115 protein-coding genes, 1 tRNA gene and 1 pseudogene are annotated in these 109,986 nt (G+C 48.5%); 28 read left to right on the top strand and 89 right to left on the bottom strand.

The genetic code is table 11. The features are described 5' to 3' along the window. Window positions 1-8: 8 nt before the first annotated feature. Window positions 9-116: an IS3 family transposase gene (locus tag E2980_RS25070; RefSeq protein ID WP_420808602.1), complete on the top strand. Its 108-nt coding sequence runs from the start codon at window positions 9-11 to the stop codon at window positions 114-116. A gap of 368 nt (window positions 117-484) precedes the next feature. Here E2980_RS25070 and E2980_RS24030 read toward each other — a convergent pair whose 3' ends face one another. Further along, on the bottom strand, window positions 485-655 hold the full coding sequence (locus E2980_RS24030; protein WP_167746959.1) for a hypothetical protein: 171 nt from the start codon (window positions 653-655) through the stop codon (window positions 485-487). Between the two features lie 222 nt (window positions 656-877). Between E2980_RS24030 and E2980_RS03610 the strand changes: the two genes are divergently transcribed. After that, complete coding sequence (locus E2980_RS03610; protein WP_240702839.1) at window positions 878-1,198, top strand: spore coat protein; 321 nt, start codon at window positions 878-880, stop codon at window positions 1,196-1,198. A 27-nt stretch (window positions 1,199-1,225) separates the two neighbouring features. On the opposite strand, the gene E2980_RS03605 is transcribed toward E2980_RS03610, so the two are convergent. The 16 genes from E2980_RS03605 to E2980_RS03530 all read right to left on the bottom strand — a co-directional run bounded on the left by E2980_RS03605 (window position 1,226) and on the right by E2980_RS03530 (window position 23,095). After that, window positions 1,226-1,594, bottom strand: a complete 369-nt coding sequence (locus E2980_RS03605; protein WP_135150749.1) for a hypothetical protein — start codon at window positions 1,592-1,594, stop codon at window positions 1,226-1,228. Window positions 1,595-1,893: 299 nt separating this feature from the next. Then, window positions 1,894-2,379, bottom strand: coding sequence for a hypothetical protein (locus E2980_RS03600; protein WP_135150748.1), 486 nt, complete (start codon window positions 2,377-2,379; stop codon window positions 1,894-1,896). Next, window positions 2,379-4,046, bottom strand: a complete 1,668-nt coding sequence (locus E2980_RS03595; RefSeq protein WP_135150747.1) for a type 2 periplasmic-binding domain-containing protein — start codon at window positions 4,044-4,046, stop codon at window positions 2,379-2,381. The genes E2980_RS03600 and E2980_RS03595 overlap by 1 nt, the downstream gene beginning before the upstream one ends. A gap of 2 nt (window positions 4,047-4,048) precedes the next feature. Further along, a complete protein-coding gene (locus E2980_RS03590) occupies window positions 4,049-5,698 on the bottom strand; it encodes a response regulator (protein ID WP_135150746.1) in 1,650 nt (549 codons plus the stop codon). Beyond that, on the bottom strand, window positions 5,673-7,430 hold the full coding sequence (locus E2980_RS03585; protein ID WP_135150745.1) for a cache domain-containing sensor histidine kinase: 1,758 nt from the start codon (window positions 7,428-7,430) through the stop codon (window positions 5,673-5,675). Before E2980_RS03585 ends, E2980_RS03590 begins: the two co-directional genes overlap by 26 nt. A gap of 31 nt (window positions 7,431-7,461) precedes the next feature. Next, a complete protein-coding gene (locus tag E2980_RS03580) occupies window positions 7,462-9,657 on the bottom strand; it encodes a carbohydrate-binding protein (RefSeq protein WP_167746958.1) in 2,196 nt (731 codons plus the stop codon). A gap of 97 nt (window positions 9,658-9,754) precedes the next feature. Continuing rightward, window positions 9,755-11,137 carry an ABC transporter substrate-binding protein gene (locus E2980_RS03575; protein WP_167746957.1) on the bottom strand — a complete coding sequence of 461 codons (1,383 nt, stop codon included), beginning with the start codon at window positions 11,135-11,137 and terminating at the stop codon, window positions 9,755-9,757. Window positions 11,138-11,244: 107 nt separating this feature from the next. Next, window positions 11,245-12,264 carry a carbohydrate ABC transporter permease gene (locus tag E2980_RS03570; RefSeq protein WP_135150742.1) on the bottom strand — a complete coding sequence of 340 codons (1,020 nt, stop codon included), beginning with the start codon at window positions 12,262-12,264 and terminating at the stop codon, window positions 11,245-11,247. A 4-nt stretch (window positions 12,265-12,268) separates the two neighbouring features. Next, window positions 12,269-13,147: a carbohydrate ABC transporter permease gene (locus E2980_RS03565; protein ID WP_135150741.1), complete on the bottom strand. Its 879-nt coding sequence runs from the start codon at window positions 13,145-13,147 to the stop codon at window positions 12,269-12,271. Beyond that, entirely contained in the window at window positions 13,144-15,444 is a 2,301-nt protein-coding gene (locus tag E2980_RS03560) for a DUF5696 domain-containing protein (protein WP_135150740.1), read from the bottom strand. The genes E2980_RS03565 and E2980_RS03560 overlap by 4 nt, the downstream gene beginning before the upstream one ends. 12 nt (window positions 15,445-15,456) lie before the next feature. Beyond that, the gene (locus E2980_RS03555; RefSeq protein WP_135150739.1) at window positions 15,457-16,071 is read right to left on the bottom strand and encodes a YIP1 family protein; all 615 of its coding nucleotides are present in this window, start codon (window positions 16,069-16,071) and stop codon (window positions 15,457-15,459) included. Continuing rightward, window positions 16,068-17,561, bottom strand: coding sequence for an NHL repeat-containing protein (locus E2980_RS03550; protein WP_135150738.1), 1,494 nt, complete (start codon window positions 17,559-17,561; stop codon window positions 16,068-16,070). The genes E2980_RS03555 and E2980_RS03550 overlap by 4 nt, the downstream gene beginning before the upstream one ends. Window positions 17,562-17,574: 13 nt before the next feature. Continuing rightward, on the bottom strand, window positions 17,575-18,429 hold the full coding sequence (locus E2980_RS03545; protein WP_135150737.1) for a carbohydrate ABC transporter permease: 855 nt from the start codon (window positions 18,427-18,429) through the stop codon (window positions 17,575-17,577). A 7-nt stretch (window positions 18,430-18,436) separates the two neighbouring features. After that, window positions 18,437-19,426 carry a carbohydrate ABC transporter permease gene (locus E2980_RS03540; RefSeq protein WP_135150736.1) on the bottom strand — a complete coding sequence of 330 codons (990 nt, stop codon included), beginning with the start codon at window positions 19,424-19,426 and terminating at the stop codon, window positions 18,437-18,439. Continuing rightward, a complete protein-coding gene (locus tag E2980_RS03535) occupies window positions 19,419-22,433 on the bottom strand; it encodes an extracellular solute-binding protein (protein WP_135150735.1) in 3,015 nt (1,004 codons plus the stop codon). Before E2980_RS03535 ends, E2980_RS03540 begins: the two co-directional genes overlap by 8 nt. Before the next feature lie 407 nt (window positions 22,434-22,840). After that, on the bottom strand, window positions 22,841-23,095 hold the full coding sequence (locus E2980_RS03530; RefSeq protein ID WP_135150734.1) for a hypothetical protein: 255 nt from the start codon (window positions 23,093-23,095) through the stop codon (window positions 22,841-22,843). A gap of 91 nt (window positions 23,096-23,186) precedes the next feature. Here E2980_RS03530 and E2980_RS03525 point away from each other — a divergent pair, with 91 nt between their 5' ends. Continuing rightward, window positions 23,187-23,402 (top strand): helix-turn-helix domain-containing protein, encoded by a 216-nt coding sequence (locus E2980_RS03525; RefSeq protein ID WP_135150733.1) that lies wholly within the window; start codon window positions 23,187-23,189, stop codon window positions 23,400-23,402. A gap of 204 nt (window positions 23,403-23,606) precedes the next feature. On the opposite strand, the gene E2980_RS03520 is transcribed toward E2980_RS03525, so the two are convergent. From E2980_RS03520 to E2980_RS03510, 3 genes are read right to left on the bottom strand one after another with little or no spacing between them, the layout of a single operon-like run. Next, window positions 23,607-23,855, bottom strand: coding sequence for a LexA family transcriptional regulator (locus E2980_RS03520; protein WP_135150732.1), 249 nt, complete (start codon window positions 23,853-23,855; stop codon window positions 23,607-23,609). Continuing rightward, window positions 23,849-24,262, bottom strand: a complete 414-nt coding sequence (locus E2980_RS03515) for a YhjD family protein (protein ID WP_167746956.1) — start codon at window positions 24,260-24,262, stop codon at window positions 23,849-23,851. The genes E2980_RS03520 and E2980_RS03515 overlap by 7 nt, the downstream gene beginning before the upstream one ends. Next, window positions 24,252-24,452, bottom strand: coding sequence for a hypothetical protein (locus E2980_RS03510; protein ID WP_135150730.1), 201 nt, complete (start codon window positions 24,450-24,452; stop codon window positions 24,252-24,254). Before E2980_RS03510 ends, E2980_RS03515 begins: the two co-directional genes overlap by 11 nt. A gap of 343 nt (window positions 24,453-24,795) precedes the next feature. On the opposite strand from E2980_RS03510, the gene E2980_RS03505 reads away from it, so the two are divergent. Next, a complete protein-coding gene (locus E2980_RS03505; RefSeq protein WP_135150729.1) occupies window positions 24,796-25,647 on the top strand; it encodes an ATP-dependent DNA ligase in 852 nt (283 codons plus the stop codon). 105 nt (window positions 25,648-25,752) lie between these two features. On the opposite strand, the gene E2980_RS03500 is transcribed toward E2980_RS03505, so the two are convergent. The 6 genes from E2980_RS03500 to E2980_RS03475 all read right to left on the bottom strand — a co-directional run bounded on the left by E2980_RS03500 (window position 25,753) and on the right by E2980_RS03475 (window position 28,998). Further along, window positions 25,753-26,727, bottom strand: coding sequence for a fibronectin type III domain-containing protein (locus tag E2980_RS03500; protein WP_135150728.1), 975 nt, complete (start codon window positions 26,725-26,727; stop codon window positions 25,753-25,755). A gap of 156 nt (window positions 26,728-26,883) precedes the next feature. Beyond that, window positions 26,884-27,642, bottom strand: a complete 759-nt coding sequence (locus tag E2980_RS03495) for an N-acetylmuramoyl-L-alanine amidase family protein (RefSeq protein ID WP_135150727.1) — start codon at window positions 27,640-27,642, stop codon at window positions 26,884-26,886. A gap of 5 nt (window positions 27,643-27,647) precedes the next feature. Then, on the bottom strand, window positions 27,648-27,869 hold the full coding sequence (locus E2980_RS03490; protein WP_135150726.1) for a hypothetical protein: 222 nt from the start codon (window positions 27,867-27,869) through the stop codon (window positions 27,648-27,650). Beyond that, window positions 27,869-28,132, bottom strand: a complete 264-nt coding sequence (locus E2980_RS03485; RefSeq protein WP_276322234.1) for a hemolysin XhlA family protein — start codon at window positions 28,130-28,132, stop codon at window positions 27,869-27,871. The genes E2980_RS03490 and E2980_RS03485 overlap by 1 nt, the downstream gene beginning before the upstream one ends. Before the next feature lie 76 nt (window positions 28,133-28,208). Next, window positions 28,209-28,421 carry a hypothetical protein gene (locus E2980_RS03480; RefSeq protein ID WP_135150725.1) on the bottom strand — a complete coding sequence of 71 codons (213 nt, stop codon included), beginning with the start codon at window positions 28,419-28,421 and terminating at the stop codon, window positions 28,209-28,211. 4 nt (window positions 28,422-28,425) lie between these two features. Continuing rightward, window positions 28,426-28,998: a DUF4376 domain-containing protein gene (locus E2980_RS03475; RefSeq protein WP_135150724.1), complete on the bottom strand. Its 573-nt coding sequence runs from the start codon at window positions 28,996-28,998 to the stop codon at window positions 28,426-28,428. A gap of 40 nt (window positions 28,999-29,038) precedes the next feature. Here E2980_RS03475 and E2980_RS03470 point away from each other — a divergent pair, with 40 nt between their 5' ends. Further along, window positions 29,039-29,743, top strand: a complete 705-nt coding sequence (locus E2980_RS03470; protein WP_167746955.1) for a hypothetical protein — start codon at window positions 29,039-29,041, stop codon at window positions 29,741-29,743. A gap of 186 nt (window positions 29,744-29,929) precedes the next feature. Here E2980_RS03470 and E2980_RS03465 read toward each other — a convergent pair whose 3' ends face one another. The 29 genes from E2980_RS03465 to E2980_RS03325 all read right to left on the bottom strand — a co-directional run bounded on the left by E2980_RS03465 (window position 29,930) and on the right by E2980_RS03325 (window position 53,684). Further along, entirely contained in the window at window positions 29,930-31,105 is a 1,176-nt protein-coding gene (locus tag E2980_RS03465; protein WP_135150722.1) for a carbohydrate binding domain-containing protein, read from the bottom strand. Next, window positions 31,086-31,283 carry a hypothetical protein gene (locus tag E2980_RS03460; RefSeq protein ID WP_135150721.1) on the bottom strand — a complete coding sequence of 66 codons (198 nt, stop codon included), beginning with the start codon at window positions 31,281-31,283 and terminating at the stop codon, window positions 31,086-31,088. Before E2980_RS03460 ends, E2980_RS03465 begins: the two co-directional genes overlap by 20 nt. 59 nt (window positions 31,284-31,342) lie before the next feature. Further along, window positions 31,343-31,834, bottom strand: coding sequence for a hypothetical protein (locus E2980_RS03455; RefSeq protein WP_135150720.1), 492 nt, complete (start codon window positions 31,832-31,834; stop codon window positions 31,343-31,345). A 46-nt stretch (window positions 31,835-31,880) separates the two neighbouring features. After that, window positions 31,881-33,914, bottom strand: coding sequence for a hypothetical protein (locus E2980_RS03450; protein WP_135150719.1), 2,034 nt, complete (start codon window positions 33,912-33,914; stop codon window positions 31,881-31,883). Window position 33,915: 1 nt separating this feature from the next. Next, a complete protein-coding gene (locus E2980_RS03445; RefSeq protein WP_135150718.1) occupies window positions 33,916-34,275 on the bottom strand; it encodes a DUF6711 family protein in 360 nt (119 codons plus the stop codon). Window positions 34,276-34,287: 12 nt separating this feature from the next. After that, on the bottom strand, window positions 34,288-36,747 hold the full coding sequence (locus E2980_RS03440; RefSeq protein WP_135150717.1) for a phage tail protein: 2,460 nt from the start codon (window positions 36,745-36,747) through the stop codon (window positions 34,288-34,290). Further along, a complete protein-coding gene (locus E2980_RS03435) occupies window positions 36,747-36,992 on the bottom strand; it encodes a hypothetical protein (protein ID WP_135150716.1) in 246 nt (81 codons plus the stop codon). The genes E2980_RS03440 and E2980_RS03435 overlap by 1 nt, the downstream gene beginning before the upstream one ends. Window positions 36,993-37,036: 44 nt before the next feature. Further along, entirely contained in the window at window positions 37,037-37,414 is a 378-nt protein-coding gene (locus E2980_RS03430; protein WP_135150715.1) for a hypothetical protein, read from the bottom strand. Window positions 37,415-37,489: 75 nt separating this feature from the next. After that, entirely contained in the window at window positions 37,490-38,212 is a 723-nt protein-coding gene (locus E2980_RS03425) for a phage tail tube protein (RefSeq protein WP_240702837.1), read from the bottom strand. 6 nt (window positions 38,213-38,218) lie between these two features. Next, a complete protein-coding gene (locus tag E2980_RS03420; protein WP_240702835.1) occupies window positions 38,219-38,608 on the bottom strand; it encodes a DUF3168 domain-containing protein in 390 nt (129 codons plus the stop codon). A gap of 2 nt (window positions 38,609-38,610) precedes the next feature. Continuing rightward, window positions 38,611-39,051, bottom strand: a complete 441-nt coding sequence (locus tag E2980_RS03415; protein ID WP_240702833.1) for an HK97 gp10 family phage protein — start codon at window positions 39,049-39,051, stop codon at window positions 38,611-38,613. Between the two features lies 1 nt (window position 39,052). Beyond that, window positions 39,053-39,394: a phage head closure protein gene (locus E2980_RS03410; RefSeq protein ID WP_135150712.1), complete on the bottom strand. Its 342-nt coding sequence runs from the start codon at window positions 39,392-39,394 to the stop codon at window positions 39,053-39,055. Then, window positions 39,391-39,948 (bottom strand): head-tail connector protein, encoded by a 558-nt coding sequence (locus E2980_RS03405; protein WP_135150711.1) that lies wholly within the window; start codon window positions 39,946-39,948, stop codon window positions 39,391-39,393. Before E2980_RS03405 ends, E2980_RS03410 begins: the two co-directional genes overlap by 4 nt. 11 nt (window positions 39,949-39,959) lie before the next feature. Then, entirely contained in the window at window positions 39,960-40,424 is a 465-nt protein-coding gene (locus E2980_RS03400) for a hypothetical protein (RefSeq protein WP_135150710.1), read from the bottom strand. A gap of 51 nt (window positions 40,425-40,475) precedes the next feature. Beyond that, complete coding sequence (locus tag E2980_RS03395) at window positions 40,476-40,904, bottom strand: hypothetical protein (RefSeq protein WP_135150709.1); 429 nt, start codon at window positions 40,902-40,904, stop codon at window positions 40,476-40,478. Between the two features lie 91 nt (window positions 40,905-40,995). Beyond that, a complete protein-coding gene (locus E2980_RS03390) occupies window positions 40,996-42,228 on the bottom strand; it encodes a phage major capsid protein (RefSeq protein WP_135150708.1) in 1,233 nt (410 codons plus the stop codon). Between the two features lie 4 nt (window positions 42,229-42,232). Then, window positions 42,233-42,964, bottom strand: a complete 732-nt coding sequence (locus E2980_RS03385) for a head maturation protease, ClpP-related (RefSeq protein ID WP_135150707.1) — start codon at window positions 42,962-42,964, stop codon at window positions 42,233-42,235. Next, complete coding sequence (locus tag E2980_RS03380; RefSeq protein ID WP_276322236.1) at window positions 42,957-44,177, bottom strand: phage portal protein; 1,221 nt, start codon at window positions 44,175-44,177, stop codon at window positions 42,957-42,959. Before E2980_RS03380 ends, E2980_RS03385 begins: the two co-directional genes overlap by 8 nt. Before the next feature lie 43 nt (window positions 44,178-44,220). Further along, window positions 44,221-45,933, bottom strand: coding sequence for a terminase large subunit (locus tag E2980_RS03375; RefSeq protein ID WP_135150774.1), 1,713 nt, complete (start codon window positions 45,931-45,933; stop codon window positions 44,221-44,223). Between the two features lie 34 nt (window positions 45,934-45,967). Next, on the bottom strand, window positions 45,968-46,579 hold the full coding sequence (locus tag E2980_RS03370) for a P27 family phage terminase small subunit (protein WP_135150705.1): 612 nt from the start codon (window positions 46,577-46,579) through the stop codon (window positions 45,968-45,970). Window positions 46,580-46,644: 65 nt separating this feature from the next. After that, on the bottom strand, window positions 46,645-47,307 hold the full coding sequence (locus E2980_RS03365; protein ID WP_135150704.1) for a HEPN domain-containing protein: 663 nt from the start codon (window positions 47,305-47,307) through the stop codon (window positions 46,645-46,647). A 145-nt stretch (window positions 47,308-47,452) separates the two neighbouring features. Further along, the gene (locus E2980_RS03360) at window positions 47,453-47,635 is read right to left on the bottom strand and encodes a hypothetical protein (protein ID WP_135150703.1); all 183 of its coding nucleotides are present in this window, start codon (window positions 47,633-47,635) and stop codon (window positions 47,453-47,455) included. Continuing rightward, window positions 47,628-47,789 carry an HNH endonuclease signature motif containing protein gene (locus tag E2980_RS25000; RefSeq protein WP_338080605.1) on the bottom strand — a complete coding sequence of 54 codons (162 nt, stop codon included), beginning with the start codon at window positions 47,787-47,789 and terminating at the stop codon, window positions 47,628-47,630. The genes E2980_RS03360 and E2980_RS25000 overlap by 8 nt, the downstream gene beginning before the upstream one ends. A gap of 554 nt (window positions 47,790-48,343) precedes the next feature. Further along, window positions 48,344-48,814 carry a sigma factor-like helix-turn-helix DNA-binding protein gene (locus E2980_RS03350; RefSeq protein ID WP_135150701.1) on the bottom strand — a complete coding sequence of 157 codons (471 nt, stop codon included), beginning with the start codon at window positions 48,812-48,814 and terminating at the stop codon, window positions 48,344-48,346. Next, complete coding sequence (locus tag E2980_RS03345) at window positions 48,811-49,185, bottom strand: hypothetical protein (protein ID WP_135150700.1); 375 nt, start codon at window positions 49,183-49,185, stop codon at window positions 48,811-48,813. The genes E2980_RS03350 and E2980_RS03345 overlap by 4 nt, the downstream gene beginning before the upstream one ends. Beyond that, on the bottom strand, window positions 49,182-49,406 hold the full coding sequence (locus E2980_RS03340) for a DUF3310 domain-containing protein (protein ID WP_135150699.1): 225 nt from the start codon (window positions 49,404-49,406) through the stop codon (window positions 49,182-49,184). The genes E2980_RS03345 and E2980_RS03340 overlap by 4 nt, the downstream gene beginning before the upstream one ends. Window positions 49,407-49,411: 5 nt before the next feature. Next, complete coding sequence (locus E2980_RS03335) at window positions 49,412-50,791, bottom strand: DEAD/DEAH box helicase (protein WP_135150698.1); 1,380 nt, start codon at window positions 50,789-50,791, stop codon at window positions 49,412-49,414. Continuing rightward, on the bottom strand, window positions 50,788-51,069 hold the full coding sequence (locus E2980_RS03330) for a VRR-NUC domain-containing protein (protein ID WP_135150697.1): 282 nt from the start codon (window positions 51,067-51,069) through the stop codon (window positions 50,788-50,790). The genes E2980_RS03335 and E2980_RS03330 overlap by 4 nt, the downstream gene beginning before the upstream one ends. A gap of 251 nt (window positions 51,070-51,320) precedes the next feature. Continuing rightward, window positions 51,321-53,684 carry a virulence-associated E family protein gene (locus E2980_RS03325; protein WP_240702831.1) on the bottom strand — a complete coding sequence of 788 codons (2,364 nt, stop codon included), beginning with the start codon at window positions 53,682-53,684 and terminating at the stop codon, window positions 51,321-51,323. A 399-nt stretch (window positions 53,685-54,083) separates the two neighbouring features. On the opposite strand from E2980_RS03325, the gene E2980_RS03320 reads away from it, so the two are divergent. After that, window positions 54,084-54,779: a hypothetical protein gene (locus E2980_RS03320; protein ID WP_135150696.1), complete on the top strand. Its 696-nt coding sequence runs from the start codon at window positions 54,084-54,086 to the stop codon at window positions 54,777-54,779. 14 nt (window positions 54,780-54,793) lie between these two features. On the opposite strand, the gene E2980_RS03315 is transcribed toward E2980_RS03320, so the two are convergent. Continuing rightward, window positions 54,794-56,206: a DNA cytosine methyltransferase gene (locus E2980_RS03315; protein ID WP_135150695.1), complete on the bottom strand. Its 1,413-nt coding sequence runs from the start codon at window positions 56,204-56,206 to the stop codon at window positions 54,794-54,796. Window positions 56,207-56,281: 75 nt separating this feature from the next. Here E2980_RS03315 and E2980_RS03310 point away from each other — a divergent pair, with 75 nt between their 5' ends. Then, a complete protein-coding gene (locus tag E2980_RS03310) occupies window positions 56,282-56,590 on the top strand; it encodes a hypothetical protein (RefSeq protein ID WP_135150694.1) in 309 nt (102 codons plus the stop codon). Here the strand turns inward: E2980_RS03310 and E2980_RS03305 are convergent. From E2980_RS03305 to E2980_RS03265, 9 genes are all read right to left on the bottom strand, one after another. Further along, window positions 56,587-58,542, bottom strand: coding sequence for a DNA polymerase family A protein (locus E2980_RS03305; protein ID WP_135150693.1), 1,956 nt, complete (start codon window positions 58,540-58,542; stop codon window positions 56,587-56,589). The genes E2980_RS03310 and E2980_RS03305 overlap by 4 nt on opposite strands. After that, entirely contained in the window at window positions 58,539-58,922 is a 384-nt protein-coding gene (locus E2980_RS03300; protein ID WP_135150692.1) for a nucleoside triphosphate pyrophosphohydrolase family protein, read from the bottom strand. The genes E2980_RS03305 and E2980_RS03300 overlap by 4 nt, the downstream gene beginning before the upstream one ends. 67 nt (window positions 58,923-58,989) lie before the next feature. Next, entirely contained in the window at window positions 58,990-59,580 is a 591-nt protein-coding gene (locus E2980_RS03295) for a DUF2815 family protein (RefSeq protein WP_135150691.1), read from the bottom strand. A gap of 27 nt (window positions 59,581-59,607) precedes the next feature. Beyond that, a complete protein-coding gene (locus tag E2980_RS03290) occupies window positions 59,608-60,804 on the bottom strand; it encodes a DUF2800 domain-containing protein (RefSeq protein WP_135150690.1) in 1,197 nt (398 codons plus the stop codon). Beyond that, complete coding sequence (locus E2980_RS03285; RefSeq protein WP_135150689.1) at window positions 60,801-61,235, bottom strand: hypothetical protein; 435 nt, start codon at window positions 61,233-61,235, stop codon at window positions 60,801-60,803. The genes E2980_RS03290 and E2980_RS03285 overlap by 4 nt, the downstream gene beginning before the upstream one ends. A gap of 26 nt (window positions 61,236-61,261) precedes the next feature. Further along, window positions 61,262-61,591 (bottom strand): hypothetical protein, encoded by a 330-nt coding sequence (locus E2980_RS03280; protein WP_135150688.1) that lies wholly within the window; start codon window positions 61,589-61,591, stop codon window positions 61,262-61,264. Continuing rightward, window positions 61,575-61,889 carry a hypothetical protein gene (locus tag E2980_RS03275; protein WP_135150687.1) on the bottom strand — a complete coding sequence of 105 codons (315 nt, stop codon included), beginning with the start codon at window positions 61,887-61,889 and terminating at the stop codon, window positions 61,575-61,577. Before E2980_RS03275 ends, E2980_RS03280 begins: the two co-directional genes overlap by 17 nt. An 85-nt stretch (window positions 61,890-61,974) precedes the next feature. After that, window positions 61,975-62,265: a helix-turn-helix domain-containing protein gene (locus tag E2980_RS03270; RefSeq protein ID WP_135150686.1), complete on the bottom strand. Its 291-nt coding sequence runs from the start codon at window positions 62,263-62,265 to the stop codon at window positions 61,975-61,977. Between the two features lie 127 nt (window positions 62,266-62,392). Continuing rightward, entirely contained in the window at window positions 62,393-62,605 is a 213-nt protein-coding gene (locus E2980_RS03265; protein ID WP_135150685.1) for a helix-turn-helix transcriptional regulator, read from the bottom strand. A gap of 109 nt (window positions 62,606-62,714) precedes the next feature. Here E2980_RS03265 and E2980_RS03260 point away from each other — a divergent pair, with 109 nt between their 5' ends. From E2980_RS03260 to E2980_RS03250, 3 genes are read left to right on the top strand one after another with little or no spacing between them, the layout of a single operon-like run. Continuing rightward, window positions 62,715-63,068, top strand: a complete 354-nt coding sequence (locus tag E2980_RS03260) for a helix-turn-helix domain-containing protein (RefSeq protein WP_135150684.1) — start codon at window positions 62,715-62,717, stop codon at window positions 63,066-63,068. Continuing rightward, a complete protein-coding gene (locus E2980_RS03255) occupies window positions 63,061-64,092 on the top strand; it encodes an ImmA/IrrE family metallo-endopeptidase (RefSeq protein WP_135150683.1) in 1,032 nt (343 codons plus the stop codon). The genes E2980_RS03260 and E2980_RS03255 overlap by 8 nt, the downstream gene beginning before the upstream one ends. A gap of 43 nt (window positions 64,093-64,135) precedes the next feature. Beyond that, window positions 64,136-65,356 carry a tyrosine-type recombinase/integrase gene (locus E2980_RS03250; protein ID WP_135150682.1) on the top strand — a complete coding sequence of 407 codons (1,221 nt, stop codon included), beginning with the start codon at window positions 64,136-64,138 and terminating at the stop codon, window positions 65,354-65,356. Between the two features lie 159 nt (window positions 65,357-65,515). Here E2980_RS03250 and E2980_RS03245 read toward each other — a convergent pair. The 5 genes and pseudogenes from E2980_RS03245 to E2980_RS03225 all read right to left on the bottom strand — a co-directional run bounded on the left by E2980_RS03245 (window position 65,516) and on the right by E2980_RS03225 (window position 67,592). Further along, window positions 65,516-65,602: transfer RNA gene (locus E2980_RS03245), tRNA-Leu, on the bottom strand. Between the two features lie 274 nt (window positions 65,603-65,876). Continuing rightward, window positions 65,877-66,203, bottom strand: a pseudogene (locus tag E2980_RS03240) (carboxymuconolactone decarboxylase family protein); the annotation flags it as partial. An 88-nt stretch (window positions 66,204-66,291) separates the two neighbouring features. After that, window positions 66,292-66,504 (bottom strand): hypothetical protein, encoded by a 213-nt coding sequence (locus E2980_RS03235; protein ID WP_420808601.1) that lies wholly within the window; start codon window positions 66,502-66,504, stop codon window positions 66,292-66,294. A gap of 95 nt (window positions 66,505-66,599) precedes the next feature. Beyond that, complete coding sequence (locus E2980_RS03230; protein ID WP_135150679.1) at window positions 66,600-66,935, bottom strand: hypothetical protein; 336 nt, start codon at window positions 66,933-66,935, stop codon at window positions 66,600-66,602. A gap of 84 nt (window positions 66,936-67,019) precedes the next feature. Then, window positions 67,020-67,592, bottom strand: a complete 573-nt coding sequence (locus E2980_RS03225) for a xanthine phosphoribosyltransferase (RefSeq protein WP_135150678.1) — start codon at window positions 67,590-67,592, stop codon at window positions 67,020-67,022. A 250-nt stretch (window positions 67,593-67,842) separates the two neighbouring features. Between E2980_RS03225 and E2980_RS03220 the strand changes: the two genes are divergently transcribed. The 6 genes from E2980_RS03220 (at window position 67,843) to phoU (ending at window position 73,043) form a co-directional block, all read left to right on the top strand. Continuing rightward, window positions 67,843-68,571 carry a hypothetical protein gene (locus E2980_RS03220; protein WP_135150677.1) on the top strand — a complete coding sequence of 243 codons (729 nt, stop codon included), beginning with the start codon at window positions 67,843-67,845 and terminating at the stop codon, window positions 68,569-68,571. Between the two features lie 241 nt (window positions 68,572-68,812). Beyond that, window positions 68,813-69,796, top strand: a complete 984-nt coding sequence (locus E2980_RS03215; protein WP_135150676.1) for a PstS family phosphate ABC transporter substrate-binding protein — start codon at window positions 68,813-68,815, stop codon at window positions 69,794-69,796. Then, on the top strand, window positions 69,793-70,689 hold the full coding sequence (pstC, locus tag E2980_RS03210; RefSeq protein ID WP_135150675.1) for a phosphate ABC transporter permease subunit PstC: 897 nt from the start codon (window positions 69,793-69,795) through the stop codon (window positions 70,687-70,689). The genes E2980_RS03215 and pstC overlap by 4 nt, the downstream gene beginning before the upstream one ends. Window positions 70,690-70,733: 44 nt before the next feature. Next, the gene (pstA, locus tag E2980_RS03205) at window positions 70,734-71,570 is read left to right on the top strand and encodes a phosphate ABC transporter permease PstA (RefSeq protein ID WP_135150772.1); all 837 of its coding nucleotides are present in this window, start codon (window positions 70,734-70,736) and stop codon (window positions 71,568-71,570) included. Between the two features lie 36 nt (window positions 71,571-71,606). Beyond that, the gene (gene pstB / locus E2980_RS03200; RefSeq protein ID WP_135150674.1) at window positions 71,607-72,362 is read left to right on the top strand and encodes a phosphate ABC transporter ATP-binding protein PstB; all 756 of its coding nucleotides are present in this window, start codon (window positions 71,607-71,609) and stop codon (window positions 72,360-72,362) included. A gap of 24 nt (window positions 72,363-72,386) precedes the next feature. Then, a complete protein-coding gene (phoU, locus tag E2980_RS03195) occupies window positions 72,387-73,043 on the top strand; it encodes a phosphate signaling complex protein PhoU (RefSeq protein WP_135150771.1) in 657 nt (218 codons plus the stop codon). 89 nt (window positions 73,044-73,132) lie between these two features. Here the strand turns inward: phoU and E2980_RS03190 are convergent, their stop codons facing one another. Continuing rightward, a complete protein-coding gene (locus E2980_RS03190; RefSeq protein ID WP_135150673.1) occupies window positions 73,133-75,115 on the bottom strand; it encodes a glycoside hydrolase family 15 protein in 1,983 nt (660 codons plus the stop codon). Between the two features lie 291 nt (window positions 75,116-75,406). On the opposite strand from E2980_RS03190, the gene E2980_RS03185 reads away from it, so the two are divergent. After that, a complete protein-coding gene (locus E2980_RS03185; protein ID WP_240702829.1) occupies window positions 75,407-76,534 on the top strand; it encodes a YkvI family membrane protein in 1,128 nt (375 codons plus the stop codon). On the opposite strand, the gene E2980_RS03180 is transcribed toward E2980_RS03185, so the two are convergent. From E2980_RS03180 to E2980_RS03170, 3 genes are read right to left on the bottom strand one after another with little or no spacing between them, the layout of a single operon-like run. Beyond that, window positions 76,458-79,712: an AAA family ATPase gene (locus E2980_RS03180; protein ID WP_135150672.1), complete on the bottom strand. Its 3,255-nt coding sequence runs from the start codon at window positions 79,710-79,712 to the stop codon at window positions 76,458-76,460. The genes E2980_RS03185 and E2980_RS03180 overlap by 77 nt on opposite strands. A gap of 27 nt (window positions 79,713-79,739) precedes the next feature. Then, window positions 79,740-81,023, bottom strand: a complete 1,284-nt coding sequence (locus E2980_RS03175) for a metallophosphoesterase family protein (protein WP_167746954.1) — start codon at window positions 81,021-81,023, stop codon at window positions 79,740-79,742. A 5-nt stretch (window positions 81,024-81,028) separates the two neighbouring features. Continuing rightward, window positions 81,029-82,195: a glycosyltransferase family 4 protein gene (locus tag E2980_RS03170; RefSeq protein ID WP_135150670.1), complete on the bottom strand. Its 1,167-nt coding sequence runs from the start codon at window positions 82,193-82,195 to the stop codon at window positions 81,029-81,031. 145 nt (window positions 82,196-82,340) lie between these two features. Between E2980_RS03170 and E2980_RS03165 the strand changes: the two genes are divergently transcribed. The 3 genes from E2980_RS03165 (at window position 82,341) to E2980_RS03155 (ending at window position 84,808) form a co-directional block, all read left to right on the top strand. Then, entirely contained in the window at window positions 82,341-83,528 is a 1,188-nt protein-coding gene (locus E2980_RS03165; protein ID WP_135150669.1) for a GGDEF domain-containing protein, read from the top strand. 22 nt (window positions 83,529-83,550) lie between these two features. Then, window positions 83,551-84,501, top strand: a complete 951-nt coding sequence (locus E2980_RS03160; RefSeq protein ID WP_135150668.1) for a D-2-hydroxyacid dehydrogenase — start codon at window positions 83,551-83,553, stop codon at window positions 84,499-84,501. A 214-nt stretch (window positions 84,502-84,715) separates the two neighbouring features. Then, window positions 84,716-84,808, top strand: a complete 93-nt coding sequence (locus E2980_RS03155; protein ID WP_106359402.1) for a sporulation protein YjcZ — start codon at window positions 84,716-84,718, stop codon at window positions 84,806-84,808. Window positions 84,809-84,904: 96 nt separating this feature from the next. Here the strand turns inward: E2980_RS03155 and E2980_RS03150 are convergent, their stop codons facing one another. Further along, window positions 84,905-85,696: a Cof-type HAD-IIB family hydrolase gene (locus tag E2980_RS03150; protein ID WP_135150667.1), complete on the bottom strand. Its 792-nt coding sequence runs from the start codon at window positions 85,694-85,696 to the stop codon at window positions 84,905-84,907. After that, window positions 85,693-86,535 carry a pseudouridine synthase gene (locus tag E2980_RS03145; protein ID WP_135150666.1) on the bottom strand — a complete coding sequence of 281 codons (843 nt, stop codon included), beginning with the start codon at window positions 86,533-86,535 and terminating at the stop codon, window positions 85,693-85,695. Before E2980_RS03145 ends, E2980_RS03150 begins: the two co-directional genes overlap by 4 nt. Before the next feature lie 150 nt (window positions 86,536-86,685). On the opposite strand from E2980_RS03145, the gene E2980_RS03140 reads away from it, so the two are divergent. The 4 genes from E2980_RS03140 (at window position 86,686) to E2980_RS03125 (ending at window position 89,082) form a co-directional block, all read left to right on the top strand. Then, a complete protein-coding gene (locus tag E2980_RS03140; RefSeq protein ID WP_135150665.1) occupies window positions 86,686-87,189 on the top strand; it encodes a thioredoxin family protein in 504 nt (167 codons plus the stop codon). Beyond that, complete coding sequence (locus E2980_RS03135) at window positions 87,189-87,647, top strand: PCYCGC motif-containing (lipo)protein (RefSeq protein ID WP_135150664.1); 459 nt, start codon at window positions 87,189-87,191, stop codon at window positions 87,645-87,647. Before E2980_RS03140 ends, E2980_RS03135 begins: the two co-directional genes overlap by 1 nt. A gap of 199 nt (window positions 87,648-87,846) precedes the next feature. Next, a complete protein-coding gene (locus E2980_RS03130; protein ID WP_135150663.1) occupies window positions 87,847-88,467 on the top strand; it encodes a GNAT family N-acetyltransferase in 621 nt (206 codons plus the stop codon). A gap of 66 nt (window positions 88,468-88,533) precedes the next feature. Continuing rightward, window positions 88,534-89,082 carry a pyridoxamine 5'-phosphate oxidase family protein gene (locus E2980_RS03125; protein ID WP_135150662.1) on the top strand — a complete coding sequence of 183 codons (549 nt, stop codon included), beginning with the start codon at window positions 88,534-88,536 and terminating at the stop codon, window positions 89,080-89,082. A 154-nt stretch (window positions 89,083-89,236) separates the two neighbouring features. On the opposite strand, the gene E2980_RS03120 is transcribed toward E2980_RS03125, so the two are convergent. Genes E2980_RS03120 through E2980_RS03110 form a run of 3 tightly spaced genes read right to left on the bottom strand, consistent with a single transcriptional unit; the run spans window position 89,237 to window position 91,582 of the window. After that, entirely contained in the window at window positions 89,237-89,671 is a 435-nt protein-coding gene (locus E2980_RS03120) for a DUF309 domain-containing protein (protein WP_240702827.1), read from the bottom strand. A gap of 1 nt (window position 89,672) precedes the next feature. Next, window positions 89,673-90,476 (bottom strand): GTP diphosphokinase, encoded by an 804-nt coding sequence (gene yjbM, locus E2980_RS03115; protein WP_135150661.1) that lies wholly within the window; start codon window positions 90,474-90,476, stop codon window positions 89,673-89,675. Between the two features lie 11 nt (window positions 90,477-90,487). Then, on the bottom strand, window positions 90,488-91,582 hold the full coding sequence (locus E2980_RS03110) for a quinone-dependent dihydroorotate dehydrogenase (RefSeq protein ID WP_205699912.1): 1,095 nt from the start codon (window positions 91,580-91,582) through the stop codon (window positions 90,488-90,490). A gap of 249 nt (window positions 91,583-91,831) precedes the next feature. Here E2980_RS03110 and E2980_RS24025 point away from each other — a divergent pair, with 249 nt between their 5' ends. Further along, window positions 91,832-91,975 carry a hypothetical protein gene (locus E2980_RS24025; protein ID WP_167746953.1) on the top strand — a complete coding sequence of 48 codons (144 nt, stop codon included), beginning with the start codon at window positions 91,832-91,834 and terminating at the stop codon, window positions 91,973-91,975. A gap of 16 nt (window positions 91,976-91,991) precedes the next feature. Here E2980_RS24025 and E2980_RS03105 read toward each other — a convergent pair whose 3' ends face one another. From E2980_RS03105 to E2980_RS03080, 6 genes are all read right to left on the bottom strand, one after another. After that, window positions 91,992-93,461 carry a L,D-transpeptidase gene (locus tag E2980_RS03105; RefSeq protein WP_135150659.1) on the bottom strand — a complete coding sequence of 490 codons (1,470 nt, stop codon included), beginning with the start codon at window positions 93,459-93,461 and terminating at the stop codon, window positions 91,992-91,994. 446 nt (window positions 93,462-93,907) lie between these two features. Then, window positions 93,908-95,482, bottom strand: coding sequence for a stalk domain-containing protein (locus E2980_RS03100; protein ID WP_135150658.1), 1,575 nt, complete (start codon window positions 95,480-95,482; stop codon window positions 93,908-93,910). A gap of 28 nt (window positions 95,483-95,510) precedes the next feature. Further along, a complete protein-coding gene (locus tag E2980_RS03095; RefSeq protein WP_135150657.1) occupies window positions 95,511-98,504 on the bottom strand; it encodes a FecR domain-containing protein in 2,994 nt (997 codons plus the stop codon). A 26-nt stretch (window positions 98,505-98,530) separates the two neighbouring features. Further along, window positions 98,531-100,363: a CHASE2 domain-containing protein gene (locus E2980_RS03090; RefSeq protein WP_135150656.1), complete on the bottom strand. Its 1,833-nt coding sequence runs from the start codon at window positions 100,361-100,363 to the stop codon at window positions 98,531-98,533. A 185-nt stretch (window positions 100,364-100,548) separates the two neighbouring features. Further along, window positions 100,549-100,785: a ferredoxin gene (locus E2980_RS03085; protein ID WP_120977421.1), complete on the bottom strand. Its 237-nt coding sequence runs from the start codon at window positions 100,783-100,785 to the stop codon at window positions 100,549-100,551. A 123-nt stretch (window positions 100,786-100,908) separates the two neighbouring features. Next, entirely contained in the window at window positions 100,909-102,201 is a 1,293-nt protein-coding gene (locus E2980_RS03080) for a DNA polymerase IV (protein ID WP_240702825.1), read from the bottom strand. 139 nt (window positions 102,202-102,340) lie between these two features. Here E2980_RS03080 and cimA point away from each other — a divergent pair, with 139 nt between their 5' ends. Continuing rightward, window positions 102,341-103,954: a citramalate synthase gene (gene cimA / locus E2980_RS03075; protein WP_135150654.1), complete on the top strand. Its 1,614-nt coding sequence runs from the start codon at window positions 102,341-102,343 to the stop codon at window positions 103,952-103,954. A 91-nt stretch (window positions 103,955-104,045) separates the two neighbouring features. On the opposite strand, the gene E2980_RS03070 is transcribed toward cimA, so the two are convergent. Further along, entirely contained in the window at window positions 104,046-104,624 is a 579-nt protein-coding gene (locus tag E2980_RS03070) for a TlpA family protein disulfide reductase (protein WP_167746952.1), read from the bottom strand. 222 nt (window positions 104,625-104,846) lie between these two features. On the opposite strand from E2980_RS03070, the gene E2980_RS03065 reads away from it, so the two are divergent. Together E2980_RS03065 and E2980_RS03060 are read left to right on the top strand one after the other, a co-directional pair. Next, a complete protein-coding gene (locus E2980_RS03065) occupies window positions 104,847-106,100 on the top strand; it encodes an MFS transporter (RefSeq protein WP_135150769.1) in 1,254 nt (417 codons plus the stop codon). Between the two features lie 54 nt (window positions 106,101-106,154). Then, window positions 106,155-106,589 carry a M67 family metallopeptidase gene (locus tag E2980_RS03060; RefSeq protein ID WP_167746951.1) on the top strand — a complete coding sequence of 145 codons (435 nt, stop codon included), beginning with the start codon at window positions 106,155-106,157 and terminating at the stop codon, window positions 106,587-106,589. A 3-nt stretch (window positions 106,590-106,592) separates the two neighbouring features. Here the strand turns inward: E2980_RS03060 and E2980_RS03055 are convergent, their stop codons facing one another. Genes E2980_RS03055 through E2980_RS03045 form a run of 3 tightly spaced genes read right to left on the bottom strand, consistent with a single transcriptional unit; the run spans window position 106,593 to window position 109,830 of the window. Further along, window positions 106,593-107,336, bottom strand: coding sequence for an exonuclease domain-containing protein (locus tag E2980_RS03055; RefSeq protein ID WP_135150651.1), 744 nt, complete (start codon window positions 107,334-107,336; stop codon window positions 106,593-106,595). A gap of 5 nt (window positions 107,337-107,341) precedes the next feature. Next, window positions 107,342-108,421: a DUF294 nucleotidyltransferase-like domain-containing protein gene (locus E2980_RS03050; protein ID WP_135150650.1), complete on the bottom strand. Its 1,080-nt coding sequence runs from the start codon at window positions 108,419-108,421 to the stop codon at window positions 107,342-107,344. A gap of 47 nt (window positions 108,422-108,468) precedes the next feature. Next, the gene (locus tag E2980_RS03045) at window positions 108,469-109,830 is read right to left on the bottom strand and encodes an ammonium transporter (protein WP_135150649.1); all 1,362 of its coding nucleotides are present in this window, start codon (window positions 109,828-109,830) and stop codon (window positions 108,469-108,471) included. Window positions 109,831-109,986 lie beyond the last annotated feature (156 nt).

Genomic DNA, 109,986 nt, shown 5'->3' with positions numbered 1-109,986 from the left:
AACAAGAGATGTTTGAGTATATTGAGCTTTTCTACAACCGTAAGAGAATCCATGGTTCATTGGGTTACGTATCACCTTTACGTTTCGAAGCCCTTTACTACAGTAACATTAGTTAAATTCTCTTATTAAGTGTCCACTTTCTTGACAGAGGTCCATTCCTGCCGTTAACCGTTCCGCCGGCTTGCCTAACTCCAACCGTAACGGCAATTTCTGCCGTTAACCGTTCCGTCGGCTTGCCTAACTCCAATCGTAACGGCAATTCCTGCCGTTAACCGTTCCGCCGGCTTGCCTAATTCCAATCGTAACGGCAATTCCTGCCGTTAACCGTTCCGCCGGCTTGCCTAATTCCAATCGTAACGGCAATTCCTGTAGTTAACCGTTCCGCCGGTTGCCTAACTCCAATCGTAACGGCAATTCTGATAGGGGAACAAAAAGAAGCCTTATATCTCAAGGCTTCTCGATTTGTATGTATGGTGCGCGGGTCTTAGTTGCCATGTTTTTCGCTTGGCGGTCTTTCATCGAACGCCCCCGTTGTTGGCGCCACGGGGGGATCAATGTTCTCAGGTTCATGTTCTCTCGTTTCGTGAAGATCCGTTGCTCCCGCCATATGAGTACGAAGATCTCTTAGTTCCTCGTTAGTCTCGGTCTGATCCATAGTATCAACTCCTTTTGTCCTCCATTTTCCTGTTTTATCTTTTCTCAGGAAGAAATATTTATTCCCCCGCTCTTTTGTTAATAGGAAAAATTATCATTACTAAAAGTTAGGCATATGGTATCCCATAAACAAAACAGCTTAATGGACTTCAAAATGAATTTCCCCCACGTCAATGACCCTACACTCCGGGGATTATATGCAGAAGCCATTAAGGGATTTGAAATGAATCTGAAAGAGCTGCTTCCGTATTTTCAATTGGCTCCTGTCCCAACCCGAAACGCATCCCCTGAAGATCTTACGGCATTTTTCGCAGCACATTTACTTATCTGTGCAAAGACGTCTGTTCGTAATTATGCGATTGCAATAGCCGAAACTGCAACGCCATCTTTAAGAGCCACATTAACAAAACAGCTTGTTAAGATGATTCAGCTCCATAGTAAAGTGTTTTATTTCATGCTTGAGCGCGGTTTATATCCGTCTTATAATTTAGAACAGCTTCTTGCCAATGATGCTAAGAATGCTCAAATGGCAATTCAGATGTAAATTCAGGATAGATATTTCCCGTTGCATTTAAAGAGCGCCACAATCCTTTGCGATCTTCATAGCCTTTTCGCCGTTCTCTTCTTGTACGATTGCGGTCAGAATAATATCTACCCCGGAGACCATATTGCCAGCTCCTCCGGAACTTATACCGCTTGCGCTTGTACTAGTCGCAGCCAAAATTCCGGCATCCCTTCCGAAGTTTCCGCCAAGAGTCAGCGAACCCAAACTCGGTACATCGCCTGTTATTGGATTTAACGGGTCGGAACCGTCGCCGGGATATCCATCGAATCGATCAATAGCCGACTCAATCACTTCAAATTCACTTTTCATTTGTTCCAAGGCTTTACTTGCTTGTTCGGGGGAATTGAAATAAACGATTATCGGTTTTTCTGGCATATCAGGAATCTCCTTCGTATCTAGTCTGTATTCACCTGAATTAGCCTACCCGATAAGGAATGAAGTATTCAGAATTCAAGATATCATGACAAGCTTATAGAGTTTGTCGTTGTTCCACCAATTACCTAATGAATTCGATATACGAATCGTATATCATAGGATATAGAGGAACTTGCAAATATTTATGTTTGCACTTTTCTTCATAACCTTTTTTTCCTCCTTGGAGCCACACCCAGTGGCTCCTTTTTTGCATTAGAGTTCACGGAATGCGTGGCTCGGTTAATAAAAGAAAATTATAGCTAATTCTCCAATACATCAAGACAAACCGTGTGCAGCTCTATCCTGCCGCGATGGACGCACACCTTCACGATAGACTCCTCCGCAGGAATTAACGATGCGATGATAGTCTTTGAGACGTTTACCCCAGCGGATAGCTCCGTCTGAGCGATCTCGCGCCCGTCCTGCTGAACGGATACCCATGCATCTGCGCGGCATTGGAGTTCCAGCCCAACGGTGCAACCTTCACCGATGGCATTAAAGGTGTAGGAGGCGAATTCACCTTCTTCCAGCTCCAGTGCAAGCAAATCCCATCCGCTGTCGAACACAAACTTTTTCTTCTGCGGCGTATCGGTGATTGGGTTAATGCGCATCTCGGTTTGTGTACGGTAGGCATAGATGTTGCCCTCGTCGCGCAGACCGCTGAAGGACACTCCTTTGCCGGGAAACTCGTCGAAATCCGTACCCCGTACACGACAACCCGGTTGGCGGAACGCCGCATGAGTCATTATTTAACCGATTCATACCACGCGTTGACTTCCCTTGTCAGTTGGTCGCCGCCTGAAGCTTTCCACTGCTTAACGAAATCGCCGAATACATTGACCGGAAGCTGTCCGTAAATCATTTTGGAGAATGCCTCTCTTTCCATTTGAAACAGCAATTCTCCTTTCAACTTCGTTGTCTCTGTCGCTTCACCATCATATAAATTCGCGAAATGAATCCCTTGTTTATCATAGTCCAATACGATTGAAGCAGCTTCGATTTCTTCTACGGTCCGTTTGGCCTTCACTTGTTTCTCGAAGGGGGTGACCGGTTCTTCCTTAGCAAGTTTGGCTAAAGTCTCAATCATCAAGTCGGGAATGCGGGCCCCTTCGTAGGTCAAAGAGTAATCCATTGGGCTGACAAACTCGGGAGTATCTTTGACCAATTGACCATCCACGATATTATAGTCGTAGCCTTCTGCAAAGCCGTATTCGAATTCTGAACCTGCTGCAGGGTTGGCGTAATGCTCAAGCAAATAATTGTAATAATAAAAGTATGCTTCCGGGTGTTTGCTATCTTTATTTATAAGAATGGTTCCATTAACCGGGGCCGAGCCTCCTGCACGCACTCCTCTTTTCCCATCCGGTCCCGCCGGTACGGGATAGGCTTTATATTTCGCTCCTGCAACCGTTTGCTTCAATAACGGCAGCGGCCAATCCGGCATCCAGTGCGGACCGGCAATAATTCCAGCTTTGCCGGAGGTGAATAACTCGGAAGCTTTGGTTTCATCCCACATACTGGCTTCCCGAGCAATATAACCTTTTTTTATCCATTCGTTTAATTTCGATAAGGCCAGCTTGGCCCCAGGTTGTATGGAGCCGTATACGAGCTTGTCCCCTTCTTTATTCCATTGACTGTTAATAGCGCCATACGCTCCGAACAACCAACTCAAATCCGACATCCACGTATTGAGCTGCATCCGTAAAGTAACCGCTATTCCATAAGTATCATTCTTTCCATTGCCGTCCGGATCCTGATTGGTGAATACGTCCATGATCTTTTCCAAATCAGCAATGGTTTTCGGCGCTTTCAACCCGAAGCTCTCCATCCAATCCTCGCGCATCCACAAAACGGATTCTGTGTTCATGGAATAATCAAGAAGCGGCAACCCGTACTTCTTACCGTCTCTTGTCACGCTGTACCACATGGACGGATACTTTTCAGCCGCATCCTTCCAGATCGGACTTGCAAATTGTTCGAACAGATCGTCAATGGGCATAAATCGGCCGGAATCCAGCAGTTGATTCAACGTTTCATAAGAACCGCGATAAGCAATAATATCGGGCAGTTCTTCATCGGCAGAGATGGATAGCTTTAGTTTTTTAGCGAAAGCATCGTTCTCATCGGTTACGACCCATAATGTTTTTAACTTAATTCCGAGAGTTTCCTGCAACCAGCTTGTAAAAACGTTATGATCCCAATTCTCGCCTTTAATAAATTTCGTAGAAGCCGAATTGTGCTTAACGACTCTAGTTATTGTGATTGGCGGGTCGTATTTTCCGTTAATCCAATGGCTCTCATTAATCTCAACATTTGTTGTAATGAGGTTTTTGGAGTTGCTTTTGATCCACTGAAATCCAACGATTCCACATAACACAGCGACGATCAGGACGAATACAGCGGTTTTCTTCATCTCTATTCACCTCTTAGAACATCGCGATATTCTTGCGGTGTCATTCCATAATCTTTGCGGAACTGTTTGATAAAGTAAGTCGTGTTGGACAGTCCGATGAGTTTTCCGATTTCATAAACTCTATTTTCTGTTTGTTTTAACAAAAGTGCGGCTTTCTCCATCCTTAGGCGTTGCACATACTGATTGATGCCCTCCCCAGTCTCCATCTTGTACACTTTAGACAAGTATGCCGGGTGCAAGTAAACCTGTTCCCCCAGCGTCTGTAACGAAACGTCCCCTGCAAGGTTATTCTCGATATACCGTTGTACTCTATGTACGATTTGACTACGGTTGTCTTTCATTTCAGTAAGAGATTCATCACGCAGCTGCCGAAGCATCTTTATCGATAAATCCATTAATTGAACCGTGTTGCGATAATAATTGCCATCGATCAGATGATCCAGTTCGCTCCCTAAAAAATCCGATATTTTTTTCCCGTTTCGATGCAAGATGTAAGTGAAGGCATTGTAAATATGAAAATATACCTCTATTAAATTGTCTCGGGTTGCATATTTGTCGTTGGAGAATTGATCGAATATTGATCTTAGCTTGAGTTCCCCCTCCTGCCATCTTCCTGTCTCCAGGAGCTGCGACAATACAGGCGGTTCATAGAGCGAAGAAATTGGCTGAATATCCTTCTCTGTCGAGAAGCTTGATAATTTCATATAGAAACTATTGTCTCTACCGATTTGTTGACGATACATAAGCAACATTTCATGATATGTGCTCGAGAGACGGTTTGGAAAAACCTCCCATCCGCCCACTAATATCGTTACCTGACCCTTCAGAAAAACCTTTACATTATGTTGTATACGAGAGAATAGGTTGTCTACATATTCATTCTCGTTTAGATACAGTAAGGTTAGATAACGTCCTTGCTCCGCTTCATCCCATTTCCACTTCATTAAGAAAACATGATAATCGTACTCATCCTTACTGTACCAAACATCAGCGGTTTGCCCTAATATTTCCTCCACAATGTTATAAACGGCATACTCAAGCAAATGTCTGCTGCCTAAATCAAATGATTGGAAACCCTCTTCCAATCGCATCATAAACATATGATATCGATCTCCAAATACGATCGGTACTTGCAGGAGTTCCAGCTTCCGTTCCCAAACTGTTTGAGGATATTTACGTCCCTGCAATAATTCAAGGAGCAGGTTTCCTTTTAACAACGACAAATTATCTTTAATAGCACGGACTGCTTGTTCATTCGAGCTAATCTCCAGCCACTCAGATTGAATCTGCTTGACTAGTATACTTATTTTGTCGATGACTTCTTCATTCAGTACAGGCTTGAGCAAATACTCGACCGTTTGCAATTGTATCGCTTTTTGAGCAAATTCAAACTCCGCATAGCCGGACAAAATCAAACACTTCGTTCTCGGCCATATCTTTCTGACTTCCTCGATCATTTCGAGCCCGTTCATCTTCGGCATATGAATATCCGTGATGATGATATCGACTGGATTCTCCTTTAACGTTGTAAGGGCTTCCATTGCAGAATAAGCTTTGTGCACTTTGTTAATCCCCAAAGCTGCCCAATCGATTGTATCCGCTAAACTATCAACTGCATGAGGCTCATCATCTACGATCATCAATCCCATCATGGGTGCTCACCACGCTTTCAACGTCTTTCCAATAAAGGATCACTTTAAGTCCGCCTGATTCCGAAGAGGATACCTTTATTCCTGCGTCATCGCCAAAATGCATCAGTAAACGTTTATGTACATTCCGTAGACCGGTTCCGATATCCCCGCCAATCGGTTGTTGCAACTGACTCATCAGAACCTCAATTTCTTCATCCGTCATTCCAACGCCGTTATCTTCTACAACGACCCGAATCTCGCCGTTTTCTTTATCCGCTCGAATCCATAAACGACCGTGTTCGCCCGTTTTTTCCACGCCATGTTTAACGGCATTCTCAACGATCGGTTGGATTAGCAGCTTAGGAATCATAATGGATTTGATAGAGTCCGGAATATCGTATTCCATATCAATCTGCACGAATCGCATTTGAATGATTTTCAAATAGTGCAGGGTAAATTCCATCTCAATGCTGAGAGGAACGGTTTCCGTTTCTATGCGGGTAACATAACGATAATATTGGCTTAGATGGTAGGTCATCATGACAACATCATCGTGCTTTTTTAATTTTGTCATATTCATAATAAAGCTTAGACAATTATATAAAAAATGAGGATTGATTTGCGATTGCAGCTGCTTCAAGGTTGCATTCCTGGATTGAAGCTTTTCTTCATATACCTTTTCAATCAAGAGCCTGATCTGCAACGTCATCTCGTTAAATCGATCGAATAAATATTGAAACTCTTTATTGCGGTTTGTACGCAGAGGAGTCACATAGTCTCCCTGCTTCACCCGCTCGATATTTCGAATCAACTGCATAATTGGAAACTGCACATTTCGATATAGCGTTAAGGCAAACACGACACCGACGGCAAGCAGTAAGGATATCGTGATATAAAAGTTGATTTGGCTCAATCGAATAGGGTGAAGAATGGTTTCCTTTGGGACATAATCAACGATGTACCACCCAAGACTGGAAACCCTTTCATAATAGAGTTCGTAAAAAACGCCTTCTACATTAACACGGAAATTGCCTGATTCCGACAGTTTTTCATTCTGCAGCAATTTTTGTAATTCATTCATATGGTTATGTATTCCCGATTTGGCCGTAATGATATTTCCTTGATCGGCAGAGAACAGAAAAGCTTGGCCGTTGCTAACCGATTCATACTGATCTAGCATATTTTCTATATTACTTCTAGGGAAGTTTACTTCAATAACAGCATGGATATCTTCAAACCGTTTATAAACAGCCGGAACCACGGAGTAATAATAGAAAGTCTCTTGCCCCTGTGCCGGTTGATCCCGAAGCTGCCAGGTATTATCAGTCACATATTGGCGTAATTGCTCAGGATCAAAGGACTCCGCGGTTGATCCGGATAAAGCTCGTTTCTCCTGCATGGAGAATACGGTAGTTTTGCTTGGCCACGTTGTGGATATGCTATAAAGCTCCAATTTCTCAAGAATCGAAGAATACAACCGCATTTCCTCATAGTCTGTTCTCTTGAAGGAGTATCCCATAAACTCTCTAACATTCGGGTCTTGCGTCATATTTACCGCAAAATCCGATAACTGGTTGACGGAGTTGTCCAACTGTTTCGAGAAGAAAGATAATTGTTTCGATGTAGAGTTCTGGATCAATTTCTCTACAACTTTGATGCTGGTGCTGTTGCTGATACTATAGAAAATAAGAGTGGGGATGAGAAGAAGCAATATCACAAGAATCATTTTTGTAAACACATTGAGCTTAACCATGATATTTCCCCTCGTACAGACTTCTTGCTGTTTATTTGGTTTCCTTATTATACACAATAGGTTCCAATTTGAACCAATTAATATTAAAGCCCGACCCCTTAAAGTAGATTTGCAGAATCCTTTGTCCTTCCGACAATTTCACTGGTTTACTCTCGATCGTCTTCCAATTTTGCCAGCCTCCCGTGTTTTCAACCTCCGTCGAGACTAGAGTCGTATCGTTTTCCCTTAGCTCAATCGTCCCTTGAGCATTCATTCCGGCTATTCGATATGAAACCTTGTACAAACCAGTGTTTTTAACATCAACTGGATAGTTCATCCAATCGCCGGAATCGATCCATCCAACGTTAGACCCGCCTTCCGAGCTTTTCTCCATCTGTCCGTCATTGGTGGCCATATAAGCCTCTGCTTCAATTTGACCGGGTATTCCGGAAGGTAATACAAATTCAAATTTCCCTGTCTTAACTATTGAATCCGATAACCCTTCTTTTATCGTTATTGCCTTGATTTCCTTATTCGCACTCGCTCCTGTAAGCGTAATAGGTCCCGTATATAATTCTGAACTTCCTGTCGGAAACGATCCATCGAGCGTATATCGAATTGAGGCTCCTTCAGTTTCGGAGGCCAAATTCACCGTTACCTCCCCAAAAACCTTACCCCCATCAGGTGTCATTGTTGGAATTTTCGCTCTCTCTTGGAGCTTTCCGCTGCTCCATGCCTTCCAGCTAATGGTGGCAACTGTTTTCTCTGGAATGACAACCGGAAGCTCACCGTTTGCATATAGGACACGGAATTCCTCGGATAAGCTGCTGTTGTTGACGATAACCATCACGATGGTGCCATCCGGATTTTTGAAGGCAATGTTGGAGACATCCGGTCTTTTCTCTTCTTCTCCGGTCATCTTGGCCTCGAATACGTCGAAATTACTATCAAAATAATTGCTCTCCAGCCTTAGAGCGCCTCTCTCGATAAATTTGGTGAAGTTCCCCATCATATAGGATTCAAAGTTGATCGTATAATCGTCGGGATCATCCGCATTGATGGTAACAAGCGTTCTTCCCGCCTTTGTACTCGATACGTTAGGTTTGCCTCTGCTATCAAGCAATGTCACCCAAGCGTTATAACTTCTGGCATAGTTTCTGAAATATTGAATGATCCGATCGGCCCCTTTAGTACCCCACACCGAGCGCTCTGTCATATAGATCGGCTTGTCGGGGTGCGCTTCATAGGCCTCGCTCATACTGCTCAAATATCCCCAGTAATCATGGAAGGACGTTCCATCGGAAAGTGCGTAGGCTTCGGGATCATTATAAATTTGATTGTTTTGCTGTTCCCAATCAAAGATATTAAATTCATTGACCCATACCTGTGTATTGATTTTCTTTCCATGCTCGGTACTGTTAAATTCTTTTTTTAATAGCTTGAGAAAGTCGATCTGTTGCTGCAAGGAAAACTCGGTCATCGGATAATCAACATGAATACCCGGTTCATTCTGCAAGCCTATCGCATAGATTGGAATGCCTTGTTTATCATAAGCCTCAATGGCTTTACGGTAATAAAGCGCGAGTGCCTGTAAATATTCACTTTTTATTTTACCGCTTTTCGTCGGGCCTCCGTCCAACCTTCCACTATCTTTCATCCAGGCCGGCACGCTCCAAGCAGATGCGATGATTTTCAAGTTCGGATTATAGCTTAGTGCCTGCTTAATTACGGGTACGATCTGATAGTCAATATCCTTTTGAATAGAGAAGTGCTCCATGTGGACATCCGTACCCTTAGGGGGGTTGTCGTTGTAACTATACCATTCTCTGCCTGTAAAATCGGAAGTCCCAAGCGTGATGCGCATAACATTCCAGCCCAATCCATCCACAGGATCCATCAAATATTTCAGAACTTTTTCTCTATTCTTCTTGCTCATTCTCATCAGATTATAGACCGTAGACTCTTCCAGAGAAGAACCCATTCCAAAATAGGGTTGGTACGTAATTGAATCGTCCAATATAAACGTTCTTATATCCTCTTTCGTACTGCCTATGGGTTGAAATAATAGATTCGACTGCTTGTCCAATTGATGTTTTCCGCTCTCCGATGTGTACCATACCTCAGCACTCTTGGAGGCGTTCGGCTCATCCATCGTATCCTTCGTGCGCTTCATAGCCGTATACCCAATCGCAACGCCTGCAGCCAGAACAAGCAAACAAGAACCGACAATCACTTTACGGGTGGTCATCGCTACTACTCCTTTATTGGTCATTCTTAAAACAACGGTTGCTGCTCCCTAATATCTGGGAACAGCAACCGGTTGTTAGGTGTTGTTAATCCTTTTACTATTTTCGTGAGTCAAGCAGCTTCTGTCTTTCCGCTGCAACTGCCGACATAATATCGTCCTCTATTTTCTGAAGTGCGGCTTTCGCATCTAGGTTTTTATCCATGATCTCACCAATCCCCTTACCCCAAATCTCATTGGCTTTATCATCCAATGGAGTAGCTGTCGATGACGGAACCTTGCCAAGCAGCGCCGCATACAGCTGGTTCAAGTTTTGGTTGCCGAAATATTCATTCTTCACATTCTTGAACTCTGGGAATTCCCAAGCTGGTTTCCAGCCGGGCATAGTGCCTTTCTTGGTCCAGATCAATTGGCCCTCAGGAGAAGCAAGCGTGAACTTGAGGAATTCCCAAGCCAATTGCTTATTCTTGCTTTGAGAGAGAATCGATAATACGGAACCGCCTTGTCCACCATAAGCCCCGAACGGTAATCCTGTTGCACGCCATTTGCCGGATTGCTCTGGTCCTGCCCAACCTTCAATGATTTTTGCTCCCCATGAACCCATGTAGACAAATGCCAGTTTACCATTCTTGATTGCTTGTTGACCTTCCTCGCCCCAAATCGATTGACCCAGGAACAATTCTTCCTGTGCGATTTGCTTGGAAATATCGATGCTCTTCGCGAAACCTTCCGTATTGCGACGATAGTTCAGATCATTATCAAAAAACGATATCCCGCTATTCATTAGGCCAACGGGTTGGTCTCTCCACTCGAACAGATTAATACCTTTACTTTTCAGCGTTCTGGCCATGTTCATGACATTGTTAGGATCCACCATGAACTGCATCAATTCCGCTGGATCCGTTGGGAATCCGTTTTCTTCAAGAATATCGGCACGATAGAAGGTAACAGCCGGCGGCATATCCCATGGCATACCGATCAATCTCTTGCCATCGATCGACATCCATCTTGACCAGTTTGCTTCTGTGAAATCACCTTGGAATTGTCCTGCATCATACGGTTCTTGGAGCAAATCCTCAAGACCCTCGTTAGAAGTAAACTGTTTGAAGTATCCGCCTTCTACGAACAGAATGTCAGGTCCACCCGTACCTGCAGCAATTGCCGTTAGCGCTTTTTCGTGCATCTCTTTTATATCCATGCTAATAACGTTGATCTTCACATTTGGATATTTAGCTTGGAACGCTTCAACTGTTTCTGGAAACATTTTGGGGTCGAACGCCCAAAGCTCAAGCTCGCCTGAGAGATCCTTGACTGGTTCTGCCGATGGCTCTTCGGATGGCGTGGAAGCACTTGCAGTTGAAGCTGCTGTTGCTGTTGAAGCATTTGGCTCAGCCGAATCCGTTTTATTCCCCCCGCCGCCACATGCTGCTAGGAGTACCGTAAAGGTAAGCATAATAGCCAAAAACAATGTCATTTTCTTCATTGCGCACATTCCTCCGTTTTTTGTTTTTCATAACACGATCCACCCTTGAACCTATCAGAACGGTTTCTCTAGAGAGCTCACCTCCTTTAATGAATCAAAGTAGGGTACTATTCACCCGCAATCCCCGCACGTTCAACGCTTTCAACGAAGTATCGCTGGGTGAATAAGTACAGAATGAGCATGGGCAGAATCGACAGCATGGCACCCGCCATCACTTTGTTCATGATTGTTGGGGCGGCACCGATGGTTTGCGCAGCTGTGAGTCCTGAAGTAGCAGCATCAATTTGCGAGGACCCTATGCCGTTAAAGATGCCTAGCGTTTGTGACAGGTTATAAAAGTTAGGGATTCGCAAAAATAAATTGGGTTCAAACATGTCATTCCAATGCCACACCACAGAGAATAAGAAGACGACTAACATGGCCGGACGAGCAAGCGGGAGCATGATGGTCCAGTAGGTTCGGTATGCGCTTGCTCCATCAATTCTCGCTGCTTCCTCCAGCACATAAGGCAATCTATGGAAAAACTGAATGAAAATAAGTACGAATAATGCACCTTTTAGACCATGACCCATGGCACTGGGTATGACAAAGGGATAAAACGTATTAATCCAATGGAAGTCGGAAAATAGCTGGAACAACGGAACTACGATCGTTTGCGGTGGAACTAGGAAAGCAAATAGGACAAGCGACAAGCAAGCCGTATAACCAGGGAAGCGATATCGCCCGAGCGCGTACCCCGCTAGCGCACAACTGAAAACTTGCAGCAACGCGCTCCCGAAGGAGATGACGACGCTAAGCCCAAACGCATCCCAGTAAGTTCTGTTCGCCGAACCACCCAGCGCGGCAAAGGCGTCTTTGTAGTTCAGAAGGTTTAAGGCGCGCGGTATCCACTGGACAGTCGAATCTGATACATCCGATGGCATCATCAGCGATTGCGATACGATAAATAAAAGCGGATATACGAACACAAAGGAAAGAGCAGACAAAACGAGATACAGTGATATTCGACTAATGATTAAGGTGACTTTTTTCTTCACGGTATATGGCCATGCATGCGTTTGATTGCCCAGGTCCATTACCGATTTCCTTACCTGTAACAGCTTGTCCAAGGAGAGGCTGCTTTTCATTGATTTATCTCCTCCCTTCCGTGCTGGATAAGCTCTTGCGGAAGATCAAGAATACGAGTCCTATCAATAGGAAGATCAGGATAAAATAAATCCAGCCGATCGTCGATCCGTAGCCGTAGTCGTTCTTACTAAATACGACGTCTCGGATGTATAACATCATTTCATTTCTTGCCGATGTAAAGGAGTTCACGATCGTGAACAGCGTGTTCACCAAGATCATTGGAGTGATCATCGGAAAGGTGATTTTCCAAAAGCTCTCCCATTTCGTCGCTCCATCTATATCCGCAGCTTCATATAAGGATAACGAGACCGTCTGCAAGCCTGCTAGGAAGATTAGGATTTGTACGCCAGAGTCCCACATAACAAGCGTCAGCTTGTCTGCCAAGGTAAGCAGAGGCTCTAGGACGTCCCTAGGAATGATATCGACTAAGGCAAGAAACAAACTCGAAGACGTGAATAACGGCATCCGCTCTGCGCCTTGCTCCAGCATCTCAACGAGCACCGCACCGGATGCGATGATGACGGGGAGGAAAAATACCCCCCTGAAGAAAGTCCGGCCAATCATTGGACGATTCAATAGCAAAGCCGCAAACATCGCAAAGATCAGGATAAGCGGAACTTGTATGAGGAGTCCGAGAATGGAATCCTGCAGAAGGGGTATGAAATTCACGTCGGTCGAGAACGCGCGTCGGAAGTTGGCCATCCCAATCCAGTTCGGAACGAGTCCTTCTTTGGTTACCTTCAATTGGTTAAATGAATAATACAAAGATCTTCCCAAGGGAATCGCCATAAATAAAGCGAATCCGATCAACCAAAGCGAGAGAAAGGAATAGGCCTCAAGCACATTCCGTGTCCGAATTGTCAACCGCATCCTCTTCTTCACTGGGCATCCCCTCCCTGAACGATGACGTAATCTTTAGCCGGCAACGTGTGTTTAGCCACCTGTTCAGCGCTATCTCCGTAATTGACCATGACATAAGTGCCATCTTCATAAGTGGTGCGGAACACCTCATTGCCAAGTTGTTCATGGCTTATGATTGCCATATTTCTCACAGGCTCTAAGAGCTGGACTGCCGCTTGATATTCACGAATAGACTCCTCTAACCAATCCGTATACTGACCGTTAAATAAACTTTCCATCATGGTGCGCGTCAATTTTGTCGTGGACTCATAGGTGAGCTCATAACTTGGCAGAGCACCGAATTCCAAACCGCGCAAAAATTCGGTATGCGGGTCATCCCTCAAATTAGATGGACTGAGCGTGTAGGGAATCAATCCGTGGATAGCGATTTGAAAAAATGGAACAACGGTATCCTCATAAGTGAAATGGCTGGAATCAACCGGAATGTTATCAATCCGATCCACGTTGGCTAACGTATAGGCGAATCCGTAATCTACAGCTGTCTTCCCAACCTTCTCCCTGAATAGGTTCAATGTTTGGTTCCATACTTCCGCCGTTGTACTCCGATCCGTCAAATGGTTCGGATCATGATCCGAATAGAGGGTATCCCCAAGATGCTGCAAATTTACACCCGCAATGCCGAGGTCGGCAAACTGTTTGACTTCATCTTGAATGTGCTTCTCGAATACCCGGTTTGGTTTCAACATATAGAACACTTCATCCCAATCCGAGAACCGGGTGCCGTTATAATAGATCGGTATTTTCCGAACCTCTTTATCAATCCCGCGAATGGCATCTTTGGAAGGCTTTAACGCATGGCTCGATTCGTACGGAGAGACATAATTCGCTTCCAAATAGAGGCCTACCCCTCGCTCTTTGGCATATGCAGCCAATTCCATCAGATCTTTCTTGCCACCCAGCTTCTTCTCCACTGGAAAATGGCTAGGTTGATTGCCGAATACGCCAGCACTGGACCAACCATTAATCGTAAGCTCCAGAGCTTTGACTCCTTTGCTCAAGTAGGTGTCAATGATCGTCTTGGCTTCGTCAAAGGTCGTCATATCGATATATGTCTTCCCAATCAGTTCATCCCTGCGCACTCCGCCGAACAATCGCAGATGCAGCGGTACTTGTTGCTGAACGACTGGCTTCACACCCTTGTCTTTCTGGAGATAATCGCGGTAGGCATGGGCCATTCCTACATAGTTAGCCTTATCCCCTGTCAAGAGCACATATCGTATCGTACGGTCACCCTTAATTCGATTGCCCTGGAAAAGGGGAATCTGACCCGAATTCCCGATAAAGATGATGTCGTCGTTGCGGTATACAAACTCTGCAGAAGCACGGTACATATCGATACCCCGCGTTCCCGGCAGCGTGGCGTTAACCTTCGCATCGTAGTCTCCATTCGTAATGATCGCAAGAAAGCCCTGGTTCTCACGATAGAGGCCATAAACCGGGAGCGCGGCAAATTCCTTAACATTAGGCTGCCGCACAAAGATTTCATACACTTCTGAATTTACTTTATTCTTGAACGCATGGTCGCCCCCATAGACATATTCGGAATAGCCGTCAAAATACTGAGGGTGAACCTCTTTAAAATGGATAAGTGATCCCGAGCCGTCCGGTACGAATACTGCACCTTTTTGCTGCTTGTTCTCCGCTCCGAAAAACGGCAGAAGCTCTAAACTAGTAATTTTGGATCTGCCATTTTCGTAAATCGAGGAATCCGGAATTGTCGCTTCGAAGCCCTGTTCCGTCAGCTTGTACTCCATTGCGAATCCGAACTTCAGCTTTTCGTCTTCGAAATCAAATGTAAACCGAACACCCCCATCGCGTTTCTCCATCTTCGTAACCGCTTTTTCCTTCTTCGGGTACGTTTGTGATGGGCTTACTCCTTGCGTGTATTTCACATGGACAGGCGCATTAATAAAGTCTTTGTTGTTCGGTGGCATCTTGGGATCGATCGGTGGGGAGCTGAACCATTCCTTCCCGGTGGACGTTTCCACCATTCGTACCATGCCAAGCTCCTCATTCACATATAGGCTGTAACGGCTGTTCTTCGCAACTAGCGTTTCGGCTTTCTCAAGCTCTTCCGTAATGGCTGTCGGCAGCGCAAAATCTTCTACGACTTCTACTTCTACTTCTTTCTTGTCTTGTTGAACGACTGCTTGTCCCGGTTTATCCTCTTTCTCCGATAGGAGGTAAATCGCTCCCGCAAGAACGATCAGAGCAATCGCAACAGCAGCGTAGGCCATTCGTTTTTTATGTCTGTTCACGCTTGCTTCCTCCTATAGGCGAAATTGAATTTCTTTCATTATCCCGATAACAAAATCGATGACTTGGTTTACCAAACCGAAAATGAGGAATCCGACAAACCAGATGATCAGCATCCCGAGCAAGGTTAATAAGGTGATCCAAAGCATCTTACCAAACTGAAAGTCGTGAAGAACCTTCACTTTCATTAAGAATAAAAAGGCGACCCACAAATAGATGGCATAGAGGATTGTAAAGTATGTATATTTTTCATCAAAGGTCAATATCTGCGAAAAGAGCGCTAACGGCAATGATAGAACAATATAAGGGATCATGGCATAAGCCGACGAGACCACGATATCCTTAAACTTGCCTTCTCCATCCAATATTGCACTGACCGCCCAATTGGATATGCACCAAGTGACCCAAGGCACAATAAGCCAGAAAGTCTCGAACACAACGGAAATCTGATAGGAGGCACGTCCTTCAAACGTATACCCCGTCCATGAAATCTTTAGAAGATGAACAATGGCCATTAAGACTAGCAAAATAATCGCGTGGCGCCATTTGGCTTGCCCTTCAACCTGAATATCATAGAAAAATTCAAACGGGTGAGCCAATACTTTGCGCGAGTTGCGGAGCAAATTCATTCGGAGAATCCCCCTTTCATACCGAACTCCGGCATTGCCGCCGAACTCGATTTGCGATTCAATCTCTTGCGAAGCAGTGGAAATCCGAATTTAAACAATAAGTAAACGATGATGATTCCTGCAACGACGCTGCCGAAGTTCTCGCGCAACCACTGTTTGCGGTATTCCCGAAGCGCAGTTGAATAATTAACTTGCACACGGCTCTTCTTGTGAAATGCCATCGCTTCCTTCCAGCGTTCCTCCTTCTCAAGTGCCTTGCCGATCGCTCCATAAGCAAGATCATAATTGCTATTGAGTTCAAGCACGCGCGTCCAAGGCTCCTTGGCTTCCGCATAGCGTCCATCCACGAACAGTTCCGAAGCATGATGGACGAGATCACCGAACGGCGTCGTTCGAAACCGATCGATACGGCCGCGTGTTTTATCTAAAACAAAGAGGCTACCGTCCGACGTCTGATCGATGGCAATGGGTGTCTTGAATAAACCATCTTGATCGCCAAGCCCCCCAAAGACGAACAACAGGCTGCGAACCTTGTCATATTGAAAGGCTTTCCCTGTTGAAATATCCAGCCCCGTTACAACGCCTTTCTTATCCACGGTAAGATCCACGAATGAAGCAATGTCGAAAGTTCCGATCGTAAACGTGTCGCCATAATCTTTGCGGTTATACTTTTTCGTCCAATCCGGATTGTAGGTATCTACGCCAACAGCGCTAAGCCGCTTAATCTGGTTGTATTCAGCTCCCAGAGTTGACGTCCAGATAAACCCTTCCTCATCCTGATATAGGTTTGAGAATTCCTGCGGCCTGACGGTTGCCAATTGGGCTCGTTGCTCATCGGTCGCGAATAAACGAACAAACAACCGCGCCCAACTAAATTCAATCATATTGGCTCCGAAATAACCTTTGAACTTGCCATTAGGATCGATTTGCAGCAATCCCGAACTAGTACCGTCGTTGGCAACGATCAGATAATCACGTTTGTCTACAATCAGCTTGGAAGGAGAGAAGATAAAGTTAGCTCCCAGCAATGGACTGGATGGCGTCAAGATCTCGCTCTTAAACGCACCGTCCTTGTCAAATATTGCAATTCTACTGTTTTGTGTATCGGCAACAAATAAGGTGCCGTCGTCTTTCACATATATCCCCTTGGGGCCGTTCAATTTGCCCGGGCCTTCCGCATCGCCGTATATCTGAATAAGCTCATGCTGATTGTCCAGCAATACAATCCGATTGTTGCCGCTATCCGCAATGTAAATATGGTCACTTTCATTTATGTAAATATCTTCAGGTGTCTTGAACGGGCCGGATGATAAATTCAAACCATCAATGGAATCCTTGTATAAATATCCGTTAATGGAAGGCGCGTCATGTCTGGAATTCCAGATATAACCTTCATATGGACTTCTCGCATAGACGCTAGATGTGGGGATGATGAAGATAAGTACCAAGCACATGAAGCATAGAATCCAATGGCTTATTGATCTCCTCACGAATGACTCCTCCCTATCCCTTCAGGCCAGAATGGGCCATTGTCTGTAGGACCATCCGCTGCGTGATGATGAATACTAGAATGGTTGGAATAATCATTAAGAAGCTAGCCGCCGCAAACGTGCCCACCCTGGCGACAACTCCCGCTCCGCCGCTTATGGTCTGTATGGCGATCGGCAACGACTTCATATCTTCATGAGTGGAATATACCATGGCCGGATACGGGTCGTTCCATGCTTGAATAAAGCTGAACAGCGCAAATGTGGCAATCGCCGGCTGCAACATCGGAAGGACTAGAACCCAGAATACCTTCCATTCATTGGCTCCATCTATTCTAGCTGCTTCCAATAAGGCTTCCGGAATTTGCCTTGCAAACTGCACCATAAGGAACATGCCTACAGGCGCGGCAAGATAGGGGATGATCTGGGCAAAATAAGTGTTCATAAGGCCAATTCTACTGATGACGAGATACTGGGGAATTTGCAGCACCATCGGGGAAAACATCAGTGAAAACACGATCATGTTAAAAATAGCGCTGCGAAACGGCATCTTGTGCTTGGCAAGGGGGTATGCGGCTAATGACGATATGAAAATACCGCCAGCTACAATTGCAGTAGTCACGATTAAGCTGTTAAAAATATAACGGGTAAAAGGTACAAACGAAGTACCTGTCACGAGCAACAATTGGTAGAAATTTTTGGTTGTCGGATTCATTACAAAAAATCGCGGTGGAAATAAGAACAATTCAGCCGTCGGCTTGAAGGCAGAAGACGCCAAGTACACGAGCGGAGCGAGCATTAAGAGTGCGAAAGCAGTAAGTAACAGGTAAAACAGCATTCTGCCCCAATCCATTCTCATCCCTTTTACCATGATGTCCTCAATCCCTCCCCAACCACTTGAAAATAAGACGGTTCATGCCGATCATCATGAGGAACAATACAACCGCTATGGCAGAGGCGTATCCCATCTCGAACTTAATGAACGCATAGTCGAACAAATGTGTTAATATCGTATGTCCGGCATACAACGGGCTTGGAATCCCAACGAGTTGAACACTGACATCGAATACTTGTAAGGAGAAAACCACCTGCAACACTGCACCAAACAAAAGCTGTGGCTTAACGGAAGGAATGGTAATATACCAAAGCTCCTGCAGCCGATATTTGATGCCGTCGATGGCTCCAGCCTCGTATAAATCCTTCGGCACGTTTTGCAACCCTGCCAGGAAAGCCAGAAACCCAATCCCCATACTCATCCACAAGGAAACGATGATGATGACCGGCACGATGGAGTTCACGTTTTGTAAAAAGAGGTAGGGCTCATGGTTAATCCCCAGCTTCAGCGCCCAATAGTTGATTAATCCCTTACGATCTCCAGCGAAAAGATATAGCCATACAACAGACATAGCCGTCGCACTTGTAATGGAAGGCGTATAAAAGCATAGCGTGTAAAAAAAGCGATATTTAATCGGAATCTGGCTGATGACCCAAGCGAGCAGGAAAGCCATTATATACCCGACAGGTCCTGTGATCATCGCGAACTTGAAGGTGATCCCAATGGCCTTCAGAAAAATATCGTCATCCACAAATAAAAGCCGGTAATTAGACAATCCGATATACCGCGGGCTTTCAATGATGTTGTAGTAGGAAAAGCTAAGTCCGATGGACGTAAAAATCGGAACGATCGTAAATAAGGTGAATAGAAGTAGAAAAGGGGCAAGAAACAAATAGGAAACTTTATGTCGTTTAATATCCGCCCCCAGAAGCTTAAGCTTGCTTGGTATGCGGGGGCTTCTGATCGATTTGCTTACGATCGATTTGCTTACGATCTGTTTGCTTGTGACCGCATCCGTGTTGACGCTACTCATTCACCATCCCTCCTTTGCTGACTGTTCCTACGCCATAAGATTGGTCACCGAATTCTTCCCTTTTCTTCCGCAGTTCCTTATTAATCTCGCGGGCCGCATTCTCTACCGCCTCGCGCGGGATCGTACCGCCGAGAACAATTTGGTTCCAGATGTTAGCGATATGGCGTGTCGTATAGTAACCCCCGAGCACGACCTCACGTTCGCGGAACCACTCCCACTGCTTCATGACGGCGTCGATATCATCTTTCTGCCATGGAAGCCGCGTAAGTGCCTCGACATTAGCGGTGTTCCAACGCGCCTCTACCCCAAGAAGCGATTCCAGCTCCGAGCCGAAACGTTCTTGCGCGTCCGCACTTGTCCACCATTTCATGAATTCCCAGGCATTCTGTTTATTTATCGCATCTTTGAACATAATTGCCGTTTGACCTAGTCCACCGGTTGAACGGTTGATCAGTCCGTCAGCCTGCTTTAATCCTGGAATCGGCTTCATCTTCCACCAGCCGGTTAATTCAGGGGCTGCTGTCGAAAGCATGACGTAAGTCGTGTAATCCGCGACACCGATAGGCATTTCGCCCGTGCGGAAACGATTATAGAAATCCGCTTGCTTCTCGATCTTGTAATTCGTGTACAACCCAGTCCACATCTTGACCGCTTCAAGCGCTTCAGGCGATTCGAGGTTAGAAAATTTACCTCCGTCGCTATACAGCTCCCCGTTTCTCTGGAACAAGAACGGAGCAAATTCGTTAATTGCGTTATTCGGATTGTTAGCCGCATGAGGATAATAAAAGTCCATTCCATTTTGTTGAAGCAACGGAATCAGATCCATGACTTCCTGCCAGGTTTGCGGGATCTCATCTTCCGTAACGCCCAGTTCCTCCATAATGTCCGTTCGATAGAACAGCATGGAGAAGTTTTGCGTCTCGGGCAATGCAAAGTTGCCGCCATCATATTTGTATGGAATTAATGCTCCTGGACGGAACCGTTCGGCTGTCTCGGCATAATCCGGGAATTTACTTAGATCAACAAGTCCGCCACGCACGGCAAAGTCGATTGGCACTTCGCCTTCTACGCCTAGCGCCACATCCGGGGCCAGACCAGAGGTTTGTGCAAGCATGAGCAACTGCATTCCCCCAGCCGGAATGACATTGACGTTAACCCTAATTCCCGTTTCCGGCGTGAAATCTTCATCGATCATCTGCTTGATGATTTGCACCCAATCGCGCCCGCGGGCAACCCAAACATCAAGCACTTGCTCGTCCTTATACACGTTTCCGATACCCGAATAATCCTTCGTAAATGATTGGAAGAAGTCCCTTACCGTCGATCCGGCACGAACAATCGCTTTCGATTCCGCTTTCGGCCAATTCTGATCGGGAGATTTAATAACGAAATAATCCAGAATCATGCTCTGCATGCTCAAACCATTCACCCATAAGCCAAGCGAAGATTGCGAATCCGTTAGCGAACCGAGTTGACCGGGAATCGATTCCGTGTTATTGGCCATCGACAGCAGCTGATCTCGAGCTTCACCGAGCGTGCTGACTTCTGATGAATCTTTGGGAACACCAAGCTCGTACAGCATTTTCATTGCATCGTCGATCTCAAACGCCATCAGATGAATACGGGGAACTAGATTAGGGATATTCTTTTCCAGCTGCCAATCGCGGTTGGCGTCCGGATTTGTGCCTGTAACTTGCAATATTTCACGCGAAAGGAGAGACATCTTATGAGTCGTATCGATGACATTCTCGAATACATCGCCTAACGAGCCTACCTGCACTTCCATCCGCAGCGTATGTTTCCCCTTCTCCAAATAATAGAGATAGTCTTTCTCATTAGCGGTTATACTTTCAGTAAATCCCCGGAGTTGCCAACCCTGCTTAAAGGGAAACTTCACGTTGTTCATTTCTCTAAATGGCACTGCCCCGTCGATCAATACCATACGTTCGGTCGGAATGCCGTTCAGGAACCAGCTGCCGAATCGTGCGCCAATGTTATAAAGACCGCTTTGCGGAACTTCAAATTCCCATTCGGCCCACTGCCCGCCTTTTCTCCAGGAATCTCCGCCAAAGCTGTTCAGTGTAATCGCAGACACATTAAGAGGTTCAGTTGAGGGTTCCCGGTCCTCCACCCTGCGAAGAGTCGGATCGGAGCGCAACGTTGAGCTCTCCGCTTGCAACTTAATCAAGTAGCTGCTCACTTCTTTGTATCCCTTCTGTTTATATTCGAGAAGGAGATCGGCATAAGTCGGAACTTGAACCGGGGAGAACACTTCAAATTCACCTATTGCCGCGGGCTCCCTCACCGCATTCATTCGGATCGTATGCTTGCCTTTGGTTAAGTAATAACGGAATGGCTCCGATACCTTCCCTTCCGCATCCCGGAATTCGCGATATTGCCAACCGAACACTTCTTCTCTGCGAGGATTGAATTCATTTCCTTGATTATCCTTAGAGGTAGCGCCCGCTTCCTTCCACATCCGTTGAAACTCCATTTTTTTGGATTGGAAGAAGGGGTAAACGTTGTCAATCTGAATATTCCGAACAACAGAAGACCGCTTGCCCTTCATTGCATAGTAGCTCATTGCGAATTGGTAGTAACCGTCCTCTGGAATGTCCACTATATATTCCACCCAGCTGTTCTCTTCATTGAGAACAAGATAGGTACCCTTCCTTCCGCCTAAATCGGTCTCTTTGTTCGTCCCCGTTTGGCTCACAAATGAATACTCCGTTGATGAGAAGGAGAGCTTAATGCCTTTAGAATCCTTTGCTCCCTCCTTCTTCGTCGATTCCAAATATTTAAGGTAGGAAGGTTCCAGCTTGCTCTTTATATCCTGATCTGCCAATATCGAAGACTCGTCCACGTTATCATAATGAGGCACATTGGCCATGGCTTGATCGTCAAAACCGCGTGTACTATCCCAGTACAAATAAGAAGACGCAGCAACTATGATCACGATCAGACTGACTATGTATTTGCGTACTACTCTTCCAACTTTCAATAACACGCGTAAAATCCCCCTGTCCCCTGATAATCTACTTTCAAATCTTATCAAGCCCGGTTGGGACAAGGAATGACACTTTATTAAGCTTGTAGTTTTTTTTTAAGGTGATTTATTTGGGGATGGTCAGAAATAGAAAAACCCATGCTTTCGCATAGGCCCGAGACAAAAAGAAAAGAAGCCCTGCTCTGCAAGGCTTCTTGAGATTGTATGTATGGTGCGGCCAAGAGGACTCGAACCTCCACGGCTGTTACACCACTAGAACCTGAATCTAGAATTTTGATCTTTCAGAAAGTCCTCTATCCCTTGAAACCCTTATAATATAAGGGTTTTTATTTTTGTATTCTGTCTACAACCCCTACAAATGATAAAATAATCTACAAGTCGTCCCCAATCCGTCCCCATATCCTTAATTAACTTATCTTAACTCGGTGTGCAAAAGAGATGCCGTCATGTAAGCCTGCTAAATATGCTTTCTCCACAACTAACCGCGTTTGGACATTAAATATGTTTTCTATTTCATATATCATAAGTTTTTCATCCGGCAACTCACTTAATAATTTTCTTAAAATATACATGAGGCCTTCGTAGTTATTATTTGTCTGCTGATCGCAAATATCAGATATCTGCTTGTATCGATCGAGTAATACACTTTCGCTCCAATCCACGTTCCCACCCCCATCAATAGAAAATATCGAAAACAATTCGCTTCAATGTTATAATTTAAGAAGTAAAAATATAAGGAGTAAGTGGATACATATGAACATCTCCCGTGGGAGGTGTTTGCTTTCCGAGTTGATCGAGGCTAAGGGTTGGACCCAATCCGAATACGCTCGTAGATCAGGTCGACCCCAACGAATGATATCCCATTTCTGTGCAAATGAAAGAACCATGAAGCCAGAAGATATTTATATCGCGGAAGAACTTCTTGGCTGCGACTTTAGGGATCTTTATGAGGGGTTTAAAAGAAAGTAAACAAGCGGACTAAGTGCCGCACCTCCCCCGGAATGTTTAGAGCAAAATGCTCTAGGTTAATTTAATTTAACCCCATCTACAAGTCGAATGCTGTCGAATAATGTAAAGGAATATTTTGGATATAGAATCACTGGTTGATTCCAACTATAATTTCCTCATATGTAAACTTTTGATGAGAAAACAAAAACCCGGACACAACGGGGTTTAATCATGTTCCCACCATTTCAAGGTCTGTTGCGGAATAATCGGGTCTATCTCCCACGCTAGAACAACCTTAAGCTCGTGATGCCGATTTGGATCGTAATCGATATGGTCTTTATCAGCAAGATCCTTAAGCGCCTTCTTGATCTGCCACTGCTTACGACCTGCTTTGCGTGCCAGCTCAGCGATCGCTGGAACGTAGGAGTGACTGTCTAGGATCCGCAGTAACTTGCGTGATGTATCGTCTAGCATTTACGCCCCTCCATGCTTGATTCGTTTTTAAGTACTTCCGAGGAGTACTTCGCCAATCGGAAGCTAATCTCCGCTCTCAGGGTCTCCCTCATAATGCCGAACCTATCCTGGTACCCACGGCACGAATACCCATGATAAATAATTCCGTCCACTGACTCGTCATCGAATACTTTTATCCCCCGCTGCGCGAGTTCCCGCCGAACCTTCATCAGATCCTTCGTGATCCGGTCCATAACCAATTGAATGAATTTCTCGAAGTATCTCTTCAAGATATTTGAGGAGCGACGGATATCTTGAAGACTCTTGTCGCTCATTGTAAGCATGTGCGGGAGCATAATAAAATCACGTATCATGGTCAGCTCTTCAATGGATGCGCGGCCGGCAATTGGCTTCATATTAACCGACATAACGACCCACCGGTTGAATGGCCAGTATGCCAGAAATGCTAAGTGATCGGAACGACTGCTTCGCCGTATCGAATGCCCTTACCTTACCATCTGCAATGCGGTATACGTTGATCTGACGCTTCGTGATGATACCTTTGCTATCCTGGTAAATAATATCTACGATTCGACCGATGCACTTCTCAATTGACACGTTGTTCGCCTCCAATAAGAACGTTTGTTCTGATTATAGTGCAAACATATGTTCTTATCAAGGGGTTTGTGTTCCTAAATAAAGGAAATTGGAGTTTGTTGTCGAAAACAGAGCGAGTAAGATCGGAGGGGTAGTTGTGGATGTCAAATTGATAAACGAGGCTTTTATGTATGGACAAACAGTCGAGATTTGGAAATGATTTCTATTGCGATCATTGCCATAAATTTCACCTCCAGTTTTACCGCGTATTATGCTTCCCCTGGTTTCCTCCTATGCATAAACTTACCGGGTTAATTCGTCATTCTCCGATGCTACAATTAAAGGGGGAAAGGCGGGATGCTCCATGTTTATTGAACCAATGCTTCTGGAAAAGAGAGAAACGCCATTCGATGATGAGAGGTACATATTCGAGCCTAAGATCGATGGGCATCGAATGATCATATCCTTGAACAAAGGCAAGACTCAACTCTTTACTAGGCATAGAACTGATGTGACTCAGCAATATCCAGAGTTGCACAACGTACCGATAGAAGATAACTCCGGTGCGGTCCTTGACGGCGAAGTTGCTTGTATAGATCCTGAAACTGGGTCTATTGACTTTGAACTTATTCAACAGCGATTCATGACCCGTAAGCCGATGGCCATTATGCAGGCAATGGTCCGGCAACCAGTAATATTTTTTGCATTCGATATACTTCGTTATAAGGGAGAAGATTTGCGCAGTAAGCCGCTGCCAGAACGTAAGGCGATTCTATCCCGAGTGCTTGAGGAGAATAAACATTTCAGTCTCGTAATATCGATCCGCGGCGCCGGCATATCCATGTTCAACGCCATAAAGGAAAAGAAGTTGGAGGGGATTGTAGCCAAGCGGATCCAGAGTAAGTATGTTGGCAGGAAAAACGGTGACTGGATTAAAGTAATCAATTACTCTTACGCCGACTTTCATATCGCGGGGTACCGGAAGAATCAGTTCGGATGGCTTCTGCAGGAACAAGGTCGACCAGTTGGGATGATTGATCTCTATGTACCGCCAGAGCACAAGAAAGCATTCTACGGGGTATCAAAGAGCATTTTAACTGGCGAGGATCGTAACTTTGTATATGTGAAGCCCGGCATTAAAGCTCGGGTTCGGTTTAGGAATTGGTATCGATCGGGGATGCTGCGTTCACCGGAGTTTGTGGAATTTGTTATTTAAAATAGAAATGGCCCTTGGCGGTGCTTCCGCTTTGGGCCATTTTTAACCGATGCTTTCGGATTTGTTTAGAGTATATCAGTTCGTCCAGAAAATGTAAACATCCAATTAAGGTGTAACAACATCATACTCATCAACATCGAATGTGAGGATCTTATCGAAGATTACGTATTCTGTACGAGTCTTAAACGGACCCTTGTTCCAGGTCTTAATGAATTTGTACTTAGCCGGTCCAGATCCTACATCCTTGGCATCATACCAATCGATGAAGGCATTGATTTCAGGTATTGAAAGGTCATATTCTTTTTCCAGTCCATTTGACATTGTGATTGTCAAGATTCCACGGCCAAGCGTAATTAGTTTTGCAGATGCCTCATTTGAATCCCCACTATTTCCTACCGTATTTTGAGCAGATACCACATAATAATAAGTTTCTCCATGAACAACGTTTGAATCTAAATAAGAAGTTCCAGTTATATTTGTTGCAATTACTTCATAGGGCCCGCCAGCTATAATAGAACGTTTAATAGAATAATTAGTTGCATTAGATACCGGATTCCATGAAAGCTGTATTGCATCATTCATACCAATAGCAATCAAACTGCTAGGTGCTGCCGGTACAGTTTCTTGAAAAATAACAAATAAATCAAATTCAAATACATTTATAGCAGTTGACCCGGTATTCTGAAAACCCACTTTAACTATATCGTTATAAGTGCTGTTGTGTGATGTTTTCACCCCCGTGGAAATAGGGGTACTGTGATATACCGCACTCGTACCATCTAGTCTTACATATTTAATATCAAGAGTTGTTCCCGATGCTTTTAACTGATAGTGAGTAATTTTCGCTAATTCACCTGAATTAAACGCATACCATACATATTGACCAGGCGCAACTGTAATAGAGGTTCCTTCATCCCCGTCAGTTATTAAATCAGTAGAAGAAGTATTTGTTGTAAAGGAAGTTCCGATCTGCAATACCTTTCCATCAAGTGCCCCTCCAGAATATGCACTAGATGAACCGAACGGTACGATCAAGAATAAAATCATAAGACTTAATGCGAAACCAATAATCTTTTTCAATAGAATCTCTCCTCTAATGTAATAAACCAATACTACAAGGGAAAATCAGGAATTTGTAGACTGATATTATAAATATTTCGATAGTATAATTGAGAGTTAAAAAGGAAAAAACAGGAAATGAAAATAGCCCGAGAGCCGAAGCCCCCGGACTAATCACTATTGAGTCGGTTGTCCCGATGCTTTCCGCAGCTCGTTCGCTAGTCGATGCGCTTCAGCAGCTCCGGCTTGATCTCCCTTTTTCAACGCGTCCGCACGACTAGGACGAACGAAGCTATCGATAATATGGTTGGCATCTTTAGGATCCATCTTAACCGCCGGCTCCACCGGATTAGTTTTAGCCTCACGAACAAACGGCAATCCGAAGTATTCACATACCCCTCGCGCCAACTCCTCAGCGCATTCAACTCGATACGCCTCCGATCGCAACAGGGCCGCTTCCTCGACGTTCGTCATGAATCCGCACTCCACCAGAACAGCCGGCATTCTCGTTTCCCGAAGCACATGAAAGTCTGCGGTCTTTACTCCGCGATTCGGGAGCTTCGTTCCGCCGAGTAATGATCGATGGAGGGTGACTGCCGCTTTCGCACCCTCGACACTGCCAAGGCGATGGAACGTCTCGATGCCCCGTACACTGTTAAGCCCGCCGGCGCCGAATGCATTTGCGTGAACGGATAGATACAGATCCGCTTTCGCCGCATTGGCCGCGTCCGTCCTTGCCCTTAATGGCGTGTCGACGTCCGTCTGAGCCACTAACAACGTTCGGAAGCCACAACGCTTAAGGTGAACGTCCAGAAGCGCCACGACGCGCCTATTAAATTCGTTCTCTCGCATTACAACTCCGTTCGGAAGGAGCGGCGTCCGCTTGCCCGCCGTCTCCATTCCGTGTCCGTCACATAGGGCTATTAGTTTTGCCATGTCTTTTAATCCACCCTCTTCTTGACGTACTGGTACGCCCCGCTCGCCGTCAGCCCAACAATTGAAATCAGCGTGATCTTGTCCTGGACAGCATTAGGAACGAGCACAAAAATAGCGGCCACAAGAAGCGCCGCTGGATGAGTCCATTTATCTTTCAAACCAAAGCCCTTACAAACGCCAACATAAGCCGCAACAAGTGCGGCCAGCTGCAGGATCTCGTTTTCCATTATTGTGTTAGACCTCCTTTGAGGATAAAAGCAACCGCTGCTAATATGATTGCTCCGATTATGGTTGTACCTACCCAATTAATGATCTTATCAATTCGATCAATTCGATGATGAGCCGACCTGACAGATATGTGAGCCTCCTGGGCGATGTCCTTTGCTATATCGGCTGTCGCTTTTACATCCGTCATCGCGTCGATTTTAGTCTCTACCCGGACCATCCGTTCACGGATGTCTGCTAATACTTGCGCTTCATTCCCTGACAATCGCCCACCTCCTCAAATTAAAGAGCCCTGCCGAAGCGGAGCCCTTGTTGTTACTGCGTATAATCGTCCGTAAGCGTCACAGAGGACGCCCTTCATCTTCCTCGATGGACTTTTTGCAATGTCCTTTATCGAACAAATCTAAGAACCTGCAAATAAGCCTGCCAAGCCGATCTCCTTTTATTGCACGTTTGCCCATCCTGGATGAGATCGTCTCGTCAGGGGATCCGCCTAGCAACGTATTCGCTAGCTGGTCGATGGAGATTAATAGATTCCAAACGTACTGTTTCATACGATCACCATACGATAGAATCTAACGATTGTTTATCCGCTGCGGCTTCTATCTGTGCTTTCAAGGTCAGACACTTATACACCAAGGAACTTTCGTGATTATAGGCATCCTTAATCACTTGAATGAATTCATCACGGGTAAATGTAACCATCCCAATTCCCGTTAAAAACGGCACACTAGATATTGTCGGATCAAGGTTTAGCATGGTAGCCAACGACTGATAGTTATTTTTATCAACTGGATCATATCCCATTTGGATATTAGGAGTTGACGCTACGGCATTGGTAAGAAATCCTGCTTGGACTTCTAAATCTCTCTGACTCGTAAAGATACCAATTTTTTTCTGCTTCCAATAACTTAGCGGATAAATTTCGTCCGCTGTGCGCTCGACCATTTGCGTGCCATCCCATTTATAGATGGAATTGCCTTGTCCGTCGATTAGCATAAAGTTGAAGTGTCTTCCTGCATCTGATTCAACAAGGATATCGCCTTCCCTCGGCTCTTCAAAAGCAGAAGAAAAGCCGTGGACGATAATCCCGGCTTCGTTAATTCTTATATAGTGCTTGTATCCGTCCAACTTATTCGCCTCCGTGGTATAATCTTTTGGGGTGATATATTTGGAAATCTTGGGTAGAAAAATTAGTGGAAAAACAGAACGTATAATCAATGAAATTTATTCAAATCTTAAAAAGCCTGTTGAGTTTAGGAGTATTGAAGCTGGAAATGCTTTTGGGTCAATAATTGATAATACCGATACTTTTATTGTTCATCTTTCTTTAAGACTTAATGGAGATGTTTTTGAAACAAATCTTCTACATGAGTTGTTCCATGGAATTCAGATGACTAACTCATACCCGGAGATAGGAAATATCGTTAATGACCAATTTGTAGCAATGCTCTGTAGTTCCTTGAGTTCCCTTGTTCTTGATTTAGAGGTACAAGAAAGACTTACCGAGCACGGATACGATTCTTCTTACTTTTTCAATTACAGAAATCGTGTGTTAAAAGAATTGGCAAACAAAAATTTTGCACCAATTATTAATGATGAACTTAATCAAAAATATGTTTCTACAAACTTGGCTCTCTTCTTTCTAACTGCGAGTGAAACCCAGTCGAAATTTATCAAACATTTATATCAAAATGCTCCAATCAATACATTAAATGGTGCTCTTAAAATAGTAGATGCCATCAAAAAAATCGGATATGATTCTCCTGCTAAATGCTTTAATTGTTTTATGGGAGTATTAGACACATTAGATATTTGGAATTTTTATGGAATCTTATATAATGGAAAATCATATTCACGACTCAAGAGTTCATAGCTACTGCGTCGGGACATTGGCTATCTGGTTGTTTACTTCGAGAATCGGTTGCATCTACTGTATTTCCACATTTCACACAAACTGATAATCCCCACCTTTCATTAGTTTCTACATAGAGATGAATTCCCTTTTCTCCTGGTCTGGATAACTTAATTGACATGTTGTATCCGTCCATGGGTTACCTCCTTATAGTTCGGCATCAGCTGTCCACTGGTATTCAATCAATGAATCCAACCCGACAGTCGTTGCACTGGTACTATCCAAGTTAACTTGAGCGAATCCGGAATCGCCAATTGTACCCGCCGTCGCTCCAGTCCGATCATTAACATTGTCCACCCTTAAAGCATTTGCTGTACCGGATGGACTATAGAGTTTAACTGTTGGCGGTATTCGTTTCCTTACCTTAAACGGTACAGTGTTTACCAAAACGCCAGATGTTGAAGCCGCTACAGCACGTCTAGTGCTATAGTAAACCTCGCCAATTCCCGTTGCTGAAGATATTGATACCCCTAAATCATAACTTTTCTCATAATACCGCTGGCACAGCGCCAATTCTTCCCCAAATGTACGAGGCTGATATAGTAAAGCCACGTCACCGGCACATACTTGGACTTGGATGATGTCGATGTTTCCTGCGCCGACGAAGGTTTCGGCAGTACCTCCACCTAAGTAGCTTGTCGCTGTTGTGGTTCCCCACATCGAAAATATTCGAACCCATAAATAGTCGTCATTATTCGTTCCGAACGTTTTGCCTGCCAATGTATTCGTTGTAAATGTAAATGAATATCGAGTCCAAACGGCTGATAGTGTTATGATTTGACCGCTTGTAGTCAAAGCTTCTCCGACCGTTGGACTTCCTCCGGAACCATAAGTTTGCTGGATGGCTACTGCAATTCTCTTCCCCGGAATGTCGCTTCTCGCCCAGAAGCTAACAGTTACCTTTTTCCCTGCACCGCACAAATAACGAGTACCGTGCTCAATTTTTTGACCCTTGAAGTAATACGCTGACACGCCAAATCCACTACCCGCTCCATTAACGTTTGTTCTATCAAAGAAGTAAGAGTTAGGAATATCTCCTGGTGATAACTTCTGTTGACTGTGCGTAACGGTTGTAGGAAGAACACCCCCATCAGCCGTGTAAAAAGTCGCCCAGTGATCTAACAGGAAGCCCCCATTAGTAGGGTTTACAAAACTCGTCCCTCTCTGTGCCACATCAAAGTTACCGTTAATGATAGCTTGGCGTGCCATATTAAACGGCATATTATCGAGGTCATCTTGCACAGCGGCGAAGCCAGCATCGATCTGCGGGAAGCTGTCTTTGATCGGTACTGCTGGCGGAAGATTACAATACCGATTGGGCATCTTTTTCAGCTCCTTTCAATGAATTTAGCCGACGTTCAATTGCCTCCTGGACCCCGTGAAGAATCGCTTCTTCCTGATAAAGGTGATACCGCGTAACGGCCATGATGACCGCGCATATCTCCGGCACAGGCTTTAAGGGGTCAATCTCGACTTTGATAACAGGCTGGATAACTGCCATATTAAATTCCTCCCAACGAAAAAGACGCCCCCGCAATGGAGCGCCTTTGATCGTACGATTTATTGTTGAGCTGCTTTACGTTCTAGCCAAAGTGCTAGCTCTGCGTTGTTTTTTTCAATGTAGGCTTCCCATTTTGTTATTTCAACTTCGTCGCCCTTTTCAATTGCATATTTTAGACTTTTATCAGCGAACCGTGCTCTTGATTCTGTGAGCTCAATACTTGCTCGAATATCTTCTGCACTCCATTGTCTTGACTCGGTTACTGGTTCCGTTGAATCTATTGACAATTCGGGAGCCTCCTCCCTTTTGGTATAATAAACAACCTTATCCTTAAATGCCACATCGTAACCTATGGCATCAGAAAGGGCACGGTTCGGTGTAAAAGTCACACCGTCTACTGCTACAGTTTTTGCTTCGAGCATCTTACCATTAACAACAATTGAATATTCCGCGTCTACTTTTTTACCAAAGTTTGATAGGGGGTCGGCTAAAGCCTGTCCTCCGACCATCAACAATGCACCCGAAAGAAAGGCTATGACAATCTTCTTCATGATAATCCCTCGTTCCCTAATTTTGGTTATATTATATCACGATTAGTTAGGGAATGTTAACCGTTGCTAGAGTAACACCGTTTCTTGAGAAGATTTTTAGGTTCCTTGTGCTGTTGTCAAACGCCATATTATAGGCAAAATTAGAATCGACATACGACAAATCTGCCTTTGCATTGACTGCTGACGATTCCGCTTTTGAATCCAATGCTTGTTGGAGCGTACCTCCATTGCTAGTGCTAATTAAATCGTTCCAGGAACCAATCCGAACTTTAGTGCCCCCCAATCTGACCTCCCCGTTAGTAGAATCAATGAGCATGTCAGTATTAGACTGCATAATAAACAAAGCTGGAAACTGGTATAAATCTGTTCTCACTGCGCCATTCGAAAATTGCAATAAAGGAACACCATAACCTGGGTCAAGAGCTTCAAGAGTTATAAATTTATCAATAGACCCATAAACTCCAATCATGTCATTTGAGCTCGACATTTCGGATCTCGGAAATATTCCGGATTCTGCCGTTTGAATCAGAGCTCCAGTGATCGTTCCCCCGCTTATTGAAGACGCCGTTATCGTTCCGCTGAAAGTTCCGTCGACACCAACAAGAGTCCCCGAGAACGTCCCGCCAGCCGCCGATAAATTACCGCTGAACGTCCCCGTAGCCGCCGAGAGCGACCCGCTGAACACGCCATCAGACGCTTCGAGCGTTCCGTTGAACTTGTACTTGCCAGCAACCGTGTCGAAGTAAATCTTATCAACGCCACCTGCTTGAAACGATAGCTTATCGCTATTCAGGATGACCTTGGATGCGTGATCCTCTCTCTCGATCGTCAGCCCTTCAGTCCGTGTGAGGGTAGCACCGTAATACGACTTGCCGAGTCTGACAGCGTCTCGGTTCATCCTATTAACCTGCTGCGTAAGCGACCCCTCAACCACGAACTCGCTCTGCTGTTCGGACTTGGAAGGGGCTTCGACTGACATCTTGAGTCCGCCTTTGAATGAGAACACGTTATGCAATGCGAGTGTTATCCCGCCGCTCGTATAACCGTCCCAGCTGTATGCCGTATCTTCCCATGCCGTGTTTGCGTCTTGCCATGCTAGACTTTCAATATTATGACCGAACCGGATCCGGTCTCCTGCCTCGATCTGTGGGAAGCCCCGAGCGTCCATGTTCACCGGCTGATAAGAGAAACCGTTAAACGCCGATAGCAAGTCATTTGTTATCTCTTGCGTAGCAAACGGATTCTCAACGAACAACGTATGATTATCGTCGCCTGTCCCTGCCTCGTAGGTCAGCTCGTCTTCCGTATCGTACATCACGACAACGCGGGTATAGGTCTTAACCGGGTTAGTCTGTGCTGCCCGGATATAATCAGATGCGGTCATTTCGAATACTGCTGAATCCGATGCGGTAAATCGCCTGAACTTTATCTTCCCATCCTTGCCAACAAATACACTCGCGCTATTAGCCGACGCAATGTATCCGAGCACTTGACGTATGCTGTAGCCAGCCGGACCCGCTTGGATCTGATACGCCGGGTTAATGGTTACGCTACTGTCGTAGGTATATCCGAGCTTGCCGCATATCTCATCCCAGACGGCTTGTTGCGTCGTCGGGTATGTAAGCGATGAGATATACGCCACATCCGCCCACACCAGCCGATCGTAACAGGTGTAAACCCAGGTATCGTTGATCTTCTCCCGACTATCGACGTAAAACTCACCGAGAGGCATCCACTCCGTTTGAGCACCACCCCAGGGAAAGGCTGCGTCTTGCCATGCGACGGCCACGTCTTGCCAAGGTGATTCCGCGCCAGCTAGTTCCGGAGGTAACCGGAGAGATAGGTAAGGGACGATCCGAGCGTTAGGCGCGATAACGTCCTCTGTCCTGAGTTTAATGGTTAGCTTGGAGAGGATCGTCGTCCCGATCTCAAACTCCTCACCGAGTACGAGGCTGTTCTCAATGGTGAAATCGACGATGACGTCATTACTGTATTCAGTGCCGGTGATGTCTGCTTTAACCAGAAACTCGCGATCATGGCGCTTTAGGTATTCCGTGTATAGTGCAGAAATTGGATACATATCATCGCTCCGTCAGGGTGATCTGAAGACCGTCCCACCAGAGGACCCCGCCTTTCACAATCGGAATTGCCGCAGGACGGTTGCCGACGTACATCCGCTTAGTGACGTATGCACCGGCCATCGGGTCAGGGTAATAGAAGTCGAAGAACACAGCATCCATAGCCTGAAGAATAGCTGAGATATCCGCCCACGGTAGCGGATTAAACCCCATTTCGATCTGCCGTTTGACAGCTACACGGTCCCGGTTTAGCGTGCCATCTGCGGTCCGCGTCGTAGAATCGGCATCGTCCAGGTCAAGAATAGTTACTTGAAAATCAATGGGGTAAGCGGCGATCTCAACGCCGTTAATCTTAAGCTGCATATCGCCGCCTCCTTATGTGATTACTAAATTCCGTCCGGATCGCCGGGTTAGATCGTTGAGTCCGGTAGCTGCTGCGCGGGCGAGATCCGTTTTACTGATCGTTGCCTGGTCACCGCTGCCGCTAGATTTAACCGCAGCTAAGATCGCCTTAAGAACGCCAACAACCTCCCGGTTATCGTCCTTGCCGAGCATCGCCTCCAGCTTTGATAGAGGCGCGATGACTTCCGGATCCGCAGAAGCGCCCCTGTTATCTCCGACCATGGCGAGCGTCGGTCCGAATGCTAGACCGCCTTTTGCGAGTTTCGGAATCTTTGGAATGCTAATACCAAATGACTCTCCGCCCCCGGCCCATCCGGGCACCCAGTCTGGAGCATCGATGTTGATACTGTTCAGGCCCTCAATTACTTTGTTGATCGCGTCGATAATCAGATTCAGCGGCAGCTTAATGATTCCGTACAGCGAATTAAAGACGCCCTTAAATACTGCCTTCATGCCGTTCCATGCCATAGACCAATTGCCGCTGAAAACGCCAGTGATAAAATTCATGAGTCCGATAAAAGCAGTTTTCGTCCCGTCAATGATATCGCCGATTGAATTAAATACGTTATTAAACACGCCTAGGAAAACTCCGCCTACAAACGTTGCTACTGGCTTCAATACGCTCTGCCAAAGTATCGTAATCGTAGACGCCAGAAGTCTAAATACAGCGATAAGAGAATTCCCGATGAACCTGCCTAATGGCTCCGTGACTTTCTTCCAAAAGAATGTTAAGACTGTGGAAGCCGCTTCTACAGCTGGACCGAAAACCTCGGTCAGTGCTTTACCGAGAGGGAGGAGAACCTTTTCCCAAAATGATTTCGCGACGTCGGAAACAAACTTGAAGGCAACCCCAAGTACGTCTTTCAGTACCCTAGCTACGGGTATCGCTTGACTATAAAAGGTCACCAAGAAGTTACCGAGGGGGACGAGTACGTTTTTCCATAACCACTCAGCAGCTACCGTTAGCGCATTCCATGCTGCAACGAAACCAGTTCCGATGTACTGCCCAAGTGGTACAAGGACGTTTTGCCAAAGCCAAACAGCCGCCTCGCCGATCTCACGGAGAATGCCGTCGACAAAACCTCTGAACTTCTCATTCGTTCGGTAAAAATAAACGAAGGCGCCAACTAATGCAGCAACGGCTACTACGATCGCCAAAACGACTGCCGATACTGCGCCCAATGCAGCAGCTATAACAGCTCCTACTTTCTGGACAGTAGCAACGATCGATCCCCACTTTGCAATAGCAAACGCAGTTGCGAATCCAGCGCCGACAGCAGCTAACGAAGCAATGATTATATCGGAATTGCTTTTGATGAAACTCGTCAGGCTCCCATACGCGGCTTTAACGCGGTCGGCCATCGCCTTTGCCTTCTCAGCGACCGTGTCCATTCCATCGCCTACACCGGAGAGAATCCCTTCTTGCGCTCCGGTATCGGGTACAGGCATTGAGCCTCCGCCGCCTGTAGCATCGTTACTTCCGCCAGAAGTCCCGCCGACGAGATTAACCTGGTCGAATCCAGCTACGGATTTTTGCGCCTGCTTGCCGGCCTTTTCGTATGCATCACCTAACCCGCTTACCGCCCCCGCTTGCGCGTTAACCGTGTTGGTTTGCTGCTGTGCCTTCTTGGAACCGAATAGCGCTTGAGAGAAAGCAGCAATGAATTGCATCGTATTCGCGAGAGCGGTAGCGAACCGTGTAAGTGCGGGAAGGATGGCATTGTAGATCGGCAGGAAGGCTTGTCCTAGTGCAAGCCGCGTATTCTTGAGCTGGGCGACAAACGCCGCCTGTCTTGATGCGGTGTTATTGGCGAGCTCAAGTCCATACTTAGTCGTTGCCTGCTCGAGGATGCCGAAATATCGGATCGCCTGCTGCGTGTTGAAGTCGAGTTGTTGCCATGACTTTCCGTTCGCAAACTGCTGGAAAGCTTTCGTCGATTCTATCAGCGCGACGTTGACGTTTAGACCGAGATCCTCAATCGCCTCGGTGTTCCCGAGTAGACCGGATCGGATCCGCTCCATAACGTCTTCCATCGTCCGACCGGTTGAGCTGGCGACGACGGCAGAAGCTTTAAGGAGATCCTGCGTACGTCGCATCGTTTCCGCAGTACCAGATGAAAAGCCGCTCAAGAGATTTGCGTACGTCGCGCCAAACTGCACCGCTTCGGACCGAGCAAAACCAAAAGCCGAAGCGCTCTCGTTCGCCCACTTCGTAAACTCTTGCGCGTTATTCCCGAGAAGACGGTTAATCTGCCCCATAGCTGCTTCGAACTTGATTGCTTCATCGAGTGCTGTCTTAAATCCTAACCCGACGCCCAGACCCGCGAGCGTTGCCCCGATCGTTCGGACCGTATTTTTGATTTCCCTTTGGGCGTTCCGTAAACCGGACAAGTCCGCGCCTATCCGGACGAGTAGATTCCGTACTACACTCATTATCCTTGTCCCTCCTCTCCGCTGCCGAATTTCGCATGCAGACGCTTAATCATCGAAAGCATCTCGCTGTCGGTCTGTTTCTTCTTTGCCTTCGGCTCTTGAATCAGTAGCTTTTTAAGCTCTGGCATCCTCTTCACGCGACCCCAATAAGCGGTCAAATAAGAACTGATCCGATTCTCGTTGTATTCGCTCGTCGATCGCTCATTGTGCGCGATGATATGCAAATTGAGCTCATGGGGCGTCATGTCGTCATAGTCGCGTAAGTTTATGCCGATCCGGATTGCCGACTTTAGCGATTCCTCCCAGTCCCACGGCTTGGATTCGGTTGATTCACCGTCTTCCCCGCCGGTTGACCGTTTCCCGTAAGGTTACCCGTCGCTTTCTGGAGAGCTTCGGTCATCTTTGCCATGAGGTAAGCGTAGGACTCAGCACAGTCGAGAATGTCCTCCATCTGATCCATGGTTAACGTCTCGTTATGCTCTCTGGCATCACGCTCCAAACCATAGAAGAAGATTTCCTCCAGTTGCTTAAAGTCGATCTCGTCCTCGACCATGTCGTCCATTCCCTTGCCGGTTACTGCCGACAATCGTTTAAGTGCTTTATGTCCAAAACGTAGCTCACGTGGTCTGTCGAGGTTTACAATTACTACATCGTTGTTATCACTCATCTGATTTTTCCTCCAATCAAAATAGGCTAGAGCCCTTAAGCCCTAGCCGCGATCTGATATTCCCAATGCTTTGGATTATGCCGTCTTAAGCGCGACGACCTCGTAAATAACAGGCGTCTTGCCTTCTTCTTGCGCTACGATCGTCAATTTCTTGGCGACGTTAAGCGTCAATGGAATTGCACCCGAAGCAACGGCCGTCGTTAATTCAGACGAGAACACACCGTCGAGGTAAAGCTTAAGCGTATGGCCCGCTGCCGTTGCAGTGACGGTAATGCTAGCAGCCGTTACACCGCTAAACGTGTACGTATACTTGCCGTTATCGAACGTCGGAGCAAGCGCACCGCCTGCGCCAGTGAGAGCAAGAGCGGAAAGACCAGCACTCGCGGTCAAGGCTAGAACAGGCTTGCCGCTAACTTTGATAGTCGCTTCAAATGCGACGATTTCTTCCAATTCCGCATTACCGCCGCTGTACGACGTGACGACACCGTTAAACACCCAGCTCGCGCCAAGATCGGAAGGAAAGATGATCTCGAATGAGGTTGCATCTCCTGCCTCGAAGGCTGTATCGAGCGCCGTTTGACCCAAGTCACTCGGATCGAAATAACCAGAAATGGATACCTCTCCACCGTCCTTGAAGCCACCAATGAACTCGCGGTATCCGCCGTCGCTATCTAGCGTCGTTATGTCCAGTGTGTCGGCCGTCTTCTCTGGAGCACCAATCGATGTTAGACCGGCAATAAAATTCAAGCCGATTTTAATCTTCGTTCCAACAGAACGTTTGGCTTTCAATGCAATCACCCTCTCTTAGAAATAAACTTCAAATTCCACGAGGCTCCGATAGAGCTTCGGTTTGTCTTCGTACATCTCAACAGGCTGCCGATAAACGATCTCCTGGATGAACGGGCCCGTGCCGCCGATGGCTCGTTGCTCCATGCTTACGAGCTTGTCGATGACGCTGGTCATGGTCGTGACTACATCCCCGAAACGTGGTGCAATTACATTAAGCTCGCCTTTCACCGTTTTACCGGACTGGTAGGAATCAAGATCCCTTGTTCTCAGCCCCGCGCTGGATACGAATATCAAATACGGCTGCGTTAAATTGAATTTCTCCTCGGGCGCCGCGAGAGGGTAGACACGATTATTCAGCGCGGGGATGGATTCCAATTCAATCGTCAATGCTGCTTCAAAATTCATGTCTACCTCCCTCTCCATGCCCGGTCGATATCCGTCGTCGCCGTGTCGATGATTTTACGTTGTATTGTTCTGCTGTTATCCTCGACCGCGCGGGCCATATACCGGTAACCCGGAATGTAATGCCCGCTCTCCGTCAAATAGCCAAACTCTTGCGATGCAGGATAATACGAGCGCTCGCCGGATTCAGAGACTTTTACGAATACGTCGTTCATTCGCGGATCTGGCATGATGTCGTAAACCTTTTTTCCAACGGTCACGCGACGTTCAGCCTTCATGATAAGGCCCTTTTTCAGGTTCCCTTCGTCCACAGGTGCGTTCCGCTTAGCTGCTCGCAGCGCGATCGATCCACCGGCACGAGCGGCTTTCGTAACAGATCGTTGCGGGACTTGTCCCAGCCGCCTTATCGCACGTTCTAATTCCCGCATCCCCTCGACCCGTGCCATGTTACTGACGCTCCTTACACATGAGCTGAAGCTCTTTGTTCGCCATCTCGGGATTGATGATGTGCAGGATCTCGAATGGCAGGCCGTTATAGTTAACGCGCATCGTGCGATCGATGCCCGGGCGGTAGCGGATACGGATCCGCGTCGTCACTTCTGCGTTCTCACGCATCGCGGCGAAAAACTCTTGTCCACGAAGTGGCTCAATAGCCGCCCAGGTCGTTGCGACATCCACCCACGCATCTAACGGCTGATTGTACTCGTCCACTGTACCTGCAGGTCGCTGAATCACAACACACTTATTCAGCCGCGCAATTAGCGACTTACCCTTGTCGGTGCAACTCATACTGGCACCACCCGATCAATGTTAAGAAGCGAGTAAACCGCCGGCGGAGGATCGCATTCCCCGTGTTCGAACCAGTGAGAGACGAGAAGCGTAATTGCCTGCTTGATCTTCTTCGGGACGTCGGTTGCTGCGCCGTATCCAGCGACGTAACGGACCTTAACTCCGTTTACCTTGGCTAATCTAACGGATGGCCAACCGATACTGCAAACCAGTTTTGCGACAAAAGAATATTCATCGACGACATAGTTAGCCGGGTCCCACGTTGTTGCTGTTCCCTCATTGTCGGTATATACGAGAGACGTCACGTTTTTCAGCGGTGGGCGCGGCAATTCGATCCATGCCGTGCAAGGCCAAGCGTCCAAAGCGAGCTCAAGCGTCTGCGTGATGTAGACTCGATTTTGATAACCTTCGCACCACTCCCGAGCCGCGGTAATTAGCGGCTCGAGTGTAGCATTCAAGGATGCGTCATCCTGATCGATTCGCAGTTGATCCTTGATCTCTCCCAAAGTAACCGGCTCAGTGGCCGGCGGAGTTATTAGCTTTAAGCCGGCCATGCCGGATCACCTCATTCTGCGGCAGGAGCCGCCTTGGATTCCAGATAAGCAGCGTAGAGCGCAATCCGTTTCTCTTCATTGCCAATGTCACCATCAATCTGCAGATCAGCCAGAAGCACTTTCTGCTCATCAGCCTTCAGTTCAGTGAAAGATTCGAGAGAGATAGGCTCCGGTTTAGGTTTAGAGAAGTAAAGCTTCCCTTCTTCTTCCCGATCGAAGGCGTACAAAACATCTCCGAATATGTGCTCCTCCCCCACATTTTCGGGCACAATCGAACAATATCCGATCAATTCACCAGATATAGAATCATAGGAGTTGTCGGCCGATTCTTTTTTCTCTTCTGGAGGAGAATCCACGTATGAAGCATAGCCGCCATCTACTAGCGTGCTAGCCTCTATTTCGTCAACCTCATAGACTTTACCAGGCTGCTTCACACCGTTTGGACCCGCAGCCAGAGTAATCATTTTTATTTTCAATTCGTTTCACCGTCCTAAAAAAGAATAAGACCGGTTTGACCCGGTCTATGTTTACGCTGCTCCTTCGTCCGGTGAAATCAACAGTTTGCCGACAATCGTATTCGTTACATCGTTATCAACGATTTGTTTCCGGCTTTCATACTGCAGCGCGTAAATATCGCCCAATACCGTAGTTACTCCGGCACGAATTGCGGATAACTGAACATATCTTTCTTGAGGCCTGTAGATGTCTAACCAGACCACCTCGCCGTCAGCCGTCGCCACAACTTTCGAGCCCTTCAGATCTGCGGCATCGGTAACCGTAGCGTTCGTGCCTTGACGACCTTTAATAAAATTTCCGGCGTTGAACGAAGCGATCGTCGTAAAAAACAAAACGCCTTCGTAGCCGGCCATATCCACGACATCGGAAAGGACTTCTGTTGTTCCAGTAACAGAAGCAGCTTTCACCTTTGTTATCTTGATCCCGTTTGATAGATTCACTTAGTTTCAGCTCCTTGATATTATTTGCCCGCATAATAAAAAAGCCGTGCGGGCATCGGCTTCATTCGGTGTTCATATGTGCTAGGGAGCATTACCCCATTTTAATACGGGTGAATGCTTCAGCCAAAACCGGTTGACCGTCGCCTTCATATCGGCCGATGAATCCTGTTTGATTCGTTTCAGCGTACAACTCGACCAAACGTTGAACAGCCAGGTTGAGCGCGTCAACGATCCAGTAATAACGGAAGTCACCAACGATACCGACGTATTGTCCCGTCGTCAGGGTATTCGGTGCATACTCGGACTGGAAGAACGGTCTCGCCAATATCATATCTGGTTGGCCGTTTTGTAATCCGGGTTGCCACAAATACTGACCCGTTGTTGCGTCTTTCAATTTGCGGATTGCCTTCACCACATCACGGTGGAAGCCCCAACGAGCGTTGACTTGATACGCCTCTTTCAAGCTGTATAAGGCATCAATCAACGTGTCAGCTTTAATCTCTGTTGCCGTATTGCTACCCACAACGTCGCGAGATGTTGGAATGCCATCAGTAGAAGCAGTGAACAATCCGAGCGGCTTTTGATTTCCGTCACCCGTCATGAATGCTTTCTCTTGCGAAACGCCGAATTTATAAGCAAGACGTGAACGAACGAGTGCCTCTGCTCCACCGGCAGATAAACGAAGAAGCGTATTCGACACCTTGACCCGTTTTGCCAACGGGTGCGGACGCAATTCGCGTTTACCGAGCTCGATGTCCGTTTCATTGCCGGTACGCAGCTCAGTCGTCCAGTCTGCGTCACCCACATCGCTATCCAACGTAACTACGCCCAGCGATTTCGCTTGGGTAAGTGTGTGAACAGTGGCAAACTGTCGAATGTGGGTCATGTTGTCCACTTCTTTGAGCAATTCAGTAACGAATTGCTGAGGCGTGACTAGATAGCCACCGCCGGCATCTGGATCAGCAGACATCGCGCGAATGTTCTCCGGCGTGAGCGCGTTGACCCCATTAACAAGGAATCGTTCGAAGGCAGCTCTGTATTCCGGAGTGGAACGGGCATCGACATTTCCGCCGTTACCCGATGGAGGTTGACGGAACTGTGAACCTCCGCCAGAATTGTTCATTTCCTCGTCCGTTTTCAGCGCGGTTTCAAGCCGATCAATTTGATTCTTCAGCTTGTCCATGTCGGACATCATGCTGTCGTACTGCGTTTGCTCATCTGCAGAAAAGTCTCTGCTAGCGGCAAGCACCGTTTCATTCAGCGCTTTCGCCTTTTCCCAAACACTTGCGCGTTCTTGACGCAGTTCATTGATTTTTGCACGCATTTCTTCAGACCTCCCTGAATTTCAATTGGAGCTCGCGATTTCTCGCGGCATTTTTGAAGCTGTAATCTACTGCCGCAGGACTTTCGACCTTTGGCAGGATCGGGGCGTTTGCGAACTGCTTCCAATTTACCTCGACGCCATTAATGATCGCTGTATCTCCCTGCAAGCAAGCCGCGACTTCCAGATCGCCTTCTACTTCGTCAGCCAGTCCCGCGGCAACCGCTTCTTCCGCGGTGTACCACGTTTCCTTTTCAAGCAGGACTTTAATGTCTTCTGCCGATATCCCTGACTTCGTACTATAGAGATCCGTCATTTCATTCTCGATCTTGTCGAGCAGGTCCGCTCGTTGTCTCAGACCTTCGGATCGAGACATACGCGCCGAGCCCATCGGTCGATGGATCATCATTAATGATCCCTTCGGCATAACGATTTTGTTACCGGCCAAAGCTATGATTGAAGCGATCGAAGCAGCTAGCCCGTCCACGTAAACGGTAACGTTCGCGGGATGGCGTTTAAGCATGGAGTGAATAGCAACTCCTGCGAATACATCTCCACCCGGACTGTTAATCCGGACCGTCAACTCGGAGATGTTGTCCCCGATGGCGTTCAGCATGTCGTTTACGTCTTTCGGCGTGACCTCATCACCCCAAAACGCCATTGAACTGATTTCACCATAAATAAGCAGTTCAGCTTTATTCGCTGCCGCTTTAACGACTTCCCAATATCGTTTACTCACTCTCTTTTCTCACCTCCTGCCCAGAGTCAGTACTGCCGTCCGGATTTACCTTGCCCGTATTGAGCGGTACGCGGTATGTGTCTCCGCCTTCATAAGGGTTTTGATTCTCCAGAGCCCTAACCTCGTTCGGATTCATCCAACCCTTATCCAAAGCTACGCCATACGACTCGTATCTACTTTTCGTATCACCGCGAAGCAAACCTTCAACGACGAACTCGGAGTAATAACCAGCTCGCCTCTCTCGCTTGGATATCAGCTGCATACGAATCTTTTGTTCCCAGCGAACAAGCCATGGACGGATCGTATGGACCACAAACTCTATCGATTGATGCTCGATATTATTGTTTGTAGAACGGTCCAGTTCTTGGAGCATATGGAGTGGGACTCGGAATACCCGGGCGATTTCCGCTATTTGAAACTTTCGAGTTTCTAAGAACTGCGCGGCATCCGGTGGTATCGTGACTTGATGATATTTCAAGCCTTCTTCAAGGATCATCAGCTTATGCGCATTGGTTAACCCTTGGTAAGCCGCCCTTGCTTCCGTTTTGTAATTCTCCAACGCCTTATCCGATAACGCCTCGGGGTACTCAATAACACCAGAGGGAGTAGCGCCATTTCCAAAAAACGTAGCCCCGAATTCTTCCGCAGCCAATGATAAGCCTATCGCTTCCTGGGCAAGCTTGACCGGGTTATATCCGACAATCCCATCGAAGCCGAACCCGGGGATGTGGAGGACGTCGAAAGCATCTAACCTACGGGGCTCATTCGTATTGGGAAGTAGCGTCCAGTAAATTAGATTTCCGTTTTTGTCCCTGTCTGGGCGAGTCCGGTCAGGTAGCAACGGCCATAATGCTGTCACGGCTCCTGCCCCATTCCGATCGATATAAGCGTACCCGTTACCCCAGTTACAAATGTGCCCTTGAATCGTTTCTCGAAAGGAGTATGCAGTCATTTCCGGGTTGGCTTGGTAATGCAAAATCTCATAAAGTGGGTGATCTGTAGCACGTTCTCGTTTTCCGTTTTTATCTTGGTAGACATTCAAGGGAAGAGAAGCGATTGTTTCAGAAATAATTTTTACCGCAGCTAGATACGCCGTGACACGCATAGCCGATTCATCGGTAACCCTAATTCCGGATCGTGTTTCCCGACCTCCAAAATAATCCTCTACCCATCTCGATGGATGAGCCAAGGTAGATGCGCTTATGTTCAACATCTTGTTAGTAAACGGGATTCTAATTTTCGTAGTCATCACCTCCCTAGTAAGTCACAATGCCGCGACGCTCGTAGACGGACTCCTTCGGTTTACCCGCAGCCAAAGCAAGCTTGTGCGCATCGATCACGGCATCGACTGGGTCGATCCGCTTCGTGGCCGCGTCTTTGTCGATCTTGATCTCTCCAAAGCTATTACTTACCGTTTTGGCGTTCGCCATCGACCAGGTCAGTAGCTTATTCCGTCGATCGTAGATAATGTTGCCGGCTTCAGCTTCGAGCCGGAAATCGACCGTCGCGTCATTCAGGCTCTTCGCGGACTGGACGATCTCCACGCAATCGACGCCGAACTCTTCCAAGTCAGGCAAAAAGGCATCCGCATTATGAGGGTCATAAGCGATGCCTTTTAATTTCAGGTTATATTTTTGAATCAGGTCCCTGTAATAACTCAGGATATATTTGTAATCCGTCTTTACGCCGCCGAGCGTTTCAGTGACGGTCAGCAGCTCGTCGCGTATCCACATGTCATAAGGAGCTTTGTCTGTCTTGATGTGCTCCGCGACGCGCTTGGACGGGATGAAGGAATGCGAATGAATGTAATACTTCCGGTGTTGCTCGACTTGGATCGGAAACTCCAAGGCGCCAGATGTAAGATCACCCCCGCTGGATAAGTCGAGCCCAAGATAACACTCTTTCCCAACCATATCCTCGATCGTTGTGTCGCTCTCGCAAGCTTTCCAATGTTCCAAGTTCATATACTGGTTTTCAGCGAACTGGACCCACTGGTTAAGGCTCTTCGTCAGGAAGTTCCGCAGTTCTTCTCCCTGCATCTGCTTCGCCTTGATCGCGTCACCGCGCAAGCTGACAAGCGTCTGATCCGTCCATAGCGGGTTAGCCTTCGGCCAGTTGGCTTCGTCCCAGATATCGTCATCCTTATCGAGCTCACAAATAAAAACAAACTGCGTCTCATCGGTATGAACCCCGGCAAGGATCAGTTTGCAGTAATTGTAGAGCTCATAACATGGCCCCCGAAGATCGAAGCCGGCGGTCGTGATAACCGATATCAAGCATTGCAGGAGCTTCTTCGTACCATCGGACAACAGCTTGTACATCTGGTTATCTTTGTGTAGATGGTATTCGTCGACGCTGGCGAAGTACGGCCGAAAACCGTCGATGGATTTCGTATCTCGACCGAGGGCTCGGATCTCGCCGTGCGTTTCATTGCAGACGATCGTACTGGCGTAGTCCTTAACGGTAAATAATCCCGGATCGTATTTACTTCCAGCGAGCTCCGGATCCGCGTTAATGAATTTGATACATTCCTTCAGGACGATCCGGGCTTGAAGCTCCTTCGTAGCCGCGCAGTATATTTGCGGATATTGATACCCGTCGAAATTGCCGTAGAACAATGTCGGCACGGCATTCCCAAGTGATTTCGCGTTCTGGCGCGCCACTTGGATATAGGATGTACGGAATCTACGATACCCATCTTGCGTTATCCAGCCGTTCCAACTCCCGAAACAAAAGTCCTGAAAGCCATATAACTCAAGCGGCTGCGGGTCTTCGCCCTCTGCAAGGGTCAATGTTTCGGCGAAATCGATAAGCTCTTGTGCTTTTTCCGGGTCGAATACGTAAGGAAATTCCTCCGTACCCTGTCGTTTCAGGTCGTTTAAGTGGCGTTCGCAGGCTTGCTTTTGGGTTATTCCTGCGATAATACGACCAGACACAACCTCTTGAGCATAAGCCGTTACCCGGTCTATCTCAGCAATCGTGTTGTACGGATATTTCTGCAGCCTATCCACCTCGGCCGCCGCCAAACTTACCGAACTTGCTCACCGGCTTCTCTTCCTTCTTCGGCTTTGGTACGTTCTTAACCTTAGCCAGTGGATTGAGGAAGAGTCGGTCCTGCATTTTCAAGAGCATGTCCATCTTCTTGTTGATGGCCGTTTCGATCTTCAAAATGCCCTCGATCGATGCCAATTGAGAGAGATATCGAAGCGCCTTATAGTTGACCTCGTCGACGTCCTTAGCCCGGCCAATGTATTCGTCGAGGATATGCTCATCGATCTTGACGTTCTCGAGTCGTTGATACTGGATCAGCAATCGCTCGTATTCGGAATACGTCTTGCAATACATAGCAAGCATGCCGACGTCGGAACTCGTGAGAAGCTCGACGCCTTGTTCCGCTGCCGAAACGTATTCTTTGATCAGGTCATTCCAGAGCTTGTTGGCCACTCTGTCCTTGGAGACGAATGTCGGCTTTCGAAGCTTCTCGAGTTCGTGCTTGCTAAGCTTACCACCCAGTTTCACTTCGCCATCCTTGCGAGCTGCGATCTGTTCCTTCGTTAATCGATTCGGGTTGCCCTCCGCGATGTGCAGAGCAACTGGTTTCGAGTTTCTGCCCATCAGGGCCACCTCCTTGCCAAAATAAAAAACCACTTCCACCTGTAGGAAGCAGTCTCTAATTGTTTTTATGGGTACGGGTAGAAGTGTTTTCCGTCATCCTTAACATCTTTGGTTCGAAAAATTTGCTCTTCCAAACCATTCATGCCACCAATTGTGTTAACCCGAACTCGATAGATCATTTGTTCACTCTCTACCAAAGCCTTTTTATCGATGCCGGATAAAACAAAGTTGTTTAAGAACAAGTGCTGATTTTTACTTTCTCGATCAGCATGATACATCCCTTGCAGCCTACGTCCTTGAAACTCAACAACTAACAGATTTTGTAATAGATCAACCGTGAAGTCTAGTTCAGCAAGTGATTTATATTGTTCAACCGTAATTCGGAATTTGGCGTTCTCCTTTGTAAATACTTCGTTGTCGAAATATCGAAGTGAATAAGATTCACTGATCTTTTTAATAAATTCTGCGTTAATTGCATTCAATTCCGGATATAGTTTACAAGCTTCGGCGAATAGCTTTTCAACAACATGGATTTTGCTTTGCTTACCTGTTGCCCAAAGATATGCTTTAAGATACTTCTCAATGCTAGTGTTTGAGATGATTATTGCCCTGTATAACTGGCCAGCATTAAATAGTATACGAGCTGCTAAATAATCACGGTATGCCGTGTTAATAAACCCAGAAATCATCTTAAATTTCTCTTCGTTCAAATGGATCTCTTTCGACATGATGGTACCCCCACTACAGAATAAAGGAATGATACCATACAAAAAGTTCCAATAGAATAGCTAGAATTTCATAAAACGAATTTTCTCGTGCAAAAACTGGATACGCGGTCTTCGGTATAAGAGTTGATAGGGATTTAACCTCCCCCTACCCCTTCGGCTCATCCTCGGTCTTGATTCCGAGATCTTTCTCGATTGAGTCACAGACCTGCTCCGCTCTAGTTACCCAAATGCATTTTCCTTCAGCATTGAAAGTATCGCCTTCGATAAACGCTCTTAACTCACGCAAATAAGCTATCTTCTGTATTACCGTTAATGTTGTATCATCCACGTCCAAAACCTCCATCCTCTATCGCTGTCTTCCTATCATGGTGCTGCTTACATAACGGCTGCCAGTTGTTCTTATCCCAGAACAATATCTTGTTACCCTTGTGGGGTTTAATATGATCTACTACTGTAGCAGCGACGACCCTGCCTGCCTCCATGCATTGAACGCATAGCGGATGTACCTTCAGGAATGCCTTGCGCTCACGCCTCCACCTGGCATCATAGCCACGCTTGGACGATGAATCACGGTATTGGTCATATGCTTGTGCCTCTTGCTTATGGCGTTCACAGTAACCATCTTCTGCGAAGCTCTTGCATCCTTGCTTGCGACAGAATTTCTTAAGCACGTTATCATCTCCAGTAATAAAACTCGGAAGCCGCTTCGCACCGTTCCGATACACGGCAGGAGAAGGCAAGGGGAGGCCTTGCGAAGCAACTGGATAATGACCCGAAGGCCAGGAAATAAGATGACCGACAACGTTCCATCAGGAGGCTTGTCCTGGTATACGCGGTCGGTCGTTATGTTTGGCACCTCCGAATGTCAGTTAAAGTTTGCACACAAAATACTGACAATCAACATGCACGGATCGGTGCTGCTAGGATATAGTCGATCACGTCCGGAATCCTTGGGCGACTGTAGTCGCATCCGGTGTCGAATATATCCCCCTATATATTAATGCCACTTTGGACGACAGGTGGACGACAAGAAACCTCAAACCTCTTGCAGGACTTTGGATTTCGCCCTTTGAATGTTTTTCTGTACTGTCGTCCTCGATAACTTTAATTCTTTCGCAATCGCTCTTTCGCTTAATCCATTCGACATGTTAAGCAGATAGCATTCCAGTTCTCGAGGCGAAAGTTTCATCAGGATTCTAACGGCTGCTTGCTTCTGAGTTATCGTAATCGTAATCTCTTCCTCTGGCTCAGGTGTCGGCATCAGGTCCATATCCATCAGGATCGATCGCTTATAGGCATCTTTGATATCAACACCGCGGCGCGTGTTCGGTTGCCTGCCTGTCCGCATCCACTCCAGGGAATAATTCATGTCGGCGATCATGCCCTCGACGATCGTTAGTTCTTCTGCTACTTCCTCGGGATCTACGGTCAAAAGCTTATCGCGGTATTGCTCTAGTTGTCGTTTGCCTGCTGCGTATTCGCGTTTCCGCTCCTTGACCCATGTCATCCGCCATCACCTCTCGAAGCCAGTCCATTAATCTTTAACAGGTAATCCATCATGCCGCGGGGTACGCCTTGTTCCTCTGCGATATCATTAAGCAACTTTCCGGAAGCTAACTCCCGTTGAAGGAGTTCCTTGGTGACGTGTTTGTATTTACCTGTGTACGATCGCCGAAGCATCGAATCGTACTTGATGGCCTCTAGCTTTGTACCTAACGGCATTGGCGGCTCTGGTTTTAATCCTCTTTGATCCGCTGTTGGGATGCGATGCAGTTCTCCGCCATCAAGATAAGCTCGCTCGACGTCCGTCAACTGGTAGATGATAAGTCCGGAATGATAACTGGGTTCAGGCTTACGGTTCGGTATCGGATAGCTCATTCCGGATCACCCGCTTTCTCAATCAGCTTGTCCAAGTACCAACGGGCTTTTCTCAGGTCCTCAACGCCGTTTTTCTTCTTCCAACGCCAGAGGTACTTTAACGTGTTACCCGTCAACATCCCCTCGAAGCCGTCAAGTCCTTCGGTAGCCGCCTCAATCGCGTCGATGCATTCGATTTTCCCGGCCGTGTAATGCTCTGGATGATTTACATTGTCGCTCATGGTGTTTACCCCTCTTGTTGTATTTTGCTAATCCTCGCTTTTACTGCTTGCATTAATGCTTCTTGTCCGGTTGCCTTGCGCTCCAACGCGTCGATGGCTTGTTCGTCCATCGTTCCTTCGGCTACAAGGCGCATGACGACGATCCTTCTTGTCTGCCCTTGGCGATGAACCCTCGCATTTGCTTGCTGATCCTCTTCAAGGCTCCATATCTGGTCATACCAGACAACGGTCTGACAGCTGGACTCCTGAAGGTTCAGACCGTGACCGGCTGACTTCGGATGCAAAAGTAAAAGTGGGGTTTCATCGTTGTTCCAAGCCCGTATATCCTCATTGCCGTCTTTACCTTTCCGTAGAATCTGCGCTTGCGGGAATCGCTCTTGGATTCGGGAAAGCGAATGCTTGAAGTTGTAAAACACCATGACCGGCTTACCCTGCGCTGCCTCGATTATGTCCTCCAGCTTGTCCAGCTTGGCGTCATGGATTAGCTTAATTCCTCGTTCCTCGTCGTAGACGGCGCCGGAGGCCATCTGCAGAAGCTTGTTCGACAGGACGGCCGCGGTGTTCGCTACGACGTCCGCGTCTTGATAAGGCAGAAGTAGATCACGTTCAAGCTTCTTGTATAACGCCTGTGCCTCGTCCGATAACTTAACCGGCACTGGTACGTCGATTCGCTCCGGGAGCTCCAACCAATCCTTCGCCTTCATGCTCACGGCGATATCCGCGATCGCCTCGTAAATGCGTTCCTCGGCTTCCTTCTTCTGCTTCCAGTCATAGACGACGTGGCCGCTACGGGCTCCGGGGGTAAAGTATCGGTCTCGGTAACCCGTGATCGTCTTGCCTAGCCGCTCCCCCTGGTCTAACAAATAGGTCGGCGCCCATAAATCCTCTAAACCATTTGGTGCCGGCGTCCCGGTTAACTCGACGATACGCTTAATCATCGGACGGACCCGACGCAACGCCTTAAACCGTTTAGACTGCGGATTCTTAAAGCTACTAGACTCGTCGATGACGACCATATCGAAAGGCCATTTACTGCCATACTCCGTGACAAGCCATTCCACGTTCTCCCGGTTAATCACCCAGACATCGGCTTCGGCTTTCAATGCTTTACGCCTAACGGTAACACTACCTAGTACCTTCGAGATCCGCAGATGCTTCAAGTGGTCCCACTTCTCCACTTCGCGGGCCCAAGTGTCGTCTGCCACCCGAAGCGGCGCGATGACCAGTACTCGACTTGCATCGAAAAAGTCATTCAGAAGCATGTCGATCGCTGTCAAGGTACTTACAGTTTTTCCCAATCCCATCTCAAGCAGCAAAGCGATAAACGGCGTATCCATGATCCGCGCCGTCGCGTATTCCTGGTACTGATGCGGTTTGTACTTCATCCGCTTACCACTTCGGCAATAAACCGATCGATGTCCTCATGCGAATCTATCTTGTAATGTTTGTGCCCCATTCCAAGAAGCTTCCTCGCCCATTTCGCTTGTAGAGGCGCTAAGGGTTTGCCCGGGGCTTTCATCTCGACGTATATCGTCCGGCCGTTCGGTAGGATGACGATTCTGTCAGGTACACCATTGTTGCCGGGGGATACCCACTTGGGCGCATCCCCTCCGATAGCTCTCACCTCTCGTACCAGTCGTCGTTCCAGTGCTGACTCTCTCATGTTGTCACCCGATCCCTGATGATGTGATTCTTATACACGCGTATAGAGGTGTATGCGTTTAACCTGTATTCCATATCCCCTATACGTGGTTATTTATTAATATCTTATATAGAAGAAACTTAATGTATCATCTGTATCAGCAACCGCTGAACCCTTGTCCTTCTTGGGTTTATCATGATGCTATAAGAGACTTTTTAATGCATCCTTATAGCATCACGATGATTCAATAGGTGATGCATCAGATGCATCATTCATTTTTTAATGCTCACCCTATCAAACGCTGTTTGTTGCCCGTATTCTGGTACGCGGACGCGACCCGACAACTCCTTCCACCCCGGCATGCGCCTCATGATATCGCACAAGGAACGTGCATCCCATTTCTGCATCATGCCGATTCTGCCTCCCAAGCACTCGACCCATATCTTCGCGGCACAAACGCGTTTATGGTAATAGGGCTCGCCGCCGAAATCATCTTCGATTGGCTTTTCTAGCCACTCTTGTATGTGTCCCTCACGTGGGTCAATCTCCAGATGTGAAGCTTGATGCAGCTTCGCCGTTTCGGCAGATTCCCGATCCAGTTCCAAGGTTTCCCCCGCCTTGTATAGGTGAAGCGCCTCCGCCCAGATTTGCCCCACCACGTCGTCCGTTAAATGGTCCCAGTGACTTAAACGCGCCTTTGCCGGGTCAATGTCTACGGGCCAAAAGCGGCGGTTCCCCGTCTCGTCCCTCAGAAAGTCCCGTGTATTGGTCGTGCCGAAGAACACGCACTTGCGGGGGAACTCTGATACCTGGCGATCATAGGCAACCCGGTAACGGTCCTCAGTCTTCGATAGAAACGCCTTTACCTCATCGACCTCGGACTTTTTAAGCGCCGACAGCTCACCGATTTCGAATATCCAACCCGACTGCAAATGTTCGCCGGCTTCCTTGTTCTCAAACGTCCGCAAGGAGTCCGAGAACCACTCACGGCCAAGCTTCGCAAGTAAGCTACTCTTACCCGCGCCCTGCGGCCCCACCAGAACTAGCATCTCGTCAAACTTGCAACCCGGCTGATAGAGTCTAGCGACAGCAGCAAGGAACATCTTACGGGTTACCTGGCGAACGTAATGCGTATCATCCGCACCTAAGTAATCAATGAAAACCGAATCGATGCGCTGCACGCCGTTCCACTTATGCGACTCGATGTATGACTTGATCGGATGGAACTTATTTGCATGAACAACTTCCGTAAACGCGTTCTGAATCGTAGCTTGTCCGCGGATCCCGTAGACCTTGGAGAACCAATGCTGCAGACGCTTGTCATCCGCGCCTAGCCATGGCTCGTATCCCCGATTCGGTCTCTCCCGATCCCGCCAAGGCAGCGGTTTCCGTACAACCTCCGAATTACCGAAGGCATCATACGCGAGCACGTTCCGCCATACGTCGTGGGATAGGATGAGCTCCACATTCCCCGACGTTGCAAGCGGAAGCCCAGTCTTGTGATGCATATCGAGCTTGTCCTGCCAGTTCTCGTCCTCCGGATCAGGCTCAGCGGGTTCATCGCCCACGTCCATATCCCCGAAGGAGTCCTGTATCTCGGACATCTTCAGCCGCTTAACGCCAGGCTGACTGGCGGCGAAGTGTTCCATTGCCATGTGACTCGGCTTCTTGGCATCCGGCGTAAACTCCTTGGCCCGGTCGTCCAGGTGCGCGAACTTATGAATGCGGACCAGATCGAACAGGTTATAAGTCCGGCCATCAGCAACGGGATCTGAATCCTGATGGGAGAACGCGAGATCTTGATCAGGATATATCTCGAGCCCGTTACCGCTCGTTCCCGCAGCATAGGTGTATCGATTCGGCATCGACCCCGGGACATAGACGTCCGATAGGAATTCGTCGATCCCTTCTTCGATCGTGTACGCCCGGCAGAATAGCCCGATTGTGCCGATCTTCTCCCGCGGGTCTTGCGCCTTCTTCCCGCCGAGCTGCGGTCCCGCCTTATCGTCAGCATGCCTCGGCCAAGCCATAACGTCCTGCCAATCATCGTACTGGTCAAGCACGCTATCGACGGAGAGCGCACCGCCCTCGGCGACTTCCAGAACCGGCTCTGCATCCTTCGAGCAGCTTGGCATGTACATGAGCCGATGGACATGGAACGTCGTTTTACACATGTATGCCATACCAATCTGCTCCGCCAGCTTCCTACTGACCGCTGTATATTCGTCCGGAGTCATTGCACGGTTCACTGGTACGATCAGTCGGTACTTTGGCTTCTCCGGTCGATGGCTGTGCGTGGAATAGAATGCGTAAGCAGTACCACCCAGCACTAGCTCACAGATGAATGAGAAATCATCATCTGCATGATCCACGTCTAGCGTAATTAAGCTGCGGGTATCGACGTTCTCTTTCTTACGCCGGCCTCCCCGAATAAGTCCGCCTACGAAAGAAGGTCCGTCTTTAATTTTGTCTCTGGCAGGCTTTTGCATCTTATCGTACTGCGCCATTGTCTCGGTCGTACGCCGGACCTTCCGGAGCTTGTCCACGAACTCATCCCAAGTTAGGTACTCAGGCTTCCAGTTCGTGTCGGCTCTATGCTTTCCAAAGCTGATGTCTAATTCTATGGTCTCGAGCAAAAATGAGTCACCTCCCTACGCAAACAAATGTTCCGTATTCACTAAAATTCAAAATATTGGTAGACTCTTTAACAGGCTCCCCATACATACCCAACCAATTATTTTCGTTGTTTGGGCAACAAGGTCGGTCTTCGCAGAGATTTTTCATAGCATTACTGCGAGGGTCAAACCGTCTTTGTTGGAAATACCATGTGAAGGAGCGTAGGAAATGAATATCAAAATGTCGAAAGATACGTTTGAGCTCAACATCACTCCGCGGGTGCTACTCGCGACCATTGGACTGATTAGCACCGCGATTGGTGTGACCCTTCATATTTGAAGGGTTTTTCCATTATTAGGTGTCCATTGATAACCCATCCAACTATTTAGTTATCCGCGAATCGAACAGGAGTGAATTACTTGGGCACCCACTATGAATGGAAGTTTCTAATGAAAAACGTCTTCAAGCCTGAGGAGTCTTTATCTCGTTGGATAATCAAGCTTGCAAATGCTAGGAACGACCTCCTGTATGTGACCAGAAGCTTGATTGGCTCCCTCGAGCGAAATGCGCCTCTCGGAGAAAACTTCTATCTTTTTCGGTTGGGCACTTCTCATCTTAGGGAAGCAATCATGCTACTCTATCTATTCCGAAACGATAAACAAGTTAAAGCATTCGTAAGCCGACTTAGTCTTGAAAATCAAGAAACTTACAAGATGATTATGGATCTGAATGATGAATTTAATAATCCGGATTCCCTTGTTAAAGGCTCACTCATGCCAATCAGAAATAATTCTTTTCATTACTACGATGGGGAAAAAGGGAAACCGAAGAAAAAGTTTGAGCAGGAGCTTATCCATGATTTATCTGTTCTTGGTGATCTCAGGACTTCTTTTCTGGCAGATGGTAACCGACGAACTGACGTAAGTTACTACTTCGCTGACGAAATTTTATTTCACCTGATTTTTGGTGCAGAACCGAATGATGACGAGTTCAATTCCAAACTTCGTGTCCTATCCGATCTCATGAACAACTTTATTGCCTTTGCCGACGACGCCGTTGGTTACTTCCTTTCCCAAAATAGAGATGCAATGATGCAATATAGAACGAAGAAGTAATCACATCAGTTATGCTATTTGACTCTTCCAAGGCACATATTCAAAACCTTGATCCCGTATAAAACCGGAAGCGCCTGAAGCGGATCAACCGCATTACCCAATGCCTTCAAGCGCCCTGCCCTGTTCTTCACCCCCGTCGCCACCCGTGGCGGCTCCCACTCGAATTGCTCTTGCCCCATTAAAGCTGGCTGCGGGTAAGAGGCAATAAAGTTAATGAGGGAATCCAGCGGATTCATTCCCCATCCGTCCAACCAATCGGAAAGTTCATAAGGGCTTCCACCCATTCCGGATTGAGCTGCCCGCTCTTCTCGGAAACGCACATCGATAGATTTACCTGTTTTCCGTTCTCGACCCTTCGCTGAATCGCTGGATTGGATAAATTGCCTCGATCCCGATCGTCCCCCGCTTGAGGTGTCGGCCACATCTTTACACTCGTAGGCAGGTCTATGCTGTGACTCCCGCCGCTTTTCGTCTTTCTGCGTCCCGTTACTGTTACCTTGATATTCTCTCGAGCCGTGATCTCTGATGCTGTCGGTGTCGGCCATAAAACCGCCGCTGGAAGACCGTTCCTCGGATCGTTCGCGATGTTCCCACGCTTCTCTGCATCGTTCGCTCTCGGTGTCGGCCAAAGAACAGCATCGTTCAGATTCGGACTCCACCCCTGTTCCTGTTTCCGAACAGCTCTCGGTGATCCCGGAACATCCCCACTGCGATAATCCCTCGTCTGAGGAGACGGCCACATCCTCATCGTCCTCTGATCCACTTGCTCCCGAAGATTGGCTGGCTTCGTTCTGCCTTTTCGGGTCGTAGTCGCCTGCCTTATCAGTGCCTCGTCCGAACGTTGCCCCATGTTGTCCAGTGTGTTCGGTGTTGCCCACAATGAGGATCCGGTACCGCCTGTGCGAGGCACCGACACCGCAAGCTGGTATAACAATTGGGATGGATCGATACCCGATTGCTTCAAGGTCTTTCCGGATTGTTTCGATGACCATTTCCGCTTCTTCGCAAATTGTTGTTTCGTCTTCCAAGACACTGTCCCAACTGGACTGAGCCATACTGACGAGTCCATCAACATTTTCAGCAAATACCCAAGTGGGTCTAACCTCTCCAACGATTCTGCACATTTCCGGCCAGAGATAGCGGTCGTCATCCGTACCTGTCCGCTTGCCCGCATTGCTGAAAGGTTGACAGGGGAAGCCACCTGCCACGATGTCGATGCCTCTCTCGCTACTAATAACTCCGTCATGTTCGAGCACCTCCCGCGTTAAGTTATAAACGTCATCGTATATTGGGCGACCGGGGAAACGGCGGCGGAGAATATCTTGAGCGAACGGCTCCTTCTCGCAGAAGGCAACGGTTTCGATGCCCGCCCACTCCGCCGCTAAACTGATCCCACCGATACCAGCAAATAGATCAAGTTGGTTCATATAATCACCTTTGTATGGTTGTTAATATTTGCCTGAAATCATATAATAGAGTCACTTTCTACTAGGAGGATTACTATGGAAATCGCTATTAAGCGAATCGATGAAAACACTTGCATGGTTACTACTCTGGAAGCTATGACTTCGGCAGTCGCGAATCATTTGCTTGCAAATATTAACTACGAGATCATAAAAGTTGATCCACGCGGTTATACCTTGACTACCGGCTCGGCTTTTAACATCGAATCTCAACAGCACATTCACTATGGAACTATTGAATGTCGTATTGTGAAAGGGAATCTGGAAGGATTAGTTGACGATTTAAAGGAAAAATTTGCTTTGCAAGATCCGTTGTCAAACGGGGACACATGGACGCTAACGTTCTAATCCTTCATGTAAAAATCAGTCTCAAAGCCTGCCGCCTTAAGCGGTAATCCCGGCGCCCAGTCAATAGGCCGACTCATGATCGATGTCACGTCATCAACAAGCACATCATTTTCCCACGGCACATCAAGCACGACCTCATCGTGTACGTGTAGCGGAATGACATAGCCGGCTTTATCTAGTCGCATTAGGCTCTCAGCCAGACAATCCCGGGCGATGGCTTGTACCAAGTTCTCGACAAGCGTTCCGCCCCACGTGCGTTGCTGTGACCATTGATTCCGGTCATCCTGCGCGAAGAAGGTCAGTCCGTCTTTGTCGAACTTGGTATCAAGCTTAATCGCCGCTTGCGGGTACGCGAGGCTGTGTCCACTTGGTAAGTCCGCGAACAAGGTTCCAGCCTCGTACCGATACTGCACACCGTGCGCCAACTTAACCGTCGATTTCATCCGTACCGCTTCCATAGCTGCATCCTCGGCACGATACCAAAGCTTCCGGATATTCGGATTCGCTTGCCGCCACTGCTTGACCAAGCCCTCGTACTGATCCTCTGGAATCTCCTTGCCCTTATCCATCTTCTCAAGAGCAGCCCTTCCGCCACCGAATCCACAAGCGAGTGTCGCTACTTTACCTGGAGCGCGAAAGCGATAATTCTCGTGCCCTTTAACGATGGACTCGAACGCGATGCCGAACATGCGAGCCGCTGTCGCCTCGTATATCTTTCCGTGTCCCTGAAATACGTCCAGCACCCAGAGCTCGTCCGCAAGCCACGCTATGACGCGAGCCTCGATAGCCGCGAAGTCGGAGACGATGAAACGGCATCCATCGGACGGAATAAGCGCGGTACGGACTAGCTGAGACATAACAAACGGCGGAGCGCCGAACAGCATTTCGAGAAAATCGAATTCGCCGTTAAGCAACGTCTCCCGCGCAAGTTCCAAGTCCTTAAGATGGTTCTGCGGGAGGTTATGCATTTGCACGATCCGCCCCGCCCAGCGCCATGTCCGGTTAGCCCCGCAGAATTGCAAGATCCCCCGAACGCGATCGTCGGCGCAGATCGTACGAGCCATTGCATCGTATTTACTGTTGCTTGTCTTGCCCATTTCCTGCCGGAGCTCGAGAGCCCTTCGCGTCTCTTCACTTGGCGCGGCATCTAGCAGAATGTCCATAAACTCTTTAGCTAGGCTGTCAGCTTCTAACCCGTTTTCTGATAACCACACCTTGAGCTGTGCATCGCTGTTTGGATTGTCGAGCCCCGTCAACTCCTTCGCCTCTTCAATCATGCGCTCCTTACACTGGGCTCCGCAGGCGATCGCGTTCTCTACGAATGCCCGGTTGAGACGGACGCCGCGATCGTTGATCCGTTGATCGAGCGCCCATAGCCGCCATTCCTTCTCCGGCACCGGGAAGCGTTCTAGCTTCTTACGGACTGCCCGCTCGACGACAACGTCCTGCACACAATAGGACTTGTAATCCTCCCACTTCTCCGGGTCATGGTGCGGATAATTCCGCTCACGTTGACCGTTAACTTTAGTCGGTTTACACGGGACGGAGAAATACTTGATCAAGGCTTTACCCTTCGTGTCCTTCTGGGCGACCAGATTAAGAACCGTAGCCGTGCTTCCCAAGTTGCCGGGCAACCCTAGAGATAAAGAATGGACCGAAGTACACCGCCACTGGACAGGATCGCAGACGATGCCGTAATGCTTCGCAATACAAGTCCTTTCAAACGCTGCGTTGAAGGCCGTCTTGATGACTCCGGGATCAGTCAGATCGTGCAAGATGAAATCAGGCAGATCCTCGAAAGCTGTTAGGTCGATAACCGTGACTGGCTCGTCATCGTAAGCGTAGGCGAACAGTAAGATTTCGAAGTCCGCCGCTTCGACGTATCGGTAAACGCCGGATTTAATTAGGTCGATGCTGCTGTATGTCTCGATGTCGATTTGGAGGACGGTCACAGCATCTTGCCCCCATGCCGAATCGGTCGAGTAGCATTGTAGGCCATCTTCTCCCGGATCGCCGCCTCCAGATTGATCCCAAGATGCCCGCAAGTATCAAAGATCCGGATAACAGTGTCCGCCAGTTCGGATGGAATACCGCAAGGCTTCCATTCAGGAGCAGGCTGCTTGCCTTGAGCAAATACGATGCCTAAGTCATTTTCTTTCTCGTACCAAATTTCCGTAAACCCCCGGCCCTTTCGATAGTCTTCCAATGCCTCAGAAAGCTCCGAGTGCATAAGCGCAATCACTTCACTAAATGTTCGAGGCTCTTCATACCATCCTTTGTTGATAGCGTTGTGATGTGCAACTTGAACGAATTCGTTTATAGTTTTAGGCATTTATGTCTTCCTCCTATAAGTTGTGATAGAGAAAGGGGACCCTTGCGGAATCCCCACTCTTAAATAATTAGCTCATGTAATCTTCGTCATCGTCTCCGTCAACATCGTCGAAGTCCTCGTCAGCAAAGTCTGCATTGACGCTCGAGCGTCCAGATAACGACTCGCCATCCTGAACCTTAACGATATTGTTCAGCCCGACGCCGATACCCTTGCTCTTGTTGTCGAAAAGGTAAAAATTAATAGACACCCTTGCGAAGCAGCCGGAGTAGACTTCCGTCGTATCCGTGATTTCTTGAAACTTCGTTTTCCCATCCGTATCCCTACCAACCGGCTTTGCAATCCCCGGCTTGTTATTCGCGTAAGCATTCAGGAAAAAGTGGCCTGCATAGTTCGGATCCTCTGGTTTCTCTTCGTCTCCGTCATGAAGTGGAAGCTTGAAGTTCGGCGGAAGCTTACCCTTGTACTTCGTCGTTGCCTCGGCTTTAAGCGCGTCCACTTTCTCTTTGATCTTCCGAAGAGTCTCCTTATCAGATTTCGGAATCAGAATTGCCGTGCCGTATTTCAATTGTCCTTGATCGTTTGCCTTCGGCTCCCAGATATTTGCGTAAGAGAGACGCGCTTTACCTGTTACCATTTTTGTTGTGTTATCAGATGCCATGGTGTGATTGCTCCTTTGAATGTGGGTTTAGTTTTCAAAATCTTCGCCTGCAAAATCATTGTCAATGCTGTTCAATTCCGGGCGCTTGTCCGACTCTGGAACGAGAACTGGCTTTCCGGTCGGTTTAACGATCAAGCCATCAAGCAATGTCGCCAGATCCTTCTTACCGACGTTCTTCTCCAGATCACCGATACTGTACATCTCCTGCGGCTTGAGGTACTTCGACGCGTCAACCTTAGCGGCTTCCAGCGCCTTCTTCGCGGCTTCCTTGTCCGTAATAGCTCGATTGCTCCGGCCCTCGACAAGCTTCCACAGAGGAATGCGTATGCCGTTCTTAGCTTGTTCGAATGCGTGTTCCTCGACATCCTTTGCCCAGACCTTTAGCTGCTCAGCAACAAAGAGAATCGAACCGATCTCGTCCGGGCTAAGTAGCGCCGGGTCTTTGAACTCGTAAGCTAGAGCCTTCATGTTCTCATCCGTTCGAGCGCGGCAGTTGCCTTTCACCTTGCACCAGCGGCAGTGGTCTCCAGACTTGAATTCGCCCTCGCCGACATCAGCCAATAAGGCTGCAGGACCGACAACCGTCTCCGCCCACTCTACTAATTCACTAACCGGCATAATGTCAGTACTGATAGAGTCAAGACGCGGCTGGACGATGGTCATGTGAACATCTTGAATGTCGTAGAGATAGTTGTAAGCTGACCAAGCGCCAAGGCCATAGAGACGAATCTGCGGATTGTTTTCCGCACTAACCGGAACGCCCTTGCCATACTTCAGGTCGATGACTTCCAGTACACCGTCAGCTATGAGGACCACGTCCCCGGAGCCTTTGCCTTCTGGAACCCATTCGGTGAAATCTAGCTTTTCCTCTAGCAGAATGACGGCATCGACAGATCGAGCCTTAGCGGCCATAAACCGTTCTTCGACGATCTCGACGTAATCGTTCACGGCGTTCTCCATCTCGGGACCGTACATCGGATTAGCCTTGACCTTCTCGAGCTCCTTATCGAGTCGCTTGCGCTCTGCCGAATTACAAGGGAGCAGACGGCGCCGCAACTTGATCTCCGACAGCTCATGCGCCAGTGTCCCCTCGTCGGCGTACTCGCTCCTCTTGTCTGGGACGCTCTCTTGCACCCGGGCGCTTGGCGGGCATGATATCCATTGCGCCGCCTTGGATGCGCCTAGTAAAGCGTGAGCGCGTTCAGCATGTGCGACTTGACTCATAGTGCTTGCAGTTCCGCAAGGAACGCGACTCGTTGATCGGCAGGAACGGCAGTAACGTTCGACACGCCGAATTTCGTCAGCAGAGGTTTGATCAAGGCCTTTTTGTCGGCGCCCTCTGCGCCCTTCGCCTGAGCTGCCGCACGCAGATCCACATCAGTCGGGATCGGGGCTTCATCATCGGATGGTTCAGGATCGGATTGGTGCTGCTCTTCCTCTTGCGAAGCTTCCGGTTCGGAGTCCGGCTTGTTCTGAACAGGCTCGTCCGCCTTAACTGTTTCCGGCTTCGGAGTCGAACGTGTACGCGGAGCCTTTGGTGCTTCCTGTGCAACTGACGCGACAGCTTGTCCGCCTGTTAAGCCAGCAGAGAAAGCGGATAATTCGATAAGTGCGTGTTCGGCGTTCTCGCCGTTAATGATGATTTGAATAGACATGTGCGTGAATCCTCCTGGTGTATGAATTAATCGAAGCAGTGGCTTCGGTGCTGCTTTAATTGCTCTTGGAGCAAGTTGATCTCGTCACGTAGCTTGTCGTTCTCCTGTTCAGCTTCCTGGGAACGGCGGATTGCATACGGCCAGCCTGCGCGAGCGTCGGCGATGAATTTTCGATCTTCATCGTTTGGACCCTCTGAGTGCTGCAGCCATGCAACATAATCGCCGGAGTCTACTGCACCTTCGGGGGATAGGCATAGACCGTTCCAAGTCCACATCCACGGACCACGCGTCGCCGCCTCGCAGATCGCTAGATCCGCGTCGAGGTCCCGCGCTTCAGGCTTAATGGCTGTACTCAATGTGAGGCACCTCCGCGGTCAATTCGGTAATGCATGGCTTGCATACGTCCCGATCGTTCCACTTCTGGAGGAACTTGCCGTCCATCCTATGCCCGCAGACTTTGCAGTCTGGAAGCAATTGAAATACGTTGTAGCTGATCACGGGCCCGGACATCGCCACGAGCCGTTCCCCTTTGAGATGATCCGAAGGGAGTCGAACCGCGTGCTCCTTCTGGTCCTCGTACATCGTCTCATCCTCGATGAATGCCCGATGAGTGCCGATGCCGGCATAGTGTCCGCCTAGCTTTGATCTCAGCATATGGACCTCCTGATTTACAAAAATTGTGAAACGTTGTACAATGGTGCCGGTTATTAGTGCTAGTAACATCCGTTTTCACCTCCTCTCAAGAAATACTTTCACGCTCTTTTTGCCTGATATACTCAAACAGCGTCAAGGAACTGAACACTACCCTAGGTTTCTTAGAGCCGGCAGCACCAAGAGGGATATGTGGAATCTGTTTTTGTTTGCACATTCTTTGAACCGTCTCCGGCGATACTCCTAGAAATTCAGCTGCTTCAACAATCGAAAGCCGACGCTCTTCAGGTTGATGAGTTTTCAGTTCACCCATTACTCTGTGGTAAATTCGTTCCTCCATCTCAGCAATCAAACTAGCGAACATCTTGTCAGCTGACATGGCTACCCTCCTTTGCAATTAAAGGTATTATAAATACCCTGAATACCAAAAAAAATTGACCGATCTGTATGGTATTGACAATACCATGATGAGCACATATAATACTAAATGGGTAGTAATAATAGACCTAAGCGCAGACCACATCTGCAAAAAGGTTTTGTGGCGTAGATCCTAAAGCATTACAGATTTTGAACATAAGTTGGGTACTTGGGTTTACCCGACCATACTCGAGACTCTTTATATGTTCAAGTGTGACGCCGACAAGCTGAGCGAGTTCTAGTTGCGTTAAACCCTTAGCTTTTCTTGCTTCACGGAGACTATCCCTCTTTTGACCTCTCATAGTGTACACCCCCTCTTCAGGTTTTGTGGGATATGTCTCCAATTATATTGGGTATTTTCAATACCGTCAAGTATTTTTAATACCATATTTTAATTGGAGGGTATTTATAATGTCTCTAGGAAGTAGAATCAAGGAGTTACGGTTGAAAAGAAACTTCACACAGCAGGATATGGCCGATCGACTTACTATGGGTAGATCTAATTTTGGTCATATTGAGAATGACCGAGTTACCCCTACAAGTGAAGATCTGCAGACCTTAGCAGATATACTAAAAACATCTACCGACTACTTGTTAGGACGTACTGATGACCCTGAACAAATAAACAGCAGAAATGGAATTGAAGATACTCCTGAGATCAGAGCTATCCAAAGAGCTGCAAGAAATATGTCTTCAAATGATCAGAAGAAAATGTTAAACATGATCAAAGCAGCATTTGAGGAGGCCTTCTCTGAGGATGATTAAAGGTAGGCCTGATTATGACCACGCAGAGTTCGTAGCTTTGACTCTATTACAACAGTTCAATATCAGTGAACTCCCTATCTCCCTTGAAACTATCTATAAATCTTTTAAAAATCTCAGGGTAAAGACTTACACTTGGTTTGCTCAGAAAAATGATTTGGAAATTAGAGATGTTTGTGCTCTTTACCAGAGTGATAGCGGCGTTTGCCTTGAAATGGTTAAGAGTAAACAATATATGATCCTTTATAATGACACAGTTAAAAGCGCAGGCCATATTAGGTTCACCATTGCACACGAGCTCGGGCACTATATACTTAAACATCACCAGAAAATTGATCGAGAAATAATCGCTAGAAACCCGGTAGCGAAGCATCAGTATGAATTAATTGAGAAGGAAGCTAATTGTTTTGCTAGAGCGTTGCTAGCCCCTCCTCACGTACTAAACGCCTTAGGGCAGTTAGATGCCCACAGAGTATCCGAGCTTTGTCATTTATCTTATCCGGCAGCAGAGAATGTTCTTAAATTTTTTTGGACGGGTCTTAGAATGGGGAGAACATATCTTAACAATGGTAAGATAATTGACTTGTTTCAACACTTCATCTACAAACAGAAACACAGTAAATCTTGCCCTAACTGCAGATATAGTTTTACTCACCACGAAGCAAAATTCTGCCCTATTTGTTCGTACAGCCGACTAATTCGAAAAGGAGCAACAGAAATGGTATACGATGGTTATGATCTAGATGAAAATGGGAGACCGCAAACCTGTCCAGTGTGCAGCAATGAGGAGCTTCATGACTCAGGCGAGCATTGCAAAATCTGTGGTACATACTTGATAAATAAATGCGCGGGACCGACATTTGATAGGTTCGGTAACGTTGATGGCGAATGCGGTACAATTGCTGACGGAAATGCGAGGCATTGTATTATTTGTGGGTCGGAAACTACCTACTTACAGAGGGGTCACTTAAATCATTGGAAAGGAAGTTCGAGAGTAGCTACTGAAGATTTTAAGCTTCCCTTCTAACGTAGCTAGACTATGCAGATTATTATTTTGAGGAGGAGATCCAATGGCTTCTATTGAGAAACGTGGTGTAAACTCTTGGCGCTTAATTGTCGAGGCAGGTTACGATGCGAATGGTAAGAGAATTAAAGAAAGCCGAACTATTAAAATTGAAGATGAAGCCCTTCTAAAAACAACAAAAAAGCTTCGAGATTATCTTAACGATGAGCTGCTAGGATTTAAGAGAGAAGTCGAAGCTGGTGAATATATTAAACCCGCAAAAATGACATTCAATGAATTCTATGAGAAGGAATGGATTCCAAAGTTTGCGGTACGGGAATTAAAAAGTACCACATATGAAGCGTACACCACTCACGTCAAAAACCATCTTGTACCTGTGCTAGGACATCTGAGACTTGATGAAATCAAGACGATGAAGCTAGTAAACCTTTTCCATGCCCTACTGCAACCAGGCGCACGAAAAGATGGGCGCGGTGACAAATTATCATCAAGAACCGTTCAATATATCTTCGACGTTGCTCAATGTGTCTTCTCATGTGCAGTAGAATGGTCTCTTATTAAGGTCAATCCGTTGGATGGTGTTAAGAGACCCAAGCTTGATAAGGTTGAAAAGAGGGCAAAAGAAGCTCGGAAGAACTACTATGAAGAAGATGAGACCATTTCTATAATCCGTGCTCTTTACACAGAGGCGACTAAATGGCGCCTGTACTTCCTAGGAGCAATGCTTGGGGGTTTTAGGCGCGGAGAGCTCACGGCATTAGAGATACCCGACTGTGACTTCGAGAATAACCGTTTAAGAGTTGATGAAAGCATATCTCTGACAAAGCAGGGCATTGCCATAATTGATGACCCAAAAAATGAAGCGTCAGCTGATTTCGTGGACATGCCTGTTTGGTACATGGATGAGCTCAAGGAGTATTTGAAAGAGTGGAAAATCAATAAAATGAAGCTAATGAATAAGTGGTTAGGCGGAGAGCGGCAATTTGTATTCCATAGAGGCTTTGGGAAACCTTACTACCACACTACCCCCACGGATATGTGGAAACAATTCTGCAAGAAACATGGATTTCGGTACGTCACATTACACGGTTTGCGGCATACCAATGCGACACTGCTTCTCGAGGATGGGGCATCCATGAAAGCCATCCAGAAACGATTGAGGCATTCATCTTCCCAGACTACATCTGAGATATATGCTCACGTCACCAAAAAACACAGCAGAGCAACAGCAGAGAGACTTGACAGGTTTAATCCCAAGGCGAAATAAAATAATAAACGTCCCCAGTTTTCTTGCCCCAATAATTTCGTCCCCAATCCGTCCCCACAACGATATTTTATCCGAGACAGGTTAAGATCACCCCATGAAATTCTAACTCAAGAAAAATAAAAACCCCTTACTGAGTAAGGGGTTTCGGGATTGTATGTATGGTGCGGCCAAGAGGACTCGAACCTCCACGGCTGTTACACCACTAGAACCTGAATCTAGCGCGTCTGCCAATTCCGCCATGGCCGCATGCATAAGTGATATTGGGATTTCCTGCACCGCGTTGCCGCGTTGAATGGTAACCTTGTCGCAATCACGTTACTTATAATAGCACGGGGTTCAAAGCGAAGTCAAGCCTAGCAAGGAAGTTCAAATATTCAGTTAATGCGAGCTAGTAAGACGGCGATACCGCATTTCCACCCGGAATGCTCATGCCCGGTGCTTCCGGTTCTTCCTCCGCGAATTCCGTATCCTGAAAGGCGTTAAACTGGAGATTTCCGTTCGAAGCCGCATTCTGTTCGCCTTGCAGCGCGCCTTGAACCCGAATAACCCCTTGGGACAGCACATGGCCGCTAGCTACGGCGGAAGCTACGGCAACCGTCTCCATGATCTGAAGATCGCTCGCGCCTAAATCCCGTGCCGCCTGGACATGATAATACGTGCACACCTCGTTATTCGCGAACAACGCGACGCCGAGAGCGACAAGCTGTTTTGTCTTCGCATCCAGTTCGCCGTCTTCAAGGCACCGTCCAGTGAAGCTTTCGTAAGCGTTGGCTACTTGAGGCAGAATGCCTGCCAAGCCAGCGGCATTCTCCTTGTACTGCCTTACTTTTTTCTCCATTAAAGTCATAACGTATTCCTCCGCTAGCATATGGATTAGATGGCCAAGTACCTGAAAAGCTGGTAATCTCCTCTAATCTCCCTCGCGAGCGGATATTTTATTCATCGGACCATTGGCGAGGTTCGCTAGCAGGCTGTAAAGAGTAGCCTCGTTTGACCTTCACGACCTTTCGGTTCGGCCGCCGAATGAGCAGATGCTCGTCATCCCACGCCACAACGATACCGACTACGTCATTTTGCTCCAGTGCGTCCCTAACGACTCTGACTTTCGTTCCCTCGACCCGATAGTTGTCCAACAGATCATCGTTCATCACTTTAACCTTCCTCCTCTATTTAGCGGAAAAACCCGCCAGGACCTATGTCCGTGCGGGTTCCCCGGGATTGGTTCGCAAGCAGCACCGACTCGTCACCCGACGTGCTCTCTCGTATCGTTCGTCTCATACCAGAAATCCAAAACCTTGCTGGACATGACCCGGTTGCTTACATATTCCGCTTGATGAGTCGCGAATCGTTCCGTCCATGGAAGATCGAGCTCTTCGCATAGCTTTACGACCGTGAGCAATTCAGACCAAGCCACATAACGTTTATACCAGAAAAATTGCGGGTGTTCGATCATGTATGGATACAGGTCGTCGAACTCCGTGTGTTTGCAGTCGAGCGCTCGTTCGAAATGTACTTTGGACTCTTCCAGCTTATTCAGAAAAAAATCGGCCGACAAGTTTACTTGATTTCCGTTTTCCATTTGCTGTTCGCCTCCCCAAGCGCAGGTTAACCCTATTATACGACAATGAATTCTAATTGGGAAAGGATGTTCATAGCCCTATTATTAATCGCCAAAAGTAATGGTGTTATCTTCCAGCGATTGGATCTTAACTAACGTTTCTACCCGATAGCCCAGCTCTCGAAGCGTTCTGCCCCCGGCTTGGAAGGACTTCTCGAGAACGATACCGATTCCTTGCAACGCCGCTCCGGATTGCTCAATGATTTTGATTAACCCTCGCGCGGCATCGCCGTTGGCAATAATGTCGTCGATGAACAAAACGGAATCCTCGGCGCATAACAGATGGCGAGAAACGATCAAATCGGTAACAATGCCTTTCGTGAACGAGGGCACCCTTTCGCAATAAGCGTCCGGTTCCCCAAGCAACGTTTTCTTCCTGCGGGCGAACACGAGCGGTACTCCAAGCTGCAACGCGGTAGCAAATGCGACGGGTATCCCCGACGACTCTACCGTGATCACCTTCGTGATTTTCAACTCGGAGAATCTCGCTGCGAACTCTTTGCCCATCTCCATCGTCAACTGCGGATCGACGCCATGGTTAAGCAGAGAATCCAATTTCAACACCCCTGAGTTAATGACGCTTGCTTCCTTTAGAATCCTCTCCTTGAGAATATCCATCGTCTTCTCCACCACCGTTGTCTTTTCCGTCTAACGTACCATATCCTTTTCGCGCGCGCAACAATAGGATATTGATTTATTGAAGACAACCATAGGCCATAAAGTGCAATGAAACTCATGACTTTAGTCCTGACAAACTGCGACTAGATGCGACAAAAGGAGGATTTCCCAAAAAAACTTTACAAACACGAAACTTTCCATCTTTTGTAATGTCTTATATAGAGTAGGCAAATGACGAGGAGGGTTGAACATGCATAGATATTTTCATGCGAAACTTAAAATCTGGGGCTCGCTCTTGCTGTCCGCAAGCTTGGTATCTTGCAGTTCATCCCTTACGGAACAACCAGCGGCTCAGGAATCGGGCGATCCGCCAGCAATCACTTTACCCGTACTAACACCTCCGCAAAAGGATAAGGTTGACACGAGAACGAATTCTCCATCGCAAGAAATTGCGGCTTCGCCATTACCTTCGGATGTTAAGGATGAAAAACCGGAAATAGACCCTGCAGTCTCTACTCCTGCTGTCGAAGCTTCTACCATTCAACCTCAGTCGACAGAACCCGTCACTGCTTCCGATCAAGCCTTCGAGCCCAAATCGCCTTCTTTGGCCGGTATCAAGCTTGGCGCCTCCGATAAAGACGTCATACGGAAATACGGTTTACCCATAGACACTTACCCTCTTCCGGGAGATAAAATAACGATCGACATATGGGAATATGCGGATGGCTTTTCCATCGGACTGAACGAGAGCAATAAAGTAGTATACGTTGAAATCGTTTCGGCCAAAGAAGGAACGGGAATCCTAGGCTTGTTTTGCGGAATGGACGGAACGCAAGCATCAGAGCTGCTCGGAATCGAATCCGATGCGCAAACAAACGTTCTCAGCGTGGAGGTAGCCGGCGGTTGGATCAAGTTGGATCTCGATCCCGACACCCAGAAGGTATTGTCCTTGAAGCTTCTCGGCAGAGAAATTCAATAAAGAATGGGATTCGCAAGCATAAACGGCTATCGCCGTCCTTGGGATGGCGACAAAGGTTTATGTCGGAGACGATTCAGAAATGGATAGCGATATTTTATACATTCTGAATCGTTAAAAAAGCAAAGCCTGCCGGCTTTGCTTTTTTTTGCGTTGCTGGAATGAATATCCTCACTTTGGTAAAACCTACAAACCGTTCTGGAATAGAATTCACTGAACCGAAGAAAATCAAGGGGTGGTTTATATGAACTCACGCACACGCATTCGTCTCCAAGCAGGGTTAGTCATTGCCTTGTTGCTTTTGGCGGTTATATCTGCCTGCGCAAACAACGCCACGAATGAAGGTGCAACACCTTCGCCAACCGATACGGATTCGCCAGCCGAAACGGCTCAACTATCCGGTCAAATTGAAATCGATGGCTCCAGCACGGTATTCCCGATTATGGAGGCCATCTCCGAAGAGTTTAATAAAGAGCAGCCAAACATCAAAGCCCCAATTGGCGTCTCTGGAACCGGCGGCGGATTCAAGCGTTTTTGCACGGGAGAGATAGCCATCAGTAACGCATCGCGTCCGATAAAAGACGAAGAGAAAACGTCCTGTCAGGAAAAAGGAATCGAGTTCATGGATCTAGCGGTCGCATATGACGGCCTTTCCGTTGTCGTAAGCAAAGAGAATGATTTCGTAGATCACCTGAAGATCGATGAGCTAACCAAAATCTTCGGATCCGAGAATACCGCAAAAACGTGGAAGGATGTCCGCCCGGAATGGCCAGCCGAGAAAATATTGATTTTCTCCCCGGGAGCCGACTCCGGAACTTTCGACTACTTCAATGAAGTCATTCTTGACAAAAAGGGCTTGCGCAGCGATGAAGCCGTTTCTTTAAGCGAAGACGATAACACGTTGGTTCAAGGGGTTGCAGGCAGCAAATACGGGATCGGTTATTTCGGCTTCGCTTATTACGAAGAGAATGCCGACAAGCTGAAGATTGTTCCGATCGACGGCGGCAAAGGTCCAATTACGCCTTCGCGCGATACGATCAAGGACGGCAGCTACTCTCCTCTTTCTCGTCCACTCTTCATATATGTCAACAAAAAGGAGTATGGTCGTCCCGAAGTCAGAGCTTTCGTCGATTTCGCCATGGACAACGTGCCGACGCTAGCCGAAGAGGTCGGTTATATCCCGCTCCCGGATGAAAAATACGCGGAACAGAAGGCCAAGCTGAAATGATTCGTTTTCGTAACGAACGCACCAGTCTTACGAATAAGGCGATGCCCGTGATTTTATTTCTCTGCGCGGCGACTTCCATCCTGACAACCGTAGGAATCGTGTATACGTTGCTTTCGGAGACGATTAGATTCTTCACCATCGTTCCTTTGAGCGATTTTCTGACCCAATCCCGATGGAATCCGTTGATGGCGCCCAAATCTTTCGGGATATGGCCTCTGATCAGCGGTACGTTGCTCATAACGTTCATCGCCTGCATCGTGGCCCTCCCGATCGGACTTGCAGCCGCTATCTACTTAAGCGAATACGCTCCGAGAGCGGTGCGTAAAATCATCAAACCGATCCTTGAAGTGCTTGCCGGAGTGCCAACCATCGTATACGGTTATTTCGCCTTGACGTTCATGACGCCTTTACTGCGCAGCATGATTCCGAATTTGCCTATATTCAACGCGCTCAGTGCGGGAATCGTGGTCGGCATCATGATCATTCCGATGGTGAGCTCTTTAAGCGAAGACGCCATGCTTGCCGTTCCCCGTTCCCTTAGGGATGGGGCCTACGCTCTAGGTGCCACCCGGTTTGAAGCCGTACTAAAGATCGTTCTCCCTGCGGGGCTCTCCGGCGTCATCTCTGCGTTCGTCCTTGCCTTTTCCAGGGCGATCGGGGAAACCATGATCGTAACCGTCGCCGCGGGTGCGACGCCGAAATTGACTTTAAATCCGCTCGATAGCATACAGACGATGACCGCTTATATCGTTCAGGTAAGCCTGGGCGATACGCCGCACGGCTCGGTGGAATACGGCACGATATTCGCCGTCGGGATGACGCTGTTCGTCATCACGCTAATCCTTAACATAGCGGCGAAACGACTTTCATTGCGCTTTAGGGAGGAGTATTGATCGTGAACCAATGGACGACCGCCGACGACCACAAAAGGGTATTGATGCGCCGCCGCATCGACTTTATGCTGCGGCTTCTGTTTCTCTTGTGCACATCGATAGGCATTGTCGCGCTGGCCGTGCTCATCGTGAGCATCGTTGTCGACGGATTCCGGTATATAAGGCCGGAGTTGTTCTTGAATTACCCTTCGCGCCGGGCCGCGCAAGCCGGTATGAAATCCGCCATAGTCGGATCGATCTATATGCTGCTGATGATGGCGCCGATCTCGTTCGTCTTCGGCGTCGGGGCTGCCATCTACCTGGAAGAATACGCGAAGAAAAACCGGGCGACCCGATTCATTCAATTGAATATTAGCACGCTGGCGGGCGTTCCCTCGATTGTGTACGGCATCCTAGGCTTGACGATTTTCGTTCGGTTCTTCGCCCTTGAGCGCAGTTTGATATCAGGTACGTTAACGATGACGCTGCTCGTTCTTCCCGTCATCATCGTTTCCGCGCAGGAAGCGATTAAAGCCGTTCCCAAAATCCGGAGAGACGCATCTTTCGCGCTAGGCGCGGACAAATGGCAGACCGTGTCCCGAGCGGTGCTGCCTTCCGCGATGCCGGGAATCCTAACCGGGGTTATCCTCGCTATGTCCCGGGCGATCGGCGAGACCGCTCCTCTTGTGATGATCGGCGCGCTTACCTATATCAGCTTCTTGCCATCCAGCTTGAAAGACTCTTTCTCCGTCATGCCGATCCAAATCTTCAACTGGATCAGTCGCCCGCAGGAAGAATTTCATTCGCTGGCCGCAGCGGGCATCATGGTGCTTCTAGCATTACTGCTGCTTATGAATTTTTCCGCCATCCTGCTGCGCAATAAGTTTCAGAAACACATATAGGCTAGTAAATCCTATTCAAAGGAGCATGACCGCTTTATGGAGGCTCTGATTGAGATTAATGAACTTAACTTGTATTACGGAGAGGTCCGGGCTTTGAGGAATGTTACCCTAGGCATTCCCGAGCGCTCCATTACGGCATTCATCGGTCCATCCGGCTGCGGAAAATCTACGCTGCTCCGCACTCTTAACCGAATGAACGACATGATTCCGGGAACCAGGATCGATGGCTCCATCAAGATCGCAGGTACCGACATTTACTCGAACCAAGTAGATGTCGAAACACTCAGGAAGCGCGTCGGCATGGTATTTCAACAACCGAATCCGTTTCCGAAGTCCATCTATGACAATGTAGCCTACGGACCAAGGCTTCATGGCATTCGAGATCGCAAGAAGCTGGATGAAATCGTGGAAGCCAGCTTGCGCAGCGCCGTTCTATGGAATGAAGTTCAGCATCACCTTAAACGATCTGCGTTCGGCTTATCCGGAGGTCAACAGCAGCGACTATGCATCGCTCGCGCTCTAGCGGTGGAACCTGATATCTTGCTTATGGATGAAGCTACCTCGGCGCTAGACCCTATTTCCACGCTTAAAATCGAAGAGCTTACGCAAGAATTAAAAGACCGTTATACGATCGTGATGGTTACGCATAATATGCAACAGGCGGCAAGGGTTTCCCAGCGAACGGCGTTTTTCCTGAACGGCGAATTAATTGAATGCGCCGAAACTCAAAAACTGTTCGCTAACCCTTCCAACCCCCGTACAGAAGATTACATAAGCGGCCGATTTGGATGAGCCGGATAAGGGGAGAACGTCATGATGGTGAAAAGGAAAGAGTTCGATCAGGATCTGGACGAGATTACGACGCTTTTGACCCAAATGGGAGATCTTGTATCGCGGGCGTTGATCGATTCCATGGAAGCATTGAGCAACGTCGACTCAGAGAATGCCAATCGAATTATTCAAGAGGATCAAGAGATTAACCTGAAGGAAGAGACGATCTTCGAAATCGGATCGAGACTCATCGTTACGCAACAACCGGTAGCCAAAGATTTGCGTCGAATTCTGATGGGGTTCAAAATATCCTCCGACATGGAACGGATGGGAGATTTGTCCGTCGATATCGCCAAGGTTGTCGTGCGACTCAAGGGGCAGACGCTAATAAAGCCGTTAATCGATCTGCCGCGCATGGCTGAAATTGCCAGCGGAATGATTCAAGATTCGATTCAATGCTTCATTCACGAAAATGTCGATTTGGCGTACAAAATGGCCAAGGATGACGACCAGGTGGACACTTTGTTTTCCCAAATATTCAATGATCTGAATGCGATTATGGGCGATAATCCACAAACGGTCCATCAATCCATGCTGCTCTGCTTTGTCGCCAGATACATCGAACGAATTGCGGATTATGCCACGAATATCGGCGAGAACGTCGTCTACCTGGTAACGGGCAGTCGTCCTGATTTGAATTGAGCTAGCTGGATTATTAGGACCAAAAAAAATGGTTGGGCAGGAAAAAAATCCACTGCCCAACCATTTTTCTTTTTGAAATCCTCAGCGGTTTATAGCTGGCCGCGCTCGGCAAGCATATGCACGGCTAACACGAACATCGCGTGGGACCAGGTCAGCGGAACGACCCAAGCCGTCTCGCCCGTATGCTGATCCACTTGCTCCGGCAACAGTCCGGATGAGGTGACGTGCTTCACGGCATAATCAAGCAATTGCCTTGCATCCTCGTATCGTCCTTGGAGAGTTCTAAAATGGCTCAACCACAGCGTGGTCAGAATCCAAGGATTGCCTCCGATGTACGGATCGTTCTCGTACCTCTTAATCCCCCCGACATTCGGCGAGGTGAGCAACTGTTCAATCTTATCCGCCGTCCGGACCATTCTCAGGCTATCTACAGGAACGACATTAAACGGTACGCTAATGCCAAGCAAGCTGATATCGACGACGGGGTCGAAGTCCAGGACAAACCTTTCATAGCCTTTATCCCGTTGTTCGACAAAGCCGGTTGCTCCCTGTGAGACTGCATGGTCATAAGTCTCCTTGGAAACCGTCAGCTTCAGCCCCCGGTAATAGGAGCTCTTCTCTTCGTTCCAGCAGCGCTCCTCGATAGAGTCCGCAATGCGGCGGGCTGCTTGATTCCATTGGACCGCGAGCTCATCTTTCCCTTTGCGTTTGGCGAACGATGCAGCGGCAGTCAACCCGCCGTGCACGGCCGCAGCCGAGTACGTATGCTCCGCCTCTCGTTCCTCCCACAAATCCTTGCTCGGCAGCGGGAGTCCCGTTTCGGGGTCGATGTACTGGATCAGGAACTTCGCGCCTTTCTCCACCGCAGGCCACATGCGTTCGAGGAACGCCTCCTGCTCTCCGGAATGCAGGTAATACTCCCACATTCCCCATATTAGCGAAGAGCCCTCGTCGATCTGCAATCCCCAGTGGGGAGCCAATCTTCCATCGTGGAAGTGGCGTTGCTGCCAAGAACCGTCCGCCTCCTGGGCCGTGATGGACCAGTCGTAGAACTTCTCCGATAAGGAGCCTAATCCCGCTTTGTTAAATGCCGTCGTTACGAATGCCGCATCGCGGCCCCAGCTATAGGCATAACCTCCGCAGCGGCTATAATATTCGTCGAATTCCGGAGCAGCTACTATCGTGCCCGTAGCTTCATCGGCCATCAGTTTGATGGCGAGCAATGACCGTTCGTATAAGGCTACGATGGCCTCATTGCCGCCTGGACAAGGGGCCGCGCTGGTCAAATAAGTCTTCCAGTAAGATTCCATCTCCGCGTACCACTCAGAATACGAACGGCTCTTAGCCAACGATAATGCGGCAAGCGCTTCTCCTCGAGAGTGTCCTGCAGCGATATAGACGGGAATTTCCACCGATTGGCCCGGAGCGATCGCCGAGAAGGTCCACTTCATAGCGCCGTCCGGCTTCATGTCGATCTGGTTGCCGTTTAAGTAACCGTTAGAGGCGCCATGCCATGAACCATGACCTGCCTGAAATCCGCTGCATACTTCCGAGCTGCCCACGGCGAAAGCATACTGATGGCGGAAATGCAGCAGCGCGTCATGCTCGCTTTGGAACTCTGTCGTCATGAACAATTCATTGTCCATGATATGGAACGATCCATAGTGGTAAAATTCCAGATCCTTTGCTTCGTGCCCGTTGTTGGTAAGACGATACCCTCTAACCATCAGAGGTTGTCCAGGTACGGCGAAATCCGTCTGCTCCACCGTTACCGGAAATTCCTGATGGGAGGAGCTTACGCGGTACGCATTCGTGCGAGCCACATAATCCGCGTCATGTTTCCAACCCGCATCGGGATCGTCGAACCAGGTTACGCCCCCCGGCGCAGATCCGAGCTTCAAGCCCGTGCGAATCTCGTCCGCATGCTGCGGATAATCAATATGCGGCCACCATAACCGGTACAATCTCCCCGATTGTCCAAGCGAGACCAGCATAGCGGAATTTCCCGCAATGGCATCCACGAGGTAAGGCTTCTTACGCAGATGTTGTTGCCATTTTTGTTCGTTAATCATGAAGCAGCTCCTTTAAAGCCCGGAACGCGCGGACGATTCTCCCGGGCCGGGTAGTCGTTAACTCACATCACTAGCTTCCTAATGGAAACCAGCGCCCGAAACGAACCTTGACGGTTGGAGCACTCACCCGCCTCGATATTCGTCTCCCCCTCGGGACCGTGAATCGTCCTGTATCTATTTTACAATATCTTTCCCCTTGAGCAAGTCCGCAAACCCAAAAGTCATGCCTGTACGTTACGCAACATAGAGTAGAGGAAGCGAAGGACAAGTTCGTGCGGGAGGTTCCGTGATATGAGGCAATGGGCCAAAAGCATACAAGTAGCGCTAGTGTTTATTGGAACTGTCGTCGGGGCGGGATTCGCTTCCGGCAGGGAAGTGATGCAATTTTTTACCCGTTTCGGGCATTGGGGACCTTATCTCATCATCGTATCTACGTTATTTTTCGTTTGGATTGGCGCCAAGGTCATGCTGCTGTCCGCGGAACTGAAGGCGAAATCCTACGAGGACCTAAATAAGCATTTATTCGGGGAGCATACCGGACGATGGGTTAGCCATTTAATGCTGATCGTGCTGCTCGGCGTCAACGCGGTCATGCTCGCCGGTGCAGGCTCTATCTTCTCCGAGCATCTGAATCTGAGTTATCAGACCGGGCTGTTAGTCACGATGTTCGCATGCTTCATGCTGCTCCGTAAGGGCATGAATGCGATTGTAACGATTAACACTTTCGTCGTTCCGCTCATGATCGGCTTCACGGCATTCCTGGTATACGAGACGCTGCGTACCCCTGTCTCGGACCATTTTATGGCTCGTCCGAGCGAGATTTCTCCATGGGCGGCTTGGCTGTCGCCTTTTCTGTACGCCGCTTTTAACCTCTCCATGTCCCAGGCGGTACTCGTACCTCTGGGAGCTTCCATCGGCGATACGAAGCTCCTTCGGAGGGGTGCTTGGATGGGGGGAATAGGAATCGGCTTAATGCTGCTCGCGGGCCACTTCGCTTTATCCGCTCGGATGCCTGGTATTTTGCAATTCGATATTCCGATGGGCGGTATTGCCCGCGAGCTTGGCGCTTGGATTCATTGGATTTTCGTCTTCCTGATCTTCATGGAAATCTTCACGACACTCGTCGCGGATATCTACGGCTTAACGCTGCAGCTTCACGAGAGAACGAAAGCTTCTCCATGGATGATCACCGCGATTCTGCTGTTTCTCTGTTTTCTCGCCGGCCAATTCGGTTTCGGACCTTTGTTATCCACGTTATATCCGATGTTCGGATTGCTTAGCTTAGGCTGGCTCTTCCTTATTAGCCGGGATCGAACTCGTCCGCCCGATCTTACCTTGCCGCCTAACCCTTCAGCTCCAACATCCGGGCTGCTGGAATCCCCGCAACTAACGTCTGGGCGATATGTCGATGACAGGTAAAAAGGATGAGTTGCCTGATCTCGGACAGATCCTCCAGAACGGGGAGGGATTGGATCAACCGTTGTTCATCGAAATGGACGAACAAGTCATCCAATAGAAGCGGTAAAGGTTGCTCGGGAGAAGCTGCGTCGCAAAGCGCGAAACGCATGGCCAAGTATAATTGCTCTTGCGTACCGCGGCTTAGGAAAAGGCTGTCCATCAGCCGGCGATCATTCGTCTCGGCTAAGAGTGCTTTGCTGTCCCCCGGGGCAACGATACGAGAATAAGCGCCGTTCGTCATCTGCCGGAAATACCGCGATGCCGTTTGCAACACTTCCGGCTGCTTCTCTTCCTCGTATACGGCCTTGGTCCGGACGATTAGCCGATCGCTGATCGCGAGTATCGCATAACGCTCGGTCAACAGTTCTAGCTTGCTTTGAAGCTCTCTCAGCCTCTGACCCTTATCCTCGAGTTCCGCTTCGCCGCGTTGCCGGTCCAGATCCTGAGTCAGCCGTCCACGCCGGTCTAACAGCTCCGAGCGTCGTTCTTCTTCCGCCTCTAATAAGAGCTTTTGTTCAGTTAGAAGCGAGGATAACGTAGCATCGTCATAGGTTCTGAGCAGCTCGTACAACTGGGATTGCGCCTCGGGATCCCTTCCGGATTCCAGCCGAAGCTGAATTTCTCGGGCTTCCTTGCGCAATTCCAAGCACCGTTCATCGATTCGCAGCCTTTGTTCCAGCTCCGCTTCCGATCCGACATTCGCTTCTAGGAATAGCGAAGCCATGCGACCCTCGATCGCTGCAAGCTCCTTACTGGCTTCCTCCGCATCGACCTTCGCCTTGGCTAACTGCCGAATGAGCTGCTCGGCTTTTTCCTTGACCGCAAATTGCCTGACCGCTTCCTTGTAAAGCCACTGAACGGCTTGCACCGCATCCGCCCCGATGCCATTCGGCGGAGGGCAAATCTTCATGAGCTGCCCCGCAGCCTGCTCAAACTCCCGTATAGCTCTGAGCAAGGTATCCGAGCGGTCTGACAAGCGTTGCCTTTGCCGAAGCACGGCTTGCCCTTGCTCGGCCATTCCTAGCAGCTCAGGTAAGCTTTCAGGCGCTAGATGAACGGGAAGCTTACGTTCAAGGAGCCAATTCTCCCAACGAGCAGTTAGTTCTTCCATCCGCTCTCTTTGCGCTATCGAATCGCGTTCTACGAGTTCGCGTTCCCTCTGCAGCTCCTGTAATCGTTGATGCAGCTCTTGTTGCTTCGAATTGCCTCGATCGATTTCCTCTAGCCTATCTAACTGCTCGTGTACAGCCTCTCGCAGCTGCTGCCAGATCGTATCCTCTAAATCAGGTTGCTGTAGGCTCCCCATCGAATTCGTTGCCAACGGTATATTCGGCAACAACTTCGTAACAGCCGCTTCCGGTTCATTCATCAACTGTCGCAGCTTTTCATTCATTTGCCTATGATGCAGCTTTAAGCCGGTTATGTAATCGTCGCCCGCGGCTCCGGATAAGGTTGAACTCTCTTTAGGATTTCTGCTAGAGCGATTATAAGACGCATAAATCATCAGCACTACCGCTAACAGCAATACGCAAGTAGATAGGATATAGATGTACTTAGAGGGATTACCCTCAATACCGAATAGGAAAGGAAGTATCAAACCAATAACACCTGCTAAGCCGGCTAGGCCGCCTGTCATCAAGGGCATGAACGGCAAATGCCCCTTAGATGTGTTTGAGCGTGAGTTCAACGCCAGGGGAGGCGCAACATTAACTCTTGCCCGATCGTAGTCTCTTCGCGCATCCTCCAGGTTATGCCAAGCTTGCAACAGCGCAGGTTTGGATTTAGGGATGAAGCTTCCGAGCGAGGAGACTTGCCCTGAACCCGATGATATAGCGTTAGGAGCTTTAGTCATCGTCTGGTCCGCGACGTTATCCATCTCCGTCCGCAGTACCTCCTGCTGCCTGTTCAGCCTGCGCAATTCAGCCTGCAAGTTAACGGATGCGCGTTCGGCCTCTTCCCACGATTGCTGCAGTCTACGAACCTGTTCGCGTTCCGCGGCCAATCCGCCGAAGGATAGCAGCTCCGTCTCGCCCCACTCTGCCGACAATCTAGCTAACGTGCTTTGTACGGTCTCGTCCAAAGAGCGGCGTTCGGCCTCTAGCTCCGCTCTCTCCTCCCGCTTCGCCAATATAGCTTCCCTCATGGACTCCAAGCGTTCCCATTCCGGCACGGTAGATACCCAAGCGTCGTCCCAATTTAGTTGATCGAGATTGGATCTTAATTCGCCAACCGCCCTTCGTGCTTCAGCGAGCTTCGATGCAGCCTCGACGCGACTAGTTTTCAGCCCGCTCCATCGCGTGAAGGAGCCCTCCGGCATCAATGCAGCCGAGGGATCGGCCAGCTGTCCGCGCAATTCGGAATCCTCCGTTAGCAATGTTTCCCGCTTAAGCCACCACTCGCGCAGATCGTAACCGTTTTGCAACTTCGCCGCTTGCAACCGCAGCTCCGGCAGACTCTTATCCGCCGACGCCAGCTGTTGCTCCACCTGCGCGAGAGCTGCTTCGGTTTCCCGATAGTGCTGAAGCCTATCACGGCCTTGGCGAATGGCCGTCTCGGTTTCCTTGATCGCGGCGAGCAGCCGGTTCATCTCTTGCGTGGTCCCCTTGGGACGGAACAGACGGTCCATCTCCGCTCCGATCTGGCGCCGCGCCCCCGACAAGGAAGAGCCTCCTGCCAGACCAGCGTGGTATAAATAGTTGCCGAGCTCCTCCCCTTGCAGCGAACGAAGCTCATGCAGTTCATTGAGCGAGACGGAGAACAGTTGGCGAAATAGCCGTTCCGATATTCCTCCGAGAAGAAGCCGTTCCCACTCCGGCTGCGCGAGCATTCTTTCCAATCCGCCGCCGTCTCTAAGCGTCATTTCGTTACCCCGATCGGCATACCGCTCAAGCAGCCACTCCCGTCCCGCCCTATCCTTCAGGAGCAGCCTCCCTCCATGACGTCCCCCGAATACGGGCTCTCCCCGTTCGACGGGATCTTTGCGCGTCGGGAATCCGTACAGCATGCTGCGGACAAACCGAAGAAGCGTGCTCTTGCCCGCTTCGTTCGGTCCATAGATCACCGTAATCGGCGCCTCCAGCTCGAGCTTCAACCCGTGAAGCGCCCCGTATCCGTCTACTTGGAGCTCTCGTATGTACATCCCGCCGTTGCCTCCGTTCCATGCTTCCTACCCTGCTTCTTCATCCCGCAGTAAAGACAGGGACAATTCCAAGGCTTGACGAATCCATTCCGCGCGTTCCTCGTGGCTTCTCGCGTCCAACCATTCCCTTATCCTCGGTTGTTTATGGAGAGCCTCCATTGCTTCTTCCAACAACTCTTTCGACATGTCCGGTCGATTCACGGCGGATAAACCGCGACGGATCAACTCGCCCATAAATCCTTCTTCCTCCGCAATCGCTTCAAGCCTCAACAAGCCACCCGTTCGGACGACGATCGATTCCGGCCAGACCCAAGCCTCCGTCTCTTCGGGAGCGCCCAGCGATTCCCTAAGATCCTCAACCCATTCCTCCGCGACGTTCGGCTGGAGCAGCCGTTCATGCATAACTCCCCGGCCTTCAAGCCGAACTCTTACGAGAGAAGGCCGTCCTTGGGCATCTTTTCTAGAGTCATCTAACGCCGACAATAACCGATTCTTCAGGTCTTGTTCTCGGTCGATCCCCTCGATCGATACGATGGTTTCCTGCCAAAGAACGTCCGCGATATCCCGAAAACTCATGTCAATTGAGCCGCTCTCCGATACCGATACGACATAGACGCCTTTGCCGCCCGTTTCGCGAATGCTGCGACCTTGTATATTCCCGGAATAGACGACATGAGGATACTCTCGAAGTATCCGACGGTCATGAACATGGCCGAGCGCCCAGTAGTGGAAACCAGCCGATGCCAGCTCGTCCAGCTTGCAAGGAGCATAGTTATCATGGGAAGGGTCCCCGTCAACGTTCGCATGCAATAACGCCAAATGAAAAGGCGCCCCCTCCCGTTTCATGAAGCGGAGCGCCAGATTATCCGTTACGGCCGGGGTTGGATAAGAGATCCCGTATACATGTGCCGCTAATTCGCCATTGCGCGAATAGGCTGGGCGGCATTCCACGCCGGCGGAACCGAATTCATGCACGCCTTGCGGCCAATCCAGCTTAGCCTGGCGGCCGCTCTCGGGATCGTGATTGCCGTGAACGACGAACACTTGAGTTCCCAGCGATGTGATCTCTTCCATGGCACGTTGCAGCCTTAACTGCGCGCGAAGGGAACGATCCGCGGCGTCGAATAGATCCCCCGCGAGGACTAGGAAATCCGCCTTCTCGCGCTTAACGATATCGCAAAGCCCTTGCAAAGCGGAGAAGGTCGATTCCCGTAATCGGTCGCGAACGGCATCCGGGACCTTTGTCAGCCCCTTAAATGGGCTATCCAAATGTAAATCGGCAGCATGCACGAAGGTAAAAGGAACTGTCACCTCGATCACGTCTCCTGTGTGTCTTTAGCTTGTTTGCTGCCTATGCCTTCACCGAATGATGTGTATATCCGTTTCAGCTCGCTGATAACCCGGTTAAGCGAATAGGTCTTCTTAGCCTTGTTCCAGCCTGCCCGTGCCATCTCATAACGGAAATGCGGATCGTTAATGACGGTTTCCAGCGCGTTAGCGAGAGCAATGGGATCCTCCGAAGGAACGAGCAAACCGTTCGTACCATCCTCGATCTGCTCCGCAATACCCCCTACATCCGTTCCAACCAAAGCTAATAGGCATAGCGCAGCTTCCGCGAATACCGAGCCGAAGGCCTCTGCCCGCGACGGCAGAACGAATACGTCAAAGAACGGAAGCAACTCCTCCGGGTGAAGCATATATCCGTAGAAAATCGTATCGTCATAGATGCCCAGCTTCTGAGACAATGTTTCAAGCTCTTCGCGGATCGGTCCGTCCCCTATAATATGAAGCACGAACTTGCCGTTTCTCTTGCGCAGCTCCGCGCAGGCGCGAAGCAAGATGTCCAGTCCCTTCGCGGGGACGAGGCGGCAAATGGTAACCAGCTGGGTGACCTCGTTCTCGTGCGGTACGGGCTTGAATCTTTTCTCGTCGTAGCCGTTGGGAATTACCACCGTGTTATCAGGTTCTTTCAAATAGGCGCCGATATATTGGGCAAACGACTTAGAAACCGTCATCAGCCGATCGGTCCGATGTTCCAATTCCCCATAGACAGAGGTTAGAAACCGATGTTCGAGTCCGCCTTCGGCAATTCGTCCGTTCAGGATAAGCTCCCGCTCGTAGCTGGAATGGACCGTCATAAGAACCGGCGTGTCCGGATAAATATGCTTCATCGCGAGCGCGGCAATCGGATGATGCGCATGAATGAGGTCGAAGCTCTGTCCGGTAAGACGCAGCTTAACCCACCAGATATAATCCTTGTACGTCTGGATATATTTGTCGACGATGGCATTTCCCGAATATTGTCGCCAGTCGAAGGTCGAGAATTCGATCTCGTCGTGTCCTTTGTTGCGGATTCGCTTCGGCAGCGAGAACATTTCCATTTCCCAGCCGATCTTGCGGAACCGTTCCCCGATGTAGGGTACCATGGACGAGACGCCTCCCGGTTGCTCCGGGGGGAAAAACAGCGCCTGTAAGATGTTCAAGGGCGATTCCTCCTCGCTTCTGACAATCTATGGTCAATGATTCTGTTTCTTGAAAGAATAATTTCTTCTCTTAGTCTCTCAGAAAATATGATATATTAGAAACATATGTTCTGCAAGTTACAACGTCTTCCTAAAGGAGCCAAGCATGTATCTCATTACGCTAACGCCCAACAATTTAGGACTCCTGTTCTCCTCCGCGATGGCCGTCGTAATCGTGTCGCTCATGCTCTTCATGTCTTATCGCCTTTATGGACGCAACCGAAAGCGGGCTTACCGTTCGCTGATCACATCCCTCGCGTTCATCCTGATTCACCATATGCTTCAGCTTATGATATCGCTCGAATTGACCCCTCCGTCCCCCGCGCTGGTATTTATCGGGAAGCTTCTACAAGTATATGCGTTTATCGTCATCAATTTCGCTGTTTTTGAACTCTACCATCGCAGGCGCCCAAGAACGCGGCTTTGGTTCTTCGGATTGCTCGTCACAGGGCTGTTAATCGCTATGGGAGACATCCTGCCGGGGGTTTCCGCGAATGATCGGGATTGGCTGAGCAGAATGCAAACCACTCCCGCTCTCGATACCTTCTTGCTGCTTCTGGGGCCTTTATTCGTTCTAATGTTCGCTCCCCACATCGGGCAGCCGCGTAAATACATGACAAGCCTTACGATTGCCTTCACGATGCAGCTTGCCGTTATGTCAGGTACCTATTGGGCGCCGGGTATTCAAATCTTCAAGACCATCGCAGGACTACTGCCGGTATTCTACTACATTTTATTATTCGCGTTGCTATTCGAGCGTGTCGTTGAAATCCTTCAATCCGTCTACAGGTCTTCCATTACGGACGGATTGACGAACCTCTATAACAGAAGATACTTCATGGGAAGATTGGAACAAGCGTTGCAAGCGGGACGTCCCGTCGGCGTTATTTTCTGCGATATCGATAATTTCAAGAAATTAAACGATACCCACGGGCACCATAAAGCCGATGGCGTTCTTAAGCAAGTATCCGCGTTGCTCATGGAGGAGACGGAAGGAGCTGGCCTCGCTGGCCGTTACGGCGGGGAGGAACTTGTGGCGTTCGTGATCGGGACTCCAATTGCGACCCTGCAGGCCGCCGAATCCATTCGATCCCGGACCGAGAAGGAGACGATCGTCACGATCAGCGTAGGCTTCAGCATCGCAGCGGAAGGCGATACTGCCGAATCGCTTATGAAGCAAGCGGACCAAGCGATGTACCATAGCAAGACCTCCGGTAAAAACCGGGTCACCGATTATGCAACGATTAAAGCGGCTGATGCGCCTGAAGCGGTCAAGCAACGCCGCGGAAGTTAATGTGAACCGAGGAGTGACTATCATGCGTACGATCCTGTTACTTTTCCAACTTAAACCGGAGCAAGAACGGCAGATCAGAGAACTCGTTCCCGATTGGACAATCGTCTCCGGCAGCTCCGAGAACTTAACGTCCGAACACTACAAGAACGCCGAGGTCGTGCTCGGCTGGGACTCAGACATGTTGGACGCTTTGAATTCGGGTTGCAAGCTGAAGTGGGTGCAAACGAGTTCTGCCGGCGTGGACCGGCTGCCGCTCGCTGCCTTCAAGAGCCTTGGCATACAGCTGACCAGCGCCAGCGGCATCCATCCCGTCTCCATGGCCGAGACGCTGTTCGCGATGCTGCTCGCCTTCAGCCGCAACTTACATCATGCCATTCGCAACCAAAGCGAGCACATATGGAAAGCGTCCGAGCGATACTATCAGCTATCCGGCAAAACAATGGGGATTATCGGAGTCGGAGTTATCGGGAAGGAGATCGCGCGAATTGCCGGCGCGTTCGGAATGAAAACGATCGGGGTCAGACGCGATCCGCAACCCGTACCCGGAGTTGACAAGATATACGCGATGGAGCAATTGGACGAGGTATTGTCGCAAAGCGACGTTATTGTTAACGTACTTCCTTATACGCGGGAAACGCATCACCTCTTTAACTCCGAACGGTTCGGAGCGATGCGTTCCGACGCTTTGTTCTTCAATATGGGGCGCGGTTCGTCGGTGGATACGGACGCGTTGGTTAATGCTTTGAAGAACGGCATCATCCGAGGTGCCGGTCTGGACGTCTTTGAGACGGAGCCCCTGCCCGGAGAACATCCCCTTTGGACGATGGATAACGTTATTATCACGCCTCATATCGGGGGTTGGACGGACCAATACAAACAAAGGGTAACGGACATTCTCCTGCACAACCTGCAAGCTTATTTGACCACGGGCAAGCCGGACCGAAATGTCGTGGATTACGAACGCAACTACTGATAACCGCAATTGGACCCTACGTCATCGGACCGTACGTCACTCCCTGCCGTTGGCCTGTATCCGCATATACCCAAAATCATTTGCCACGGGGTAAATGTCCAATCCGCCGACCGCCTTCTTCATACTATAAGTGTAGACCGAGGAGAGGGGCAGCGTACAAGGCGTAACCCGCTTCGGCATCCAACAAAACTTTCTTCATGAAGGAGGAGTTTGCATGTCTGGTGCAGTCGGCGGATACTATGCATCGGCAGCCTTCGTGCTGGTCTTGTTCATTCTGCTAGTCATCATCTTGCGCGCTGGTTACTGAGTACGGACAGGGGAGTAATGGCGTAATCCCCGAACCGTACGTGAAGCAAGTCGAGATTCCTCGGCTTGCTTTTTTTTCGCGTTTGCCCGGACAAACCTACGCTAAAACCCGTTGTTCGATAACCAAGGCAACGCCATCCTCGTTATTGGACAAGGTAACCTCGTTCGCCACCGCCTTGACTTCCGCAGGAGAGTTTTCCATGGCTACGCCCCAGCCCGCATAAACGATCATGCCCGTATCGTTATAATAATTCCCCATCGCTAGTATTTGCTCCCGAGGAATGCCTCTTCGTATGGCCAATTGCTCCAATGCTTTTCCTTTACTGGCATGAAAATGCTGGACATCGATGAAATTATCTCCGCTCCTGATCGTCTGCAGTTCATGGGGCCACTCCACCCACTCCGCTTCCATATCATCAAGAACAAGCTTCGGAGCGTAGATGGACAGCTTGACCATACGTTCGGGGAACGCCTCGTTCTTGTCTCGCATAATGGGGAGCGCCCTAAGATTTCTGTACATGGCCTCTGCATCCTCTTGCAGGTCTTCTACATACAAATCAAATGCCGTATTCATGTCAAAATGTATGCCCCGTTCGCGGCAGAAGTTCACGTAACGAATGGCCTGCTCCGTTGTAATCGAAGTATCATGGAGCACCTCGCGGGTCTCGCTGTCCACCACGGAGGCGCCGTTATGGGTTATCATTGTTCCCTTCAAGCCTAATTCTTCGAGCACGGGCAATGCGCTAGTCGAGCCCCGGCCCGTGCATAACACGATTTCCGCACCCTGCTCGGCTGCGGCTCGAACAGCTTGGCGAACCCGCGGAGTAACCTCATGATGATCGTTCAATAATGTGCCGTCAACGTCTAAAGCAATTAAACGAAAATTCATTCCAAACCATCCTTCCGATAATTGCGCAGGCTTTCCAATTCTTCTTCGGTCAGCTCCCGCCACTCGCCCGGAGCCAAGGTCGGGTCCAGTTTAAGCGGGCCCATGGAGATGCGGCGCAGGTAAAGCACCTTCTTGCCGACGGCTTCGAACATACGCTTCACCTGATGGAATTTCCCCTCATGAATCGTGAGCTCGATCCAGCAAAGGGTCTCGTGCGCGACTAGCTCCTCTTGCTGGGGAACGAGCTTCTTCGCGGACGTCATTTCCCCGGCAAACGCCTCTTCATCGGCAGTGGGAGCTCCTTCTCCATTGCTCTTGGCTAATACCTTGAGTTGTGCAGGCATGGTTACATACCCGTCATCCAACGTCACGCCTTGGAGAAAAGCATCTGCATCGTCCGCTCCAACCGCTCCGGCTACTAGCGCACGGTAGGTTTTAGGTACGTGCTTCCGGGGCGATAACAGTTCATGAGATAACTTCCCGTCGTTCGTGATGAGCAGCAGACCTTCCGTATCCTTGTCCAATCGTCCAACCGGAAACGGAGACAGAACAGTCAGATCCGCGTCCAGCAAATCGATAACCGTACGGTCCCTGTGGTCTTCCGTCGCCGACACTACGCCTGCCGGCTTATGCAGTAGTACGTATACGGTATCTCGGTACTGAATCTTTTCTCCGTCCAGCACGACCTCGTCCAAGTTTGGATTGATTTGCATGCCGTGATCCTTGACGGCGATGCCGTTTACGGTAACCGCTCCTTGCTTGATCAGCAGCTTAATCCCGCTTCTGGTGCCATATCCCAGGTTTCCTAACATTTTATCAAGTCGAATCGTTGCTTTCATTTGATGACCTACTTTCTAATGCGACAGTTTCATGTCATTCTCAATAACCCCGTGTTACTGACTAACCTTATCAGGTATAATGTAAGAGAGATACACGGACTTGTCCATGCTTTTACCTCTAAAAACCACGGTTAGATAGGAGTATTGCCAATGAACGCCAAAAAATTATCGATTTTCTTCGGAATCCTCGCTGTACTGATCGTTGCGCTTGTCGTATTGAATAACCTGAAGCCCGACACGGTTTACGGTAAACCTTCCGACGACCTGTACCCGGCTACGCGTGAAATTCTGAACGATCCTAACTATAACAATATCATGCTTCCCGACGAATTGGAGGAGAAGCTTACGAATAAGGAAAGCTTCTTCGTCTATTTCTTCGCTTCGGACTGCCCTCACTGCCGGGCAACGACGCCGCAATTAAAGCCGCTCGCGGACGAGCTCGGCATTAACCTCCACCAGTTCAACTTGCGCGAGTTCGATACGTATTTCGGTACAATGAACATCGAAGCCACTCCGACGATCGTGTATTTCAAAGACGGCGTGGAGAGCGACCGATTGAAGGGCGGCTTGAAGGAATCCGAAACGACCGATGGCTATTCGCTGGATGACTTCAAAGCATTCTTCGAGAAGCATAAACCGGAAGGTAACGATTGATGAAGGCCAAGTGGTTGCTCGCGCTTCCGGCGGCCGTTCTTGCTTGCGGAATCCTGTTAGTTGCTTGCGGCGGCGGAGGCTCGGACGAAAGCGAGCCTCATCGCCACGGCAACGAAAACTGGGAGCATGAGGCTTCTCTGGCCGACATGCCCTCCTTCCTGGACAAATACTCCGGCCGAACGAAGCATCTTTACTCTATTGTCGGAAAATACGAAGATATCATGCAGATGATCAACTGCTATTGCGGCTGCATGAAATACGAGGACGACCCTCATTCGTCGTTGTTGAGGTGCTACGTAGCAGGTAAGGACGATACAGGGGTCACATGGACGGATCACAGCGGCCAATGCGGCATTTGTACCGAGGAGCTCGCGAAGATCGAAGAGTGGAGCAAGGAAGGCAAAACGCCCGAGCAGATTAAACAGTTGATCGAAGACAACTTTAATCCGAACGCATAAGCTTGATTTTTGAATAACTAACAAAAGGGGTGCACCTTAAGCATTATGCTTTAGGTGCACCCCCTTTGTATTCTGCATTCATGTCAAGGATAAGTGGTCTAGTAAAAAGATAGTAAATTGGCACTTTTAATTTGTCGGTTCCCCTTGTATCCTATATTACTAATTACATGTACTCGTCAACAAAAAGGAGACAAAGCCGATGAAAGTTGAACCAGTTATTTTGCAAGGTGTAAGGATAACCCTTGTTCCCATGGAGGCATCTCATATCGCCCAGCTTTACGAAGCACTCAACGATCCGGAAATATGGACGTATTCCCCTCCGGTTATGCGAAGTATAGATGATATGAAAATCTATGTGGAGATAGCACTAGAGGAACGAGCTAGAGGAAATGCTATGCCTTTTGTTATTCTCGACAAGGAGACAGATCGTCTAGTAGGAACAACGAGGTTTGCTGACATTTCCACCGACCATAGACACCTGGAAATCGGGTGGACCGCTCTTGCCCGAGAAGTGTGGAGAACCCGCGTCAACACCGAGTGCAAATATCTGCTGCTACGACATTGTTTTGAGACCTTGGGTACGGTTCGCGTACAGCTTAAAGCCGATTCCCGCAACACCCGTTCATTAAGGGCCATGGAGCGCATTGGAGCTATTTCGGAAGGAATACTCCGAAGTCATCGAATTTTAGGCGATGGCTATATCAGAGACACGGCTTACTATAGCTTTATTGCTTCAGAATGGCCGGATGTTAAAACTAGGCTGGAAAACATGCTTGCCGATCGGACTTCGCTTAATCCAGCAAATCCGAGTATAATATAGGAGTTCGGACAGGTTGACGGGTTCATCCAGTGCATTCTATACCATTTAGTGAAGGTGATAAATACAATGTTTCCCATCCGCGTGCAGAGACGCACTTGTACCGATACCGGCAAAATTCAGCACTTTCTCGAAAATACCCGGACTGGATTTCTCGGCTTATCATCCGAAGATGTCCCCTATGTCATTCCACTCAATTTCGTTTGGCTGAACGACGCCGTCTATTTTCATGGAGCACAAGACGGGAGAAAAATCATTTACATCGAGCATAATCCTCTGGCCTGCTTTACCGTCAGCGAAGATTATGGGACCATCACGGATTTGGTACCCGCCAACACGGATACCGCCTATATGAGTGTCATCATCGAAGGAACCGTGATTCGCGTAACCGATATAAACGAGGCAACGGAAGCCATGCAAGCCATGCTGGACAAATATGTACCAGGCTATTATGATCGACCGCTCGCGCATAGTCATCTGGAACGATATGTTTCCTCCTTAGGCAGTAAAACAGCCGTCTATAAACTAACCGCAGATTCAGTGTCGGCCAAAGAGAACGAAGTGGCCCCAGCTCATATGTACTATGAAGGCAGGACCATTCATACCGACCGGGCGTAGCGGAACGAGGCACGCCGCTTACGATACTTGCATTCATAGCAGATACCAAACGGGACTAACCCGTCCGCTCGCGTCCTATAGTAGGAAGATGACTATGAGCATACATACCTGCTCGTACATCCTTTCGGTTATTGCCGGTCTTTTATTCCCATTCCTATTTTACTCGGCCATGGCTTTCTTCCCACTTCTCCGCAATCTGCAATGTCTCGTCGTGAATTTGCAGCTTGAAAGCTTGAAAAGAAGCATCCTTGCCAAAAAGCGTATTCAAGCTCGCCTTCAAATCCAGTTGCAATTGCCGTAAATCGAGTCCTACCACCGCATCCGCGTAACCGTCGAGCTTATCCAAGGCAGCCCTCATTAGCTTAGAAGCGCCGGACGGGTTTCCATTGTCCCAATGATGCAAGCCAACCGCCGCCTGCAATAACCCTTGAAGCAGAGGATTGCGGCCTTCTTCCAGCCACAACTCCTCCATCACCTCATGACACTGGAAATAGTCGCGATCCCGGTTAAAATGAGATAAATACGCCAAGTATCGGTCGTCTTTCATGATACCGGCCAATCTGTCTGCATTTTTCTTAGAGTCAGTCATCTTACGTGACTCCGCCCTTGCCCGCGCGGTCCAATGCCGCTTGAATTTCGTGCGAAAGCTCCTTCAGCCCCCATAAGTCGTCCTGCTCCCAGAGCTCGTTAACCCGGAGCTGGAATTGCGCCGCTTCCCTTACCCTGCGGAAAAAATAAAGCTCCTGTATCTGATTAAGCACCTTGCGCACGATGGCGGAGCTCTCTTCGAAATCCTGCTGGGCGTCGACGATTTCCTGCCGGATGCTCGACATTTCGGTATCGAGTTGAAACGCGGCCTCGGCGGCTTTGCGCAGTCTTTCTCTAACATGGGATGGCAGTTGATCGCGATATTTATAGTTAAGCGAGTGTTCGATCGTCGCCCAGAAATTCATCGCAAGCGTCCTGATTTGGATTTCAGCCAGTACGGGTTTCGAACCTAAAGACGTCTGGACGGGGTATTCCACGATTAAATGGTAGCTCCGATATCCGCTTTCCTTATAGTTCGTGATATAGTCCTTCTCATATACGAGCGTGAGATCCTTCCGTTGACGGATTAAATCCGCTACCCGGTAGATGTCGTCCACGAATTGGCACATGATGCGGATACCCGCGATGTCCTCGATACCGAGTTCGATACGTTCAAGGGGAACCGATAATCTTCTCGCTTTCTCCAAGACGCTCGATACCCGCTTCACCCGGCCGGTAACGAATTCGATCGGCGCGTACTCGTCTCTTGCCTTTAGTTCAGCGCGAAGAGCCTTTAGCTTTACCTTCAGCTCTTCAACCGCTTGCTCATAGGGAAGCAGGAACTTCCCCCAATCCCTTCCGTCCATCGAAATTCCTCCTAACGATGATCCGCTCCTACCGCTTGCGTAATGCGATTAAAACCATCTTGCTTAAGCCGTTTTAATAAACCCCCGTGTATTTCCTTAAGAAGACCTGGCCCCTTATAGATCATGGCCGTATAGACTTCGACTAAGCTGGCTCCCGCGCGGATTTTCTCATAGGCATCGTCAGCGGTGAAAATTCCGCCCGATCCGATGATCGGAAGCTTCCCATTCGTGATCTTGTACAGGCTGCGAATGATCTCCGTTGAGCGCCGGGTAAGCGGCCGCCCGCTAAGACCGCCGATTTCTCCCGCGCTCTTGTGCGTCAATCCGTCGCGGCTGACCGTCGTATTCGTCGCGATGATTCCCGACATCCCGCTTAACTGAATTGCTTCCGCCATATAGGCAAGCTGCTCCTCCGAATTGTCCGGAGCGATTTTCACAAGGATCGGCTTTGGCAATTCGCCATGCTTCTCGGCCTGATGCTTCATCTCGTCTTTTACCGCGTCTAGAAGGTTGCGCAATTCGTCCCCATGCTGCAATGCCCGTAAATCCGGCGTATTCGGAGAGCTGATGTTCACGACGAAAAAATCGCCGTAAGGAAACAGTTTCCGCACGCATGTCCGATAGTCGTCGGCTGCGTTCTCGTTCGGAGTCAGCTTGTTCTTGCCGATATTCACGGCCAAGGGAATCCTGCGGCGAGGAAGCTTGGCAAGCCGCTCCGCCATCGCGTCCGCGCCGTCATTGTTGAAGCCCATCCGGTTGATCAGCGCTTCGTCGGGAGGGAGCCTGAACAAGCGAGGCTGCTCGTTTCCTGCCTGTCCTAACGGCGTGACCGTACCTACTTCCATGAAGGATAAGCCTACGCTCGATAAACCGGCGACTGCTTTCGCGTTCTTATCCAAGCCTGCAGCCAAGCCGACGGGATGATTGAAATGAAGCCCGAACAAATCAACCGCGAGTTCGGGAGAAGCTTTCGTTCCCCAGACCGCGGAAAGCAGGGAGGACATCCCCGGGATTTTCGCAGCGGTGCCCATTCCGTCCACGATCAAGTGGTGCGCTGCTTCAGGATCCATTTTGAACAGGAAGGGTTTGGCCATTTGGTACAACAATGAATTCGACATCCTTTCGCGAACCGGTACGATAGAATTAATGGACTAAAGAAAACCTTTCGGGTAACAGTTTAGCCTTTTCCAAGGGAAAAGAAAAGGGCAGACCGCCCGGAAGGTCGACATTGGTCTCGCAAAGTCGTAATACGCGATTTCTGACGTTCTGCTCACGGCGGCTTGTCTGGTATTTCGCCGAGAAAACGATTACAATGGAGTGAGATCGCGAATCATATGATAGAGAGGTTGATACTCATGAGCACAGCCAAAAAGAAACCACCCATCACGTCACGCCCGAAGCAAAAGGAACAGGTAAACAAGAAGGCGCTTATTTGGATTGGGGTGGCTTTTGGAGTAATCGTAGTGGTCATGGCTTTGCTGCTTGCGTTCAATGTTTAATCCCATAGCAATCGTTCTAGTTTAACCAGTCATAGACTTTACGGGGGTTTGTCTCGATCTGCGCGCTCGGCAACCGGAAGCGTTCGGGTGGCGCGCGCAGCTCGTCGGGCAAGCTCCCTTTTGTTATCGTGACCGGCGTTCCCATAGGAACCAAATCGTACAGCTCCTCGATATCTTCCTTCTTCATTCTGATGCACCCCAAGGATTCGTCTTTGCCCATGCTATCCGGCTCGTCGGTTCCATGTATGCCATATCGGGTGTCCGACAAGGTCATCCCTCGGCTTCCGAATACCCCGTCGCTGCTCCCGTTCGGGTCGCGTACCTTCTCCGTGATGACGAACTTCCCTTCCGGGGTTTTGCTTCCGCCCAAACCAACCTCATAGTTGCGCAAAATCACATTTCCGCTAACTACGGCCAGCCTGTGGTTATCTTTGTCGACGATAATCGCCAGCGGTTGCTCGGAGAGCGGGGATAGCTGCCCTTTTGGCGTTCCGTGTCCGGTATTCGGCCCCGTTTTCTCCGGCCATCCTATCGTCTGCGGAATTTTACCGTCTTTTTTGTCTTCGAGCACACCCTTCAGCTCATCGAACCACGGAGTCATGCTCTCCGACCATCCCGCAATAATATTGTCCGGATAATCGGCGGCTAACGATTCCGGCGTATCAGGCCAACTGCCCTTTGTTTCCTTGTAACGGAGGATTGCCGAGCGCAACGCGATCTTCTCCTCCTGGATTGGCTTCCAGTTCTGTATTAGCTTCTGGGTGGCGATTGCATCCTCGGGCTTGCAATCGCACCATTTCGGATCGTACCATTGCAGCCCAGCCGTCCCTGACTCCTGGTCCGATGCAATGGATGCGATCGGCTTCCCGCTTTTCACCCAATCGTCCCATTTACCTAGCTTAGGCGTTTCCACAAGCAGCCTTGGCTGCCGGGAAGGGTTAAGCGTCAATAGCGAACCTAACACGCCGCGTCCCTGTTCATTCGGGTCCGAAGCGCCTGCGACTTGATCCGGCGGAATAATATTCGATGGCAAAGAAATTGCTGGTTGTTGTCCTGTCGTTCCTTTGCTTGGTGATGGTGATTGCGCAGTCCCTTCATATGCAGTCGTATCGCTAGGAGATGGTTCGCTCAAGTCAGGGACTAATTCTTTAAGAGCGATGACCGCTCCGCCAACGAGAATTAGAGGGATAAGTACCGTTAACAGCCATCTCCAACGATTTCCGCCCTTCTTTGAAGAATCCCCGCTTGGCAAGCTAGGTGCCGGCTTGGATTCGAACGCCTCGTAGATCTCTCCCGCTTGCGCGTAGCAATACGTGGCCTTAGTCGTATCCCCGCGTCCCTCGTACTCCTTGCCGAGCAAATACCAAGCCATCCGGCTGTCTTCATGCTTCAACAGGTAATCCTTAAGCGGCAAGGCATCCCCCACATTTGGAACGTTATCATAAAAGTGCTGTATCTGCTCGTCAATGCGCGATTCCTTGCTCATGGTTCACCTCTGTATATGGGTATCAAGTTTGCTCAGGTTATTTTCAAAGATAACGTACCGTGACCAGCCGCGCGGAAGAGATTTAGTTGTAAAATATACATTAAGAAACTCAGATTCCCTGTTGTTAGATCAACTACGTGCATAATGTACACTTAGTTTCCGGCTAAACTCCGATAGTTGGCTAATTGTCTTCAACTAACTGCATGTTTTGCAATTAGATTTGAAAATGATGCCAGTTCCTTGAGACTAACTGACTATTTTACACTAAGATTTGTAAACGGAGGCGGAGTGGCGGGGTTTTGGTAGCAGCATGGATATCCCCGATAGCCATTTTCTATTATTATCGGTGAACATGGGAATGTAGTTAAGAGTCAGAAGACCCCTCCTTCGGATTTCTCCGATAGAAGGGGTCTATGCACCTCTAAATCATGTTGTCCTGGAGTAGATTAAAATGTTTTATTCCGAATGACTACGACATTGGCGGCTGCATCCCATTGGATGTCCAAGTTACTCTCGGAAGCGAAGAACCGAACAGGGATGAATAGGCGATTATTCACGACGATTGCCGTCGCGTTTAAGGATAACGTTTCAGATTTTCCTTTCAACGTTTTTACGACTTTGTTGGAACCTTTGACAATGGCATACACTGCCTCGCCTTTGATCAGTTTCCCGTTTCCTGTTTTCTTATCGAATTCAACGGTGTAACCAAGCGTTTCTCCCACGCTGCGAAGCGGAAGTAGAACGGCGTTCGATTTTAGTTGAGCTGGAACGTCCGAAGGCACGAGGTTTCCGTCATACACGACGGAAATAACGGATGTTTGCAAATTTGCAGGCTTGGCGTATTTTTGAAGAACGCGGACCTTGTTGCCGAATTCGTCAACGATGACAAGGCGGCCATCGGCCAGCACGGTAACGTCCGTTGGGTGATTGAATTGAGCTGACCCGATTACGCCATCTTCCTTTCCGAACTCTGTTGGAATTCCGGCTAGGGTAGAAACTTTGCCGTCTTTGAGGATTCGGATCGCATGGTTCAGGCTGTCCGCGATGATTAAGGAACCATCAGCGGTTATAGTCAATCCTTCCGGTGCGTTCAATCGAGAATCCGTTGATGTTCCGTCTACATAATCGCCTGCGACATAAACGGCTTGCTTGGCGTAAGTACCGCCGCCTGCAACCGTGGAAACCGTACCCGCCGCGAAATCGATGTAACGAATTCGTTGGTTACCGCGATCGCTAACATAGAGGTTTCCTTTGCTATCGAGGGCAAGTCCGCTTGGTTCGTTGAATTTCGCGGAAGCGATCGGTCCATCTTGGAAATCCCCCGTCGTTTCGACTGCACCTGGGAAATATTCCACGATTCTAGTAGATGGAGCGTTCAAGGTTGTTACCGTGCCATCAACCGTTACTTTTCGTATGACATTGTTCAACGTATCTGCTACATACACGTTACCTTGACTATCAACGGAAACATCGGATGGATTGTAAAATGAGGCTTTAGCCCCTACTCCGTCAGTAAGTCCAAGGTTCCCGTTGCCGGCAAGCGTTGTTACTTTACCGTCTTTGGATATTTTGCGAATCGCATGATTGTTGGAATCCGCGACGAATACATTGCCTTGCGCATCGATCGCTAAGCCGGAAGGCTGATCAAAAGCCGCCTTTGCCAACTCGTCGTCGTTATATCCGCCGAGAGGCAGCTCCGTTTCTGCATCTTCACCCAGATCAATTCCCGTGTAAGCTGAAACCTTATCGATGGATACGGCGCGAAGAAAATGATTAGAGCTATCGGAAACTAGCAATCTACCATCCGGTAAAGATACTGCTGATTTAGGATGGAAGAAGGTAGCCTCGGCTAGAGAACCGTTTCCGTGACCAAGTTCGGACTTGCCGGTCCATGTTCGGACTTCGTAGAGCTTGGGGGACTGGGTCCAGTCAGTATTGGATGCTGCGAAAGATACCGTTGGTAAAGTAAGTATTATAATGCTGACAGAAGCAAGAAGAATTTTTTTCGCAATTCTTTTCATACGTTATGTCTCCTTCATCGGATTGAATTTATGCCGTTCCTTCTAAACATAAAATATTAAGTGTAAATTCTTCATCATTTAAAGTAATTGGGTTTTTAATAATAATGGAAAATGTATTGATGCCGGTTTTTAGATCCAACGGGAATACAGCACCTTCGGGCTCAACTTCAGCAATTCCGTTCAAAACCGTTACAAAACGATTATCTGTACCTAAGGACAAATATGTTGAATATGTCGCCGAAGATACCGTTATTGTATTGCCATCCACTTCTTTCTCACCAACAATAGTTGAAATATTCATTAATTCTGCTTGGCCTGAGTCCCCATAAGTCACAATTAATTCATAAGGTTTCGTTTCAGTATCCTCTGTAATCTCCATTTCAAAAACATTGACGCCTTCTTCAAGACCTGATATCTCATACGCCCCAGCTGAAGATAATGGAACTTCGATGTTATCCTTAAATATTTGTGCGGCTACGTTTTCTTCAGTATCAATATAGAATTTTATACTATCACTATAAACTTTACTGTAATACCTATTGAGACCGTTGACTTTTTGCCAATAGACATCTAAATAAGAAGGGTTATTATCAATACTCCAAGTCGCGATTCCTCGAGGAATTCGAACCACTTCGAACGAAATATATATAAATTCTTCCATTTCTAAGCCACTTACATCTCCGAAATAAGCCGAGAACAATGAATTTCCTGGTAATAACGGAATAACAATATTACCATTGCTATTAGGCAGATAATTCGTGTCACTATATGAAACCGAATGAATCATCATGTAAGATAGTTCATTATTAGCTAAAGTAATACTTGTTGCATCTTCCGGAACATAAATAACTTGATCTTGATATCCCTCATACGCAGGCTCGTATTCTACAACGTTATTAACGTTATCAGTAATAATTAAAGGATTATATTCATAAATAGGAGCAAATCCATTAATTAACCAGAGATTCATTGAGTAAATAACACTGGCTCCTGAAAATAATTTCAGTTGCAATTGAATATAACCTTCAGGTAAGTTTTCAATAGTTTTTGTTGTATCGTTTGTTGTCCACGTAATAGTCCTGCTTGCATGATCTGCGTCCTCGTAAGTCATTTCCGCTTTCGAAATTTCTGAATTGAATTCCAAGTCAAAATCCATGGATGGAAACACAACGCTATCACTTATTACGTTCAAATCATACGCATACTTGTCTAGCCCCGTTACTACCCAATCAAATAAATGATCTTCATTATTTCCATCCGTTACCTTAGCATTCCAACTGATTAACCCTTCTGGTGCAGCGCTTCTGTTAACCGTAATAGTATATACTGTTGAAGTTGGAGGTTCAGGCGTTTCCCCCGAAGCAATAGGAATAGAGGTTTCCTGAAGATTAGCTGTATAGATTTTTATGCTATTTTCACCTATTGAAAGAGGAACCACATAACCACTTGAATAGTATTCATCAAAATATACAGAACAATAATTTTCCACTTCTGAATAGCATTCTGTTTCATTTCCTGTTAGATACTCTACTTTATATACTTCTTTTCCTGAAATCACGTTTCTTTTAATGAGAGCAAAACTCGTGCTCATAGTCGTATCAAAAGAATAGCTTAGAGTAGATGGATTAAAGGTAAATTCCCTTTTCGTCCAGGAATATGTGGCCGGATTGCTAAAATACAAACCGAAAGGCTTCATGTCAATGACTTCACCGCCACCCGACCCCGAATTTTGGCCCACGCTAGGCCTCGGACTAGCCGTCTGCTCCTTAAGCTCCTCTTCCCGCTTCTTGCTTTCTTCTTCGAACCGCTTCTTCTCGAGCTCGTCGAGCTGACGCTCATACTCTTCTTTCGCCTTTTTTAAGGCTTCTTCTTGCGCTTTTTTATTCGCTTCTTCTATTTTCTTCTTCTCTTCCACTAGCTTTTTCAACAATTCATTCTGCTTGCGAATCAAGTCTTCTTGTTCTTTTTCTTTCTTTACTCTGTCTGCTTTTTCTTTCTCTAGCAGCTTGATTAGATCTTGCTTTTTCTTTTCATTATCGGTTAATTCAGGAGGTACGATCTTGTCGAGGTCGAGTTTCTTCGTAAGCGTCTCGTTCGCTTTGTCGATGAGTTTCTGCAGCTCGTCTTTATCGACTTTATTCTCTTTAATTGCATTATTAATGATATTGCCGATGAGGTTATCCAGGTTCCTAGTGATTCTATTTAGGTCTTCCAACGTTTTGATACCTTCATAACGACCCGATATCTCGTCGATTATTTCTGGTCTATCGCTATCGAGTTTTTCTCTCTGCTTTTTGATGAACTCATCGTTTTCCTTGTCGATGGATTCTTTCGACTTAATGATTGCTTCGATGACATTCGGAGATGCGTTCTCCATGATATCTCCAATATCGATTGGAATGATCTCGTCTTGGAACTTATCCGTCTCCTCGCGATCATCTATCGTAATTTGTTGGTTCGGGAAGATATAGATGTCTTGGGAATTCTTCTTTTCGTTCTTAGGAGTAATTTTGCCTATGCCCGATACGATTACCAGTTTCGCATCGCCCGTTATCGGGTCGACGGTCATGTACAAATTCGTCCCCCGAACGCCCATGATTGCCGTTGGCGTCTCAAGCGTAAATTGATCTTCCTCGTTCTTGATCGATTTGACGTTAGACCATACGGAGCCTTTCAGCATGCTGACTTTCGTAGTCGTTCCTTTGCTGTCGGACAGCTTCGAGAAGGTCAGGGTCGTGTTGGAGGAGACGGCCATCTGGTCGTCTTCCGACGTACCGTTAGCGAATTGCAGGACTGTGGAACCGCCGGTTCCAACCGCCAGAATATCTCCTTCATTCAGGCTCATCTTCGTGAAAGCCGTGAACTCTTTGGAACCTCCGGATTTCTTGACTTTAGCGGTGCCCTTAAGCTCTTTGATCACGGCTACGCGCGACGAAGCGGCCGAAGTTTCTTTCGCAAGCACGCCGAGCAATGGCAGCGCAACTAACAACGCTGCAATGAATTGAAACGTAAACTTTCTCATCTTTCATTTCTCCCTTCAACTATTGCCTATATTGACTCAATTGGTCCGAGAACCTCGTAAACCCTTATTGGATGCGACTTTCCTTTGAACATGCGGTCTTCACCTTCATCGAAGCGGAAGGAGTCCTTCGTTTTCTCGTAGACTTGCTCGGAGACGTGTACCTGTCCCTTCTTCGTCTGCGATTCGATCCTCGCGGCAATATTCACGTTATCGCCGATCGCCGTATAGTCGACCCGCAGATAGGAGCCGATGTTTCCAACGACGACATTACCCGTATGAATGCCAATCCCGACGTTGACCTCGCATTGATATTTCTCCATGATCTCGTCCCGGATCTTGTTCATGCCTTGCTGAATTTCATATGCCGTCTTTACGGCCATCCGTTCATGTTCTATAACCTCAAGCGGAGCATTAAACAAAATCATTGCGGCATCCCCGATAAACTTGTCGATCGTGCCTTCATTGCGGAGCGTCGTCTCGGTGATCATATTGAACATCGTATTGAGCGTATCTACCAATTCAGGAGGCGTAAGCTTCTCGGACAGCGGAGTAAAGCCGCGGATGTCCAAGAATAGGATCGTAATCAGCTTCAAGTCTCCGCCCAGCTTAATCTCGATGTCCTGAGCGACGATCTGCTTTACGAGATCCGGAGAGATATATCGTCCGAACTGGCGGGTAACGAAACTCTTCTGAGCACTGTCCATATAAGACTTGAGCGAGACGTTGGTTAAATAAGCAAGCATCATAGCAAGAAGCGTATAGACAGTGTTCGTATGTAAAGAGGACGATTGATAGATAGCGTACTGGCCATAGAGAACTCCCGAAAATACGGCCAAGAAAATCAAGATCGAGTAGATATTCTTTAATCTCCATGGAAGATAAACGAACAGAACGAACAGCAGCAGCGCCAAGATGATTTCAGACCAATTGGGCGAATAAGAAACCGCGCTTCCCTTGAGCAATTGATTCGTAATGTTCGCATGCGCGTAAATGAGCTTAATGCTTTTCTCGATTGGAGTGACCCCGGTATCCTGACCGCCATCGCTTGACAATCCTACGGCCGTGAAGCCGACGAATACGATCGCATCCTTAAACCAATCGGCAGGAATGGCGCCTTCCAACACGTCAATGAACGATACCGTTTGAAAATCGTCGGTAGTAAGCTCGTAATCGATCGTAATCGTGTTCATCGCGACGTTCTCTTTCGTTTTCTTCGGATCGGTCCTGTTATCGTATATACTTAGATCCGCACCAGCCATTTCAGCTGCTTTGTAAGCTAGAGAAGGAATAATCTCGCCATCCGGGCCTTGAATCTTAAGCCAAGTCTGACGGATAACTCCATCCGGGCTGACCGCCCGATTAATATGCGCCTGCTGAACTAGTTCAGCGAATTGCTCATAGGGCAATAATATTGAATTCGCCTTAAGCAGTTCGTCTCTCTTGGCAATGGATGTACTGAATACATCCGTCATATTCCCGACTACGGGTAAGATGACGTTAGGATATGTCGCCAATGCCTCGGCGAAAGCCATATCGCTATCCGGACTATCGCTTTGCTCGCTGAACACGATATCGAACGCGATAGCCTTCGGTATGTTTCCTGCTTGGTTCAGGTTCACCAGAAAAGGAGCGTAAACCGCCCTATCCCACGGAAATCTACCTAGCGCGTCCAATGAAGCATCATCCACCGTCACCACGACGATTCGAGGATCCGGCTGGTTATCCGCGGCTTTCTTCATATTAAAGTCAAACAGCAGATTATCGATCCTTTGAAGAGAATGAGAGTTATAGATGATAAAAACAGCAACCAGCAGCAACGCATTCAGTACGATGGCAATTCTCTTAATTCGTTCCTTCAAACTTGATCCCGCCCACCTCTATGTAAATGATTCCAATTACCTTCATTATAGCGTAGTCAATAGGTTCTTTGTTGAATTTTGTCCAAAAAATGACTTTTATGACGAATGCCACGAAAGTCATAACAAAAAAGCCCTTCTCTAGGCATAATTACCTAGAAAAAGGGCCTTATTTATTCCAATATTTGTTACATATTGAATTTGCTGTCCGCGACCTTGATGGAGTCCGTAGGACAACCGTCGGCAGCGTCTTGCAGATCGTCGTATAGATCCTCGGGAATTTCGGTGTTGCCATGATTGCCGTCGCTTCCGTAAATCGTTTCCGCGAGGCCTTCATCGTCATAATCATAAATGTCAGGAGCCGTTGCGCCGCATGCGCCACAAGCAATACAGGTGTCTTTATCCACGTAAGTGTACTTAGCCATGAGATAACCTCCTAAATATCGATCCGAGTCGATTACAAAAAAGTAGTTCACTACTGTTCAATATAATACAAAACAAGGCCAAGATCAAACGAATTTGCAGAACAAACCCTACGTATCGCGTAGTTAATAATCATTCTCACCATCGGCCGATTTTTCCCGCAAAAAATCCTTCTGAAGCGACGTTCCCCTTATCTTCTTGTTTCGAATAAGCGTTGAAGGGTCATCTCCCAACATCCCGGCGGTCAATATTGCGTCTTCGCCGTATTTGTCCCTTAACGAATCCAAGGCGGATACGAGTTTATCCTTCCGAGGTTTCTCTTCATAAGAAAACAAATCCAATTGCAAAGGCGTATCTTCCTTTGGCGATAATCCTTGCAACGTGATGCCGAGCAGACGAACGGGGTTGCCTTCCTTCCAGTGATCATCCATTAATCCGCAGGCAATCCGATATACGTCTTCAATCGTATCCGTCGGAATGGCTAACGTCGAGGACCTGGTAATCGTGCGCATATCCGGATCCCTGATCGTGATCTGAACGGTTGTGCCCACCATCCGTTGGTGCCTGAGTCTTCTAGTCGTCTGATCCGCAAGATTGAGCAACACTCTTCTATATTGCTCCCGCTCCGTCAGATCCGCCGGCAAGGTCGTCGTATGCCCGATCGATTTGGGAGCATCGTGGAGCGGCACGACGGGAGCGTCATCTATGCCGTTCGCCGCCTGCTTCATCCATGCGCCATATACGCCGAAACGCTCCGTTAGTACTTTTTCGTCAGCCGCCGCAAGCTCTCCGATTGTCCGAATATTTAGCCGTAATAGTTTGTCCGCGGTCTTTGAACCGATTCCGTACAAAGTTTGGCAAGGCTTGCCCCAAAGCAATTCGGGCATCTCTCGCCTTCGAAGAATCGTTATCGCATTAGGCTTGCGCATATCGGATGCCATCTTTGCTAGCAGTTTATTAGGCGCTATTCCGATGGAACATGGCAAGGAGAGCTCTTCCTTCACCCTTCTGGCAATCGTTTCAGCGATTTCTACAGGCGATCCGAATTGAGAGCTTCCCGTAATATCCAGAAAGCATTCATCGATCGATACGGCTTCAACAAGCGGCGTATAGTTACCGGCAATGCGAAGAAATCCTCGGCTATATTTGCGATATAGATCGAAGTTCGGGGAGATCAGGATCAATTCCGGGCAGACGGTCAGCGCTTGGCGAACCGTAATACCCGTACGAACTCCCATGGCTCGAGCCTCGTAGGAACTCGTAACGACGATGCCTTTGCGTAACTCGACGCTCCCCGCTACGGCGGTCGGCTTGCCTTTATAGATTTCCGGTTCTTCGGCGGCATGAACAGAGCAGTAGAACGCGTTCATATCGATATGCAGGATAATGCGTCGTTTGCTCGCGCCTTGATCAGCCATGTCCATCCCCCTTATCGTTGTTTCCTATTATACATAGGTATGGAATGCGCCTGCAACGGACGTTTACTCTCTACATTTCATGCTAGCCATGCTATAATAGTTTCACCTGTTTTCACCTAAGGAGGCTCCCCGGCTACGAATGACCACTCCCCTTTGTATTTTCGATACCACTTTACGCGACGGCACGCAAGGCGAAGGCATCAGCCTGACCGCCGAGGATAAAGTCAAAATCGCACTGAAGCTCGATGCTTTGGGCGTCCATTATATCGAAGGCGGCAATCCCGGCAGCAATAGCAAGGACATCGAGTTTTTTCGTCGCGTTCGCGAACTGAAGCTTCAAGCCAAGCTAACGGCATTCGGAAGCACCAGGCGGAAAAATAGCACTTGCGAGCAGGACATCAACTTGAAGCATTTAACGGAGTCCGGAGCTCAAGCGGCTACATTGGTAGGCAAATCGTGGGATTTCCACGTACACACGGCATTGCAAACCACATTGGAAGAAAACCTAGCCATGATCTACGAATCGCTCGCTTTCGTGAAGAATAGCGGAATGGAAGCCCTGTTCGACGCGGAGCATTTTTTCGACGGATACAAAGCGAACCCGGAATACGCGCTGGCCGCTTTAGCCAAAGCCAAAGCCGCGGGAGCGAATTGGATCGTGCTATGCGACACTAACGGAGGCACGTTGCCCGGAGAGATTAGCGAAATCGTATCCCGAGTCGTAACGGCTATCGATGCCCCGATCGGCATTCATACGCATAACGACTGCGAGCTTGCCGTCGCTAATACGTTAGCCGCGATCACGGCAGGCGCCCGTCATATTCAAGGCACGATCAACGGATACGGAGAACGCTGCGGCAACGCGAACCTCTGCTCGATCCTCCCTACTTTGCAGTTGAAAATGGGATATAGTTGCGTAAGCGACGAACAACTGCGAAATCTGACAAACGTAGCAAGATATGTCGGCGAGATCGCAAACGTCAATATGCCCGTTAACCAGCCATACGTCGGCAACGCCGCGTTCGCGCATAAGGGCGGCATCCACGTCTCCGCGATCATGAAGGATTCCAAGACGTATGAGCACATCGAGCCTCACCTCGTCGGCAACAAGCAACGCGTTCTCGTATCCGAGCTTGCCGGCCAAAGCAATATTTTGTCCAAGGCTCAGGAAATGGGTCTCGATGTGAACCTAGAGAACATGAAATCACGCGATGTAATCGACAGGATCAAGGAACTCGAGCATCAGGGCTACCAGTTCGAAGGAGCGGACGCTTCTCTGGAGCTTCTGCTGAGAGATGCTTACGGCGATTCGGTACAAGTATTCTCCATTGATTCGTTCAAGATCATGGTCGAGAAAACCGCAGGTCAAATGATTACCGAGGCTATCGTGAAAATCAACGTGGCAGGCGAGCAAGTGTACACGGTAGCAGAGGGCAACGGTCCCGTGAACGCTCTGGATAACGCCTTGCGCAAAGCCCTCGTACAATATTACCCGGCTATCCGCGACGTGCATCTTACGGATTATAAAGTACGCGTGCTCGATGAGAAGGATACAACCGCAGCCAAAGTTCGCGTATTGATCGAGTCGACGGATTTCAAGGATACCTGGAGCACGGTCGGCGTGTCCTCCAACGTTATCGAAGCGAGTTGGGAAGCGCTCGTGGACAGTATCCGATATGCCTTGCTGGGCATGGCAAAGGAAGAGCTTGCTCCGGAGTTGACCCGGGCGACGCATGGATTGGTTAATCATTAAGTAGTAGCGAGAGGCTGCGGCCTCTCTTTTTTATTGCTGCCAACGAAAATAACAAAATCGCCCGGACATGCCGTCCGGACGATCCGATTCATTACGAGTTGATAACATCTTGTAAATACAACTCCCACTGCTCCCGCTCGATGACCCCTTCAATCCGATGGCGAATAACGCCGTTTCGATCGATAATGAAGCTCATGGGATAGGAGAAAACCTTGTATAAATCTCCGACATCACCCTTTGCGTCGGTCAGTACCGGAAAGACAAGCTGTTGTTCCTTAACGAAGTCCTTCGCTTCCCTTAGCTTATCGAATTTGGTCGCATTGACCGCATATAAGTCCAACTGGTCTTTGTGTTGCTCGTAAATATCCTTTAGATCAGGCGCCTCCACCTCGCAAGGACCGCACCATGCTGCCCAGAAGTTAATGATCAACACCTTATCCCTCTTGCCTCCCACGTTATAGGTACCCGTACCCTCTAACGCGTTAAGAGTAAACGAAGGGGCATAGCGGTTTTCTTTAGGTGCTGGCGCGGCTGGAATGTCACCCTCTACCTTTCCCCCTACGACTCCTTCCGTAAGTTGGCCCTTAGGCTCTTTGCCCGGGGAATCCCAGAACCATACGGCTACGACAGCGACAAGCACCATTGCTAATATGACGATATTTTTTTTCATTTCCTTATTCAACTCTCCAAGCAACATGTTTCTCTTTATCTTACCCCATTTGGCCTTGCGGTTCCAACCTTGCCCGGATATGTTCGAATATTGACATAACCGGGCGGGAAGCCTAACTGTGCGAATGGCGGTTACGAGCCGCGCGATGCGATAAGGAGGAATCGGAATTTGTCTTCGACAACGAAATCCAAGAATAAGCTATTCGTGACTTTTACAAGCGATATGACTTCCGGATCCACTCGAAAAAAACAAACGAAGTCCTCTCCCGACGGTAAATCCGGACGTAAAAACAAAGCGTGGGAATACATTGCCCTCTCCACCGTTCCGTTAGTGCTCGTGCTCGGCAATTCCATGCTCGTCCCCATTCTCCCCACCTTAAAAACCGAGCTAGGCATATCTCAATTTCAGAGCAGCTTGGTGATCAGTCTTTTTTCCGTCTCCGCTGCCCTAATCATCCCGATCGCCGGCTATTTGTCCGACAGATTCAGCCGCAAAGCCGTCATGATTCCGTCTCTTATCCTGTATGGGGGAGCAGGCATACTTGCCGGCTTTGGGGCCGTGTGGGATTCCTACGGGATCCTTATCGGCGCAAGGGCGCTCCAAGGAATAGGAGCAGCGGGAACGGCGCCCATTGCCATGGCATTGGTAGGAGATCTATACAAAGACGGACAGGAAAGCCAAGCGCTCGGACTTATCGAAGCCTCCAACGGTTCCGGTAAAGTCGTGAGCCCGATCTTAGGATCTCTTCTCGCGCTAATTGTGTGGTACGCCGCTTTCTTCGCTTTTCCGGCATTTTGCTTGCTATCCTTGCTTGCCGTGATCTTTCTCATTAAAGAGCCAAAGCGAAGCGAACCGCCCCAACCGCTGAAGACCTATATGGAATCGATTAAACGCATCTTCGCCAAAGACGGGAAGTGGCTCCTTTCCTCCTTCTTCGGGGGCTCTTTAGCCTTGTTTATCCTATTCGGAGTCCTGTTCTTCCTCTCCAACATTCTGGAGGAGTCACCCTATTCCATTGAAGGCGTTCGCAAAGGTTTTATCCTAGCCATCCCTTTATTGGGCATGGTGCTTACCGCATACATCACGGGGACGCTAATCCGGAAGAATGGAGTCCTAATACGCTGGCTCATGAATATCGGACTTGGGTTAATGGTTATCTCATTGGCGCTTGCTATTTGGTTCAATACGAATTTGATCCCCTTCATCGCTCTGTTAGCGGTAAGCAGCATCGGAACGGGATTGTTGCTGCCCTGCCTAAATACGATGATTACCGGCGCGGTGGAAAAGGCGGAGAGAGGGATGATTACGTCTCTTTACAGCAGCCTGAGGTTTTTCGGAGTCGCATTCGGCCCCCCCTTGTTCGGTTGGTTAATGGGGGTATCGCATCAGCTCGTTTTTATTGTCGTCTCCGCCTTATCGTTGGTTGCGCTTGGACTTATATTCTTCCTGGTGAAGCCTGGAAAACAAGTCCAGTAGGGGTTGTCCGCCTCGCCGCCATCCTTCATACTCGTAGGAGAGGATGGTGGTATCGTGTTAACGGAGCCCGTTCATGAAGTTCATCTCAAGATTGCATTGGAAAAAGAGCTGGTAACCGTTATTCGCAAACGGTTACCTTATGAAACATGCGGGGTTATCTATGGTACGAAGGAGCGCGGGATTATTGCAGCGGATGGGTTTAGCCTCGTACGTAATGCCTCAGCCTCTCCGGCGAATACATTTTCTTTTCACCCTGAGGATTGGGTTTCCGTCTACTTACAAGCACAAAAAAACCAACGAGAGATCGTCGGTTTATTCCATTCCCATCCGCAAGGATCGACAGCCCCCAGCCTCCTTGACGAGACGGGTTCCGTTCCTTGGGGAACTTATTGGATTGTCAGCATCGCTTCGGACAATCATGAGATCGCCGCATATCGTCGGGATTCGCAAGATAACTGGATTTGCCTTCCGATTACGCGAGTGTCGTAATGGTCAATGTCGGCTTAAATAAGCATATAACTCGCCAAGCGTCGTCACTTGCCGGTCCTTGATCAACTTAAGAAATCGAAAGTATAGCTTAGCGGTCATGATGGAATCGTGCAATGCGTGATGACGCTCGGTAATCTCGACGCCATAACGTTCAAGAACTTCATCGAGCCCATAATGAACGGCTTTAGGCTCCAGCCACTTCGCGATCATCATCGTATCCACTATCCGATGAGTCAGGTTTACCTTCGACGTTCGCCATAATGCGCAACTCAGGAATTGTTTATCATGCCCGCTGCCATGCGCGATCAGCACTCTTTTGCCCACGAAATCCATGAAATCGTGCAACACCTGCATTAAATCAGGCGCGTTCTCCGCCATTTCATTCGTAATTCCGGTAAGGTCCGTAATATGGCGAGGAACCTTTCTCTTCGGATTAACGAGTTGATAAAACGGTTCCGCCTCCTCGAAGTTGCCCCCGCGGATGATGACCCCTCCGATAGATAGAATTTCATCTCCATTATAGGGATAAAATCCGGTTGTCTCCAGATCGAAAACAACCGCATCCATTTCCGAAAGTTGCATCTCCAATGAGTTTTCCTTACGTTGATCGCGCGACATTGAGCGGATAAAGGCCATTTGCTGAGCATTAGAAGAACCAAGCATAGATGCAATTGCCGGGGTGATCCCGCCCATCTTGTATAAATTCCACATTCTACCCATTGAGTTAGTATCTTTGGGCTCCTTCATCGCTTTCACCTCCCGCCGAAGCGGCGCTGCAACTCCCTTTGAACTCTAAGTTGTATTCGTTTGCCGGCTTTCAACGCTTTTTTCAGCGGCGCTCTCATTTCCTTCGTGATCTGCTTCGATGGGATTTTCCCCGTGCCGACCATTTGCCCGTTTTCATCCGAGCCCGTCGCTTTCATTCTCATCTTAAGGAACAGTTCGAACGCTTCCGAAGCATCTTCCGCCTCTTTCTCAGTAAGAACTTCCGATTGCTGCAAAGCCTTGATTCTCCCCATCGAGCTCGTCTCTCGGATACCGGCTTGCACCGCAAGCAATCTGAACGCATTTACCATCGGAATGTAAGCACCATATTTAATATCTAAACTGCCGGCATCTTCGCCGTATCTTTCCGTCAACAACTGACCGAACACTCCGACTAATACCTTGTGCCGAATCGTGTTCTCCATCATCCTACGGGCAATGACAGGATGGCTTAGCAGGTCGTTGAAGAATCGGTTCTGCAACTTGCCGGCTAACTCCCGATCCCCGTATACCGGGCGGCCATCGGCTACTATGAGTAAATACCGGACATTCTCCCAGCTAGGCTCAGCGAACCAAGCGTCGATTTTCTTCTCCCAGCCTTCAAGCGGCAAGCACCACTCCGGATTTGACGCGATTACGTTTCCTTCGCAAGGGGGATACCCGAGTTTGATTAAATGCTGGACAATCACTTGTGAGAATTGGAGAAAATAATTGCGGTATCGTTCTTCTTCGACTTCATTTGGAGCATTCGCGTACACGAGTCCGCTATCTTGATCACTGTACATCGTCTGCTCATAGCGCCCACCGCTGCCATAAAGCATATACGTATAAGGCACGGGTGGGGCGCCATGCCCCAACCGTGCCAAATCGTACTCCGCAAGCTTTAACACTTGAGTAATAAGAGCGTCGTGAAGTGCATTCAACGACTCTACCACTTCATATGCCGGAGAGGTGGACAGCTCCGTCGCCATCCGGGTTTGTTCTCTTTCCCTTATCGATCTTAATTGCTCAAGATCCTCGGCGTTGGCGATGTCAAGCAACCGCTTCTCCCAAGTGGGATTATGCATGCGGTGTCTACCCCTCCTGTAATTACGCCGGTGTTGAAATGATCAGATTAAACCGACGTACCGGCTTTTTTCATTTGCTCTGGATAACCGTAGTTGCCATGCTCGCTCAAATCCAGACCGATAATTTCTTGCTCTTCCGTAACGCGGAAGCCGATAACTTGTTTCACGACCCACAAGATGATGAACGAAGCAACGAAAGCAAAAGCTCCGGCTACGACAACCGATTCGAATTGTACCCACAATTGATTCCAGCCGCCGCCTTCGAACAGGCCTGCTCCACCGATACCGACTTTTTTGGATAATACTTCTGTTGCAAATAAACCATTCGCCAGCGTACCCCAAACTCCTGCCGCTCCGTGAACGGATAGGGCGTAGATCGGATCGTCAACTTTGATTTTCTCGAAGAATTTAACGCTGAAGAATACGAGCACGCCGGCAACCAAACCGATAACTACGGCTGCCCATGGATCAACGAATGCGCAAGATGCCGTGATTGCAACTAGACCAGCCAGAGCACCGTTTAACATAGTCGTAATATCCGCCTTGCCGTTTACCAACCAGGAAATCAGCAATGCCGCTACCGCACCAGCCGCTGCGCCCAATTGCGTGTTGAAAGCTACGTAACCGAAAAATCCATCGCCGATCGCTACCGTACTGCCGGCGTTGAATCCGAACCAGCCTACCCAAAGAATCAGAACAGCCAAAGCCGTAAATACTTGGTTATGTCCAAGGATTTCGTTAGCGGATCCGTCTTTGTTGAATTTACCGATACGAGGCTTCAACAAGATTGTAGCTGCTAACGCGCCGATCGCACCTGTTAAGTGAACGACCGTCGATCCCGCGAAATCCTGCGCTCCGTCTTTAGCCAACCAGCCGCCGCCCCAAATCCAGTGAGCGATTACCGGGTAAATAACCGATACGAAGAACAGCGTAAAGATTAGGTATGCCGATAATTTAGCCCTTTCCGCGAATCCGCCCCAAGCGATGGAAAGCGATACCGCCGCGAACGCTAATTGGAAGATAAAGAATACCGAGGAAGGCAATGCGTTGTCTACCGAAGCGACGTCAGCGCTAAAGAAGAAACTGCCCAATCCCATAAACTTGTTTAACCCTTCCGAAGCCTCTGAACCGAATGATATTCCGTAACCGACTGCCCAATACACGATCGATGCAAGACCGAGAGTAAAGATCGTTTTGCCGGCTACGTGACCAGCATTCTTCATGCGGGTGGAGCCTGCTTCTAGAAGAATAAAACCGCCTTGCATAAGTATTACTAGTACTGCGGCAATCATTACCCATAATGCGTTCAGCCCCATATTAAGCTGAGCTGCGGACGGGTCCTCCGCGAATGCCATTGTTGGAAACAGCACGAGAAGTGCACCCAACGATACTAAACTTTTCTTAATCACAACGACCACTCCCTACGTGTAATGTTTCATGACATTTGAAGAAAGGCTTAGTGTCATTATAGGTTGATCTTAACGATTTGACAATACGGTTTTCGTAAAATAATTCAATAATTACGCCAAAAATCTAACATTAACCATATTAATGGTCAGTAATGT

Source organism: Cohnella luojiensis (assembly GCF_004564235.1).
GTDB classification, from domain to species: domain Bacteria; phylum Bacillota; class Bacilli; order Paenibacillales; family Paenibacillaceae; genus Cohnella; species Cohnella luojiensis.
The sequence above is the reverse complement of the archived record's forward strand: the minus strand, read 5'-3'. Positions and strand labels throughout refer to the sequence as shown.

What these genes read in the sequence shown, in the direction of transcription:
- E2980_RS03350 (WP_135150701.1), bottom strand. Translation starts at nt 48,814, where the DNA reads ATGACATGGGTCAAGGAGCGGAAACGCGAATACGCAGCAGGCAAACGA.
- E2980_RS25070 (WP_420808602.1), top strand. Translation starts at nt 9, where the DNA reads ATGTTTGAGTATATTGAGCTTTTCTACAACCGTAAGAGAATCCATGGT.
- E2980_RS03085 (WP_120977421.1), bottom strand. Translation starts at nt 100,785, where the DNA reads ATGGCTAAGTACACTTACGTGGATAAAGACACCTGTATTGCTTGTGGC.
- E2980_RS03520 (WP_135150732.1), bottom strand. Translation starts at nt 23,855, where the DNA reads ATGCTAGACGATACATCACGCAAGTTACTGCGGATCCTAGACAGTCAC.
- E2980_RS03095 (WP_135150657.1), bottom strand. Translation starts at nt 98,504, where the DNA reads ATGAGAAAGTTTACGTTTCAATTCATTGCAGCGTTGTTAGTTGCGCTG.
- E2980_RS03250 (WP_135150682.1), top strand. Translation starts at nt 64,136, where the DNA reads ATGGCTTCTATTGAGAAACGTGGTGTAAACTCTTGGCGCTTAATTGTC.
- E2980_RS03570 (WP_135150742.1), bottom strand. Translation starts at nt 12,264, where the DNA reads ATGAAAAGCAGCCTCTCCTTGGACAAGCTGTTACAGGTAAGGAAATCG.
- E2980_RS03580 (WP_167746958.1), bottom strand. Translation starts at nt 9,657, where the DNA reads ATGACCACCCGTAAAGTGATTGTCGGTTCTTGTTTGCTTGTTCTGGCT.
- E2980_RS03505 (WP_135150729.1), top strand. Translation starts at nt 24,796, where the DNA reads ATGTTTATTGAACCAATGCTTCTGGAAAAGAGAGAAACGCCATTCGAT.
- E2980_RS03160 (WP_135150668.1), top strand. Translation starts at nt 83,551, where the DNA reads ATGCGTACGATCCTGTTACTTTTCCAACTTAAACCGGAGCAAGAACGG.
- E2980_RS03410 (WP_135150712.1), bottom strand. Translation starts at nt 39,394, where the DNA reads ATGAGTTGCACCGACAAGGGTAAGTCGCTAATTGCGCGGCTGAATAAG.
- E2980_RS03235 (WP_420808601.1), bottom strand. Translation starts at nt 66,504, where the DNA reads ATGAACGATGATCTGTTGGACAACTATCGGGTCGAGGGAACGAAAGTC.
- E2980_RS03285 (WP_135150689.1), bottom strand. Translation starts at nt 61,235, where the DNA reads ATGTCTATTCAAATCATCATTAACGGCGAGAACGCCGAACACGCACTT.
- E2980_RS03540 (WP_135150736.1), bottom strand. Translation starts at nt 19,426, where the DNA reads ATGAGTAGCGTCAACACGGATGCGGTCACAAGCAAACAGATCGTAAGC.
- E2980_RS03125 (WP_135150662.1), top strand. Translation starts at nt 88,534, where the DNA reads ATGTTTCCCATCCGCGTGCAGAGACGCACTTGTACCGATACCGGCAAA.
- E2980_RS03050 (WP_135150650.1), bottom strand. Translation starts at nt 108,421, where the DNA reads ATGCATAATCCCACTTGGGAGAAGCGGTTGCTTGACATCGCCAACGCC.
- E2980_RS03445 (WP_135150718.1), bottom strand. Translation starts at nt 34,275, where the DNA reads ATGCAGCTTAAGATTAACGGCGTTGAGATCGCCGCTTACCCCATTGAT.
- E2980_RS03275 (WP_135150687.1), bottom strand. Translation starts at nt 61,889, where the DNA reads ATGCTGAGATCAAAGCTAGGCGGACACTATGCCGGCATCGGCACTCAT.
- E2980_RS03415 (WP_240702833.1), bottom strand. Translation starts at nt 39,051, where the DNA reads ATGGCACGGGTCGAGGGGATGCGGGAATTAGAACGTGCGATAAGGCGG.
- pstC (WP_135150675.1), top strand. Translation starts at nt 69,793, where the DNA reads ATGATTCGTTTTCGTAACGAACGCACCAGTCTTACGAATAAGGCGATG.
- E2980_RS03605 (WP_135150749.1), bottom strand. Translation starts at nt 1,594, where the DNA reads ATGCCAGAAAAACCGATAATCGTTTATTTCAATTCCCCCGAACAAGCA.
- E2980_RS03150 (WP_135150667.1), bottom strand. Translation starts at nt 85,696, where the DNA reads ATGAATTTTCGTTTAATTGCTTTAGACGTTGACGGCACATTATTGAAC.
- E2980_RS03495 (WP_135150727.1), bottom strand. Translation starts at nt 27,642, where the DNA reads ATGGCAAAACTAATAGCCCTATGTGACGGACACGGAATGGAGACGGCG.
- E2980_RS03330 (WP_135150697.1), bottom strand. Translation starts at nt 51,069, where the DNA reads ATGAGAGAGTCAGCACTGGAACGACGACTGGTACGAGAGGTGAGAGCT.
- E2980_RS03585 (WP_135150745.1), bottom strand. Translation starts at nt 7,430, where the DNA reads ATGGTTAAGCTCAATGTGTTTACAAAAATGATTCTTGTGATATTGCTT.
- E2980_RS03185 (WP_240702829.1), top strand. Translation starts at nt 75,407, where the DNA reads ATGAGGCAATGGGCCAAAAGCATACAAGTAGCGCTAGTGTTTATTGGA.
- E2980_RS03465 (WP_135150722.1), bottom strand. Translation starts at nt 31,105, where the DNA reads ATGCCCAATCGGTATTGTAATCTTCCGCCAGCAGTACCGATCAAAGAC.
- yjbM (WP_135150661.1), bottom strand. Translation starts at nt 90,476, where the DNA reads ATGGACGGAAGGGATTGGGGGAAGTTCCTGCTTCCCTATGAGCAAGCG.
- E2980_RS03140 (WP_135150665.1), top strand. Translation starts at nt 86,686, where the DNA reads ATGAACGCCAAAAAATTATCGATTTTCTTCGGAATCCTCGCTGTACTG.
- E2980_RS03390 (WP_135150708.1), bottom strand. Translation starts at nt 42,228, where the DNA reads ATGCGTGCAAAAATCAATGAACTGCGTCAAGAACGCGCAAGTGTTTGG.
- E2980_RS03065 (WP_135150769.1), top strand. Translation starts at nt 104,847, where the DNA reads ATGACTTCCGGATCCACTCGAAAAAAACAAACGAAGTCCTCTCCCGAC.
- E2980_RS03070 (WP_167746952.1), bottom strand. Translation starts at nt 104,624, where the DNA reads ATGAAAAAAAATATCGTCATATTAGCAATGGTGCTTGTCGCTGTCGTA.
- E2980_RS03220 (WP_135150677.1), top strand. Translation starts at nt 67,843, where the DNA reads ATGCATAGATATTTTCATGCGAAACTTAAAATCTGGGGCTCGCTCTTG.
- phoU (WP_135150771.1), top strand. Translation starts at nt 72,387, where the DNA reads ATGGTGAAAAGGAAAGAGTTCGATCAGGATCTGGACGAGATTACGACG.
- E2980_RS03335 (WP_135150698.1), bottom strand. Translation starts at nt 50,791, where the DNA reads ATGAAGTACAAACCGCATCAGTACCAGGAATACGCGACGGCGCGGATC.
- E2980_RS03575 (WP_167746957.1), bottom strand. Translation starts at nt 11,137, where the DNA reads ATGAAGAAAATGACATTGTTTTTGGCTATTATGCTTACCTTTACGGTA.
- E2980_RS03595 (WP_135150747.1), bottom strand. Translation starts at nt 4,046, where the DNA reads ATGAAGAAAACCGCTGTATTCGTCCTGATCGTCGCTGTGTTATGTGGA.
- E2980_RS03190 (WP_135150673.1), bottom strand. Translation starts at nt 75,115, where the DNA reads ATGATTAACGAACAAAAATGGCAACAACATCTGCGTAAGAAGCCTTAC.
- E2980_RS03405 (WP_135150711.1), bottom strand. Translation starts at nt 39,948, where the DNA reads ATGGCCGGCTTAAAGCTAATAACTCCGCCGGCCACTGAGCCGGTTACT.
- E2980_RS03365 (WP_135150704.1), bottom strand. Translation starts at nt 47,307, where the DNA reads ATGTCGAAAGAGATCCATTTGAACGAAGAGAAATTTAAGATGATTTCT.
- E2980_RS03435 (WP_135150716.1), bottom strand. Translation starts at nt 36,992, where the DNA reads ATGACGCCCCATGAGCTCAATTTGCATATCATCGCGCACAATGAGCGA.
- E2980_RS03340 (WP_135150699.1), bottom strand. Translation starts at nt 49,406, where the DNA reads ATGAGCGACAATGTAAATCATCCAGAGCATTACACGGCCGGGAAAATC.
- E2980_RS24025 (WP_167746953.1), top strand. Translation starts at nt 91,832, where the DNA reads ATGAGCACAGCCAAAAAGAAACCACCCATCACGTCACGCCCGAAGCAA.
- pstB (WP_135150674.1), top strand. Translation starts at nt 71,607, where the DNA reads ATGGAGGCTCTGATTGAGATTAATGAACTTAACTTGTATTACGGAGAG.
- E2980_RS03105 (WP_135150659.1), bottom strand. Translation starts at nt 93,461, where the DNA reads ATGAGCAAGGAATCGCGCATTGACGAGCAGATACAGCACTTTTATGAT.
- E2980_RS03490 (WP_135150726.1), bottom strand. Translation starts at nt 27,869, where the DNA reads ATGGAAAACGAGATCCTGCAGCTGGCCGCACTTGTTGCGGCTTATGTT.
- E2980_RS03590 (WP_135150746.1), bottom strand. Translation starts at nt 5,698, where the DNA reads ATGATGGGATTGATGATCGTAGATGATGAGCCTCATGCAGTTGATAGT.
- E2980_RS03515 (WP_167746956.1), bottom strand. Translation starts at nt 24,262, where the DNA reads ATGTCGGTTAATATGAAGCCAATTGCCGGCCGCGCATCCATTGAAGAG.
- E2980_RS03260 (WP_135150684.1), top strand. Translation starts at nt 62,715, where the DNA reads ATGTCTCTAGGAAGTAGAATCAAGGAGTTACGGTTGAAAAGAAACTTC.
- E2980_RS03345 (WP_135150700.1), bottom strand. Translation starts at nt 49,185, where the DNA reads ATGAGCTATCCGATACCGAACCGTAAGCCTGAACCCAGTTATCATTCC.
- E2980_RS03315 (WP_135150695.1), bottom strand. Translation starts at nt 56,206, where the DNA reads ATGAACCAACTTGATCTATTTGCTGGTATCGGTGGGATCAGTTTAGCG.
- E2980_RS03130 (WP_135150663.1), top strand. Translation starts at nt 87,847, where the DNA reads ATGAAAGTTGAACCAGTTATTTTGCAAGGTGTAAGGATAACCCTTGTT.
- E2980_RS03610 (WP_240702839.1), top strand. Translation starts at nt 878, where the DNA reads ATGAATCTGAAAGAGCTGCTTCCGTATTTTCAATTGGCTCCTGTCCCA.
- E2980_RS03080 (WP_240702825.1), bottom strand. Translation starts at nt 102,201, where the DNA reads ATGGCTGATCAAGGCGCGAGCAAACGACGCATTATCCTGCATATCGAT.
- E2980_RS03525 (WP_135150733.1), top strand. Translation starts at nt 23,187, where the DNA reads ATGAACATCTCCCGTGGGAGGTGTTTGCTTTCCGAGTTGATCGAGGCT.
- E2980_RS03295 (WP_135150691.1), bottom strand. Translation starts at nt 59,580, where the DNA reads ATGGCATCTGATAACACAACAAAAATGGTAACAGGTAAAGCGCGTCTC.
- E2980_RS03450 (WP_135150719.1), bottom strand. Translation starts at nt 33,914, where the DNA reads ATGTATCCAATTTCTGCACTATACACGGAATACCTAAAGCGCCATGAT.
- E2980_RS03440 (WP_135150717.1), bottom strand. Translation starts at nt 36,747, where the DNA reads ATGAGTGTAGTACGGAATCTACTCGTCCGGATAGGCGCGGACTTGTCC.
- E2980_RS03230 (WP_135150679.1), bottom strand. Translation starts at nt 66,935, where the DNA reads ATGGAAAACGGAAATCAAGTAAACTTGTCGGCCGATTTTTTTCTGAAT.
- E2980_RS25000 (WP_338080605.1), bottom strand. Translation starts at nt 47,789, where the DNA reads ATGGAGGCAGGCAGGGTCGTCGCTGCTACAGTAGTAGATCATATTAAA.
- E2980_RS03165 (WP_135150669.1), top strand. Translation starts at nt 82,341, where the DNA reads ATGTATCTCATTACGCTAACGCCCAACAATTTAGGACTCCTGTTCTCC.
- E2980_RS03155 (WP_106359402.1), top strand. Translation starts at nt 84,716, where the DNA reads ATGTCTGGTGCAGTCGGCGGATACTATGCATCGGCAGCCTTCGTGCTG.
- E2980_RS03455 (WP_135150720.1), bottom strand. Translation starts at nt 31,834, where the DNA reads ATGAAGAAGATTGTCATAGCCTTTCTTTCGGGTGCATTGTTGATGGTC.
- E2980_RS03300 (WP_135150692.1), bottom strand. Translation starts at nt 58,922, where the DNA reads ATGCCTAAAACTATAAACGAATTCGTTCAAGTTGCACATCACAACGCT.
- E2980_RS03545 (WP_135150737.1), bottom strand. Translation starts at nt 18,429, where the DNA reads ATGGTAAAAGGGATGAGAATGGATTGGGGCAGAATGCTGTTTTACCTG.
- pstA (WP_135150772.1), top strand. Translation starts at nt 70,734, where the DNA reads ATGCGCCGCCGCATCGACTTTATGCTGCGGCTTCTGTTTCTCTTGTGC.
- E2980_RS03480 (WP_135150725.1), bottom strand. Translation starts at nt 28,421, where the DNA reads ATGAAACAGTACGTTTGGAATCTATTAATCTCCATCGACCAGCTAGCG.
- E2980_RS03145 (WP_135150666.1), bottom strand. Translation starts at nt 86,535, where the DNA reads ATGAAAGCAACGATTCGACTTGATAAAATGTTAGGAAACCTGGGATAT.
- E2980_RS03120 (WP_240702827.1), bottom strand. Translation starts at nt 89,671, where the DNA reads ATGACTGACTCTAAGAAAAATGCAGACAGATTGGCCGGTATCATGAAA.
- E2980_RS03100 (WP_135150658.1), bottom strand. Translation starts at nt 95,482, where the DNA reads ATGAAAAGAATTGCGAAAAAAATTCTTCTTGCTTCTGTCAGCATTATA.
- E2980_RS03265 (WP_135150685.1), bottom strand. Translation starts at nt 62,605, where the DNA reads ATGAGAGGTCAAAAGAGGGATAGTCTCCGTGAAGCAAGAAAAGCTAAG.
- E2980_RS03370 (WP_135150705.1), bottom strand. Translation starts at nt 46,579, where the DNA reads ATGGGCAGAAACTCGAAACCAGTTGCTCTGCACATCGCGGAGGGCAAC.
- E2980_RS03600 (WP_135150748.1), bottom strand. Translation starts at nt 2,379, where the DNA reads ATGACTCATGCGGCGTTCCGCCAACCGGGTTGTCGTGTACGGGGTACG.
- E2980_RS03215 (WP_135150676.1), top strand. Translation starts at nt 68,813, where the DNA reads ATGAACTCACGCACACGCATTCGTCTCCAAGCAGGGTTAGTCATTGCC.
- cimA (WP_135150654.1), top strand. Translation starts at nt 102,341, where the DNA reads ATGACCACTCCCCTTTGTATTTTCGATACCACTTTACGCGACGGCACG.
- E2980_RS24030 (WP_167746959.1), bottom strand. Translation starts at nt 655, where the DNA reads ATGGATCAGACCGAGACTAACGAGGAACTAAGAGATCTTCGTACTCAT.
- E2980_RS03270 (WP_135150686.1), bottom strand. Translation starts at nt 62,265, where the DNA reads ATGTCAGCTGACAAGATGTTCGCTAGTTTGATTGCTGAGATGGAGGAA.
- E2980_RS03055 (WP_135150651.1), bottom strand. Translation starts at nt 107,336, where the DNA reads ATGAAGGAGCCCAAAGATACTAACTCAATGGGTAGAATGTGGAATTTA.
- E2980_RS03255 (WP_135150683.1), top strand. Translation starts at nt 63,061, where the DNA reads ATGATTAAAGGTAGGCCTGATTATGACCACGCAGAGTTCGTAGCTTTG.
- E2980_RS03180 (WP_135150672.1), bottom strand. Translation starts at nt 79,712, where the DNA reads ATGTACATACGAGAGCTCCAAGTAGACGGATACGGGGCGCTTCACGGG.
- E2980_RS03460 (WP_135150721.1), bottom strand. Translation starts at nt 31,283, where the DNA reads ATGGCAGTTATCCAGCCTGTTATCAAAGTCGAGATTGACCCCTTAAAG.
- E2980_RS03225 (WP_135150678.1), bottom strand. Translation starts at nt 67,592, where the DNA reads ATGGATATTCTCAAGGAGAGGATTCTAAAGGAAGCAAGCGTCATTAAC.
- E2980_RS03555 (WP_135150739.1), bottom strand. Translation starts at nt 16,071, where the DNA reads ATGAATTTGCTCCGCAACTCGCGCAAAGTATTGGCTCACCCGTTTGAA.
- E2980_RS03380 (WP_276322236.1), bottom strand. Translation starts at nt 44,177, where the DNA reads ATGTTGAACATAAGCGCATCTACCTTGGCTCATCCATCGAGATGGGTA.
- E2980_RS03135 (WP_135150664.1), top strand. Translation starts at nt 87,189, where the DNA reads ATGAAGGCCAAGTGGTTGCTCGCGCTTCCGGCGGCCGTTCTTGCTTGC.
- E2980_RS03290 (WP_135150690.1), bottom strand. Translation starts at nt 60,804, where the DNA reads ATGAGTCAAGTCGCACATGCTGAACGCGCTCACGCTTTACTAGGCGCA.
- E2980_RS03430 (WP_135150715.1), bottom strand. Translation starts at nt 37,414, where the DNA reads ATGAGTGATAACAACGATGTAGTAATTGTAAACCTCGACAGACCACGT.
- E2980_RS03420 (WP_240702835.1), bottom strand. Translation starts at nt 38,608, where the DNA reads ATGAATTTTGAAGCAGCATTGACGATTGAATTGGAATCCATCCCCGCG.
- E2980_RS03310 (WP_135150694.1), top strand. Translation starts at nt 56,282, where the DNA reads ATGGAAATCGCTATTAAGCGAATCGATGAAAACACTTGCATGGTTACT.